The organism is Streptomyces sp. NBC_01006, from assembly GCF_045162725.1.
Taxonomy (GTDB): Bacteria; Actinomycetota; Actinomycetes; order Streptomycetales; family Streptomycetaceae; genus Streptomyces.
On record NZ_CP108700.1, the window covers coordinates 2,114,371 to 2,200,000 of the forward strand.

Here is an 85,630-nt window from a genome sequence, read left to right on the forward strand (position 1 = left end):
ACGACTGGAACGCGGTGAACATCGCCAACGCGGCGGGCAACCACCGGTCGTTGATCCCGAACGGGCAGCTCTGCTCCGCCGGCAACGACAAGTACCGGGGCCTGGACCTGGCCCGCGCCGACTGGCCGGCCAGCCCGATGACCTCGGGCGCGCACACCTTCCGGTACAAGGGGACCGCCCCGCACAAGGGCTCCTTCGAGCTGTACGTCACGAAGGACGGCTACGACCCGTCGAAGCCGCTGAAGTGGTCGGACCTGGAGTCGGCGCCGTTCGCGAAGGTCACCGACCCGGGCATGCAGAACGGGGACTACGTGTTCTCCGGGAGCGTGCCGAACAAGTCCGGGCGGCACCTGATCTACAGCATCTGGCAGCGCTCGGACAGCCCGGAGGCCTTCTACACCTGCTCCGACGTGGTGTTCGGCAAGGACAACGGCGGGAGCGGCGGCAACGGTGCCGGCACCGGCACCGGCACCACCCCGAGCACGAAGCCGAGCACGAAGCCGAGTACGGAGCCCGGCGCCAAGCCCTCCACCGGGGACGGGCGCCCCTCGGACGCGCCCAAGGCCCCGACGGACCAGCAGATCGCGGACGGCGAGAGCAAGTCCACCGTGGAGCACAACGGCCACGGCGACAACGACCCGAGGACGAACGGCGCCGCCGCCCCCGCCCCGGTCCCGTCGGACTCTCCCGCGGGCACCAACCTCGCCGAGACGGGCACAAGCGCCGCCACCCCGGCGATCGCGATCGCCGGGGCAGGCGTGCTGGCCGTCGGAGCGGCCGTGCTGTTCGGCGTGGCCCGACGCCGTGCGACGGCGCCGGGCCGCCACGGCAGCCGCTAGTCGGACGGCCTCACCGGTCCGTCACCTGCGCGTCACTCGAAGACCGACGCGCAGGTGGTCCGGGTCGCGTGCGCCGGGTCGAGGGAGTTGACCGCCTCGTGCCAGGCGATCCGGTCGGTGAGCCCGATGGCGACGTGCTCGGAGAGGTCCAGCGGGCACAGGTCCTGGAGCACGACGTTGCGCACGTTGGAGCCGGTCCCCTGGAGGAAGGCGCTCCGGTACGGCGTGACGACCTCGTCGTACTTCGTCGCGATGACCGTGTACTGGACCCCGGGGACGGTGTCCCCGCCCGCGTTCAGCTTGGTGACGAAGGGGGATCCGGCGATCTGGTCGGCCAGCCCCGGGGTCGCCGAGCTGATCAGGTCCTCGGCGCCGGGGAAGTACGGGAGCAGCTGGGTGAGCCCGTCGAGGGTGGTTCCGTGGTTGTCGGGGGCGAGCCCGATCAGGGCGCCCACCTTGGGGGCGCCGCCGAGGAACTTGAGGTAGTAGTTCGGCATCATGCCGCCCTGCGAGTGGCCGACGATGTCGGTCTTCGCGGCCCCGGTGGAGGCCAGCACCTTGTCGACGAACACCTGGAGCTGGCCGGCCGACTTGTCGATGGGGCCGAGCCCGTTGAAGAAGGGCACGCCGGGCAGTTGCCCGTAGTCGAGCGAGTAGACGCAGTACCCGCGGTGTACGAGGTACGGCGCGAATCCGAGCCAGTTGTCCACGGAGTTGCCGAACGTGCCGTGCACGAGGACGACGGGGCGCGGATGGGCGGCGGAGGGTTTGCAGGACCAGTCGTTCCAGCCGCTGCTGGGTGCGGACGCGGCCTGCGCGGCGCCGGTGGGGGCGACGAGGGCGGCGGCGGCGAGGGTGAGGACGGCCAGCGGGCGGAGCAGGCGTCGCCAGGGCAGCATCGGGTGATCTCCTTGCGGGTCAGGGAAATACGTGGGGGTTCGTCCCGTGATCCGGATCACAAGGGGGGTGCTGCTTCGGCCAAATTACGGGCGAGTAGCAAAACTTGAAAGTTACGCGTCAGTAAAAAATGCGTGTCGGGCCCTCGGCGCGAGGCCGGGACGATCGTCCGTCAAGTCCCGCCCGAGGCGGCCGCGTTGCCGCCCCCCGAGGTAGACGCGTTGCCCTAGGCCGCGCGGCGGAAGGTGGCCGCCGGGCGGACCGTGCCCGGGCCGAAGCGGGCGTTCGCGCGGTCGACGGCCGCCTCCACCGTCAGGCGGGCCTCGCGGACCGGGTCCAGCGAGATCTGCCGGGACGCCCGCCCGGCGTCCGTGAGGTCCTCGGCGCGCAGGACCATGCCGGTCAGCCGGGCCCGTTGCAGCCCGGCCGCGTCCAGCAGGCGGTACGCCGCCGCCCGCAGGTCCTCGTCGTGCCCGGACGCCTCGGGGAGCCGCCGGGTCCGCTCCCAGCGGGTGCCGCCGGCGAACTGCAGCGTCAGCGACAGGGCCCGGGCGGCCTGGCTGCGGCCGCGCAGCACCGCGCCCAGCCGGACCACCAGGGCGAGGAGCACGGCCCGGGCGTGCGGACCGTCGAGCTCGTGCCGGGTGAAGCCGCTGCGGACGGCGGCCGACGGGGGCAGGTCCTTCGGAGTGACGGGGCGCGGGTCGATCCCGCGGGCGCGCTCCGCGGCCAGCCGGCCCGCCCGCTGCCCCAGGATCCGCTCGACGGTGCCCGGGGAGACGGCCGCGACCGCGCCGATCGTGTGCAGTCCGTACCCGCGAAGCGCCTCCGCATGCTTGGCGCCGGTGCCGTACAGCGCCTCCACCGGCAGCGGGCCCAGGAAGGCGTCCACCCCGTCCTCGGGCACGGCCAGGACCCCGCCGGGCCCGGGCACCCGGGCGGAGGCCGTCGCCGCCACCGCCCAGGTCCCGGCGACCCCGATCCGTACGTCGGTGCCGAGCCGGGCCAGCGCGCGCAGCCGCACCAGCTCGGCGATCCGGCCGGCGTCCGCGCCGAAGTACCGCCGGGCCCCGCGTACGTGCACCAGCGCCGCCCGGGGCGGCAGGGCCTGCACCGTCGGGGAGAACTCCCGCAGGAGTTCGAGGACTTCGCGGTACCCCTCCTCGGTCAGCGCCGGAGCGCACCGTACGTGCAGGACTCCGTTGGCCGGGGTCATCCCGCGCTCCCCGGGCTGGAGTGCCACAGCTTGCGGCCGGTGGCGGCGCGGTCGCCGGGCGGCTGGAGGTCGGCCCACGGGTTCATCTCGTACCCGGTGGACAGGTGGATGCGGCGCCCGGAATCGGCGGAGCCGGCCGCGTGCCCGCCGCCCCCGTCACCCCTGTCACCCCCGTCACCCGGCAGCGGCTCCGCCAGGCGGGCCGCGACCGCGTCCAGGCCGCCCGCCGCCCGCAGTTCCACCAGCTCGGCCAGGTCCCAGGCCGCCTCGCCGACCACGCTCAGGCTCTGCGGTCCGCGCCGCTGGACCACACCGCGTACGAGCAGCAGGAACGAGTGGAAGACGGTGTGCGCGCACGCCTCGTGACTGTCGTCGAAGAAGGCCAGGTCGACCAGGCCCGTCCCGTCGTCCAGCGTGGTGAAGATGACCCGCCTCCCGGAGCGGATCGGCGGGGTCTGGGTGGCCGCCTTGGCCCCCGCGACCAGCACCGTCCGGCCGTGCTCGACCTCGCGCAGCCTGCGGGCCGGGACCGCCCCCAGCTCCGCGAGGAAGGCGTGGTGGTCCCCCATCAGGTGCCGTGAGGCGTCCATGCCGAGCACGCCCAGCTCCGCGCTGAGCCGCTCCGCCTCGTTCAGGTCGGGCAGGCCGACCGGGGCCGTGGACCGCCTGCCGTCCAGCGGGAGTTGGACACCGCCCGTCCGGGCCCCCGCCGACCGCTGCGCGCCGTGCAGTTCGGCCACGTGCAGCAGCAGGTCGCGCCGGTTGGCGCCGAAGGCGTCCAGCGCTCCGACCTGCGCGAGCCGCCCCGCGACCGGCCGGCTGGGGTGCGCCCGGTCCCAGAAGTCGCGCAGCGATCCGTACGGCTGTCCGTCCTCGATCCGCCGCGCCTCCGCCTCGCCGATGCCGTGGACGTCGGCCAGGGCCAGCCGGAGCCCCCACACCGGCGGAGCCCCGGCCTCGGACACCAGTTCGATGTGGTGGGCCACCGCCGACCGGTTCACGTCCAGCGGCAGCACCGGCACGCCCCGCCGCCGCGCGTCCGCCAGCAGCAGCCGCTTCGGGTACATCCCGGGGTCGTGGGTCAGCAACCCGGCATAGAAGGCCGCCGGGTGATGCGCCTTCAGCCACGCCGACTGGTACGTCGGCACGGCGAAGGCCACCGCGTGCGCCTTGCAGAAGCCGTAACTGCCGAACGCCTCGACGATCTCCCAGGTCCGGCCGATCACCTCGGCCGAGTAACCCCGTTCGCCCGCCTTCGCCGCGAACCACACCTTGATCCGCGCCTGCGACTCGGGGTCGGAGAGCCCGCGCCGCACCCGGTCCGCCTCGTCGCGCCCACAGCCCGTCATGACGTGCACGATCTCGATGATCTGCTCGTGGAAGACCACCACCCCGTACGTCTCGCGCAGCGCGTCCGCCAGGTCCTCGTGCGGGAAGCGGACCGGGGCCCGCCCGTGCCGGGCCTCGATGAACGGCCGCACCATGTCGGCGGCGACCGGCCCGGGCCGGAACAGCGAGATGTCGACGACCAGGTCGTGGAAGGTGGCCGGCTGGAGCCGCCCCACCAGGTCGCGCTGGCCCGGCGATTCGATCTGGAAGCAGCCCAGCGTCTCGGCCGAGCGGATCAGTTCGTACGTCGCCCCGTCGCCCGGCGGCACCTGCGCCGGGTCGTCCAGGTCGAGCTCCTGCCCCGTACCGCGCCGGATCTCCGCGACGGCATGCGCCATCGCGGACTGCATCCGTACGCCCAGCACGTCGAGCTTGAGCAGCCCGAGCTCCTCCACGTCGTCCTTGTCGAACTGGGACATCGGGAAGCCCTCGCCGCTGGTGGGCACCACGGGGGTGCGGGCGAGCAGCGAGGCGTCGGAGAGCAGCACCCCGCACGGGTGCATGGCGATCCCGCGCGGCAGCGCGTCCAGCGCCTCGACGAGCTCCCACAGCCGCCCGTGCTCCTCGCCGCGTACGTCGCGCAGTTCGGGGAGCTCGGCCAGGGCCGTGCGGGCGTCGCGGGCCCGGATGTGCGGGAAGGCCTTGGCGAGCCGGTCGACGGTGGCCGGGTCCATGGACAGGGCGGCCCCGACGTCGCGGATCGCGTGCCGGACCCGGTAGGTCTCGGGCATGGAGACGGTGGCGACGCGTTCGGTGCCGAAGCGGTCGATGATCCGCCGGTAGACCTCCAGCCGGCGGGCGGACTCCACGTCGATGTCGATGTCGGGCAGGACGTGGCGGCGCTTGGACAGGAACCGCTCCATCAGCAGGCCCTGCTCGACGGGGTCGGCGTGGGCGATGCCGAGGAGGTGGTTGACGAGGGAGCCGGCGCCGGAGCCGCGGGCGGCCACCCGGATGCCCATCTCCCGTACGTCTTCCACGACCTGGGCGACCGTCAGGAAGTACGAGGCGTACCCGTGGTAGGCGATGATGTCCAGCTCGTGGTGCATCCGCTCCCAGTACGCGCGGTCGTCGGCGTAGCCGCGCAGCACCATGCCGGCGGAGGCCCTGGAGGCGAGGACCCGCTGGGCGGTGCGGTGGGCCGCGCCGACGAGGTGGGCCTCGGGGAAGTGCACGGAGCCCATGCCGAGGTCGTCCTCGGGGTCCACCGCGCAGGCCTCGGCGGTACGCCGGGTCTGCGCGAGCAGCCCGCGCGCGTCGGCGGGGCGCAGGCCGGCCGCCCGGCAGATCCGGTCGGCGGCCGCGGCCATGGCGGCGGGGTCCTTGAGCCAGCGCTCGCCGCTGTCGAGGGCGCGGGGGTCGATGGGGACGAGCCGGCGGGCCGCGTCGAGGACGTCGGCGACGGGGCCCTGGCCGGGGTCGGCGTACCGGACGGCGTTGGTCAGCACGGCCGGGACGCCCTGCTCGGCGGCGAAGCCGACCGTACGGGCGGCCAGGCGCAGCGAGCCGGGGCCGGTGCCGGTGCGGCCGTGGTCGACGGCCTCCAGGCGGAGGGAGTCCCCGTAGATCTCCCGCCAGGGCGCGAGCAGCCGGGCGGCCCGGTCCGGCCGGCCGGCGGCCAGCGCCCGCCCCACTTCGGACCCGGGCCCGAGCAGTACGCAGACCCCTTCGCCGCGCAGTTCCGCCCAGGGCAGCACCGGCAGGCCGTCTCCGGCGGAGGCGGAGGCCTGGGCGTGGGCGTGGGCGTGGGCGGCGGTGACCATACGGCACAGCTCGGCCCAGCCGGCGGCGCCGTCGCGGGCCAGGAAGGTGGCCCGGGGTGCGGACTCGTCGACGAAGGCGCCGCCGACGACGGGGGTCCGCCGCCGGTAGGAGGCCTCGCCGGAGCCGGCCGAGCCGCCGGAGCCGCCCGAGCCGGCCGTTCCGCCCGGCCCCGCGGAGCCCCCCGGCCCCACGGAGCCCGCTGCGGGCGACACGGCCAGGTCGACCCCGAACAGCGGCCGGATCCCGGCCTTGGCGCAGGCCTTCGCGAACCGGACGGCGCCCGCGAGGGTGTCGCGGTCGGTCAGGGCGAGGGCGTCCATGCCCCGGTCGGCGGCGCGTTCCGCCAGCCGTTCGGGGTGGGAGCCTCCGTAGCGCATGGAGAACCCCGAAACGGTGTGCAGATGCGTAAAACCAGGCACCCGCGGCCTCCTGCTTCGCTCGAACGTGAACACCACCCCCGTCTCCACCATAGAGCAATTCGAATATTCGTGCGAAACATTCGTTCGATGACCCTGCTGGTCCGGCCGCCTCCCGCCCGTCATCCGTTCGGCCCGCCCCTGCTGCGCCCCACCCTCCGTACGCCGAGCGTGTGAGACATGACCCAGCCCACCTCCCCGCCTCCGCCCGCCGGGTTCCTCGCCGAGGTCAAGGACGCCGTGACCGTCCGGGCCGCCCTGCTGCTCGTGGGGGTGCTGGCGCTCCAGCTCGCCTTCATCACCTCGTACATCGGGGCCTTCCACCGGCCCGTGCCCAGCGAGATCCCGATCGCCGTGGCCGCCCCCGTCCGGCCGGTCGCCGAGCAGTCCGCGCAGCAGCTCGCCGACCTGCCCGGGAAACCGCTCGACCCGCACGCGGTGAAGGACGAGGCGGCCGCGACGGCGGAGGTGGAGAACCGGGACGCGGACGGGGCGCTGGTCATCGACCCGGCCGGCCCGACCGACCGGCTGCTGGTCGCGAGCGGCGCGGGCGCCTCGCTCTCGCAGGCCATCGAACAGGTCGTCGGCCGCGTCGAGCAGGCCCGGGGCCGGGCCGTCCGGGTCGTCGACGTGGCCCCGGCCGCCGCGGGCGACGCACGCGGGCTGAGCGCCTTCTACCTCGTCATCGGCTGGTGCGTCGGCGGCTACCTGTGCGCCGCGATCCTCGCGATCAGCGCCGGAGCGCGGCCCGCCAACTCCCACCGCGCCTTCATCCGGCTCGGCGCGCTGCTGCTGTACGCGATCGCCGCCGGGCTGCTCGGCACGGTCATCGCGGGCCCGGTCCTGGGCGCGCTGCCCGGCGGCATCATGGCCCTGTGGGGACTCGGCACCCTGGTCGTCTTCGCGGTCGGGGCGATCACCCTGGCCTTCCAGGGGGTGGCGGGCGTCGTCGGCATCGGCCTGGCGATCCTGCTGGTGGTGGTGTTCGGCAATCCGAGCGCGGGCGGCGCCTACCCCTACCCGCTGCTGCCGCCGTTCTGGCGGGCCATCGGCCCGGCGCTGCCACCGGGCGCGGGCACGTACGCCGCGCGCTCGATCACGTACTTCAAGGGCAACGCCGCGGCCGGGCCGATGCTGGTGCTGGCCGCCTGGGCGGTGCTCGGCTCGGCCGTCACCGTGGCCTGCGCGGTCTTCCGCAGGGGCCGCCCGGGCCTCGCCGTGGGCAGCGGGCTCCCCGAGGACACGCCGTCCGGTGAGGGGGCAGCGGCCCGATGAGCACCCCGGGCGGCGACAAGAGCGGGCTGCTCGCCGCCCCCGATGACCACCCGGAGACCTGATCCGAAAGACACGGCCTAGTAGTGCTTTGTTAGCTGGTCTTGTCAGGTCGGGTCTCTGGTAGTTCGCTGGTTGTATGAGGGCTGGGGAGCTTGCTGCGGTTCGGGTCCGGTTGGAGGAGTTCATCTCCGAGGTGTTCGCGCCGCTGGTGCGGCGGGACCAGCGTGAGAAGGGCTTGCTCTATGTGCGGGGGCTGTTGCTGGACGGCCGGCGGAAGTCGATGCAGCCGATGGCGGAACGCCTCGGTGTCGATCACCAGCGGTTGCAGCAGTTCATGACGTCCTCGACCTGGCCGGTCGAGGACGTCCGGGCCCGGCTGGCCTGGCGGGCCGTGGCCGCGGTGCGGCCCGAGGTCTGGGCCGTGGACGACACCGGTTTCCCCAAGGACGGCACCGCCTCGCCCGGGGTGGCCCGCCAGTACTCCGGCACGCTGGGCAAGGTCGGCAACTGCCAGATCGGCGTCAGCGTCCATGCTGCTTCCGACACGGCTTCGTGCCCGCTGTCCTGGCGGCTGTTCCTGCCTGCCGCATGGGACGGGCCCGAGGCGGCCGCACGGCGCAAGGCCTGCCGGATCCCTGACAGCGTCCACCACCGCCCCAAGTGGCAGCTCGCGCTGGACATGCTCGACGAACTCGCCCGTATCGGCCTGCGGCCCGCGGTGCTGGTCGCGGACACCGGCTACGGAGCGAACGCGGACTTCCGCCACGGCCTCGAAGAGCGAGGCCTGGCCTACGTCCTGCAGGCCAGAGCCGAGATGACCGCCCACGGCGAGGGGGCCGAACCACACCAGCCCGCATACGGCGGGCTGGGCCCCCGGCCGCTGCCCCGTTACCGCACCCGGCCCCTCTCCTTACACGACCACGTACTGGCCGCCGGCCGCCGCGCGGGACGGACCCTGACCTGGCGCAAGGGCTCGAAAGCGGCGATGAGCTCGCACTTCGTGCTCCTGCGGGTCCGCCTCGCGGGCCGCCGGCCCAAACCCGCCGCTGACGGGACGATCCCCCTCACCTGGCTCATCGCCCAGTGGCCCGAGGGGGAAACAGAGCCGGTGAGGTACTGGATATCGAACCTGCCCGCCGACATTCCCGCCAAAGACCTGGTCCGCCTCGCAAAGGCCCGATGGCAGATTGAGCACGACTACCGCGAACTGAAAACGGGCCTGGGCCTGGACCACTTCGAGGGACGTTCGTTCACCGGATGGCACCGCCACGTCACCCTCGTCACGGCCGCCCACCTGTTCCTCACCGAACAGCGGAGGACCCCAAAAGCCCCTGCCAGGGCCTGACCCTCTACCAGGCCCTGGACCTCCTCCAACACCTACTCGCCACATGGACCGGCACCTGCCCCACCTGCCGACAACCCACCCCCTGGCAGCCCTACGACACCACGTAACAAAGCACTACTAGGCCGAGTGGACCACCTCGCCCGCGACCACCACCGTCTCGGCCACCGTGCCCGGGATCCGTTCCGGGGCCACGGCCAGGATGTCCCGGGACAGCACCACGAAGTCCGCCGCCTTGCCCACCGTCAGCGAACCCCGGTCCGCCTCCAGGAAGTTGGCGTACGCCGAGCCCATCGTGTAGCCGTACACCGCCGTCGCCACGTCCACCGTCTCGGCCGGCTGCCACGGGTCTCCGCCGTCCAGCGGGCGGCGGGTGACCGCCGTGTAGATCCCGATCATCGGGTCCATCTCGGCCACGTTCCAGTCGCTGGAGAACGCCAGCACCGCCCCCGCCCCCGCCAGGCTCCGCATCGGCCACGCCTTGTGCCAGCGGTCCTCGCCCACGTTCTCCGCCCAGTCCTGGCCCGGCCCGGCGATCTCCGGCGCGCAGTGCCTCGGCTGCATGCAGGCCACCACGCCGAGTTCGGCGAAGCGCGGCACGTCCGCCGGATCCAGGCATTCCACGTGCACCACCTGGTGGCGCGCGTCCCGCGGCCCGTTGACGGTACGGGCGTGCTCGACGGCGTCCAGGACCGTACGGATCCCCCGGTCGCCCGTGGCGTGCACGAAGCACTGGAACCCGCGCGCGTCGAGGCGCGCCAGCAGCTCCACGAACTCCTCGGCAGGGTAGAAGGTCTCACCCCGGTGCGCCCCGCACCCGGTGTACGGCTCCAGCAGCGCGGCCGTGCGCGGCTCGACCACGTCGTCGATGTACAGCTTGAGGGGCCCGACCCGCAGCCGGTCCCCCGGGTACGCGCGGGCCGCCGCCGCGAACGCGTCGAGCTCCTCCTCGGTCGTGCCGCGCGGGTGGAACAGCGCCGCCACGATCCGCGAGCGCAGCCGGCCCTCGGCGCGGGCCCGTTCGTACAGCTCCAGGTCGTCCAGGGAGTTCTGCGGTTCCACGACCGTGGTGATGCCGAAGCCGATCGCGTCGTCCAGGCTCTTGGCGAGACGCCCGTACTGCCGGTCCGGCGAGGCCCACGGCACGCCGAGCTCGCGCAGTGCCCGGTGGCCGTCCCGGGAGAGCCCCTTGATCGCGAAGTCCTTGACGAAGCCGGTGGGTTCGCCGGTCTCCGGGTCGACGGCCGCGGTGCCGAACGGCAGGTCGGTACGGTCCTTCGCGACCCCGAGCCGGCGCATCGCGGCCGTGTTCAGCCAGGCCGTGTGCACGTCGTACGAGAGCACGATCGCCGGGACCTCCCCGGTGACCGGGTCGAGGTCGGCGGCGGTGGGCATCCGCCCGCCCGGTATCGCGGAGTAGTCGAAGGCCTCGGCCTCGATCCACCCGGCGTCCGGGTGGGTCTCCCGCCAGGCCCCGATCCGGTCGAGGATCGCCTCCAGGGTGCGCACCCCGGCGAGCTGTACGCAGGCGTCGTCGGAGCCGAGCCGGACGTGGTTGTGGGCGTCGACGAAGCCGGGCAGCACCAGCCGGCCGGCCGCGTCGATCCGCTCGGTGTCCGGCCCGGCCCAGGCGGCGGCCTCCGCGTCCGGGCCGAGCCAGACGATCCGGCCGTCGGACACGGCGAGGGCCTCGGCCTCGGGCAGGTCCGGGTCGACGGTGTGGATCCGGGCTCCGGTGAGCAGCAGGTCGGCGGGGAACGGGTGCGGCATGGGTGGCGCTCCTGTGCAGAGGGGGCAGAGGGGGCAGGGGGGGGGGGCAGCGGTGGCGGTACGGGGAGAACGGGGTCAGGCGGCGGGAACGTACGAGGGCACCCGGCCCGAGAGACGGCCCAGGACCCAGTACGTGAGCGCGGAGACGACCGAGCCGAGCAGGGTCAGGTCGGCGCCGCCGAGCGGGGCCACCAGCGGGCCGGTCCACAGCTCGGAATCGCAGGTCAGCGCGGCGAAAGCCATGCCGGCCAGCAGCGCGGCCATACCGGCGGGGTGGTAGCCGGCCCGGTACCAGTAGGCGCCCGCGCTCCCGGCGTGCAGCGCGTCGGAGTCGTAGTGGCAGCGGCGCATCAGCATGTCGGCGAGGAAGACCCCGCCCCAGGGCGCGAACACGATGATCAGCAGGGAGAGGAAGGAGAGCAGCGAGGTGGTGAAGTCGGTCAGGAAGAGCGCGGCGAGCGATCCGGCGGCGGTGACCGCGGCGCTGATCACGATGGCGCGGGCGCGGCTCCACGGGATGCCGAGGACCTGGAGGTTCAGGCTGGAGGAGTAGAGGGTGATGATCGAGTTGGTGACGGAGCCACCGAGGACCAGGGCCAGGAACACCGGCTTGAACCAGCCCGGGAGCAGGCTCTCGGCCCCCGCGACGGCGTCGGTCATGTCGGTCTGCGTGGCGGCGGCGACCCCGGCGACACCGAGGGCGACGGAGGAGACGAATCCGCCGAGCGCCCCCATCCAGGTGATCGACTTCAGCGAGGTGGTCCGGGGCAGGTAGCGGGTGTAGTCGGCGGGCATCGGCAGGTACGAGAAGGGCCCGGCCAGCATCACGACGAAGGCCAGGCTCCAGCCGGACAGCCCCGGGGCGCCGGCGCCGGCCGGGGCGGCGGTCTCGGCGCCGGGCAGGAGGAAGACGAGCAGCGCGCCGAAGCCGAGGGCGAGGACGTAGGCCATCCAGCGCTCGGCGAACTGCACGGTGGCGTGACCCCACATCGCGACGGCGAAGGTGAGCGCGAGGGTGATCCCGAGCGCGAGGGCCCGTACCGCCGTGCCTTCGCCGAGGCCGACCTCGGCGAAGAACACCTCCAGGGCGAGGGTGCCGACCACGGTGTTGACGATGGTGTAGCCGATGCTCACCACCCAGTTCAGGACGCCGGCCGGGAAGTTCCCGCGGACCCCGAAGGCGGCCCGGGAGATGACGAGGGTGGCGGTGCCGGTACGGATGCCGCTGAGCCCGGCGGCGCTGACCGCGAAGAAGGACAGTCCGCTGATCACGACGACGGCGGTGGCCTGCCAGAAGGAGAGGCCGAAGGCCACGGCGAGGGCGCCGTTGATCACGTAGGTGAAGGTGAGGTTGGAGCCGAACCAGAGCCAGAAGAGGTCCTGGGCGCCGCCGTGCCGCTCGGCGTCGGGGATGGGGTCGATGCCGTGGGTCTCGACCCGGAACACCTCGTCGACGTCGGCCGTCGTCTCCTGCTGCGTCATGCGCCGTACCCCTGACTGTGGACTCACTGAACCTTGAATGACGTTCTAAGTTCTTGAATGGCATTCAAGATGCGCCGCCGATCGGGACCTCGTCAAGACCCTGTCCGGGATAAGGTCGGGCCACGAAGATCGGGAAGGCGGCACGGGGTGGCGGGAGCGGCGGGGTCGGCGCGGCGGCGCGACGGGCGGATCGCCCAGGAGCGGATGCTGGAAGAGGCCATGGCGGCGATCGCCGAGGGCGGGCTCGCGGAGCTCACCATGTCCGCGCTCGCGGAGCGGCTCGGCACCAGCGGCGGCCACATCCTCTACTACTTCGGCAGCAAGGACCGGCTGCTGCTGGCCGCCCTGCGCTGGAGCGAGGACCGACTCGCCGCGGAGCGGGCGCAGTTGCTGGCCCGCCGGGTCACCGCGCACCGCAAGCTAGCGCTCTTCCTGGAGCTCTACCTGCCACGCGGTCCGCGCGATCCGCGCTGGACCCTGTGGATCGAACTGTGGGCCCGCACCCCCGCCAACGAGGACCTGCGCGCCGCCCAGCAGGAGATCGACGACGGCTGGCAGCGGGACCTGGAGGCCCTGCTCGCGAAGGGCGTGGACCAGGGCCGCTTCGCGGCCGCCCTGGACGTGCCCGCCCGCGCCTCGGAACTGCTCGCACTGCTGGACGGGCTGAGCACCCGCGTGGTACTCGGGCAACGCGGCGCCGACCGGGCCGCGTCCCTGGCACGGGCCCACTCGGCGGCGGCCCTGCTCGTCCCGCACATCTAGGACGTACCGCCAGCCGCTCGGCGCGCACCGGCCGGCGTACGCGTTCACGACCTGCGTCGGCAGGGCCTCCATGGAGGGCTGCTCATACTTCGGATGCGAACTCCCGGCGCAGTGCCGCGACCACCGCCTTGCCGCTCACCGTCAGTTCCGCCGCCCCGTCGAGCCGGTCCAGGGCGCGCTCGATCCCGCCGGGGCCGCCGGGCCCGCCGCCGGGCCCGCCGCCCGCCCGGCGGAACGTCTCCGCAGCCACCGCCGCGTGCACGTCCGCCAGCAGCCGCGACACCGGCACCGGCTCCTCCTGCCACGGGGACGGGTGCATCCACTCCCCGTCCGACGCGTACAGGTCGGCCACCTCCGTCAGCTCGCGCAGCCGGGCCCGCCGCCGGCCGGTGAGCAGCGCGAGCGCGGTCTCCCGTACGCCCGCGCCCAGCGGCACTCCCAACGAGCCGGGCCCGCGCCGCACGTCCTCCCCCGCCGCCCCCGCACCCACCGCCGCGCCCGCGAGCGGAGTCAGCGTGGTCAGCCCGGCCGCCGTTTCCCGCGCCGACGCCGGCACCGTGCGGTGCAGCAGCTCCCAGGCCTCGGCCAGGCGACGCTCCCAGCGCTCGGCCCCGGTCGCGTCCAGCCTCGGCGCCGGCGGCAGGGCGAAACAGCCCCGGTCGGGGTCCAGGTCCTCCAGGGCCAGGGGCGCCGGAGGCGCGCCCGCCCCGGCTCCGCCCGCCGCCAGGACCCGGACCGGCTGCCAGTCCGCAGCCTCCCCGCCCGGCCCGAAGGTCCGTACGCCGCCGCCCTCCCCCCGTACGGAGAACCCCTCCGCAGCGGCCCGGACCTCGGCTCGCCCCCGGTCCGCGCGCAGCAGCCCGAGGGTGGGCAGATACAGCCCGCCGCCCCCGTGAACCACGAGCGCGGGCAGCTCCAGCCTCCCGCGCACCACGGCCGCGGCGGCCAGCGCGGACAGCCTGTGCCCGGGCGGCACCCGCGGCGGCCCGCCCTGCCGTACGGCGTCCAGGGCGGCGAGCAGCCAGGTGCGGGTGTACGGGTGGTCCAGTACGGCGTCGAGCGCGTCCGGCGCCTCGGCCTCGACGGCCGTGACCAGCTCCCAGGAGCGCCGCCAGTCCGCATCGCCTCGCCCCTCCAGCTCCGCGTTCAGCCGGACCAGCAGCACCCGGGTCAGCTCCTGCTGGGCGGCCGCGAGCGCGGCCGGCTCGGTGGCCTCGGCCGCGACGGAGGCCCGGGCGGTGCGCTGCTCGACGCCCTCCACCAGCGCCTTCAGGTCGGCGCAGTAGACGGACGGGTTGTCGAAGCCGTTCCCGGCTCGGTACCGGTGTGCGTAGAGGCCACCGCCGCAGGAGCGCACCACCGGGCAGGCGCGGCACTCGGCGCTGACGCCCGCGAGGCCCAGCTGCCGGGCCCGGATGCCGGGGTGGGCGGCCACCTCGTCGAAGGCGTGCCGGAAGACGTCGAAGCCGGTGGCGGCGGCGCCCTCGTGGGCGGTCTTGAGCGAGTCGGCCTGCTCCAGGGTGCCGTCGGTCTCGACGACCACCAGGTCGGTGGGGGTCAGGCCCAGGGACTCGGTCAGGCTCGGCCCGCCCCGCAGGGTGCTCAGCAGCGAGTCGAAGAGCCGTACGGGCACGGGCCGGCCCAGGCCGTCCCAGTGGTCGAACAGCCGCAGCAGCCAGCGGGCGTAGGCGTCCGGGCGCCCGTCGGGGCGGGGCGGGGGCGCCTCCCAGGTGGCGTGCGGCAGGAGGAAGTCGATGCGCGGCGGCGCGAGCGCGAGGAGCGCGTCGAGCACCGCGGCCGGGTCGCTGCGCACGTCGATCGTGCACAGCAGCCCCTGGTAGAGGGGGCGGTGGCGGTCCTCGCCGAGGAGGCCGATCGCGGCGAGTACGCGGGAGTGGCTGCTGCGGCCGTTCGCGTAACGGCGGTGCCGGTCGTTGGCGGCGCGGTCCCCGTCGAGGGACACCCCGACGCCCACCCCGTACTCGGCGAACAGCGCGAGGACCGACTCGTTCAGCCGCAGCCCGTTGGTGTGCACGCGCAGATCGAGGCCCGCCACCCCGTCGAGGGCCCGGGTGAGCGCCTCGCACAGCCCTCGCAGCCGGGCGGGTCCGGCCAGCAGCGGCTCGCCGCCGAGGAGGATCACGGTCACCGACGCCAGCGCGTGGGCGCGCGCGTGCTCGGCGAGCCGCTCCGCGAAGCGTTCGACGACCGCCGCGGGGATCACTGCGGGCCGCTGCCGCCAACTCTGGTCCGCGTGCTCGTAGATGTAGCAGTGGTCGCATGCGAGATCGCATCTGCTGTGCACCTTGACCACGAACTCGCGGAACGGGATCAGGACTGCGGCGGCACCGGCCCCGGTGGACTCCATCGCGACGCGGGCGCCCCCGCTCAGAGGGAGGAGTTGAAGGTGACCGTCCGGACCTCGGGGGCGGCGACCCGGCCGGGCAGCACCCGGTCGATGAGCCGGTCGGACTCCGCGCCCCCGCGCGCCGCGAGGGAGGCGAGGGAGGCCCGCGAGGGCCGGCCGTCGTGCTCCCCGTGCACCGGTATCGCTGCGGGATGGTGGTTCTGAATGGTCGTCACGGTTCCCCCTCCGGGTCGTGGCTGTGCTTCCATCAGGACATCGAGCAGGACTTCGAGAGAGCTGTCGGGATGAGACTAGGGACATCCGCAGGGAGCCGGTAGACCGCGGAGGCGTGGTGCGCGTCGAGGTGAGGGCGGGGGACGGCCGCAGGCTCGTCGCCGAGGACTGGGGGGACCCGGACGGGCTGCCCGTCCTGCTGCACCACGGCACCCCGGGCAGCCGCCTCGGCACCGCCCTGGGCGACATCACCGAGCGCTGTCCGGGCATCCGCTTCTTCGCCTACGACCGGCCCGGCTACGGGGACTCCGACCGCGCCCGCGGCCGTACGGTGGCCGATGCCGCCGCGGACTCCGCCGCCGTGGCGGACGCCCTGGACCTGGACACCTTCGCCGTGGTGGGGCGCTCCGGAGGCGGTCCGCACGCCCTGGCCTGCGCGGCGCTGCTCCCCGAGCGGGTGACGGGGACGGCAGCCCTGGTCAGCCTGGCGCCCTGGGGCGGGGCCGGGCTCGACTGGTTCGCCGGCATGACCGCCCACAACGCGGAGCACTACGCCCTCGCCGCCCGCGACCCGGCGGCCCTGGAGCGCCGGCTCACCCCCCGGGCGGCGGCGATCGGAAGCGATCCGGGCAGGCTGCTGGAGGAGCTGCGGGCGCAGCTGTCGGAAGCCGACCTGCCGGTGCTCTCGGACCCCGATGTGCACCGGGCGCTGATGGACGGCTACCGCGAGGCGCTGCGCACTTCCGCGTACGGGTGGCTGGACGACAGCCTGGCCTTCTGCCGGCCGTGGGGCTTCGACCCCGGTTCGATCCCGGGCCGGGTCCTGCTGTGGCACGGCGCCGAGGACGCCTTCTCCCCCCTGGGGCACTTCCGCTGGCTGGCCGGGCACATCGACCGGAGCACCGCCGTACTCAAGCCGGGGGCCGGTCACTTCGCGGCCCAGTACGCGCAGCCGGAGGCCCTGGAGTGGCTGCGGTGACGGGATGCGCCTCCTCGACGGGTGCGACGACCGCCTCGCGGGCACCTTCGAGGCACTGGACGATCCGCTCGTGGGTGTCGCCGACGCTGTCGACGACCTGGATGCGCATGTGGAAGGCCCGTACCTCGTCGATGAACCGCTTCGAGAACACCCCCACGCCGACGGTCTCGTAGGTACCGGTGGCGACGAGCGGGTATCCCGCTCCCATCCCGACGAGGCGGAAGTCCACCGTGGCGCGCAGTCCGGCGGCGGCCAGCCGCTCGCCGACGCCCGCCAGGCTCGTCCACCCCTCGTCCTCGCCGGGCTGCCCGGCGGCCGGGTCGCGGGCCAGGGTCAGCCGGTAGTCCACGTGCTCCACCACCACGTTGTGCTGGCCGCCGTTGAGGACGCCGACGCTCCAGTCCTTACCGGGGCCCGGCAGCTGGCCCGCCACGAACTCGGCCCGCCAGCCCAGTGCGGGCCGTACCGTACGCGCGTACTGGGCGCGGGCCAGGACGGCGCCGGCCGCGACGGCCAGCAGGCTGGCGAGGGGTTCGGGGCTCATCAGCTGGAGCCGCCAGGGCCAGTGGCCGCGGGATGCCTCGGATATGTTCCCGCGCACGATCTCCCAGACGAGTACGGCGCCCAGGAGGCAGAGCAGCACGAGGGGTGCGGTGAACAGCCAGCGGTTGCGCCGGATCCGCCGCTGCGCGTCGGGTGCGGAGCCGCCCCGCCCTAAAGGTGCACTGACCATGCGCGCTACCCCGTTTCCCCCGAAAGGCGAGCCCCCGCCCATGAGTTGGGCGGGGGCTCATTGTGCCGTAGGGCGGTCGGGTCAGTACACGCTCACGCCGTAGGCGTTGAGGGCCTCGACGGCGGGCTGGAAGAAGGTGGTTCCGCCCGAGGTGCAGTCGCCGCTGCCCCCGGAGGTCAGGCCGATGGCGCGGCTGCCGGAGTAGAGCGGGCCGCCGCTGTCGCCGGGCTCGGCGCAGACGTTGGTGCGGATCATGCCGTAGACGATGTCGCCGCCGCCGTAGTTGACGGTGGCGTTGAGGCCGGTCACCGAGCCGCCGTGGGTGCCGGTGGTGGAGCCGCGCCGGGTGACGGACATCCCGACGGTGGCGTTGGCGGCGCTGGTGATGTCCTGGCTGCCGACGGTGCCGGGCGGGACCGGCGAACTGCTGGCGTACTTGATCAGGCCGTAGTCGTTGGTCGGGAAGCTCGATCCGACGGTCGAGCCGACGGTGGTGGTGTGCGAGGAGTTCGTCCACCAGGTGCCGGCGCCGTCGGTGCAGTGCCCGGCGGTCAGCACGTAGTACGTGTTCCCGCTGCGCACGTTGAAGCCGAGCGAGCAGCGCCAGCCCGAGGTGTAGATGGCGTCGCCGCCGGAGATCAGCTTGCGCAGCTTGCCGGGGGTGCGTTCGATGCGCAGGGCCGCGGCGTCGGCTCCGGCCTCGGTACGGATCCTGGCGAGGTCCGCGGCGGAGACGGTGGAGTCGGCGGTGACCACGAGGGTTCCGCTGGCGGGGTCGGTGTACCAGGCGGTGCCGGCGACGTCGGCACGCTGGACGGAGGCTCCGGCCGCGGCGAGCCGCGCCGCGCTGAAGCCGCTGTCCGCGCTCGCCGCGGTGGGGGCGGCGAGCCCGGCGACGGCCGCCAGGCCGGCGGCCACGGCGAGCAGCCGGGTACGGGTGATGCTCTTGATCCTCACTTCTCGTCCTCCCGGGAGGGATCGGGGGCCCGGCGGACAGTGGGGGGCGCCGGAGCCCGTGAGGCGCAGCCGGGGGTACGGCGGGCGCACAGGATTTCGTCGTGCCCCTGACAAGCCCCCGGAAGGCGCTGTCGGGAGTGTCTCGGCGTCAGATTCGGGCGGCAAGGGCATCTTTCGGCCTCCGCTCGCCCGCCGCGACCTCGAAGGGCAGGGTGTTCCCCGGTGGCGGGAACGGGCAGATGAAGTGATCCGCGAAGGCGCAGGGCGGCAGCACGGTCCGGTTGAAGTCGACGGTGATCGAGCCGTCCACGGGGTCCGGAACCCCCGGCCTGAGGAAGCGGAAGCGGTAGCTGGAGCTCCCCCCGGTGGCATCGCCGATCACGGCCCAGAGGCTGCCGTCGTCCTCGTCGACGGCGACCTGGAGGGTGTGCCCGGCGCCCCGGTACGCGAAGCTCAGCTCGCCGCCGAGGCCGAGCCCGCGCGCCCGCCCGTCGGCGTTCGCCACCTGGACGGTCCGGTCCTCGCCGTACGGCCGGAAGCGCCCCGGCACCACGAAGTCCGGGTCGTACGGGGTGGCCTCGATGCCGGCGAAGGCCCGGCGCGCCGCGGAGGCGGGGTCGAAGACCCGGACCGCCCACTCCCCCTCGCGCCGGATCACGGTGATCCGGAGGTCGTGGGCGGCGGCGACGCGGGAGCGCGCGGGCGGGGCCTCGTCGCCGGCGAGGACGGCGTCACCGGTGAAGGGCTCGCCGTCGAGGCTGAGGCCGTCCTCGGCGGAGGCGCTCAGCGCCACCCCGCCCTCGGTGGGGCGCCAACGCCCCGGAACGGCCGGAATTCGACCTTCCGGGTAGTCCGAGAGCCAGTGGGTGCCGATGAGGGAGAGGGGGCCGTAGGGGGCGGACACGGAAGCCACCCGATGCTCGTGCCATTTCCGCCAGGCGGTCTTCGGATCGTCTGCGTCGTCTGCGTCATCGCTCATGCCGCTCAACCCTTCCACACGGGCCCGGACGGGAATCTCCCTGTACGCCGTCCGGACCCACGGAATCTGAGCGGGCCTCAGCAGTCGCAGCCGCAGTCGCAGCCGTCGCAGCAGCACCCGTCGCAGCTGCAGCAGTCGCCGCAGCCACTGCAGTCGGGGCAGCCGTTGCCGCAGTCGCAGGCCTCGCACCACGCGTCCCGCTTCTTGCGGGACCACGGGCCCTCGTGGTCGGTGCAGCACAGCTGGCAGGTGCAGAACAGCCCGATCGCGACCGCGCAGCCGGCGAACAGTCCGCGGCGCGGCTTCTGCGGGGGCAGTCCGCCGCCGGGGCCCATGGGCGGCCCGGGTATCCACGGGCCGCCGGGCCCGCCCGCGCCGCCGCCGTACGGATTCCCGCCCTGGCCGCCGTACGGGCCACTGCCGTACGGACCGCCGCTCCCGTACGGACCGCTGCCGTACGGGCCCGCCTGGCCCGGGCCGTGGCCCTGCGGCGGCGCCCCGGGGCCGCCCTGCCCCGCGGCGTTCATGCCCGTGTGCCCGCCCGTGTGCGCGCAGCCGGTGACCCCGAAGGCCCGGTCCACCGAGGTCTTCAGCTCGTGCACGAGCAGCCGGTGGGCCAGCCCGGCGTCCGCGAACTCGACCTCGCGCAGCGCCAGCCTGATGCCGTGCAGGGCGTCGTCGGCCAGCCTCCGGGCCTCGGCGAGCGGGGTCCCGGTGGCCGTCAGCGGGTTCCAGGCGCCCGCGGCTGCGTCCGCGGCCTGGTCCTCGACGGCGTCCAGCAGGTGCGCGAGGCGGCCGAAGTAACGGCCCGCCTCGGCCAGCGCGGGGGCGTTGCCTGGCCGTCCGGCCAGCTGCGCGGTATGCGCGAAGGCGGCGGCGGTCGCGGTCTCCGTCGGCTCGGTCACCACGAGCACCGGCGTGCCGGGCCCGGCGAGCGTCTCGATGCCTTCCTGCCGGTCCACGGCGTCCACGAGGACGGCCGTGTCGAAGCCGAGCGAGGCCCCGGTGCGGGCGCCGGCCCGGTCCCAGCCGCGGGCCACCTTGCGCGCGGCGGCGGCGATCGGCGCGCGGGCCAACAGCCCGTCCCGGTCCGCCACGTGGTCCCGTACCTTCGCCGAGGCGAGGACGAGCGAGACGGCGGCCGCGAGCCGCGCGCCCTCCCCCTTGGCCACCGCCGCGGTCCGCATCCCGCGCAGCGGGCAGGGGCCAGCGGTGCGCCGGGAGCCGGGCGCCGGTCCGGACTGAGCCTCCGTCAGAACGGAGACGAGCAGCCCGTCATAGTTGGTCACGATCCGGGCGAACTGTCCGTGGTCCGCGCGAAGTGCCAGGCACAGCCCGCAGAGATGGGCCATCCACTCGGTCTTGAAGCGCTCCCCCAGCCGGTGCGTGCAGGGTCTGACGATGCCGAACAAACCGGTCCCCCGTGTGTCATACGCGTGCGTGATGCGCATCGTATCGAGCGGGATCGTTCACCCGTACGTCCGTGTCGGTCACCCACACGGCGGCAGCGGTCGTATTTTCACTCAGTCAGCAGTGGTACCCGCCGGGAAGCTTGACGGTGCAACGGATGTTCTGCACCAGTACCGTCACGAAACCCCTGCGCGGCGGCTATCCACTTGGCGCGTTGTCAGCATCATGGACGACCATAGGGGCAGCGGAGAGAAGACAACCGACCGCGGTGAAAGGAGGCGTCCATGGGTTCGGTACGCAAGGCGAGTGCCTGGTTGGGTCTCGTGGAGGACAGCGACGACGAGCGTTACTACGACGACGACTACGCGGAGGCCGCACAGGGCTCCGTCTCGGGCCCCGGCGACCAGTGGGTCACCGACCCCCGGGTCAAGGTCGCCTCGGAGTCGGCCGTCGATCAGGGCCGGCGGATCGCGACGGTCACCCCGGACGGCTTCCGTGACGCGCGCGGCATCGGCGAGCTGTTCCGCGAGGGCGTCCCGGTGATCGTGAACCTGTCGTCCATGGACCCGGCCGACGCCAAGCGCGTGGTCGACTTCGCGGCCGGCCTGACCTTCGGCCTGCGCGGCTCGATCGAGCGGGTGGCGACCAGGGTCTTCCTGCTGACCCCGGCCGACACCCAGATCGTGAGCGGCGAGCCCGCCGGCCGCTCGCGCGACTTCTTCAACCAGAGCTGAGCAGGGCCCTCACCGGAAGGCGTCGAGCCCGGTGAGCGCCTTGCCCAGCACCAACTGGTGCATCTCGACGGTGCCCTCGTAGGTGAGCACCGATTCGAGGTTCGTGGCGTGCCGCATGACGGGGTATTCGAGCGAGATCCCGTTGGCACCGAGGATGGTCCGCGCGGTGCGGCAGATGTCGATGGCCTCGCGGACGTTGTTGAGCTTGCCGAAACTGATCTGCTCCGGCCGCAGGGTGCCCGCGTCCATCCGCCGGCCCAGGTGGTGGGCGAGCAGGATGCCCTTGTGGAGTTCCAGCGCCATGTCGGCGAGCTTCGCCTGGGTGAGCTGGAAGCCGCCGATGGGCTTTCCGAACTGCTCCCGCGTCTTCGCGTAGTCGAGCGCGGTCTCGAAGCTGGCGCGCGCCGCGCCCATGGCCCCCCAGATGATCCCGTACCGCGCGTGGCTGAGGCAGCCCAGCGGCCCCTTGAGCCCGGTGACCCCGGGAAGCACCGCGTCCGCGGGCAGCCGTACGTCGTCCATGACCAGCTCGCTGGTCACGGAGGCCCGGAGCGACCACTTGTGCTTGATCTCGGGCGCGGAGAACCCGGCCGCGTCGGTGGGGACCGCGAATCCGCGGATCCCCTCGTCGGTCTGCGCCCACACCACGGCCACGGCCGCGACGCTGCCGTTGGTGATCCACATCTTGCGGCCGTTCAGCACCCAGTCGGTGCCGTCGCGCTTCGCGTACGTGCGCATGGCGGCCGGGTCGGAGCCGACGTCGGGCTCGGTCAGCCCGAAGCAGCCGATCAGCTCGCCGGCGGCCATGCCGGGGAGCCAGCGCTGCTTCTGCTCCTCGGAGCCGTACTTCCAGATCGCGTACATGGCGAGCGAGCCCTGCACCGAGACGAGGGACCGGATCCCGGAGTCGGCGGCCTCCAGCTCAAGGCAGGCGAGCCCGTACTGCACGGCGGAGGCCCCGGCGCAGCCGTACCCCTCCAGCGACATCCCGAGTGCTCCGAGCGCCCCGAGCTCCCTCGCCAGCTCCCGGATCCCGGGCAGCTCGCCGCTCTCGTACCACCCGGCGATGTGCGGCAGCACCCGCTCGGCGGCCCAGTCGCGCACGGTGTCGCGGATGGCGAGGTCCTCGGGCGCGAGGAGCTCGTCGATCCCGAGCGGATCGGTGGGTACGAAGGGCACGGCGCCTCCTGGTGCGGACCTGCGGTTCGAAACCTAGCGGTGCAAGTTTGTCCTCGCGACCGCCCGCGGTCCACCCCCCACCTGCCCGCGCAGCGGTCAGGCCGGGCGGGCGGCCGGGTCGCGGTCCGGCGTCGATGCGGGCGCAGGCGTCTGCGCCTTCGCCTTCGCCTGCGTCGCAGCCGGGGTGCGTGCGGCATCGGGGCCCGCCTGGGCGGGGAGGCGGACCGGCTCCGCTTCGGCGTCCGGACACTCCATCACCCGCGGCAGCTTCAGCGCCATCACGGCCCCCGCCAGCAACAGCCCGGCGCTGACCACCAGCGTCACGTGCAGCCCGTGCACGAACGAATGCCGCGCCGCCGCGTACAGCGACGCCCCTGCCGCACCCCCGAGCGCCCCCGCGATCTGGTACGCCTCGCCCAGGGAGTTCGCGGCCCCCGCCGCGTCCGACGCCGACACCCCCGGCACGTGCGTCAGCCCCGGCGCGTAAGCCGCGTTCATGACACTGCCGAGCAGCGCGATGCCCATCCCCGCACCCAGCTGGTACGAGGTCTCGCCTATGGAGGCCGCCCCGCCGGCCGTGGCCGCCGGCGCCTCGCTCAGCATCGACTCGTACGCCGCGAACAGCGTGGTCTGCAGCCCGAAGCCGAGCAGGATGAACCCGACCGTGAGCAGAACCGGCCGGTCGTGCTGCCCCATGAACGTCAGCAGCAGCACGGCGAACGCCGTCAGTACGAAGCCCAGCGACACCATCGTCCGCGGCCCGATCCGGGCCAGCGTGTACGACCCGGTGGCGCCGGCCGCCATGGCCGCGAAGGTCAGCGGCAGCAGCCGCAGCCCCGTCTCCAGCGGGCTGAGGTGCAGCACCAGCTGCAGGTACTGGACCGCGATCAGCTCCAGCCCGACCAGCGCCAGCATGGCGAGCACGATGCACCCGACGGAGGTCGAGAACGCGGCGCGCGAGAACATCCGCATGTCGATCAGCGGGTGCGTGCGCCGCTTCTGCCGCCGTACGAAGAAGATCAGCAGCGCCGCGCCCAGCAGCAGCGGCACCAGCGCCTCGGCGTCGAGGAGCCGGCGCTCCGCGCCGATCCGCTTGACCCCGAGGACGAAGCCCAGCACGCCGGCGGCGGCCATGAGCGCGCCGATCACGTCCCACGGCCCGTCGGCGGAGCCGCGCGACTCCGGCAGCAGCCAGCGCCCGAGCGGCAGGATCAGCGCCATGAGCGGGATGTTGATGAGGAAGACCGAGCCCCACCAGAAGTGCTGGACGAGGAACCCGCCGAGGACCGGTCCGCTGGCCGCGCCGATGGCGGCGACGGCGGTCCAGATGCCGATGGCGAGGGCCCGCTCGCGCCGGTCGGGGAAGACCTGCCGCAGGATCGACAGGGTGGCGGGCATGATCATCGCGCCGCCGACGCCGAGCAGCGCGCGGGCGGCGATCAGTACCTGGGCGTTGTCGGCCAGGGCGGCCAGCGCCGAGGCCGCGCCGAAGAGCCCGTAACCGAGGAGGAGTATCCGGCGGCGGCCGACCCGGTCACCGAGGGTGCCGAAGAGGATCAGCAGGGCGGCGCAGACCAGGGGGTAGGCGTCGACGATCCACAGGAGCTCGGTCGAGCCGGGGCGCAGGTCCTCGGTGAGGGAGGGGACGGCGACGTGCAGGATCGTCGCGTCGAGCGCGACGAGGACCAGGCTGACGCACAGGACCGCGAGGACGAGCCAGCGGTTGGTCCCGCCGGAGGCGGCGCGCAGCCGCAGCCGGAAGGCGGCCGCGTTCGTCCCCGACATGCATGTACCTCCCAGATGATCGCTCGCACTCGGCGGACCAGCGTCTGCGGAGCCACGGCGTTGGTGCACCGTGCGGCGTCCTACGGGGTCCGGCATCGACACGCGAGTGAAGCGTCAGCGTACGCGAGTTCGTCTGTCCGACACGTGGTCAAGCTCTCACCGCGGCGGCGACCGCGGTGTGGTGTGCGCCACTCGCCCCACCCCGCCCTCCCCCTCTTCCCTCCTCCACGTACACGCGCGGTCACGACCCGTGGTTCTGTGCCGATGGCACGCACGGGCGCCACCGATAATCATGCCCGTGAAGGATCTTGGATTTCGCCGGGCCGCGCCCGCCCTGGCCGTCTTCGCGGCGGTCCGGCTGCTCGGGCTGGCCGTGCTCGCGCTCTGGTGCGCGGCCGCCGGCAGCAGCCCGCACACGCTGCTGTCGGCGCGCTGGGACTCGCTCTGGTACGCCCGCATCGCCGCCGAGGGGTACGGGTACGAGGTGCTCCTGCCGAACGGGGACGTGCACTCGAACCTGGCTTTCTTCCCGCTGCTGCCCTGGCTGGAGCGGCTGGTCGCAGCGCCGACCGGGCTGTCGTACGGCAGCGCCGGCCTGGTGGTCTCGGTGGTGGCCGGGCTCGCCGCGGCCTGGGGGATCTTCGCGGTCGCGGACCTCCTCCACGGCCGCCGGGCCGGGGTGTTCGCCGCCGGGGTCTGGGCCGCGCTGCCCGTGGGGATCGTGCAGTCCATGGCGTACAGCGAGTCGCTGTTCACGGCCCTGGCCGCCTGGGCGCTGTACGGGGCCCTGCGCGGCCGGTGGCTGACGGCCGGCCTGCTCGCGGCGGGGGCGGGGCTGACCCGCCCGGTCGGCGCCGCGGTGGTGGCGGCGGTCTGGGTGGCGGCCGCCCTGGCCTGGCGGCGCGGGGAACGGACCTGGCGGATGGCGGCGGGGGCGGTACTGGCCCCGCTGGGCGCGGCCGCGTACGTCCTGTGGGTGGGGGCGCGCACCGGCGGCGGGCTGCTCGGCTACCTGGACGTGCAGGGCGGCTGGGGCAACGGCTTCGACGGCGGCTGGGCGTTCGCCCGGTTCATCGGGGCGAAGCTGACCTCCTCCGCCGCGCCCGCCGGGGTCGGGCTGATCGCGGGGGTCGCGCTGGTGCTGTGGCTGTACTGGCTGTGCGTACGGCAGCGCCAGCCGGCCGCGCTCCTCGTCTACTGCGGGATCGTCGTCGCGCTGGCCCTGTGCGCGTCGGGGTACTTCGGATCCAAGCCGCGGCTGCTGCTCCCGGCGTTCCCGCTGCTGTTGCCGGCGGCGGTGGCGCTGGCCCGGTGGCGGACCGGGCGGGCGGTCGCGGTGCTGGGCGCGGCCGCGTTGGCGTCGGCGGTGTACGGGGCCTTCTGGCTGAACGGGTCGGGGCCGCCGTAGGGAGCCGCGTAACGGAATGGATCATTCCGATCCATCTTTCAGCAAAGTAATTGAGCTGCGGTGATAAAGCGCGGCTAAGTATGCGAAAGAATGGCCAGGGCAATGGATCAAGACGCCTCCAACTAATGCTTGAATGCCAGGAATTAAGCGTCGCGTGAGACCAACTCCACATCACATGGTCATCACAAAGCCCGTGATTCGACCGGGCCGCCCATCGGCGCGCGGTAACGTCGATTGAGTGCGTACCGACCAAATCCTGACCCGTCTGGAGCGGGTGTTCGCCCGGCTGGACCGGGAACCAGAGCGACCGGCTCATCTGCAAACACCGCAGATGAGCCGGCACCGCGTCGTGCTCCTCGGATCGACCCTCGCGTTCTACCTCGCGATCGTGGTGGCCGTCCTGACCACGTCCTGGCTCGTCCGCCTGGACTGGCAGGTCATGTTCTTCCGGCCCTACGAGCAGTGGCCGCAGCTGCACGCCTTCCTCGACTACCTCGTCGTCCTGGGCCAGCGCGGACCCACCGCGGTCATGGTCGCCGCATGGCTCGGCTGGCGCTCCTGGCGCCAGCACACCCTCCGCCCGCTGATCACCCTCGGCGTGGCGCTGCTCCTGCTCAACATCACCGTCGGCGCCGTCAAGCTCGGCCTCGGCCGGCTCGGCCCGCACTACGCCACGCAGATCGGCTCCGCCGAGCTCTTCGCCGGCGGCGATATATTTCCTTCCGGCCACACCGCCAACGCCGTCGTGACCTGGGGAATCCTGGCCTACCTGGCTTCCACCACGGTCACCCGGCGGGTGCTGTCCGTGGTGTCCGCCACCGTCTCGCTGAGCGTCGGCGCCACCACCGTGTACCTCGGCACCCACTGGGTCAGCGACGTACTGCTCGGCTGGTCCGCGGGTCTGCTGATCATGCTGGCGCTGCCCTGGTTCGAGCCGCTGATCGCCGGCGCCGAGGCCCGCGTCTTCGCTCTGCGGGAGCGGCTGCGCCGCCGCCTGGAGACCGGAACCGTGCCCGTCCCGGTCGCCACCGCGCTCACCCCGCTGCTCTCCGCGGGCGGCAAGTGGCAGCTCCGGCTCGCCGGTGACGCCGCCGCAGCCGGTGCCGGTGGCGCCGGTCCGCAGGAGCCGGCCGCCGTGCCCGTCCCGGCGACCGCGCAGGCGGCCGTCGCGGGCCCCGGGCACGCCCCGGTGCCCCGGCCCGCCGCGCACGTCCCCGGCCGGCCGCACCTGATCCGCTCCGAGCGGACCCCGCTCACACCGGCCGGCAGCCGCCGCCCGGCCCACACCGAGCGGCCCGCGGGTCGGGCCGCGGCCCGACCCGCCACCGGCGGCTGACGGGGCGGTACGCACATCCTCACCCCGCACACCGAAATGGCCGAGGCGGGCCGGGTCACCACCCGGCCCGCCTCGGCCATTTCGGTGGTTTCCGCAGCGCACCTGACCGGAACGTCAGCGCAGCGCCCGGAGGTTCGTCCGAACCGGGTCACGCTTGGGTCACGGAATGTCGACAGTTCTTTGACGGGCCCGGCTCCGTCCGAAGCACCGCGAAAGCGTCCCCGCTCCATTCTTTTTCCGGCCCGCGACAAGCCGTCCGTACATCCTGTTTCGCATTCCGTCCGGGACCCCCGGAATTTCCCCGGGGATTGCCGCGGCCACCCCGCGCCGCGGGGTGAACCCCCTCGGTTTCCTTACATCTTCTCCACGGCCCGCCCGAGAAGGTCCCGGGCCGCTCTGATCCGGTCCGTCAGCTCCGGCGGCTCCAGCACCTCGAACTCACAGCCGAGCAGCATGACGTGAATGACGAGGACGTCGAGGTTCACGGCCCCCGTGCGCAGCAGGCAGCTCTCGGCGTCGAGCGGCTCCAGAGCCCCGGCGCTCGGCCCCACGATCCCGGCCGCCGCCTCCGCCGGAATCTTCAGCCTCAGCACCGCCTTGGCGGCGTACGCGGCCTGCGCCACGCCGCGCGACACGTACGCGGCGAGGTCCTCGGCGGGCGCCGGACGCGGGGTGAACCGCGGTCCGTGCGGCGGTCTGAGCTCGATCCGGTCGGCGCGGAAGGTCCGCCAGTCCTCCCGGTCCAGATCCCAGGCGACCAGGTACCAGCGCCGCTCGGTGCACACCAGCCGGTGCGGCTCCACCGCGCGGCGGCTGACGGCGCCCGCGTGGTCCCGGTAGTCGAAGCGCAGCCGCTCGCTGTCGCGGCACGCGGCGGCGAGCCCGGTCAGCACGGAGGGGTCGACGGTGGCCGGCCCCGGCCCGCGCAGCATCGGCACGGTGAACTCGTTGAGCGCCGACACCCGCCGCCGCAGCCGCCCCGGCAGTACCTGTTCCAGCTTGGCGAGCGCCCGTACGGAGGCCTCCCCGATCCCCTCGACGCCGTTCCCGGCGGCCGTCCGCAGGCCCACCGCGACGGCGACGGCCTCGTCGTCGTCGAGCAGCAGCGGCGGCAGCTCGGCACCGGCGCCCAGCTGGTAGCCGCCGCCGGTGCCGGGGCTGGCGTTCACCGGGTAGCCGAGCTCCCGGAGCCGGTCCACATCGCGCCGCACCGTCCTCGGGGTCACGCCGAGGCGCTCCGCGAGATCGGCGCCGGTCCATTCGCGGTGGGCCTGCAACAGGGACAGCAGGCGGAGCAGTCGTGCGGAGGTCTCCAGCATGCCGAGCAGTCTGCCGGTACCCCGGCCCGCATCCGAATCGCCCCCGCGGGCCGAGCCCCCGTCAGGAAGCGGGCACGGCCACCGGGGCCGCCGGTGCCGTCCGGACCGGAACCGGGGTCGGGACCGGGGCCGGTGTCGGGACCGGGGCCGGTGTCGGGACCGGGGCCGGTGTCGGCACCGGCGCCGTGACCGGAACCGGCGCCGTGACCGGAACCGGAAGCGGAACCGGTGGCACCGGCGGCAGGGCCAGCAGCGTGCCGACCACCAGCGCCTGCGGCTTCGTGCCGATCACCGCGCGGTTCGCCTCGTACAGCGCCTGCCAGCCGCCCTTCACCCGGTACCGCCGGGCGATCTTCTCCAGCGTGTCCCCGGTCCGGACCACGTGCATGCGCCCCGCCAGCCCGTACCGCTTCGAGCACACCGGCCACGCGTCCCATCCCTGTAACCCCACCACGTCCTCCGCCACCCGGATCTGCTGCTCGCGGCTCGCCAGATCGGCCCGCGCCGCGAAGACCTTCCCCCCGTACTCCTCCCACGTCGGCTGCCAGAACTGCAGCCCCCCGTAGAAGCCGTTGCCGGTGTTGACCGCCCAGCGCCCGCTGCTCTCGCAGTCGGCCACGCAGTCCCAGGGCCACTGCCCGCCGGGGCCGCAGTCCCCCGGGCCGGTCCCGATGATGCCCGGCGAGCCGGGGTGGGCCGCCCCCGCGGGCCCGGGCGCGGGGGGCGGCGGGGCCGCGCCGGCCCCCGAAGGGAGTACGAGGACGAGAGCCAGCGCGGCAGCGGCGGCGGCAGCGGCCGCCGGGGCCGCCCGCCGGATCCGGAGGTCGGGCATCGCGTCACGCTACGCAGAGCCGCGGCGCCCGCCCCGCCCTGCCACGCGGCAGGTACCGCAGCCCACCCGGTCGGCGCAGCCGCCACCTCCGCCGGAAACGGCCAGTTCCGACCACCAACTGCGCACATGCAGAAAAGAGTTGGCATGAAAACAAACCACCGGTCCGACCGTTCACCCCTCCGGGGGCCAGGTTCGATTCCGTTCCCTCCGACGGCGTGACCCCGGCCGCCACTCGGCCGTTGAGCCCGGCGAGCCGGGAACCGCCCGGCCGCCCACGCTCGCCTAGTCCGAGGAGCCAGCCCGTGCCCCGCATGCTCGACGTCAGTGATGAGGTACGTGCCGAGATCGGTGACGAAGAAGCCGAGAGGCTGCTCACCGGCGACGACGCACCGCGCAGCTACGACTGCACCTCCTGCCGCACCCCCGGGGACCCCGAGACCGACCGCACCAGCACGGTGCTGTTCGTCGGCGAGGAGACGGCCGTCCTCGCCTTCGCCCACGCCGGCTGCATCCCCTCGCAGGTGGTGACCGTCTCCGAGGAGCAGCTCCAGGGCGCCGTCCGCAGCATCACCGGCGACAGCCCCGCCGGCGTCCAGTCCCCGCAGAACGTGCCCGGCGGCCAGGCCGTCCTCGGCATCACCAGCGGCCTGGTCCTGATCGGCGGCGAGCTGCACCCCGCGCTCGTGGTCGAGCCGACCGCGCCGATCGCCCGCCCCGGCACCGCCGGCCCCGGCGACGACTTCCTGCCGCTCCTCATCGAGCAGGGGTTCATCCCGGTCACCGACACCGCCGAGCTGCCCTCCCCGCTCGCCGGCTGGTCGGTGCTGCTCGCCGCAGGCCAGCTGCACGCCGTGCTCCAGCCCGGCGGCGAGGGCGGCGGCCAGATCGCCTGGTGGCAGGCGCACCAGGCCCTCTCGGTCACCGACGGCTGGCGGGCCGCCGTCAACAAGACCCAGCGCGTGCTCATCTACGCCGCCCCGGTCGGCTCCATCGGCCAGCAGCCCCGCGAGGACCTGCTCCGCGACGCTCTGGACAAGGCCGCCGCCGGCGGCAAGCTCGTGGCGGCCTCGATGCCGCTGGCGGGCACCTCCGGCGTCTGAACCCGGCGCCGGCAGGGATCCCGGACCGCCGCGCCGCCCCCGGCGAGGGGCGGCGCGGTATGCGCCGGGGGTACGCGGTCCATCCCGCGCACCCCCGGCGATCTGCGTTTTCTGCTTCTGGCCCGCATCCGCAGGGCCCCGGGTTCGTTGGCTGATACGTGCATTCATACGACCCCTCCCGCGCCCCTGCCCACGCGAGCACCGTCTCCCCGATGCGCCCCGCAAGGGACCTGGAGAGCGCTCCGGCCGCCGTCTCGCACACCCCGATCTACGACACGCTGTACTCGGAGTACCTGCGCGCCTTCCGGGCCCTGCCGGGCGACCGTACGGGCGAGGAGGACCTCGGGTTCACGGCGTTCTCGTACCCGGGCGGCACCTCGTACGCGGGCGGCGGCTCCGGGTACGGAGGCGGCTCGTACGGGAGCGGCTGGAACGGTTCCGCATGGCAGACGGACCCGTGGCCGGCCTCGTACGCCCCCGCGCCGCAGCCCTCGTACGCGTACGCCGGGTCCGCCGGGTCCGCGACCGGCGGCGGCGAGCACGGCGCCACGGGCTCCGGATACGCGAACGGGCGGCAGCACCACACCGGGATGCACCACATCCCGGCGGCCCTGCCGCCCGCTCCGCGCCGGGGCTACTGACCCCGGACCGACGCTCGTCGCGTACTTCTTCCCGGCCCTGCTTCTTACTTCTTCTTGTACTGCGCGCCGCGCTTCTCGCGCACCCGCACGGAGATGTGGATCGGGGTCCCCTCGAAGCCGAACTCCTCGCGCAGGCGGCGCTCGATGAAGCGCCGGTAGCCGTGCTCCAGGAAGCCGGAGGCGAAGAGGACGAACCGCGGCGGCTTGCTCCCCGCCTGGGTGCCGAACAGGATGCGGGGCTGCTTGCCGCCGCGGATCGGGTGCGGGTGGGCCGCGACGACCTCGCCGAGGAAGGCGTTCAGCCGGCCGGTCGGGACGCGCGTCTCCCAGCCCGCGAGGGCCGTCTCGATCGCCGGGACCAGCTTCTCCATGTGGCGGCCGGTGAGCGCCGAGACGTTCACCCGGGGCGCCCAGGCGACCTGCTGCATCTCGGTCTCGATCTCGCGTTCGAGGTAGTAGCGGCGCTCCTCGTCGAGCTCGTCCCACTTGTTGTACGCGATCACGATCGCGCGCCCGGCCTCGACGGCCATGGTGATGATGCGCTGGTCCTGGACGCTGATCGTCTCGGTGGTGTCGATCAGGATGACCGCGACCTCCGCCTTCTCGACGGCGGCGGCCGTGCGCAGGGAGGCGTAGTAGTCGGCACCCTGCTGGAGGTGCACCTTCTTGCGGATGCCCGCGGTGTCCACGAACTTCCAGGTGATGCCGCCGAGCTCGATCAGCTCGTCGACCGGGTCGCGGGTGGTGCCGGCGAGCTCGTTGACGACGACCCGGTCCTCCTTCGCGACCTTGTTGAGCAGCGAGGACTTGCCGACGTTCGGGCGGCCGATGAGGGCGATGCGCCGGGGGCCGCCGACCGTGGCGGTGCCGAAGGTCTGCTCGGGCGCCTCGGGCAGCGCCTCCAGGACGGCGTCGAGCATGTCGCCCGTACCGCGGCCGTGCAGCGAGGAGACCGGGTGCGGCTGGCCGAGGCCCAGGGACCACAGGGAGGCGGCGTCGGACTCGCCGCTCTGGCCGTCGACCTTGTTCGCGCACAGGACGACGGGCTTGCCGGCCCGGCGCAGCAGCTTGACGACGGCCTCGTCGCTGTCGGTGGCGCCGACCTTGGCGTCGACGACGAAGACGACCGCGTCGGCGGTCTCGATGGCGTACTCGGCCTGGGCGGCGACGGCGGCGTCGATGCCGAGGACGTCCTGCTCCCAGCCGCCGGTGTCGACGACCTTGAACCGGCGGCCGGCCCACTCGGCCTCGTACGTGACGCGGTCGCGGGTGACGCCGGGCTTGTCCTCGACGACCGCCTCGCGGCGGCCGATGATGCGGTTCACCAGGGTCGACTTGCCGACGTTCGGGCGGCCGACGACGGCGAGCACGGGCAGCGGCCCGTGGCCCGCCTCCGCGATCGCACCCTCGACGTCGTCTACGTCGAAGCCTTCCTCCGCGGCGAGCTCCATGAACTCCGCGTACTCGGCATCGCCAAGCGCTCCGTGGTCGTGCTGGTCGTTCATGAAGTCCGTTCCTCGTCGTTCGTGGTGGTCGGTGGTGCCCGCGCAGCGCGGTTCCACTACTAGGTCAAGTCTCGCTCAGCGCCCGGTCAGGCGCTTGGCGTCGGCCAGGTGGGCGGTCAGCCTGCTCTGGATGCGTACGGTGGCCTCGTCCAGGGCCGTACGGGTACGGCGGCCGGTGCCGTCGCCCGCGTCGAAGGCGGAGCCGAAGACGACGTCGACCCGGCTCTTGAACGGCGGCAGTCCGCGGACCAGCCGCCCCTGGCGCTCGGTGCTGCCGAGCACGGCGACCGGCACGACGGGGGCGCCGCTGCGTACCGCGAAGTACGCGAGCCCGGCGCGCAGCGAGGCGAAGTCGCCCTCGCCGCGGGTGCCCTCGGGGAAGATCCCCAGGGCTCCGCCGTTGTCGAGCACCGCGAGCGCCTTGCCGATCGCGCCCCGGTCCGCGCCCGTACGGTCGACCTTGACCTGGCCGATCCCGTCCAGGAACGGGCCGAGCGGGCCGACGTACGCCTCCTTCTTGATGAGGAAGTGCAGCGGCCGCGGGGCGGTGCCCATGACCATCGGCCCGTCGATGTTGTGCGCGTGATTCACGGCAAGGATGACAGGCCCTGAGGCGGGCACGCGCCAGGCACCCAGCACGCGCGGCTTCCACAGCCCGTACATGAGGCCGATGCCGATCCGCCGGCCGAGCGCCGCACCCTTGAGGGAGGGCGTTCCACTCACTTGCTGCGCCGCTCTTCGACGAGGGTCACGACGCACTCGATCACCTGGTCGAGCGTGAGCTCGGTGGTGTCGACCTCTACGGCGTCGTCGGCCTTGGCCAGCGGGGAGGTCTTGCGGCCCGAGTCGGCGGCGTCGCGCTTGATCAGGGCTTCCTTGGTGGCCGCGAGGTCCGTGGCCTCCTTGCCGCGCAGCTCACCGCTGCGGCGCGCGGCGCGGGCCTCGGGGGACGCGGTCAGGAAGATCTTGAGGTCGGCGTCGGGCAGGACGGTGGTGCCGATGTCCCGCCCCTCGACGACGATCCCGCCCTCGGCCGACGCGGCGATGGAGCGCTGGAGCTCGGTGATCAGGGTGCGCACCTCGGGGACGGCGCTGACGGCGCTGACCTTGGAGGTGACCTCCTGGGTGCGGATCGGGCCGGAGGCGTCCACGCCGTCGACCGTGATGGTGGGCGCGGCCGGGTCCGTACCGGAGACGATGCCGGGCTTGCCGGCGGCCACGGCGATGGCGTGGGGGTCGTCGGTGTCGATCCCGTTGGTGACCATCCACCAGGTGATGGCCCGGTACTGGGCACCGGTGTCCAGGTAGCGCAGCCCGAGCTTGGCGGCCACGGCCTTGGAGGTGCTGGACTTGCCCGTGCCGGAGGGACCGTCGATGGCGACGATCACGGCGGACGGAGCTGCGGTTTCCACGGTGCGGGCACCTTCCTGGTTGCGCGTACGTGTCCGGGCGCGCCAAAGCGCCCCTCTCCAAGGTTACCGGCCCCGGGCACGGGCGCCGCCCAGTACCGGGGAGGAGGGCCGAGCGGCTACTGCTGGCGCAGCGCCCAGCCGCGTTCGCGCAGTTCCGCGGTGAGGGATGCGGCCGCCCTCGGGTCGACCATGAGCTGGACCAGACCGGCCTGCTGGCCCGTGGCGTGCTCGATCCGCACGTCCTCGATGTTGACCCCGGCCCGCCCGGCGTCGGCGAAGATCCGCGCGAGCTCGCCCGGCTGGTCGCTGATCAGCACGGCGACCGTCTCGTACGCCATGGGCGCCGCGCCGTGCTTGCCCGGTACCCGGACCCGGCCCGCGTTGCCCCGCTTCAGGACGTCCTCGATGCCGGCCGCGCCGCCGCGCCGCTTCTCGACGTCCGCCGACTGGAGCCCGCGCAGCGCGTCGACCGTGGCCTCCAGGTCGGAGGCGATCCCGGCGAGGACGTCGGCCACCGGGCCGGGGTTCGCCGAGAGGATCTCCACCCACATCCGCGGATCGGAGGCGGCGATCCGCGTCACGTCCCGGATCCCCTGGCCGCACAGCCGCACCGCCGTCTCGTCGGCCTCCTCCAGGCGCGCCGCGACCATGCTGGACACCAGCTGCGGGGTGTGCGAGACCAGCGCCACCGCCCGGTCGTGCGCGTCGGCGTCCATGACCACCGGTACGGCCTTGCACAGGGCCACCAGTTCGAGCGCCAGGTTGAGCACCTCGTGGTCGGTGTCCCGGGCCGGGGTCAGCACCCAGGGCCGGCCCTCGAAGAGGTCGGCGGTCGCGGCGAGCGGGCCCGACCGCTCCTTGCCGGCCATCGGGTGGGTCCCGATGTACGCCGTGACGTCCACGCCGAGGGCCGCGAGCTCCCGGCGCGGGCCGCCCTTGACGCTGGCCACGTCCACGTACGCCCGGGCCACGCCGCGGCCGATCGCCTCGGCCAGCGACGCCGCCACGTGGGCCGGCGGTACGGCGACGATCGCGAGGTCGACCTGGCCCTCGGGGGCCTCGTCGGTGCCGGCCCCGAGGGCGGCGGCCGTACGGGCCTGGGCCGGATCGTGGTCGGCGAGGTGGACGGTGATCCCGCGGGCGGTCAGGGCGAGCGCCGCGGAGGTGCCGATCAGTCCGGTTCCGATGACGACGGCGGTTCTCACGGGGGCGCTCCAGGGATGCGGTTGACGAGTAGCGGCGAGTCAGGGCCAGAGTAGCCAGCGCACACGCCAAGAGGGCCCGGCAGCCCGTCATGTGGGACGGCGGCCGGACCCACGGCGCTGCGACGGGCGCGGGCGCGCTAGAGGTTCTGCTGGCGGATGATGTCCTCCAGCGACCCGCTCGGGATCGAGCCGGCCGGGCTCAGCTTGTCGACGGCCTTCGGCAGCGACTCCGCGATCTGGTCGGCGGCCTCCTGCGGGCTGACTCCCGCCTGCTCGGCGACCTTCTGCAGGGTGTCGTCCGGCAGCGCCTCGGCGATCTGGGCACCGCTGACCGGCTTGTTGTCGCCCGTACCGATCCAGGACTGAGCCTGGTCGGCGAGACCGGACTTGCTGAGCATGTCCATCAGCCCGCCGAGCGGGTTGTTCCCGCCTCCGGCCGCCTGGGCCCCGCCCGCACCGCCGCCGCCCATGAGGGCACCGAGCAGCGCGCCGAGGATGTTGCTTCCGCCGCCACCGGCCGCCTGGCCGCCGCTGCCGCCTCCGAGGAGGCTGCCCAGAAGGGAGCCGAGGTCGTTACCCGCCATCGTCCATGCCTTTCGAGAGGGTTCGGGACACGGACAATGTCACCCGATCCACCCCATTCCGCCACTTGGTGCAAGCGTTCGGCAGCCCCTGCGGTAGAACGATCGACATGATCTTCCACATCGTGCCGCTCGCCGACTGGACCGCCTCGCCCGAGCTTCCGTACGCCCCCTCCTCGCTCGACTCGGAGGGCTTCGTGCACTGTTCTGCGGACCGCCCGACGGTGCTCGCGATCGCGGACGCGCACTACCGCGACGTACCGGGTCCGCTGCTGGCCGTCGAGCTCGACGAGCGTGCCCTGACCTCGGAGGTCCGCCGCGAGGGTGAATCGGGCGGCCGCTACCCGCACGTCCACGGCCCGTTGGACCGGGCGGCCGTGGTCCGCGTCTGGGAGGTCGTGCGCACGCCCGGCGGCCCGGCGGAACTGGCCCCGTGGGAGCCGGGCTCCTGAACCGGGCGGCGCGGGGGCTTCTCCTGGGGCCCCCGACACGCCAGGATGCTGCTCGCCATCCCGGAGCGACCCGATCGAGGAGCACCCCATGAGCGACCCCACGCCGACAGCACGCCGTACGGTACTGGCGGCAGGAGCAGCCGTCGCGCTGGCCGGCGGCACGCTCACCGCGTGCGGCGGCGAGGACAAGAGCCCGAAGAGCGAGCCCGGCAGCCCCTCGACCCCGGAGGCGGCGGCCACGCCTTCCGCTTCGCCTTCCTCCTCTTCCTCCACGGGAACGGGCAAGGCGCTGCTCAAATCCTCTGCGGTGCCGGTGGGCGGCGGCACGATCCTCAAGGAGGAGAAGCTGGTGGTCACCCAGCCCACGGCCGGGTCCTTCCGCTGCTTCACGGCCGTGTGCACGCACCAGGGCTGCATCGTGTCCAAGGTGGAGGCCGGCACCATCGACTGCCCCTGCCACGGCAGCAAGTTCCAGATCACGGACGGCGCGGTGGCCCACGGCCCGGCGACCCGCCCCCTGGCGGAGAAGCAGATCACGGTGGCCCCGGACGGGGATATCTCGCTCGCGTAGCCCGGCCGCCCCGGCCTAGGCTCCCGGGATGAACCAGCCGACCACGCCCCCGGAAGCCCTCGCCCTCGTACGCGACCACACGATCTACGCGTGCGTGATGGGCTCCCGGGCGTTCGGCCTGGCGACGGAGGCGAGCGACACCGACCGGCGCGGCGTCTACCTCGCCCCGACGCCGCTCTTCTGGCGCTTCGAGAAGCCGCCGACGCATGTGGAGGGCCCGCGGGAGGAAGAGTTCTCCTGGGAGCTGGAGCGCTTCTGCGAACTCGCCCTGCGCGCCAACCCGAACATCCTGGAGTGCCTGCACTCCCCGCTGGTGGAACGGCTGACCCCGCTGGGCGAGGAACTCCTCTCCCTCCGGGAGGCCTTCCTGTCCCGCCGGGCGCACGCCACTTTCACCCGGTACGCGATGTCCCAGCACGCCAAGCTCGTCGCGGACGTGCGCATCCACGGCGCGCCGCGCTGGAAGCACGCCATGCACCTGCTGCGCCTGCTCCTGTCCTGCCGCGACCTGCTGCGCACGGGCCGCCTGACGATCGACGCCACCGAGCACCGCGACCGCCTGCTCGCGGTCAGGCGCGGCGAACTCACCTGGCCGGAGACGGACACCTGGATGACCCGCCTCCACGAAGAGGCGGACACGGCCCTGACCACCACCCCCCTCCCCCCGGCCCCGGACCACGCCCGAGTGGCCGCCTTCCTCCTCCACACCCGCCGCGCCTCGGCCCTCGCAGAGGCACACCCGTAGCAGCGGGCCGGACCGACGCCCACATGGGGATGGCCCCCGTCCCCTCCCGATACGGGGAGGGGACGGGGGCCATCTGCAGGGGTCACACTCCGATCAGCGGTGGCCGACCAGAATGTGCACGTCCGCGGTGCCCGCACGGGTGATGGCGGCCGCCTTCGCCGTGAAGTCGAGCAGCTGCCATCCCTCCCAGTTCCCGCTGGTGTAGCGGATGTTGTGGAAGGTGGACCCGTCGGGCGCCACGCTGACGAACTGCGCATCGCCGTTGGCCATGCCGGTCACACCGAGGCTGACCGCGCCCTGGATGCCGTAGACCGGGCTCCAGCCCTGCCAGTTGCCGTTCGCGTACCGGATGTTGTGGTACGTGCGGCCGTCGTTGCCGACCGCCATGAACTGGGCATCTCCGTTCGGCATGCCCGCGACGGCGATGGCCGAGGCTTCGAACCCGTTCCCGCCCTCGTACCCGGCCAACGTGTTCCAGGCCTGCCAGTTCCCGTTGAGATATCGGACCGTGTGGTACAGCTTGCCGTCGAGTCCGACGATCACCAGCTGCATGTCGCCGTTCGGCATCGCCGCAGTGGCGACCGAACGTGCCTTCACGGTCGTCACAGGGTTCCAGCCCTGCCAAGCGCCGTTCGCAAACCGGGCATTATGATAGATACGGTCGTCGCCGCCGATGGAGATGACCTGCGCATCGCCGTTGTACATACCCGCGATGGCAGCCCCGCGCGACGCCCAGGGCGCACCTCCGGGAGTCTTGAGCAGCTCGAACGGCGTCCAGTTGCCGCTGGTGAACCGAGCCCTGTGGTAGAGGTTTCCATCGGTGCCGGCGCCCAGTACCTGCAGCGAACCGTCGGGGGTCGAGGTGACGGCCTCCTGGCTTCCCTGGAAGTTCGGGGCCGTGGCCACGCCGTTCAGCATGCCGAACGGGCTCCATTCGCCGCCGCCAGGTCGCGATGCGTGGAAGAACACGCCGCTGTTCGACGGGTACGGATCCTTGCCGGTCGTGACCTTGCCGTAGGGCAGCCAGCCGGCACCGCTCGCGTTGTCGCCGCCGTTCCAGCCGTAGACGGTCGCGCTTCCGTTGACGCCGGAGATGATGAAGTCGGCGTTGGCATCACCGTTGAACGCACCGAACTGGATCGAGTGGTGGTGGGGTGTCAAGCCGTTGGACACCTGACCCAGCGACTGCCAGCCGCCGCCGGTGTCACCGCCCTTGTTCAGCCAGACCTCGACCAGCCCGCTGTTGTTCCGGAGCAGGTAGTAGTCGGCCTTGCCGTCACCGTCGTAGTCCGCCCACCGCACGCGGTCCTTCTCGTCGGTGAAGCCATTGGTGGCCTTGCCCAGTGCCTGCCATCCGCCGGCGCCGTCACCACCCTTGTTCAGCCAGACGGAGACGGCTCCGTCGTCCGCGAAGGTCAGGTAGTCGGAGCGACCGTCGCCGTCGAAGTCGGCGAGCCGCACCTTGCGCTGGTCGGTCGTCTGACCTGCGGACACCTGACCCAGCGACTTCCAGCCGCTCGCTCCGCCGCCCTTGTTCAGCTGGACCGTCAACGATCCGTTGGGGTTGATGAGCTGGTAGTCGGCCTTGCCGTCGCCGTCGAAGTCGGCGAGGCGGACCCGCGTACGGTCGGTCGTCAGGCCGTCGGACACCTGGCCCAGCCACTTCCAGCCGCCGGCGGCGTCGCCTCCGTTGTTCACCGACACCGAGACGGAGCCGTTGTCCGCGAGGGTGACGTAGTCGAGCTTGCCGTCGCCGTCGAAGTCGGCCCAGCGAACGCGGTCGTCATCGTTGCCGACCTCGTTGCCGGCCACCGGGACCGTCCCCAGCCGGGTGTCGATGACGAACTCGCCGCCGAAGGCGATTCCGTTGGCGTCAGGCGCCTTGCCGGGCCACGCCACGACCTTGCCGTCGGCCTTGCGGGCCCACAGGTCGGGGAAGGTGTCGCCGGTGATGTCACCGACCGAACCGAGCTCCGGGTACGAGGACTGCGGAAGAGACGTACCGATCTTCACTCGGCTGGCAGGGTTGCCCCAGGTGGTCGGGTCGAGCTTGCCGTTGACACCCTTGCTGCCGTAGGTACGGAAGATGTCACCGGTGGTGTTGTCACGGAGCCACAGGTCGGCGATGCCGTCGCCGTTGACGTCGCCCGGGGCGATGACGGTCAACTTGTCCCAGTCTCCGTTGCCGACCAGGATCGGGCCGCCGTAGTCGTCCATGTCGAGGCTCTTCTGCGCACGGTTGCCGTAGTAGGCCCACAGCTGCTTGCCCTGCTTGACGAGCAGGTCCGGCATACCGTCGCCGTTGATGTCACCCGGGGTGACCATCTGTTCGGCGTTGTACCAGTGGTCGTCGCCGGTCCAGTTCTCGTCACCGAAACAGCCGGCCTCCTCGTCCTTGACCGGGCAGCTCACACTGAGTCTGATCGGCTTGTCGTTGACAGTGCCCCTGCCGTCGTTCGGGTAGATCGACAGGACCTTCTTCTTCTCGTTCTCCACGTAGTGGAGGGAGACGAGGTCGTTGTACCCGTCCGTGCCCCAGTCGCCTCGCGTGTCGGTCTGGCTTCCGGTGAAGGACACGCCGCCGCTGGTGGCCACGGTGAACTTGCTGTTGCCCTGCCCCGCGTAGGTGTACAGCTGGCCCTTCGCATCGACGGTCCAGATGTCGCGGAATCCGTCACCGTTGAGGTCACCCGGCGCGTCGCGCTGCTGGGAGCGGTTCGCGTAGAACGTGTACTGCTGGGTGTCAGAGCGGTTGCCCGCCTGGTCCACGCTGTAGGCGTAGACCGAGTGGGGTCCGGACCCGGGCGGCGTGATGGCCACGCTCCCACCGGGCGCCACGGGCTTCATACGAGGCTCGAAGTCGGTGTAGTACCAGATCTGCTTCACATCGTTCTCGCCGTTGGCGTCGAAGGTGAAGGTTCCCTGCGTACGGGCCGGCCCCGTGGCATCGGGCCACTTGTCCTTGGCTTCCGGGAACTGGACGGAGCTGATCAGCGGCAGCTTGCTCGGCCGGGTCCGGTCGACGGTGAACTTGCACGTGGTCGACCAACCGGAATAGTTGCCGTCCTGGTCCTTGGCACGGACGTTCCAGGTGTAGTCACCCGTGGGCAGCTTCTCCGTCGGAACCGCCCAGGTCGCGACCTGTCCCCGGTTCGCGGGGATCGACGCCGTCGCCACCGGGGCGCTCTGCCCCGGCTTGAAGACCTGGAAATCGGCCTGGAGGTTGCCACCGTCCGGGTCGTCGATCGTCGCGTAGACGCCGATTGCCGTGTTGCCGATCAGGCCGCCCTCGGTGCACGAGGTCGCCGGGTCCGTACCGAGGGCAGAGGGAGTCGCCGGCGGGTTGTTGTACTCGGTCTCGATGGTCAGGGTCTTCGGGTCGAAGCGCTTCCAGCCGAAGGTGTCCGACTCGTTCCCCGCAAAGAGGCCGACCGTGACACTGGACCAGTTGCCGGCAGCAGCCTGCCGTACCAGCGCGGTGGCGTCGAACTCCAGGTTCCCGGCCGCGCAGTCGCTGCCCCAGCCCTTGGACTCGTTGACCGTGGCCAGAGGGGCGCTGCCGAGCTTGGCGGGCTGGTTGTTCCAGGTGGTCGTGGACGAGATCGCTCCGACATTCCAGAGCTGCACGGGCCGGGCCTGGCAGGACCAGGACCAGGTGTTGCGCACCCGCAGGGTCGACTTGTTGACCTGCGTGCCCTTGATGTTCGAGGTGTCGATCTGGAAGAAGGACCGCGAGAGGCCGTTGGTCTCGTTCTCGTAGCCGACGCGGACGTCGTCCTTGCTGTTCCAGTACGAGTTGGACGGGTACTTCTTGTAGACCCGGGTCCAGTTCAGCCGGTCACCCCAGGCCCACGAGGGGTCGATGAAGACCGGGTACTGCGTCTGCGCGCCGGTCAGCAGCGCCTGGTCCGGCTTGATCTCGAGCGTGCCGTTCGCCACCGTCGTCGGCATGTGCGCGTCCTGTGCACCGGCGGGCGGAGTGAACACGTCGGCGGGCGTCTCCCCGGCGCTCGCCGCGCTCATCATGGCCGATGACTGCGACGACATCGCCTTCGACGCGGGGGCGGCAGGAGCCTCGGCCTTGGTGGAGTCCCACATCAGTGGCGACGGGCTGGTGAACACCGTCTGCCCCGCCGGGTTGACCGCCGTGATGGCGCCGGTCCCCGTGTCCGTGGACACGTTCAGCCCGACCGTGTCGAGCTTGAACTTCAGCGACGCGAGCTCCGGGTTGGCGGCCGCGACGGCCGTCTTCACCACCAGCAGCTGCGAGAAGCCCTCGACCTCGGCCTTCACCTGAAGGTCCACGTCCGGCAGCACGTTCGCATACGTCGCCACGTTCGCCGCCAGCGTCGGCTTCGGCAGCGCCTTCGGCCAGGACAGCGACAGCGTCCGCCCGTCCTTGACACCCGTCAGCAACGGCCCGGTCCCACCACCGGAGAACGACACCGACACCGTGGCGGCCTTCGACACGACCTTCCCGTCCGCCGCGAACTCCAGCGTCGGATCCGTCGCCACCCAGACGCCACCGCGCAACACGCGCACGGGCGTCCCATATTTCTTTACCGACCATTTACCGGTCGGCAGCGCCCACCTGTCCGAGGACTCGGTCCGAGCCGAAACCAGCTCATAAGGCTGACCCGTCTCCTTGGCCTTCTTCAGAGCGAAATCCTCTTCGCTCATGGAACCGTTGGCGACCGGATCGCCAGTCGTCGCAGCGCTGACCTGCGGCGCTAGGACGAACAATCCGGAAGCCGTTATTCCGCCTATCAGGGCCAGAGAGATTCCGGCCGAAACAAGGCGTCTATCTCGTCGACCCCAACGGGGTCTCCCCTCCACCACGCAAACTCCCCACCAGTTGGCACTTGGCTGATTCCGCGCGCGACTCTACCCGGGACGCCACCCGCGCCACGCATCCTCAACCTGCGGCTTCATTGCAGGATGGGCACACACGTCCTATTTCACCCCACAAGATCACCTTTGCATTCATTGGATGGAAACGGCGGCAATTAATGCAATCTGACGATGCATCCGATAGTGCAAATCACCCTGCTAGTCTGCGCCCCGATCATTTCCAATAGAGCAGTTGGGGTGGGGTGTGAGACGATTTCGCACACGGGGACTTTCGGTGGCTGTGACCGCCGCGGTTCTCGTCGGCGTACTGCCTGGCGCAGCAATAGCGGCGGAGGCCAAGAACGGTCCGTCGCTCCCGGGACTGAAGCAGCCGAAGGCAGTTCCGGTGGGGAAGGTTTCCGCGGGGGGCGCCAAGCGCCCGGACGCGGCAGCCAATAATTCATGGAAGAAGCAGAAACCGAAGGCAAGCTGGCCCGCGGCCGGCTCCGCCGAGGTTTCCCTGGCCACGGGCGGACCTGCGGGCAAACTGCCCGTCGCGCTCTCGCCGGCCGACACGGGGCTGCCGAAGTCGGTCCTGCTGCGGAGCAGCCCGGCCGTCGGCGTGTCCAACCCCGGCCGGGTCAAGGTCACGGTGGCCGACAAGGACGCCTCCCGCAAGGCCGGCATCGACGGAGTCCTGCTCTCGCTGGGCCGCTCGGACGGCATCGCCAACTCCGTCCCGGCCAAGGTCGAGGTGGACTACAACTCCTTCCGCCAGGCCTACGGCGGCGACTACGCCGCACGCCTCCACCTGGTGGAACTCCCGGCCTGCGCCCTGACCGCTCCCGAACGCCCGGAGTGCCGGACCCAGAAGCCGCTGCAGACCAAGAACGACACCCGCACCGGCAAGCTGTCCGCCCAGGTCAGCACCCCCGGCACCACGGGCACCACGGGAACGGCATCCAAGTCCGGCAAGACGGCGATATCCGCCGCGGCATCGTCGGGCGGCGCCATGGTCCTCGCCGCGACCGCCGGCGCCGCCGGCCCGACCGGCGACTACAAGGCGACCTCGCTCCAGCCCTCGGGCTCGTGGACCGCGGGCGGCTCGACCGGCGCCTTCAACTGGTCCTACCCGATTGAGGTTCCCTCCGTACCCGGGACCGTGGACCCCCAGATCAGCCTGGGCTACAACTCCCAGTCGGTGGACGGCCGCATGGCGGCCTCGAACAACCAGGCCTCGTGGATCGGTGACGGCTGGTCCTGGGAGCCCGGCTTCATCGAGCGCAAGTACAAGTCCTGCGAGGACGACAAGTCCGGCGGGACCAACACCACCAAGGTCGGCGACCTCTGCTGGTTCAACGACAACGCCACCATGTCCCTGGGCGGCAAGTCGACCGAGCTCGTCTACGAGCAGGGCAAGGGCTGGCACCCCGCGTCCGACTCCGGCGAAAAGGTCGAGAAGCTCACCGGTGCCACCAACGGCGACAATGACGGTGAGCACTGGAAGGTCACCACGGCCGACGGCACCCAGTACTTCTTCGGGCTGAACCGCCTGCCCGGCTGGAAGGACGCATCGACCCCGACTACCAACTCGGCCTGGACCGTGCCGGTGTTCGGCAACCAGGCGGGCGAGCCCTGCTACAACGCCTCGTTCGCGAGCGCGTGGTGCCAGCAGGCCTGGCGCTGGCAGCTCGACTACGTGGTCGCCCCCGGCGGCGACGCGATGGCGTACTACTGGAAGACCGAGACCAACAACTACGGCCGCAACGTCTCGGCGACCACGGGCAAGGGCACGGTCACCCCGTACGTCCGCGGCGGCTGGCTCGACCACATCGACTACGGCCTGCGCTCCGACACCGTCTACACCGCCAAGGCTGTGGGCCAGGTCACGTTCGACGTGGCCGAGCGCTGCCTGAGCAACTGCGGCACGTTCGACGAGACGAACGCGAAGAACTGGCCGGACAGCCCGTACGACCTGTTCTGCAAGGACGGCTCGACCGAGTGCAAGAACCAGTTCTCCCCGACGTTCTGGACCCGGATGCGCCTGACCGGCATCAACACCAAGGTCCTCACCGGCGGCCAGTACAAGGACGTCGACTCCTGGGCCCTCGCCCAGGACTTCCCGCCCTCGGGCGACGGCATATCGACCCCACTCTGGCTGAAGTCCATCACCCACACGGGTAAGGCCGGCGACGGACCGGACATCCCACTGCCGCCGGTGACCTTCGCCGGCGAGCAGAAGGCCAACCGCGTCGACAAGACCGGCGACGGCCTCGCCCCCTTCATCCGTCTGCGCCTCTACCAGATCACCACGGAGACGGGCGGCACCATCGGGGTCACCTACTCCCAACCCGAGTGCACGGACGCCAACCTGCCCCAGCCGGACGAGACCAACACCACGCGCTGCTACCCGGTCAAGTGGGCCCCGGAGGGCCCGACCGCGAAGGTCGACTGGTTCAACTCGTACGTCGTCACCCAGGTCGTGGAAGGCGACAACCTCGCCGCGACCCCGGACAAGGTGACCTCGTACGACTACCTCGGCGGCGCAGCCTGGGCCAAGGACACCAGCGAGTTCAGCAAGGCCGAGAACCGAGTCCATTCCGTGGCGCGCGGCTACGAGCGGGTCCAGACCCGCACCGGCGCGTCCAGTGACCCCAAGCTCCTGACCGAGACCCGCTACTTCCGGGGCCTCGACGGCAAGGACGTCAAGGACTCCACCGGCGCCGCCGTCACCGACCGCGACGAGTTCGCCGGCAAGCCCCGCGAGAGCGCCAGCTACAACGGTGACGACACCGCCAAGCCGGTCAGCGCCACCTCGTACACCCCCTGGCGCTCGGCCGCGGTCGCGACCCGCATGCGCCCGGGGCTGCCCGACCTCGTCTCGTACAAGACCGGCACCGAGAAGGAGTCGACCCGCACCACCATCTCCGCCGGTAGCCGTACCACGGAGAAGGTCCAGCACTACGACGAATACGGAATGATCGACACCGTTTCCGAGACCGGCGACACCGCCAAGACCGGGGACGAGAAGTGCACCACCACCAGCTACGCCCGCAACACCAGCAGCTGGATCCTCGGCAGCGTCAGCCGCGTCGAGACCGTCGCCGTCCCGTGCGGCACCACGGTCAACCGCCCCGCCGACGTCATCTCGGACACCCGCACCTATTACGACAACGGCGTCCTCGGCACGGTTCCGGGCATCGGCCTCGTCACGAAGACCGAGACGATCAACGGCAAGGGCGACGGCTACGACGTCCAGTCCACCGTCCCCAGCACGTGCGGCCCCGCCAGGAACCAGCTCTGCTACGACGTCTACGGCCGCCGGCTCGCCGTGGCCGATGCCTACGACAAGGTCAGCACCACGGCGTACACCCCGGCCACGGGCGAGGTGCCCACGTCGACCGTTTCGGCCAACGCGAAGGGGCACGTCACCACGACGGTCACCGACCCGTACCGGTCGCAGCCGCGCCAGGTGACCGACGCCAACAACAAGGTCACCACGACCGAGTACGACGCGCTCGGCCGGCTCGCCAAGGTCTGGCTGCCCACGCGGTCGGCCACCACCTACCCCGACTCTCCGAACCAGTCCTTCGAGTACCTGATCCGCAACGACGGCCCGATCGTCGTCACGACCAAGACGCTCACCCAGGACAGCCAGTACTCCACGAGCTATTCGATCCGCGACGGTCTGCTGCGCCAGCGGCAGACCCAACAGCAGTCCCCCGACCTCTCCGGCCGGCTTCTCACCGAGGTGTTCTACGACACCCGCGGCCTGGCCTGGCGCAACTCCGGCACCTACTACGCCACCGGCGCCCCGGAGGCCACCCTGGTCACCGGTCAGCAGCTGAACTACCCGGCGTCCACCGACACCGAGTTCGACGGCGCCGGCCGCCCCACCGCGGTCATCTCCAAGAAGTTCGGCGACGAGACCAAGCGCACCGTCACCACTTACACCGGTGACACCACCACGGTCGTCCCGCCCCAGGGCGGCACCGCCACCACCACGGTCGTCGACGCCCTCGGCCGCACGGTCGAGCTCAAGCAGTACACGGACGCGGCGCGCACCACCTCCCAGTCCACGCTCTACAGCTTCAACCGGCTGGGACAGCTTGAGCAGTTGACCGACCCGTCGAACGCGAAGTGGAAGTACACCTACGACGTCCGCGGCCGCAAGGTCCAGACGGACGACCCCGACAAGGGCCTCAGCACGAGCGTCTACGACCAGGGCGACCGGGTCACGGACGTCACCGACGCCCGCGGCATCACGCTCCACACCGACTACGACGACCTGGGGCGCAAAACCGCGGTCTCGAAGGGCGGCACCCGCCTCACGTCATGGGAGTACGACACGATCGCCAAGGGCCAGACCTCCAAGGCGACCCGCTGGATCGACGGTCAGGCGTACGAGTCGGCCGTCACCTCGTACAACAGCCTCTACCAGCCGACCGTCACCCAGGTCACCATCCCGGCGTCCTCCGAGACCGGGGCCCTGGCCGGTACCTACAAGTGGATCACCTCGTACAACCCGAACACCGGCCAGGTCATGTGGACCAAGCAGCCGGCCGTCGGTGACCTGCCCGCCGAGACGGTCACCAACAACTACACCGCCGTCACCGGCCTGCTCGACAGCGTCGGCGCCGGCTCCGACCCGCTGGTCTCGGCGATGACGTACGACCACTACGGCCGCACCATCCGCCAGGAGTCCGGCGACTTCGGCCGGCACGTGTGGACGACCACCGAGTACGACGAGCACACCGGCGCCGTGAACCGCTCCTACGCCGACCGCGAGGTCGCGCCGCAGCGGATCGAGGACACCAAGTACGGCTACGACCTGTCCGGCAACATCACGTCCATCGCCACGGCCACCGGCCAGGACGCCCTGCGCAGCACCGACACGCAGTGCCTCCAGCTGGACGGGCTGGGCCGGATCACCGAGTCCTGGACGAACACGGGTGAGCAGTGCGCTGCGGCGCCGTCCCCCTCCGTGGTGGGCGGCCAGGACGCGTACTGGAACACCTACACCTACGACGCCCTCGGCAACCGGAAGACCGAGACCAACCACAAGACGGCCTCGGGCCCGGCCTCCGACACGCTGCGTACGTACGCCGCTCCGACCGCGGGCAAGCACGACCTGCCCAAGGTGACCCAGACCGGCACCGCGCCGCACGACGAGACCTTCGCCTACGACACCGCGGGCAACACCAAGACCCGCAAGATCGGAGCCTCTGCCGAGCAGACGCTGAACTGGGACGACGAGGGCCACCTGGCCTCCGTCACCACGGGCGGCACCGAGGTGGCCCGCTACCGCTACACCCCGGAGGGTGAGCGCCTGCTGAACAAGGACGCGACCGGGACCACGCTCTACCTCCCGGCCGGCAACGAACTCCGCCTCGCCTCGGGCAAGCTCACCGGCACCCGGTACTACGCGGCGGGCACGCAGACCGTGGCCATGCGGACCGGCACCAAGCTGGCCTTCCTGCTCAACGACCACCACAACACCACGACGACGCAGATCACCGCGGACGCCGCGCAGGCCGTCACCCGGCGCAAGACCACCGTCTTCGGCGGCGCGCGGGGCAGCAAGCCTGCCGACTGGTCCGGCGACAAGGGGTTCGTGGGCGGCACGAACGACGGGGCCACCGGCCTCGTCCACCTCGGGGCCCGCGAGTACGACCCTTCGGTCGGCCGGTTCATCTCCGTGGACCCGGTGTTCCTGACCAACGACCCGCGGCAGCACAACGCCTACCAGTACGGCAACAACAACCCGTTCAGCAACGCGGACCCGACCGGCGAGCAGCTGGAGGAGTGCGCGAGCGGCATGTACAAGTGCCACAACGGCAACGACCCGTACGACTACGGCAACCGGTACGAGACCATCGTGAACGCGGTGGGCGGCACCCTGTCCCCGGACTACGTCGAGCGCAAGCAGCGCGAACGCGCGGCCTGCCGCCACGACCCCGACTGCAAGTCGGGTGGCTCCTACAGCTCGTCCAGCTCGAGCAGCCAGCACTCGGACAAGCCCAAGCCCAGATCCCACCGGAGCGTCCTGGACACCATTACCGGTGGCCTCAAGAACGCATGGGACGCGACCAAGAACTCGGCCGTCGGGCAATGGGTCGGAGATCACTGGGGTGACATCAAGGACGTCTTGACCGTTGCCGGGTTCGCTGCCTGCCTGGTCGCCACGGTCGGAGCCTGTATGGCTGCGGGGGTCGCAATAGCCGTGGTCAAATTTGCCGGCGATTCCATCGAGGAGGTGAACGCAACCGGCGAGTTCTCCGGGAAGACATTGGTTGCCGGGGCCAAGGACCTCGCTTGGGTCGCCGTCGGCGGAGGAGCCGCAGCGGCGTTCGGCAGAGCCACAGGAGCAGCTCGCACGTGGGGAGAGGCGTACGGAACGAATGCCTTCGTCCGCGACATATCTGTTCGGATGGTACGACCTGGCAATAGCCTGAGGCCCGCAGTCATGTCCCAGACGACCCGGATACGATGGGGCGACACCACGGCCAACATGGGTGTCAACGCTGGTTTCAACACCATGTTCTGCGGTTCGGGAAATACGAGTCTGGGCGCATACGGAGGCGCCTGCTAGAAATCCGAATGTCGTCCGGCACGGGGCACGGATCCCGTGCCGGACCCCGCCACCGTCAATCCGGCAAGGGGTAGAGCCGTGAAAACCAAAAAACGGCAGATACTGCGCCGGAAGTCCTTCTTGGTTCTTTCCGCGATCGTCACCACCGGCTTCGGTGTCATGACCCTCGGGTTCGGAGTGAGCATGACGGCCGGCTGGCCGCCGCAGGGTGCGCTCGCGGTCATGGCGGCCTGCCTGGGCGCGATCGCCTTCTGCCGTCGGATCACCGGCGCTCGCGTGGTCCTCGACCAACAGGGGGTGATCATCGTGAATCCGGTGTTCACCTATGAAATCCCGTACCGGTACGTGTCCAAGGTCGAAAGCGACCGGCGCGGCAGCCTGGTCATCACCACACGGGAGGCGGTCGAGATCCGGCCCCTCGGGTTCGCGGGCTCGATCATCGACCACTTCGTCGGCAGCACCGAGACTGCTGTTGCCAAGATCAAGGCCGCACTCGCGGAACGGCGGGACCTGCGTGGGAGCTCTCACCCGGTCAGACGCTTCACCCGGCCGTGGGTGGCGGACGCCTGCGCGATCGGGACGGTCGTCTGCGTCGTGCTGGCCCTCGTCGTCCGCCCTTGACCTGACCCCCTGCGCGAGAGCCCCCGCCCGAGTGACTTCGGTGGGGGCTCTCGCGCATGTGGCTCTCGTCACGCGTCCCAGAGGGTGCCGAAGGTGAGGAGGTCGTCTCGGTATTCGATGCGGGATTCCCAGTCCGGCGGCCAGGCGTCCGCGCCGAGGTGGGCGCCGGCGAAGGCGCCGGCCAGGCAGGCGATCGAGTCCGAGTCGCCCTTCGTGCAGGCCGCGCGGCGCAGGGCCGTCAGGGGTTCCTCCGGGAAGAGGAGGAAGCACTGGAGGGCCGTGGCGAGGGCCTCCTCCGCGATCCAGCCGTCGCCCGTCGTCAGGCACGGGTCCGTTTCCGGGGAGGGCGACTTCAGCGCCGCCGTCAGGCGGTCCAGGACGGCCAGGCAGTCGTCCCAGCCCCGGGCGATGAAGGACTCCGGGCTCGCGTCCGACGCCGTGCGCATCCACAGGTCGCCCAGCCAGCGCTCGTGGTAGCGGGTGCGGTGGTGCAGGGCGTACGAGCGCAGCTGCCCGACCAGGCCCGTCACCTCGGTGCCCTGCGCGAGGAGGTACACCGCCCGGGCCGTCAGGTCGGAGGCCGCGAGGGCCGTCGGGTGGCCGTGGGTGAGGGCCGACTGGAGCTGGGCCGCGCCGGCGCGTTCCTCCTCCGTCCAACCGGGGACCAGGCCCACCGGGGCCACGCGCATGTTCGCCCCGCAGCCCTTCGAGCCGATCTGGCTCGCGTCCCGCCAGTCCCGGGAAGGGTCGTTCAGCAGGCTGCACGCTCGCAGGCAGGTGTTGCCCGGGGCGCGGTTGTTCTCCGGGGAGTGGTACCAGTCGACGAATTCCTCCCGGACCGGGCGGGTCAGGCGGAGCGGGCCCACCGGCCCGCGTTCCGCCGCCGTCCGCATGCCGCGCGCCAGGGCCAGCGTCATCTGGGTGTCGTCCGTGACGATCGCCGGGCTCGGCAGCCGCATCTCGCGCCACGGGCCGGTCTTCGCCAGGATCGACGGGACGTCGTTGAACTCCGTCGGGAAGCCCAGGGCGTCGCCCAGGGCGAGGCCGACGAGTGCCCCCGTCGCCGCCCGCTTCCGCAGGTTCATTTCTGGATTCCTTCCGTAGGCCGGAGCAGCGGGGGGTGGAGGGCGGTCGCCGGGCCCGCCCGGTACAGCGCGGCCGGTTTGCCGCGGCCTCCGGTCAGCCGGGCCGCTCCCGGCACGGCCTCGACGAAGCCGGGCGTGGCCAGCACCTTGCGGCGGAAGTTCGGCCGGTCCAGGGGGGTGCCCCAGACGGTCTCGTAGACGGCCTGGAGCTCCCCGAGCGTGAACTCGGGCGGGCAGAACCCCGTGGCCAGGCAGGTGTATTCGAGTTTCGCCCCGATGCGGGAGCGCGCGTCGGACAGGATCTGCGCGTGGTCGAAGGCCAGATCCGCGGCCTCCGCGGCCTCCCCGGCCTCCCCCACCGGCACCCACCGCGCCTGTTCCGCGTCCCCGCCGCCCTCCGGCGCCGGCTCCGGCATGTCCGGGACCAGGGCGGTGAAGGCCACCGAGACCACCCGCATCCGCGGATCGCGGTCCGGATCGCTGTACGTGCGCAGCTGCTCCAGGTGCAGCGCGGCGACGACCGCCTCCGACAGGCCGGTCTCCTCGACCAGTTCCCGGCGGGCCGCCGTCTCCGCGGACTCCCTCGGCAGCAGGAAGCCGCCGGGGAGGGCCCAGGCGCCTTCGTACGGCTCCTGCCCGCGCCGGATCAGCAGCACGTGCAGCGCCCCGCCGCGGACCGTGAACACCGCCAGGTCGACCGTCACCGCGAAGGGTTCGTAGGCGTACCGGTCGTACCCCTTCATCGGTTCTCCGGCAGGGGGTCCGCGAACTGCCATCCGCCGGCCAGCAGTTCGTCGACGGCTGCGACGGCCGTCGCCAGCCGTGCCTCGCGGTCCCCGCGCACGGTCAGGAAACGCCTGCCCGTGCGCGTGAGTTCCTCGCGGAAGCGATCCGTCATCCACGGCCTCAGGTGCTCGCCGTCACGCAGCCCGTCGTCCTCGAACGGCACGTCCGCGTGGTCGGTGAGGAGGTACAGGTCCCGGTGCGTCAGCGCGGCGGTCTTCTCGACCTCCTCGCTGCGGCCTCCCATGTACCGCTCGTGCCAGATGCCGGTCGCGAAGGAGTCGGTGTCGCAGATCAGCACCGGCGAACCCGACCGCGCCGCCCGCTCCTCCTCCGCGTCCTGGCGCCGCGCGATCACCGGGAACTCCTCCGACCGGAAGGACACGTCCTCCCAGGTCGCCGCCGGGTCGGCCGCCCGCGCGGCCGCCAGCTTCTCCTCGCTGTACGTGCGCCCGTACTCCGCGACCCAGCCCGTCCCGGCCCACACCCCGCCGCGCGCCCGGTAGTGCGCCGCGAGCGCCCGCGACAGGGTGGTCGTACCGGTCGACTCGGCGCCGAGTACGACGATCCGCCGGGTCAGGGCCGCCCGTACGCCCGGACCCAGGAACTCCCAGTTCCCGACCGGGTCCGCCCGTACCGCCGTACCGGAGACGGGGAAGCGGGTACGCCCCGGGTCCACGCAGACCTCCTCGGCCCCGAACCGCCGGGCGAGCTCCGTCCCGTACTCCTCCGAGGTGAAGACGGCGTCGACGCGCCCCGGCACCGCGCCCCGGAAGACCGCCATGTGCGCCTCCCAGACCGCCGGGTCGTTCAGGTCGACCGGGATGTCGTCGACCGCGCCGACGACCTCGGCCCCCGGGTGCGCCTCGCGCATCCACGCCACCCGGTCGGCGAGCGGCACCGACTCCACCGAGGCCGCGCACACCAGAACGGTCAGCCGCTCGCACTGCTCCTGGGCGGTGCGCACGAGGTGGTGGTGCCCGGCGTGCGGCGGGTAGAACTTGCCGAGGACCAGTCCGTGGGCGTGGCGCTTCGTACCGCTCGCGCCGCTCATGCCGTCGCCCCCGCCGCCGTACGGGCGCCCCGCTCCGGGAGCGTACGGAGCCAGCCGAGCAGGCCGACCACGCAGAGCGCGAGGAAGCCGACGTACAGGGCCGAGGTCAGGTACAGGCCCTTGTAGGCGTACAGCGGGATGTAGACGAGGTCGGCGGCGATCCACAGCCACCAGGACTCGACGAGCTTGCGGCACTGCCCGTACGTGGCCATGAGCGAGAGCCCGGTGGTCAGCGCGTCCCAGAACGGGACGGTGGAGTCGGTGACCCGGCTCAGCAGGAGCGTGAGCCCGAGCACCCCCACCGCCCCCGCCGCGGCCAGTACGGCCCATTCGGTGCGCGTGGTGCGGCGCACCGGCAGGGCCTCGGCGGTTCCTGGTCCACCCCCGTGGGTCCAGGACCACCAGCCGTACGCGGCGAGGGCGATGAAGACGATCTGGAGCCCGGCGTCGGCGTACAGGCCGGACTGGGCGAAGAGCACGATGAAGAAGACGTTGTTCGCGATGCCGATCGGCCAGTTCGCGACGTGCTGCCGGGCGACGAGCCAGACGCACAGGGCTCCGGTGGCGAAGCCCAGGATTTCGGTCCAGCTCATGACGGCCGACCCCCTCATTCTTTAATAGTCACTTTGACTATAAACAGGGAGACTGGTTCCTGACAAGCGAAAAGCCCGCAGTGCCACGGGGGCACTGCGGGCTTCTCCGAGCCGTTGGGCTCAGGGGCTCACAGGGGTTACAGACCGACCTCGCGCATGAGCATGCCGACCTCGGTGTTGGTCAGGCGGCGCAGCCAGCCGGACTTCTGGTCGCCCAGCTCGATCGGGCCGAAGGAGGTCCGGACGAGCTTGTCGACGGGGAAGCCGGCCTCGGCCAGCATGCGGCGGACGATGTGCTTGCGGCCCTCGTGGAGGGTCACCTCGACCATGTAGTTCTTGCCGACCTGGTCCAGCACGCGGAAGTTGTCGGCGCGGGCGTACCCGTCCTCCAGCTCGATGCCGTCCTTGAGCCGCTTGCCGATGTCACGCGGCAGCGAGCCGGTGATGGCGGCCACGTACGTCTTCTTCACACCGTACTTCGGGTGCGTGAGGCGGTGGGCCAGCTCACCGTGGTTGGTGAGCAGGATGATGCCCTCGGTCTCCGTGTCGAGGCGGCCGACGTGGAAGAGCCGGGTCTCGCGGTTGGTGACGTAGTCCCCGAGGCACTGGCGGCCGTCCGGGTCCTCCATGGTGGAGACGACGCCGGCGGGCTTGTTCAGCGCGAAGAACAGGTACGACTGAGTGGCGACCGTCAGGCCGTCCACCTTGATCTCGTCCTTCGGCTGGACGCGCTTGCCCTGCTCCAGCACGATCTCGCCGTTGACCTCGACGCGGGCCTGCTCGATGAGCTCCTCGCACGCGCGGCGCGAGCCCATGCCGGCGCGGGCGAGCACCTTCTGCAGGCGCTCGCCTTCCTGCTCGGCGCCCGGGAAGGTCTTCGGGGTCTTGATCGCGGGCTTGTCGGCGTACCGGTCGCGCACGCGCTCCTCGATGCGCGCGTCCAGCTCGCGGGGGCGGGACTGGCCGCTGCGGCTGCCGGGGCCGCTGCGCGGGCCGCCGGCCCCGCCGATGCCGGGGGTCTTGGAGGTACGGGGACCGCCCTTGGCACCGCCGCGCGCCGAGTCGCCGCGGGCGCCGCCGCCACGGTTGCCGTCGCCCGCGCCGCGGGCACCGCCGCCGCCGGCCTTGGCGCCGCCGCGCTGCGCTCGCCCTCGGGGCCGACGTCGTAGCGGCGCTCCTCGGGGCGGGGGTTGCGGGGCCGCTGCGGGGCCTGGTCGCGGTCCCGGTCGCGCGGGGCGCCGGAGCCGCCGCTGTAGCCGCCGCCGCTGGAGCTGCCGCCGCGGTAGCCACCGCCGCCGGAGGAGGAGCCGCCACCGGAGCTCCCGCCGCGGTAGCCACCGCCGCCGGAGCCGCCGCGCTGTCCGCCTCCACCGCTGGAGCTGCCGCCGCGGTAGCCACCGCCGCCGGAGGAGGAGGAGCCGCCGCGGGTGTTACCGCGCCCGCCACCACCGCCGCCGCCGCTGTTCCTGTTGCCGCCACCGTTGCCGTTGCCGCTGCTTCGCATCAAAGTTCCGTCGTCTTGTCGTCTTCATCGGTATCCGGTGCATCCGGATCGAACGACGGAACACCCTCTTGCGTATCGGCTTCGATCGCGTCCGCCTCGGGGAGGAAGGGCGCGAGCTCCGGGAGCTCGTCCAGGCCGCGCAGGCCCATCCGCTCCAGAAAGTAGTTCGTCGTCCTGTACAGGATCGCACCTGTTTCGGGTTCCGTGCCCGCCTCGGCCACCAGACCGCGCTGGAGCAGGGTCCGCATGACCCCGTCGCAGTTCACTCCGCGGACCGCCGAGACCCGCGAACGGCTCACCGGCTGGCGGTACGCGACCACCGCCAGGGTCTCCAGCGCCGCCTGGGTCAGCCGGGCCTGCTGGCCGTCCAGTACGAAGCGCTCGACGGCGTCCGAGTACTCCGCCCGGGTGTAGAACCGCCAGCCGCCGGCGACCAGCCGCAGCTCGAAGCCGCGCCCCTGGACGGTGTACTCGTCCGCCAGCTCCCACAGGGCGTCCGCGACCTCGCGCGGGGTGCGGTCCAGCACCTTGGCGAGGTGCGCCTCGGTCGCGGGCTCGTCCACGACCATGAGGACGGCCTCCAGGGCGGGCTTCAGCGAGAGCTCGGCCACGTCGCTCATTCCTTGACCTCCACGATCCGGTCGAACTCGTCGGTGACGGTCGGCATCCCGTCGCCGTCCCCGCCGCTCCAGCGGACGGTGAGCGTCTGCAGGGCCTCCTCCTGGTCGAGGACCACCGCCTTCTCGCGGTAGAGCTCCAGGAGGGCCAGGAAGCGCGCGACGACGGTGAGGGTGTCGTCGGCGTCCTCGGTCAGCTCCTGGAAGGTGGCCTCGCCGCGTGCCTTGAGCAGCGCGACCACCACCGCGGCCTGCTCCCGCACGCTGACGAGCGGGGCGTGGATGTGGTCGACGTACACCTGGGGCTTTGCCTTGGGCTGCATGGCCTTGACCGCCAGCCGGGCGAACCCCTCGGCGCCGATGCTGATGACGACCTCGGGCAGGAGCTCGGCGTGCTGGTCCTCCAGGCCGACGGTGCGCGGGTAGCGGCGGCCCTCGCTCTCGGCGCGCTGCTCGAAGATCTCGGCGATCCGTTTGTACGCGCGGTACTGGAGCAGCCGGGCGAAGAGCAGGTCGCGGGCCTCCAGCAGGGCGAGGTCCGCTTCGTCCTCGACCTCGGCGGTGGGCAGCAGACGGGCGGCCTTCAGGTCCAGGAGGGTGGCGGCGACCACGAGGAACTCGGTGGTCTGGTCGAGGTCCCAGTCGGGGCCCATGGCGCGGATGTGCGCCATGAACTCGTCGGTGACCTTGGAGAGGGCCACCTCGGTGACGTCGAGCTTGTGCCGGGAGATCAGCTGGAGCAGCAGATCGAAGGGCCCCTCGAAGTTGGCCAGCCGCAGCGTGAACCGCCCGCTCCCGTCCCGCCCCTCCCCAGGGTCCCCGGGGGAAGCGGAGTGCTCGCCGCCGTCTTCCCGCCCCTCGGCGGGGGGCTCAGCGGGCGCGGGGCCGTCTGCGGGCTCCGGGGCCACCGCGGCCGGCGCGAGCGGCGCAGCGGGCGCGTCAGGGCTTTCGGGGGCCTCGTCCGCCGCGGCGGGAGCGCCCGGGCCGCGGCCCAGGCTCCGGCGGGTCGGGCGGCCGGGTTCGGCGGGAGAGGGCATCGCAGTCCAGGGTGGTACGGATGGGCGGCCGATCGGCCAAGGCCAAGGCTCCCACGAACGCGGAGCAGGCCGGCCGGAGGACCCGCCCGCCCGTCGGACGGCAGACCGTCGGACAGCCGGCCCGACGGTCAGCGGCCGCGGAGTCTGCGGACCAGGATGCTCGCGTCGCCGCGGGACTCCAGGTCCGCGAGCACGACCGCCACCGCCTCGCGGACGATGCGGCCGCGGTCCACCGCCAGCCCGTGCTCGCCGCGCAGCACCAGCCGCGCGTGCTCCAGGTCCATGAGCTCCTCGGCGGAGACGTAGACCGTGATCTTCTCGTCGTGCCGTTCGCGCCCGCTGGGCCGGCGGTTCGCCCCGCGGCCTTGGCCCTTGCCCCGCCGGGGCTCCGGGCTGACAGAACCTTCCTGCGGGCGCCGGGGACCCACCACCGACTCCGCGGCGGCCGCCGCGGCCTCCCGGCTGCGGCCCTCGCCCGCCGTGCCCTCGGCCGACGCCGCCGCGTGCTCCCCGGCGGTCGACTCCTCCGGGCCCCGCCTCGGCGAGGACGACTGGAGTGCCATCCCCCCGGTCGTACGGAACAGTTCGTCGGCTCCGGGCAGACTCACTCGGCGTGACACCGGGCGAGCACCTCCCTGGCCAGCTGGCGATAGGCGGCGGCCCCGACGGAGTTGGAGGCGTACGTGGTGATCGGCTCGCCGGCGACGGTGGTCTCCGGGAAGCGCACCGTTCGGCCGATGACCGTGTGGTAGACGTGGTCGTCGAAGGCCTCGACGACGCGCGCCAGCACCTCGCGGCTGTGCACCGTACGGGAGTCGTACATCGTGGCGAGGATGCCGTCGAGCTCCAGCTCGGGGTTGAGCCGCTCCTGCACCTTCTCGATGGTCTCGGTCAGCAGCGCCACACCGCGCAGTGCGAAGAACTCGCACTCCAGCGGCACGATGACCTTGTGAGCCGCCGTCAGGGCGTTCACGGTCAGCAGGCCGAGCGAGGGCTGACAGTCGATCACGATGTAGTCGTAGTCGGCCAGCAGGGGCTTCAGCGCCCGCTGCAGCGTCGACTCTCTCGCGACCTCGCTGACCAGCTGCACCTCGGCGGCGGACAGGTCGATGTTGCTCGGCAGCAGGTCCATGTTGGGGACCGCGGTCTTGAGCAGCACCTCGTCGGCCGACATGCCCCGCTCCATGAGCAGGTTGTAGACCGTCAGGTCGAGTTCCATCGGGTTCACGCCGAGGCCCACGGACAGTGCGCCCTGCGGGTCGAAGTCGACGAGCAGCACGCGGCGCCCGTACTCGGCGAGCGCCGCACCCAGGTTGATGGTCGACGTGGTCTTGCCCACGCCGCCCTTCTGGTTGCACATCGCGATGATCTTCGCCGGACCGTGGTCGGTCAGCGGACCCGGGATCGGGAAGTACGGCAGCGGCCGTCCGGTCGGGCCGATCCGCTCCCGGCGCTGGCGGGCAGCGTCGGGGGCGAGGGTGGCCGCGTACTCGGGGTCGGGCTCGTACTCCGCGTCCGGGTCGTAGAAGTGCCCTTCGGGCACGTTTTCGTAGTCGGCGAAACCCACGGGCTTTTCGCCGCTCAGGTCGCCGGCCCTGGAGTTCACGTCTAGGCCGTCCATGCTCTTTTGGGGCGTCGTCATGTGCTGGTGGTTTGCGAAGGTGCGGACCGCGACGGAGCCGACCGCTTCGAGCCCGCCGGATCCTTGGCCCCGGTCTGGCGTCCCTGCTCGACCACCTCCGGGAGCAAATGTCGACTCATTCACAAGTCGTCTTACCTCCTCGGACGTGACCAGGACACTTATCGATAGGTCAGCGTGGCACCATGCCGACGGTTGGCGACTCTATGGCGTGTCACCACTCAGCGGCAACACAATCCGTCGGACCGGCAACGATGTGTCGGCAACCGAACACCACTCTGTCAAGGGCGTCCAGGCCGTCACCGCGAAGTTTCACGGGTGCGCGAAAGGGTTAAAGGGTTACGTTCGAGGCGAGTTGAGCCGTGCGGGCCCGCACCCCGCAAACGCCTCCGGCCGGACCTTGGGGGCAAGGTCCGGCCGGATACGTGAGATTGACGTCAGTCGTTGACGGGGTCTGACCGATCAGCCGAGCAGCGTGCTCAGCTCAAGGGTCTCCATGCCGTGCGCCTCGGCGACCGGACCGTAAACGACCTGGCCGTCATGGGTGTTGAGGCCCAGCGCCAGCGCGGGGTCACGGCGCAGCGCCTCGACCCAGCCGAGGTTCGCGAGCTGCACGATGTAGGGCAGCGTGGCGTTGGTCAGCGCGTAGGTGGAGGTGTTCGGCACCGCGCCCGGCATGTTGGCGACGCAGTAGAAGACCGAGTTGTGGACCTGGAAGGTCGGCTCGGCGTGGGTGGTCGGACGGGAGTCCTCGAAGCAGCCGCCCTGGTCGATCGCAATGTCGACAAGGACACTTCCGGGCTTCATCTTGGCGACGAGCTCGTTGGTGACCAGCTTCGGGGCCTTCGCACCCGGGATCAGGACGGCGCCGATGACGAGGTCGGCCTCGACGACGGCCTTCTCCAGCTCGTAGGCGTTGGAGACGATCGTCTTGATCTTCGTGCCGAAGATCTTGTCGGCCTCGCGGAGCTTGTTGATGTCGCGGTCCAGCAGGGTCACGTGGAAGCCCATGCCGATGGCGATCTGCGCGGCGTTCCAGCCGGAGACGCCGCCGCCGATGACCACGCACTCGCCGGCGTGGGTGCCGGGGACGCCGCCGGGGAGCACGCCGCGGCCGCCGGCCGAGCGCATCAGGTGGTAGGCGCCGACCTGCGGGGCCAGGCGGCCCGCGACCTCGGACATCGGGGCGAGCAGCGGGAGCGCGCGGTTGGCGAGCTCGACCGTCTCGTACGCGATGGCGGTGGTGCCGGACTCCAGGAGGGCGTCCGTGCACTCGCGGGAGGCCGCGAGGTGCAGGTAGGTGAAGAGGGTCTGGTCCTTGCGGAGGCGGTGGTACTCCTCGGCGATGGGCTCCTTGACCTTCAGCAGCAGGTCGGCCGTCGCCCAGACCTCGTCCGCGGTACCGAGGATCTCGGCGCCGGCGGCGACGTACTCCGCGTCCGTGATCGAGGAGCCGACACCGGCGTTCTGCTCGATGAAGACCTGGTGGCCGCCTCGGACCAGCTCATGCACGCCGGCGGGCGTGATGGCGACCCGGAACTCGTTGTTCTTGACCTCGCGGGGGATGCCGACCTTCATCGTCGATCACGGTCCTTGGCTCAGGGAATTTTTCGGGGCACTTTCATACATACCCGCCCACAAGAACGCGCAACGGGATGCACCACGGGATGTCGTGGTGAAGCCAGTCTAATGAAGGACGACGCGCTGTCTAGCCTTGCAAACCAATAATCTCAGTCGGAACCACTACGGATTTCGCAGGCTGCGGGGTCGTCTCCCAGCAATCTGTCGGCCGCGGACCGGTGCAGCCTTGCGGCGGCCGGGTCGCCCAGCCGGTCGAGGGTGTCGGCGAGGCGCACCTGGAGCGCGGCCTGAAGCCGCAGGTCCCCGGCCCGGCGCGCGAGCTCCACCGCCTCGCGGCAGGTGTGCAGCGATTCCTCGGGCCGCCCGGCGTACTCCTGGATTCGCGCCATCTCGCTCAACGCCTTTGCCTGGCCTGGCACATCGGCCAGTTTCCGGTACCCCGCCGCGGCCGTCCGCCAGCTGCGCAGCGCGTCCCCGTAGCGGCCCGCGTACGTGTGCACGTTGCCGAGCCGTCCGTACAGCCGGGCCTCGTCCGCCCGCTCCCCCCGTGCGAGGGCCTGGGACAGGGCCCGGCCGAACCAGTCGGCGGCCCGGTGCCAGTCCGCGAGCTCCTGGTACGCGCCGCCTACGGATTCCATCGCGCGGCCCGTCGCGTACGGGTCATTCGCCGCCCGTCCCGCGTCCAGCGCGGCCCGGTAGCGCTCCAGCGCCTCCTGCGTGCGGCCGGTCTCGGCGTCCAGGTCGGCCAGGTTCAGCAGGGCCGCGGCCTGCTCCCGGTGCAGGCTGCGGCGCTCGGCCACGTCCAGGACCAGCCGGTGCAGCCCGTACAGCTCGGGAGCGGCTTCGGCGGTGCCGCGGTGCTCCGCGAGGGCCCGTACGAGGGCTGCGACCAGCCGGCGGGCCAGGGTGTCCAGCCCGCCGTCGGCCACGGCCAGCGAGGCGGCCGCCGACAGCGCGGGCAGCCTGGTGTCGAGCCAGGTGGCGGCGGCCCGCCGGTCGGGGAAGCGCAGCGCGCGCGGCAGCCCGTCCAGCCTCTCCCGTACGTCCGCCTCGTCCTCGCCGTTCGCCCCGTTGTCGTCGGGCCGGGCCATGACCCGGCAGGAGTGCAGCAGGCGTACGGTGCGCTCCAGCATCCGGGCCCGGGCCAGCTCGACCTCGGCGGGGCGCTCCTTGGTCTCCAGCAGGGCCTGGAGCAGCGGTACGAGGCAGCCGGGCAGCAGGAAGAGCCCGTCGGAGGCGTGGCGCAGGAGGCCCAGCCCGGCGAAGTCCTCCAGGGTGGACTGGGCGGCGGCCACGGAGCAGCCGGCGAGGGCGGAGGCGGTGTGCGAGTCGACGATCCCGGCGGGGGCCAGCGGCAGCAACCGGAGGGTGCGCTGGGCGGGCTGCGGCAGGGACTCGTAGACGAGCCGGAAGCCGCGGCCGAGCGGGCCTCCGGTGCCGGGCGGCATGTCGTGGAGCTGCTTGGCCACGTCGGAGACGGCGGCCTTGGGGTGTGCGGCGAGCCAGCCGCCGACCAGGGCCAGCGCGGCGGGCTGCCCTCCGCACTCCTCGGCGAGGCCCTCTGCGGCGCGCGGGTCGACGGCGATCCGGGTGTCCCCGATGCGCTGGGCGAGCATCTGGACCCCGGAGGGGGTGTCGAGTCCGCCGAGGGTGCAGGGGCGGACATCCGGAATCCCGGTGAGCGGCCCCTCGGCGGTGATCACGACGAGGCATTCGGGGGTGTCCGGCAGCAGGGCGTCGACCTGGTACGGATCGGCGGCGTCGTCGACGAGCAGGATCGCCTTGCGGTGGGCGAGGGCGGCGCGCAGGGCGGAGCTGAGCTCGTCCTCGGCGGCGCCGGGGGGCGTGGGTTCGCCGAGCCCTTCCAGCAGGGTCCGGATCGCCCGCTCGGTGGTGACGGTCTGTCCGCCGGGGGAGGTGAGGCGGGTGCGCAGGACCCCGTCGGGGTAGTCCGCGGCCACCTCGCGGACGAACGCCTCGGCGAGGGCGGTGCGGCCCGACCCCGGCCGCCCGGCGACGAGCAGCACGCGCGCCCGGGGTGCCTTGGCCTTGCGGCCCGAGAGGGTGTCGAGCCCGGTCCGTGCGATGTCCTCGCGCAGCTCCTTGAGCTCACGCCGTCGCCCGACGAAATCCGTCACGGATCCGCTCCTCTCCCTGCCTTCGGGTTGCGAGCGTAGTTCACGCAGAGCGACGACCCGTGTGGAGCGCGGCGGACACATCGCCCAATCGGATCAGCGGATCGTCACACCACGCTCCCGCGGGCCCGGGAGGGAGCGCCAGGGGGTTTCCGACCCTGATCCGCCGGGCGCCCCCTACACCTCGTACGGGCGGGCCGGCCACGGGGGCTGGGCCGGGCGCAGGGCGTCCAGGCCGCCCGGGGCGGCGAGCGCGGCCGACAGGGCCAGGGCCCCCGTCACCAGGCCCGGGTTGCCCAGCCGGCCCTCCAGGACTCCGCGGACCAGGTCCGCGAGCGGGACGCGGGCGATCTCCATGTCCGCCTCCTCATCCGAGACCTCGTACCGCGCCCCCTCCGCCTCGGAGAGGCCGCGCGCGAGGAAGATCCGGACCGCCTCGTCGGACCCGCCGGGGGAGGCGAAGAAGTCCACGAGCACCCGCCAGTCCTCCGCCTTGACGTGCGCCTCCTCGTACAGCTCCCGCTGGGCCGCGTGCAGCGGGTTCTCACCGGGTACGTCGAGCAGCCCGGCCGGGAGCTCCCACAGCTTGTGCCGTACGGGGTGCCGGTACTGGCGCAGCACCAGCACTCCGCCGTCCTCGTCGAGCGCCAGCACGCACACCGACCCCGGATGCACCTGGTAGTCCCGGCGCACCACCGATCCGTCCGGCATGCTCACCTGCTCCGAACGGACCGCCGTCTTCGCGCCCTCGAACGGGGTCCGTGAGGCGATGACCTCCCACGACTCCCCGCCGTCTGCGATGCCCATGGCCATGACCCGTACCCCGTACCTTCCGAATGCGCGCCGAAAGACGCGTCAGAAACGCGACAGCCGGGGCACGTTCCGTGCCCCGGCCGTCTACGTTATGCGGTCAGACCGTCACTTGGCCTTCGCGGCCTGCTGGCGCTCCACCGCGGCCTTGACCAGGCCCGCGAACAGCGGGTGCGGCCGGGTCGGGCGCGAGCGCAGCTCCGGGTGGGCCTGGGTGGCCACCAGGTAGGGGTGCACCTCGCGCGGGTACTCGACGTACTCGACGAGCTTGTTGTCCGGGGAGGTGCCGGAGAAGACGAGGCCCGCCTTCTTCTCCAGCTCGCCGCGGTAGGCGTTGTTGACCTCGTAGCGGTGGCGGTGGCGCTCGTCCACGTACGCCTGGTCGCCGTAGACCTCGCGCACGATCGAGCCCTCGGCGAGCTTCGCCGGGTACATGCCCAGGCGCATGGTGCCGCCCAGGTCGCCCGCGCCCTCGACGAAGGCCAGCTGCTCCTCCATCGTGGAGATCACCGGGTGCGGGGTGGAGGCGTCGAACTCGGTGGAGTTGGCGTCCTCGATGCCCGCCAGGTTGCGCGCGGCCTCGATGACCACGCACTGCAGGCCCAGGCACAGGCCGAGCAGCGGGATCTTGTTCTCGCGGGCGTAGGTGATCGCGCCGACCTTGCCGTTGACACCGCGGTCGCCGAAGCCGCCGGGCACGCAGATCGCGTCCACGTCGCCGAGCGCCTCCGCGGCGCCCGCCGGGGTCTTGCAGTCGTCGGAGGTGACCCACTTGATCTGGACGCGGGCCTTGTTGGCGAAGCCGCCGGCGCGCAGCGCCTCGGTCACCGACAGGTACGCGTCCGGCAGGTCGATGTACTTGCCGACGAGCGCGACCTTGACCTCGTGGTCGGGGTTGTGGACGCGGTCCAGCAGGTCCTCCCAGACCGTCCAGTCCACGTCGCGGAACGGCAGGTCGAGCTTGCGCACGACGTACGCGTCGAGGCCCTCGGTGTGCAGCACCTTCGGGATGTCGTAGATCGACTTGGCGTCGATCGCCGCGACGACGGCCGCCTCGTCCACGTCGCACATCAGCGAGATCTTGCGCTTGATGGAGGTGGGGACCTCGCGGTCGGCGCGGAGCACGATCGCGTCGGGCTGGATGCCGATGTTGCGCAGGGCCGCGACCGAGTGCTGGGTCGGCTTGGTCTTCAGCTCGCCGGAGGGGCCGATGTAGGGCAGCAGCGAGATGTGCACGACGAAGACGTTGTCGCGGCCGACCTCGTGGCGGACCTGGCGGACGGTCTCCAGGAACGGCAGCGACTCGATGTCGCCGACCGTGCCGCCGACCTCGGTGATGACGACGTCGACGTCCTCGGTCGCCATGCGGCGGATGCGGCTCTTGATCTCGTTGGTGATGTGCGGGATGACCTGCACGGTGTCACCGAGGTACTCGCCGCGCCGCTCCTTGGCGATGACCTGCGAGTAGACCTGGCCGGTGGTGACGTTGGCCGAGCCGTCGAGGTCGACGTCGAGGAAGCGCTCGTAGTGGCCGATGTCCAGGTCGGTCTCGGCGCCGTCGTTGGTGACGAACACCTCGCCGTGCTGGAAGGGGTTCATCGTGCCCGGGTCGACGTTCAGGTACGGGTCGAGCTTCTGCATCGTGACCCGCAGGCCGCGCGCCTTGAGCAGCGCACCCAGGCTGGAGGCCGTCAGGCCCTTGCCGAGGGACGAAGCGACACCCCCGGTGACGAAGATGTGCTTGGTCGTCATGGCTGTGCTGTTTCGAAAAGCAGCGGGCGGCGTCGCCAAGAGGGGGCTCCCGTGGTCGCGAAGTTGAGGTGCGTCCGGCGCCGGCCACCATCGAACCGGAGGCTCTCAGGGGGCGCCGAAGCTGCGGTTTCGGGGCTCCTGATTCGCACAGGCAGACCACCGGTCCACGGGGTACCAGCCTATCAGCGCCCGGGCCCGTCCGCCTCCGGGCACGCGCCGCCACGACCGCTCGACGGAGCGCCACCGGCCGTCCCGGGGCCGGTCACGCCGACATTCACCCAGGTCACCCATTCGGACTAGACACATTGTCCTCAGACTTCAGGAGATCACTAGGGTGCCGTCATATCCTGCTCGGATATCGCATCACATCACCGCCGAGCAGTCCGGCAGACGGCGTGACCCGGCCGCATCCGGAATCATGAGCTCAGTGCGGGGATCCATACCCACGGGACCGCGCAACCGCGCAATGCAAGCGCCCTTCGGGGCGGACGTGGCCGTTCGACTGGGAGATCTAACGTGTCCGGGCGCATCGAGGATTACGCACTGATCGGGGACATGCAGACCGCCGCACTGGTCTGCCGGGACGGATCGGTGGACTGGCTGTGTCTGCCCCGTTTCGACTCCCATGCCGTCTTCGCGAGCATCCTCGGAACGGAGGATCACGGCTTTTGGCGCATCGGCCCGGCGGTGCCCGGGGGCGCCCAAGCCCCTGCGGCGACCCGGCGCCGCTACCAGGGCGATTCGCTGATCCTGGAATCGGAGTGGGACACGCCGCGCGGCACGGTCCGCGTGACCGACTTCATGCCGCCCCGCGAGGACCACGCGCCGCAGCTGGTGCGCATCGTCGAGGGCGTCAGCGGGCGCGTCCCGATGCGCTCCGCGCTGCGCATGCGCTTCAGCTACGGCCGGGTCGTGCCCTGGGTGCACAAGGTCGACGGGCGCACCGTCGCCGTCGCGGGCCCCGACTCGGTCTGGCTGGACACCGACGCGCAGACGTACGGCAAGGACCTGACGACGTACTCCGACTTCACCGTCGGCCCCGGCGACCGCAAGGCCTTCTGCATCAGCTGGCAGCCCTCCCACAAGGGCGCCCCGGAGACCCCCGACGCGCAGGAGGCGCTGGCGACCACCACCTCGTTCTGGCGCGAGTGGGTCGACCACTGCACGTACCACGGCCCCTACCGCGAAGCCGTGATCCGCTCCCTGATCACCCTCAAGGCGCTCACGTACGGCCCCACCGGCGGCATCGTCGCCGCGCCCACCACCTCCCTCCCGGAGGAGATCGGTGGCGTCCGGAACTGGGACTACCGCTACACCTGGCTGCGCGACGCCGCCATCACCCTCTCCTCGCTGCTGCGCACCGGCTACCGCGAGGAGGCCCAGGCCTGGCGCGAGTGGCTGCTGCGCGCGGTCGCCGGGGACCCGGAGAACCTGCAGATCATGTACGGGATCGCCGGGGAGCGGGAATTGGGCGAGACGGAGCTGGACTGGCTGCCCGGGTACGAGAACTCCCGCCCGGTCCGCGTCGGCAACGGCGCCGCGCACCAGCTCCAGCTGGACGTGTACGGCGAGGTCACCGAGGCCCTGCACCTGGGCCACATGACGGGCCTGGCGCGCAACGACTACGCCTCGGTCCTCCAGTTGAAGCTGATCCGCTACCTGGAGGAGCACTGGGACCAGCCCGACGAGGGCATCTGGGAGGTGCGCGGCCCGCGCCGCCACTTCGTCCACTCGAAGGTCATGGCGTGGGTGGCCGTGGACCGCACGATCAAGCTGATCGAGAGCGGGGACGCGGACGGCCCGCTGGAGCGGTGGCGCGAGATGCGCGACGAGATCCACCAGGACGTGTGCGAGAAGGGCTACGACAAGGAGCGCAACACGTTCACCCAGTCGTACGGGTCGAAGGAGCTGGACGCCTCCCTGCTGCTGATTCCGCAGATGGGGTTCCTGCCGCCGGACGACAAGCGGGTCATCGGGACGATCGAGGCGATCCAGCGCGAGCTGTCGACGCCCGACGGGTTCATCCTGCGCTACCCGACGACCGGCGACGAGGCCGGCGTGGACGGACTGGAGGGCGACGAGGGGGCGTTCCTCGCCTGCTCGTTCTGGATGGCGGACGACCTGGCGATGATCGGCCGGGTCGACGAGGCGCGCCAGCTGTTCGAGCGGCTGCTGGCCCTCCGCAACGACCTGGGGCTGCTGGCGGAGGAGTGGGACCCGCGCCTCCAGCGCCAGGTCGGCAACTTCCCCCAGGCCTTCAGCCACGTCCCCCTGATCGACACGGCCCTGCGCCTGACGGCGAGCGGGGCGTACGGGGGCTGAGGGCGGGCGGGCCGGAGGCGCGGGGCTCCGCCGCGCCCCCGGCGTCGGCCCCGCCTACGCTGGAATGGTCCTATGCCTCCTCCGAAAGGAGGGGTGAGCCATGGCGCCCACCTCGAAGGCCGGCCAGGCCCTGACCGTGCTCCGCGAGGACCTGGCCGGTGAGGTCTTCGCCCCCGGCGATCCCGGGTACGAAGAGGCACGGACGATCTTCAACGCGATGATCGACCGCCGCCCCGCGGTCATCGCCCGGTGCGAGAGCGAGGCGGACGTCGTCACCACCGTCCGTTTCGCCCGTGAGCTGGACCTGCCCGTCGCCGTGCGAGGCGGTGGCCACAGCGTCGCCGGGATGTCCCTCAACGACGGCGGCGTGGTCGTCGACATGCGCCGGATGCAGGAGGTCACCGTCCACCCCGGGGCGAAGGCCGTACGCGTCGGGGGCGGCGCGGTGATGAGCGTGCTGGACCGCGCCTGCCAGCCGTACGGGCTCGCCACCACCGGCGGCCGGGTCTCCACCACCGGAGTCACCGGCTTCACCCTCGGCGGCGGTTCCGGCTGGCTGGACCGGAAGTTCGGGCTGGCCGTCGACAACCTGCTCGGCGTGGACCTGGTCACCGCCGACGGCTCCGCCGTGACGGCGACCGCCGAGGACAACCCCGAGCTGTTCTGGGCCCTGCACGGCGGCGGCGGGAACTTCGGGGTCGCGACCTCGATCACGCTGCGCCTGCACGAGCTCCCCGAGTTCGCGATCTGCCTGCTGCTGTACCCCCTGGAGGCCGGGCCCGAGGTCTTGCGCACCTACCGCGAGGTCATCGAGAAGGGTCCCGCCGAGGCGGGCGGCGGAGTGATCTACCTGACCGCCCCGCCGGAGCCCTTCGTACCGCAGCACCTGGTCGGGACCCTGATGGCGGGCGCGCTGCTCACGTACGCGGGCGGCGAGGAGGCGCTGCGCAAGCTGGCGGCGCCGCTGCTCGCGCTGCCCCACGAGGTGGAGGTGCTCACCGCCCTGCCCTACGCGGACTTCCAGTGCATGCTGGACGACCCGCCGGGCCTGCGGAACTACTGGTCCGCGGAGTACCTGACCGGCCTGCCGGACGAACTCGTCAGCGTCTTCTGCGCCCTCGGGAACGTGATGCCGACGGGCGGGACCCAGCACGTGCTGTTCCCGCTGGGCGGAGCCATCGCGGACGGGCCGTCGGAGTTCCCCGTTCCGTACCGGGACGCGCCCTGGGCCGCACACCCGTTCGCCATCTGGGAGGACCCGGCCGAGGACGAGCGTGCCGTGCAGTGGGTCAAGGACGTCCGCGCCCACGTGCAGCCGTGGAGCACCGGCGCGGTCTACCTCAACTTCACCGGCGACGAGGGTTCCGAGCGCGTGGCGGCCGGTCTCGGCGCGGAGAATCTGGCCAGGCTGGGCGCGGTGAAGCGGATGTACGACCCGGACAACGTCTTCCGCTTCAACCACAACATCAAGCCGGCCTGACCCCCTGGTAGCGTCCCGCGACATGGACAACCAGGGCGGGATCACCGTTCAGCGGGCACTGGAGCTGCCCGGGCTGCGCAGCGGACTGCCGGAGGTGGTGGCCTGCGCCGACCGCCTGGGCCGGACCGTGCGCTGGGTGCACGCGGGCGAGGTGCCGAACATCGCCTCCCTGCTCAAGGGCGGGGAGCTGCTGCTGACCACGGGGCTGGGCCTCGGCACCCGCCCCGCCGAGCAGCGTGCCTTCGTACGACGCCTCGCGGACCGGGGGATCGCCGCCCTGGTGGTCGAACTGGGCCCGCGCTTCACCCGGCTCCCGGCGACGCTCGTCGAGACGGCCCGGGCGGCCGGACTGCCGCTCGTCCAACTTCACCGCGAGGTGCCGTTCGTGGCGGTCACGGAGGAGATCCACACCGAGATCGTCAACCACCACTACGCCCTGCTCCAGCGGGCCGAGGAGGTGCACCGGCGATGCACCGAGGCCCTGCTCAGCGGCGGCGGGATCCCCCAAGTCCTGCACATCCTGGCCGACTTCACCGGAAATCCGGTGTTCCTGGAGACCCCCGACGGGCAGCTCCTGTACGCGGCGGGCCCGGTCTCCGGGGAAGCCGCGGCGGACCCGCTCCAGGTCTGGGAGGGGCTGCGGGGCCAGCGCGAGGCGCAGCCGTCGGCGAACGCGGTCCTGATCGACGTCCCCGGCGGCGGCCACGGCACGGGCTCGGTCCGCGCCCGGGTGGTCCTGCTGGGCGTGTCGGCGCCGCTGCTGCCCGTCCACCGGATGGCGGCGGAACGGACGGCGGGGGTACTGGCCGTGGTCCTGATGCAGGCCCGCCAGGAGGACGAGCTGGCGGCGCGCGGCCGCGGCGACTTCCTGACGGACCTGGCGGAGGGCCGCATCTCGGCGGAGGACGCCCCGGCGCAGGCCCGCGTACTGGGCTTCAAACCGGGGTCGGGCCCGCTCCTGCCGGTGGTGATGCGCCTGTCCTCGGACCTGGGCCCGTCGGGCAACTGGGCGGTCCTGGCCAGGGCGGTCCTGGAGGAGCTCTCGTCCGTGGGCGTACCGGTGCTCCTGGGCGTACGCCCGGTGGAAGGCCGGGTACCCCTGCTGGTCTCCCTGCGCTCCGAGTCGGAACGCACGACGGTGGCCGACCGCGTGGCCGCTGCCCTGCGGGCGGGCGTGGAGCGGGCAGGCCTGGACCGCGCGGCGGCCCCGCCGGCGGTGGTGGTGGGCGTGGCGGGCGGCTGGGCCGCCGCCTCCTCGGGCCTGCGGCACGCGGCGGAAACCGCCACGGCGGCGCACGGACTCCCCTCGCGCCCCTGGTACGACGCCCGCCGCCTGGACATCGACCTGCTCCTGTGGCGGCTGCGGGAACACCCCGACCTGGCGGCCTTCGTGGACCGGGCGATCGGCGCGCTGCGGACCCACGACCTGTCGTCCCGCCCGCCTCTCCTGCCCACCCTGGAGACGTACCTGGCCCACGCGGGCCGCAAGGCGGAGACGGCGCGCGAGCTGCACCTCAACCGCCAGACCCTGTACAACCGCCTGGCCCGCATCTCGGAGCTCCTCGGCACGGACCTGGACGACCCGGAGACGGTCCTCTCCCTGAGCCTGGCCCTCCGCGCCCGCCGCCACGCCCAGCCTTCCTGACGCCCTCCTCGCACCGCTCGGCCCTGGGGGGCCGCCCGGGCTTCGTCGGGCTGCGCCGGACTCCGTCCGGCGGCCGCCGGCCCGGGTCCCCGGACGACGTCTCACCGCGGCCGGCTCGGCACGCGCAGGCGGGACCGGCGCTCAGGCCTCCGCCACGCCATGCGGGCGGATGATCCCGGCCGGGCCGCTGTGCACTGCCCCGTACCCCCTGGCGGCGCGGGCGGTGTCCGGGTGCCGGTGGGTGGCCCTGCGGGGCTTGTCCCCTACCCGCCCTTCCACCGTTCCCTGGAGCTGCGCCCCAGGCCCCGGCGACTCCGGCCCGCCGGCATACGAGGCGCGGGGCCGGGGCGGACCCGTACCCGCCCGCGGCACGGCTCCCCGGGCAGCGCCCAAGAGGCGCGGGGAGCAGCCCCGACGGCACCTGCACGACTCCGGCCCCGCTGGCGATTGAGGCGCGGCTGGACGAGGACCCGCCGGGGGCTACTTGCGGCGGTCCATCAGCTCGTCGTAGACCGACAGGATCTGGGCCACCGTGTCGTCCTCCGTGGGCCAGGTGGCCGCTTGGGCGTGGCCCGCGGCGGCGAGGGCTGCGCGGCGGGGCGGGTCCGAGAGGAGGTCCGTCACCGCCGAGGACAGGGCGGCCGCGTCCCCGTACGGCACCAGTACCCCGGCGTCCCCGATCAGCTCCGGGACGCCCCCGACCGCCGTCGCGACCAGCGGTACCCCCGCCCGCAGGGCCTCCTGCGCCAGCAGGGACCGCGCCTCCCACCGGCTCGGCAGCACCGCCACGTCCGCCGCCGCCAGCAGCTGCGCGGCATCCCGGCGCCGCCCCAGCAGCCGTACCGGCAGCCCCTCGGCCTCGATCCGCCGGGCCAGTTCGGCCCGCTGCGGGCCCTCCCCCGCGATCACCACCAGCGGCAGCGGCTCCAGCACCCGCCAGGCCCGCGCCGCGTCCAGCAGCACCGAGTACCCGCGGTGCTCCACCAGGCTCCCGACCGCGATCAGCAAGGGCCGCTCCACCGCCCCCAGTTCCGCCCGCGCCTTGCCGGGATCCGCCCCGGCGTCCGGGCCGGCCGGCCCGACCGGCACGGCCACCGGAGCCAGCCGCGCATCGCGCGCTCCCCGCGCCCGCGCCAGGTCCACCTGGTCCGACGAAGCGCCCAGCACCACGGCCGCCGCCCGCGCCACATGCCGTTCCAGCACCCGCCCCAACCGCCCGAACGCCCCTTCGGCCGCCGGCCCGCCGCCGTGCCAGCTCACCACCAGCGGCACCCGGCGCCCGCGCAGCGCCAGCGCGGCCCGCATTCCGGCCCGCACTCCGTGCGCGTGCACCACGTCCGCCCCGGCGCACACGGCCCGCAACGCGCTCACCGCGTCCGGGGTGAACTGCGCCCCCGCGGCGGTGAAGTCGTACTCCCCCTCCGCCTCCACGGGCGCGCACACCGTGACCCGTACCCCGCGCGCGGCGAGCCCGGTCGTCAGCGACCGTACGTGCGCGCAGCTGCCCGCGCCCGCACCGCCGAGTACCTGGACGGTGCGGAGCGGCGGCCGCCCGTACGGCTGTGCGGGGACCGGGGTCGAGACCGGGGAGCTGCTCACGGGCCGAAGCTCCAGGGAGAGGGAGGCAGAGACGTCGCCCAGGATGCCAGTCCGCACGCGCGTTCCGGGACCATACGGGTACGGATCCCGCAGGAGATACCGCCACACACCCCCGAGCCTCACCCACACGGCGTAGCGCCCGTCACCTCCGAGCGCGCGCCGAGGGCCCGGAACGGCATCCGTCCCGGGCCCTGTCGGGAACACCCGCTACGCGTCCGCGCGCGCCGCCGCCAGGAGTTCCTCGGCGTGCGCCCGCGCGGAGACCGAGTCCTCGTGGCCCGCCAGCATGCGCGAGAGCTCGCGGACGCGGTCCTCGCCCTCCAGGATCTTGACCCCGCTCCTCGTCACCGATCCGTCGTTGGTCTTCTCCACCAGCAGCTGCCGGTCCGCGAAGGCGGCCACCTGCGGCAGGTGCGTGACGACCACGACCTGCGCCGACTTCGCGAGCTTCGCGAGCCGCCGCCCGACCTCGACGGCCGCCTTGCCTCCGACGCCCGCGTCGACCTCGTCGAAGAGGTACGTCGGCACCGGGTCGGAGCCCGCGAACACGACCTCCACCGCCAGCATCACGCGCGACAGCTCACCGCCCGAGGCGCCCTTGGCGATCGGCCGCGGCTGGGCCCCCGGGTGCGGGGCGAGCAGCAGTTCGACCTCGTCCGTGCCCGAAGGCCCGTACGCGACCGGACGGCCGTCGACCTCCACGCCCTCGGGGTCCTCCACCTGCCGGATGTCGATCGTCACCCGGGCGTGCGGCATCGCCAGCGACGCCAGCTCCGCCGTGACGGCCGAGGCGAACCGCGTCGCCGCCTCCACCCGGGCGTCCGTCAGCGCCTGCGCCAGCAGCGACAGTTCGGCCCGCAGCCCGTCCCGCTCGACGGTCAGCTCGGTGATCCGCTCGTCGTCGCCGTCCAGCTCCAGCAGCCGCGCCGAACCCCGTTCGGCCCACTCCAGCACGGAGTCGATCGAGTCGCCGTACTTGCGCGTGAGCTGGGTCAGCGCCGCCCGCCGCTCCTCCACCGCGGCCAGCCGCAGCGGATCGGCGTCCAGGTCGTCCGCGTACCCGGCCAGTTCCCCGGCCACGTCGGCCAGCAGGATCCCCAGCTCCCCGATCCGCTCCGCGAGCGCGCCGAGCGCCGGGTCGTGCGACCGTACGGCGTCCAGGGCCCGGTGCGCGCCCGCAACGAGCGTGTTCGCGTCGACGCCCTCCGGGTCCTCGACGTCGCCGGCGAGCGCCGCGTGGGCGATCTGCGCCGCCGAGGCCAGTGATTCGGCGTGGCCGAGCCGCTCGGCCTCCGCCGCCAGCTCGGCGTCCTCGCCGGCCAGCGGCTCCACGGCCGCGATCTCCTCCAGGCCGAAGCGCAGCAGGTCGGCCTCCTGGGCCCGTTCCCGGGCCCGGGTGGTGATCTCGTCGAGTTCCACGGCGACCGCGCGCAGCCGCCGGTAGGCGGCCCCGTACTTCTCCAGCGGGACGGCGACGGCGTCTCCCGCGTACCGGTCGAGGGCCTGGCGCTGCCGGGCCGGCCGCAGCAGCCCCTGCTGGTCGGTCTGCCCGTGTACGGCGACCAGGTCGTCCGCGAGTTCACCGAGCAGGCCGACGGGCACGGAGCGGCCGCCGACGTGGGCGCGCGAGCGCCCCTCGGCGGACACGGTCCGGCTGATCAGCAGGGCACCGTCGTCGAGCTCGGCCCCGGCCTCCTCGGCGCGTACGGCGGCGGGCGCGCCGGGGCGCATGACGATGCGGCCCTCCACGACCGCCGCCTTGGCCCCGATCCGTACCAGGGCCGGGTCGGCGCGACCGCCGAGCAGCAGGCCGAGGCTGGTGACGACCATCGTCTTGCCCGCGCCGGTCTCGCCGGTCACCGCGGTGAATCCGGGCGACAGCTCGACCACCGCGTCGTCGATGACCCCGAGCGACCGTATCCGCATCTCCTCAAGCACGGGACGACGATACCGAGGTTTCACCGATGCCATGTGACGTCACCCGTCGGGAGCTTCCCGAACGCGTGTGCTATTGGGCGGGGTCTCAGCGAGGCGCCCCGCGCCATCCCGACACCGGCAGCGCGAACTTCGCGACCAGCCGGTCCGTGAACGACGCGTGGTGCAGCCGGGCGAGCCGTACCGGCACCGCCCCCCGCCGGACCTCCACCCGGGCCCCGGCCGGCAGCTCCAGCATCCGGCGGCCGTCGCACCACAGGACCCCGTGCGGAACCCCCTGCTGCACCTCCACCGCCAGCACCGAGTCCGGCGAGGTGACCAGCGGCTTCGCGAACAGTGCGTGCGCGCTGATCGGCACCATCAGCAGCGCCTCCACCTCCGGCCAGACCACCGGCCCGCCCGCGGAGAAGGCGTACGCCGTCGAACCGGTCGGGGTCGCGCAGACGATCCCGTCGCAGCCGAACCCGGACACCGGGCGCCCGTCGATCTCCAGGACCACTTCGAGCATCCGCTCGGGGGACACCTTCTGGACCGCGGCCTCGTTCAGCGCCCAGTCCCGGTGGATCACGTCGCCGTTCGTCCGTACGAGTACGTCGAGGGTCATCCGCTCCTCGACCTCGTACTCCCGCGTCACGACCCGGTCCACGACCTTGTCCAGGTCGTCCCGCTCCGCCTCCGCGAGGAATCCCACCCGGCCCAGGTTCACGCCCAGCATCGGCACCCCCGAGCCGCGCGCGAACTCCGCGCCGCGCAGCAGGGTCCCGTCGCCGCCCAGCACGATCAGCAGCTCACAGCCTTCAAGCACCTTGGGGGTGCACTCGGCGACCAGCTCCACCTCGGGCGGCAGCGGCAGGTCCCTCGCCTCGTACTCGACGACCCGTACGCCCAGACCGTTCTTGAGCAGCCCCTGTACGACCAGCTCGGCACTGCGGATGGCCGCGGGCCGCCCGGTGTGCGCGAGCAGGAAGACCGTCCGCCCCCGCCCCGGAACCACCGAGTCCGAGTCGTATGAGTTGTTCGAAGTATCCGATGACCAGTCCGCTGATTCAGTCACTGAGGCCCCTCCGCCACTGCACGGTCGACATCTGCCGGGTCGAGTGCCGGTGCCCCCGCCCGCAGCCACAGAAAGTACTCGACGTTCCCCGACGGACCGGGCAGCGGACTCGCCGTCACCCCGAGAACGCCCAGCCCCAGCTTCGCCGCCCGGGCCGCCACCTCGCGCACGGCCTCCGCGCGCAGCTCCGGGCTGCGCACGACGCCGCCGCTGCCGAGCCGGTCCTTGCCGACCTCGAACTGCGGCTTGACCATCAGCACCAGGTCCGCGTCCGGCGCGCAGCAGCGCACCAGGGCCGGCAGCACCAGGCCGATGGAGATGAAGGACAGGTCGCCGACGACGAGGTCGACCGGGACCCCGTCGAGCTGCTCGACCGTCAGCTCGCGGACGTTCGTACGGTCCTTGACGGTGACCCGGTCGTCGCTCTGCAGCGACCAGGCGAGCTGCCCGTAGCCGACGTCGACGGCCATCACGTGGGCCACGCCCGCGCGCAGCAGCACGTCGGTGAACCCGCCGGTGGAGGCGCCTGCGTCCAGCGCCCGGCGGCCCTCGACGGCCAGCCCCTGCGGCTGGAAGGCCGCGAGCGCGCCGGCCAGCTTGTGGCCGCCCCGGGAGACGTAGTCGGGGTCGCTGTCGTCCTTGAGGACGACCAGGGCCGCGCTGGTCTCGACCTGGGTGGCCGCCTTGGTCGCGGTGGCGCCGCCGACGGTCACCCGGCCCGCGGCGATCAGCTGGGCGGCGTGCTCGCGCGAGCGGGCCATGCTGCGGCGTACCAGTTCGGCGTCCAGGCGGCGGCGTGCCACTCCTGCCACGTTCGGTTCAGCTCCTGTTTTCGTACGGTCCGGGGACGGATGGTGCGTCCAGCGCGGTCAGCGCGTCACGCAACCCCCTGTGCACATCCTCGTACACCGCGACGTGTCCGTCCGCCGTGAGGTGGTCGGCTTCGGCCAGCCGCTCCAGGCGCGCGTCCACCCCGGCGTGGCCGGTGGGCGTACGGACGATCCCCAGGGGCGCGGGCGCCGCTTCCCCGGCGGCCTCCGGTACGTCCGCGGCTTCCGCCGCCTCCGGCGCCTGCGCCTGCGCCGCTTCCGGTACGTCGGCCATGTCGTCGGTCATGCCCCGACGCTACCCCGAAGCACCCGGGCGGCCACGCACGGCTCTGCGGTACGGTCGAGATCACGATGGCTACGATCGATGAGTGCCGAGCCGCACTCGACAGACTCTCCGGCAACCTCGCGCAGGCCGACGGCGGTGTGCGCGGCGCTGCCGCGATGGACCGCTCCCTGAGCTGCCACATCACGGACCTGGACCGGACCTTCACCGGCCGCCTCGAAGGCGGCCGGATCCGGGTGGACGCGGTCTCCCCCGGTCCGCCCGCCGCGAAGGCCGAGATCCGGCTGGCGATGACGGGCGACGACCTGGTGGCGATGGTCGCGGGCGACCTGAAGTTCGCCAAGGCCTGGGCCTCCGGCCGGGTCCGCCTGGAGGCCGGCTTCCGCGACCTGCTCCGCCTCAAGAGCCTGCTGTAGTGCCCGTCAGCCGCCCGGCCGACGCCTTCGGCCTGCGCGCTGCCGGGATCACCAGCGGGGTGCCCGTCTCCGGGTCGTCGATGATCTGGCAGCGCAGGCCGAACACCTTCTCCACCAGCTCCGCCGTGACCACCTCGGCCGGCGGCCCCTCCGCCACGACCTCGCCCCCGCGCATCGCGATCAGGTGCGTGGCGTAGCGGGCCGCGTGGTTGAGGTCGTGCAGCACGGCCACCAGGGTCCGCCCCTGCTCCTCGTGCAGCTCGGCGCACAGGTCCAGCACGTCGATCTGGTGCTGGATGTCCAGGTACGTGGTCGGCTCGTCCAGCAGCAGCAGCGGCGTCTGCTGCGCCAGCGCCATCGCGATCCACACCCGCTGGCGCTGTCCGCCCGACAGCTCGTCCACCGAGCGGTCCGCGAGCTCGGCGACCCCGGTCGAGGCCATCGACTCCCGGACGATCCGCTCGTCCTGCGGCGACCACTGCCGCAGCAGCCCCTGGTGCGGGTACCGGCCCCGGGAGACCAGGTCGGCGACCGTGATCCCGTCCGGCGCGATCGAGGACTGCGGCAGCAGCCCCAGCGTCCTGGCGACCTTCTTGGCCGGCATCGACCCGATGGCCTGCCCGTCCAGCAGCACCCGCCCGGCGGACGGCTTCAGCATCCGCGACAGGGCCCGCAGCAGCGTGGACTTGCCACACGCGTTGGGTCCGACGATCACCGTGAACGAGTGGTCGGGGATCTCCACCGACAGGTTCTCGGCGATGACCCGCTGGTCGTAGCCGAGGGTCACGTTCTGCGCGGTCAGCCGCTGCACCTGCGTACTCCTTGAGTTGCTCGTCTCCGTGCTCATATACGTCCCGCCTTGCGCTCGGTGACGAGCAGCCAGAGCAGGTAGACACCGCCGACCAGCCCGGTCACCACACCCACCGGCAGCTGGTCGGCGCCGAAGGCCCGCTGCGAGGCCCAGTCGGACACGAGCAGCAGGACGGAGCCCATCAGCGCGCCGGTGAGCAGGTTCGACCCGGGCGAGCGGGTCAGGCGCCGGGCCAGCTGGGGCGCGGCCAGGGCCACGAAGGAGATGGGCCCGGCGGCCGCGGCCGCCGCGGTGGTCAGCAGGACCGCCGCCAGCATCAGCAGCATCCGCGTACGTTCCACCCGTACTCCGAGGGCGTACGCGGCGTCGTCGCCCATCTCCATCATCCGCAGGGCCCGGCCCTGCCCGAGGACCAGCGGGAACAGCACCGCGCAGGTCCCCAGCAGGGGCCACACCTGGCTCCAGTCCCGGCCGGCGAGCGATCCGGTCAGCCAGACCATCGCACGGGTGGCCTCGACGAGCTGCGCCTTGGTCAGCAGGTAGTTGATGACGGCGACGAGCATCGCCGAGGCGCCGATGCCGACCAGCACCAGCCGGTAGCCGTGGATGCCCCGCCGGTACGACAGCAGGTACACGAGGACGCCGCTGAGCAGCCCGCCCAGCAGCGCGCCCCCGGCCACCGCCGTCGCGCCGCCCTTGAACAGGACGATCACGGTGAGCGCGCCGACGGCCGAGCCGTAGCTGAAGCCGAGCAGGTCCGGGGAGCCGAGCGGGTTGCGGGAGACGGACTGGAAGACGGCGCCCGCCGTGCCGAGCGCGGCGCCGACCAGCACGGCGACCAGCACCCGCGGCAGCCGCAGGTCGTTGACGATGAAGTCGTTCGCCGGCGTGCCGTTGCCCAGCAGGGTCTGTACGACGTCCCACGGCGCGATCTCGAAGTCGCCGGTGCCGATGAGGACGACGGCCATCGCGAGCGCGGCCGCGGTGAGCAGCAGCCCGACCGCCAGCGCTCGCGGCTCCATCCGCAGGGACAGCCCGCCGGGGCCGCGCAGGGCACGGGATCCGGGCTTGTCCGCCCGAAGGTCGACGGTCACAGCTGGGCCATCCTCTTGCGCCGGACGAGGTGGATGAAGACGGGTCCGCCGATCAGCGCGGTGACGATGCCGACCTGGAGCTCGGCCGGCCGGGTGACGACCCGGCCGATGACGTCCGCGCCCAGCAGCAGCACCGGGGAGAGGACCGCCGAGTAGGCGAGCACCCACCGCATGTCGGGACCGGTGATGATCCGCACCAGGTGCGGGATCATCAGCCCGATGAAGACGATCGGCCCGCAGGCGGCGGTCGCCGCCCCGCACAGCAGGGTGATGGCCACCATCGCGCCGATCCGGGTCCGCGTCAGGTGGGCGCCAAGGGCCCGCGCGGTGTCGTCGCCCATGGCCATCGCGTTGAGCGGCCGACCCAGCGTGAGCGCGATCACCGCTCCCACCAGCAGGAACGGCGCCACCTGCCGGACGGTGTCCATGTTGGCGGAGGCCAGGGAGCCCACGGTCCAGAAGCGCAGCTTGTCCAGCGCCTTGCTGTCCATCAGCTGCACGGCGTTGATGTAGCCGACCAGGGCCGCACTGGCCGCCGTACCGGCGAGCGCGAGGCGCACCGGCGTCGCGCTGCGGCTGCCGCCGAGTACGTAGACCACGACGGAGACGACGGCGGCGCCGAGGAAGGCCCACCACACGAACTCGCTGAGCGTGGAGGCCCCGAGGAAGGTGATCGCCGAGACCACGGTGGCCGCGGCGCCCGCGTTGACGCCGAGGATGCCCGGCTCGGCCAGCGGATTGCGGGTCAGCGCCTGCATCACGGCGCCGGAGAGGCCGAGCCCGAGCCCGACCATCAGCCCGAGGAGGGTGCGCGGGACGCGCAGATCGCGCACCACCACGTCGGAGGGGGTCCCCGCGTAGTGGAACAGGCCGTGCCAGACCTGGTCGAGGGGTATCTGCTTGGCGCCCACGGCGATGCTCGCGACCGCGATCAGCGCCAGCACCACGAGGGCGCCGAGCAGACCGGCGGCGCGCGCGGCGTGCCGCGGGCGGATGGCGGCGACCGGCGCCGCTCTCTGTTCGGGGGGACTCTCGACCAACACGGAGGTTAGGTTAGCCTACCCTGCGCCTGAACTGGCCCTGAAGGGCCCGGGATACCCACGAACTACGCCTGGCGGCGTCCCGGGGCGCGGCCGCGGGAGGAACGCGGACCGCCCCGTCCCGCTGCGCCCCGCCCCGCCTACAGCCCGATCCGGGCCAGCGCCTTCCCCGCGTCCAGCGTGCACGAGCCGTCCCCCGCCTGCGTCCACGCCGCCGCGCACAGCGCCCGCAGCCCGTCGACCGGGTCGAGCGGGTCGAGCCGGTCCACCGGTTCGCCCTCACCCTCGCCCTCGCCCCGCAGCTCCAGTACGCCCGCCGCCGCCACCGCGGTCCAGCCCCCGCAGCGGAAGCCCTCCCCCGCCGCCACGACCTCCGGCTGCCCCGTCAGCAGCCCGCGCAGATCCCGGTCCACGTACGTCGGCCGGTGCCTCGGCTCGGCCCGCAGCAGCTGCGCCGCGTCCGTCACCCCCGTCAGCACCAGCAGCGAGTCCACGTCCCCGTTGAACGCACCCTCGATGTCCGTGTCCAGCCGGTCCCCGACCACCAGCGGCCGCTCCGCCCCCGTCCGCAGCACCGTCTCCCGGTGCATCGGGGGCAGCGGCTTCCCCGCCACCTGCGGCTCCGCACCCGTGGCGATCCGTACGACCTCCACCGCTGCCCCGTTGCCGGGCCCGATCCCCCGCGCCCCCGGAATCGTCAGATCTGTGTTCGACGCGAACCACGGCACCCCCCGGTGGATCGCGTACGAGGCCTCCGCGAACCGCGACCACGGCAGATCCGGGCCCCCGTACCCCTGGACGACCGCCGCGAGGCCCTCCTCGTCGGCGGACTCCACCGGTACGAGCCCCCGCTCGCGCAGCGCGACCCGCAGCCCCTCCCCGCCGATCACCAGCACCTTCGACCCCGGCTCCACCTGCTCCGAGATCAGCCGGGCCACCGCCTGCGCCGACGTGATCACCTCACCGGCCTCGGTCGGGATCCCCAGCTCGCCCAGGTGCCCGGCGACCGCCTCCGGGGTCCGCAGCGCGTTGTTCGTGACGTACGCGAGGTGCATCCCGCCGGCCCGTGCCGCGGCGAGGGACTGCGCCGCGTACGCGATCGCCTCGCCGCCCGCGTACACCACGCCGTCCAGGTCCAGCAGGGCCGTGTCGTACGCCTGGTGCAGGCTGCGCTCGCTGCCCGCCGGACTCGTCCTGCTCTGCCGGGTCATCCTGTCGGCTCCCTGTCCGCTCGATCCACGACCGGTCCGTCCGCGCGTACGTCAGACCGTCCGTACGTCCGTGACCGATACCGACCGCATGTGCGCTGCGGTCTTCCTCACCCGATCATCCCGCATCGCGAGACGCGTCTTACCATGCACCAATGACCACACCTGGTACCGCGGACGACGGGCTGCGCCTGATCCCCTTCCATGGACTGCGCTATGACCCGGAGCGTGTCGGCAGCCTGGCCGCCGTCACCTCACCGCCGTACGACGTGGTCGTACGCCCCGACGGCGTCGACCACCTTGAGTCCGCCGACCCGCACAACATCGTCCGCCTGATCCTCCCGCAGGCCGACACCCCCGCCGAGCGCAACGAACAGGCCGCGCACACCCTGCACGACTGGCTCTCCAAGGGCGTCCTCACCCCCGACCCCGAGCCCGCGCTCTACGTCTACGAGCAGCGCAAGGGGAACGTGCTGCAGCGCGGCGTGATCGGCGCCCTCGCCCTCTCGAAGCCCGCCGCCGGCATCGTCCTCCCGCACGAGGACGTCATGCCCGACGTGGTCACCGACCGGGCCGGCCTGATGCGGGCCGCTTCGGCCAATCTTGAGCCCCTCCTCCTCACCTACCTCGGCGGCGACCCCGCGGCCGGCGCGACGGCGGTCGTCGAGCGGACCGCCGGACGCCCGCCACTGCTGGCCACCACCACCGAGGATGGCTTCCGGCACCGGCTCTGGGCCATCACCGATCCCGCCGACCTGGCCGCGGTCACCGCCGACCTCGGCCACCGCCAGGCCCTCATCGCCGACGGCCACCACCGCTGGGCGACGTACCTGCGCCTCCAGGAGGAGCACCAGTCCCCCACCGACTGGGACTTCGGCCTGGTCCTCCTCGTGGACACCGCCCGCTACCCGCTCCAGGTCCGCGCCATCCACCGGATGCTGCGCCGCCTCCCGGTCGCGGACGCCCTGGCCGCCGTCGAGGGCCACTTCCTGGTCCGCCTGGTCGACGGCCCGCTGCCGCTCGCCCTGGAGGCCCTCGCCGACGCCGCCGAGCGCGGCAACGCCTTCCTCCTGGCCGGCGACGGCACCTTCCACCTGGTCACCGACCCGGACCTGGACCTCCTGGAGCGCACCGTCCGGCGTGACCGCCCCGAGGCCTGGCGCCGGCTGGACGCGACCGTCCTGCACGCGACCCTGCTCGACGCCCTGTGGGAGATCCCGGACGCCCCGGACCAGATCACGTACATCCACGACGCGGCGGCCACCGTCGCCATGGCCGAGCGCCACGGCGGCACCGCGGTCCTGCTGCACCCCGTACGGGAGGCAGTCGTCCGGGACCTGGCCCGCCAGGGCGTCACGATGCCCCGCAAGTCCACTTCCTTCGGCCCGAAGCCGGCCACCGGCCTGGTCCTGCGCAGCCTCGACTGATCCGGCCCGTCCCGACGGCGGACACGAAAAAGGGCGGCACCCCCGGAGGGGTACCGCCCTTTCTCAATGGATCCGGTTCAGCGCTCAGGCCTTGTCGCGGTCCTGCGCGTCGTCCTCGTCCTCGTCCTCGACGACGACGATCTCGTCCGTGACGTCGATGTCGGCGTCCGCCTCGGAGCGCTCCAGAGGCTCGTACTCCTCGTCGTCCTCGTCGTAGTACTCGGCCTGGTCGGAGGCCCGCTCGGCGGCAGCCACCTCGGCGGAGTCCTGCTCGTCGTCCTCGTCCTCGTCGTCGATCCCGTCCGGCTCATCGCCGCCGAGCGCGTCGACGAACTCGACCCCGTCCAGCTCGGCGAGCCGGTCGGAGGCGTCCATCGCGCCGTCCTTGTCCGCCTCGACCGTCTTGGCGAACCACTCACGCGCCTCGTCCTCACGGCCGGCCGCCAGCAGGGCGTCCGCGTAGGCGTACCGCAGACGCGCGGTCCACGGCTGGACGGAGTTGGAGGCCAGCTCCGGGCTCTGCAGGGTCACGATGGCGGCGTCGAGCTGCCCCATGTCCCGCCGCGCACCGGCGGCGACCAGGCGCATCTCGACCTGGCCGGCCTTGTCCAGCTTCTGCACCTCGGGCTCGCCGGCCATGGCCAGCGCGCGCTCGGGGCGGCCGAGGCCGCGCTCGCAGTCGGCCATGACGGGCCACAGCTCGACGGATCCGGTCATGCGCTTGGCGGCGCGGAACTCCGCGAGCGCCTCGCTGTACTTCTGCGTGGCGTACGCGGCGAAGCCGGCGGCCTCGCGCACGGCGGCGACACGGGAGGCCAGGCGCAGGGCGATGCGCGAGTACGCGTACGCCTGCTCCGGGTCCTCGTCGATCAGCCGGGCCACCATGACCAGGTTGCGGGAGACCTCCTCGGCCAGGCCCTTGGGCAGGCTCAGGAGCTCCTGGCGCACATCGGCGTCGATCTCCAGACCGGTGACGTCCTCGTCGATCGGAAGCCGCTTGACCGGGTCCCGGTCGCGGTCCGCACGGTAGTCGCGGTCGCCGCCGCGGTCATCGCGGCCGCCACGGTAGCCGCCGCGGTCGCCACCACGGTCGTCACGGCCACGGAACCCGCCGCGGTCGCCACCGCGGTCGTCGCGGCGCGGGTAGGAGGGGCGGTCGCCGCCACGGTCGTCACGGCCGCCGCGGAACCCACCACGGTCGTCGTCGCGACGGGGGTACGAGGGACGCCCACCGCGGTCGTCGTCACGGCGCGGGAAGGACGGACGGTCGCCACCGCGGTCGTCACGGCGGAAGCCGCCGCCACCGCCGGAGGGACGGTCACCGCGGTCGTCGCGGCGCGGGTAGGACGGGCGGTCCCCACCACGGTCGTCACGGCCGCCGCGGAAACCACCACGGTCGTCATCGCGACGCGGGAAGGACGGGCGGTCGCCACCGCGGTCGTCACGGCGGAAGCCGCCGCCACCGCCGGCGGGGCGGTCACCACGGTCGTCACGGCGGAAGCCGCCACCGGCGGGCCGGTCGTCACGACGCGGGTAGGACGGACGGTCGCCACCGCGGTCGTCACGGCGCGGGTAGGAGGGGCGGTCGCCGCCACGGTCGTCACGGCCGCCGCGGAAACCACCACGGTCGTCGTCACGGCGCGGGTACGAGGGACGCCCGCCCCGGTCGTCGTCGCGACGCGGGTACGACGGACGGTCGCCACCGCGGTCGTCGCGACGGAAGCCGCCGCCACCACCGGACGGACGGTCACCGCGGTCGTCGCGACGGAAGCCACCGCCGCCACCGGCAGGCCGGTCACCGCGGTCGTCGCGACGGAAGCCGCCGCCACCGCCGGAGGGACGGTCACCACGGTCGTCACGGCGCGGGTAGGACGGACGGTCCTCGCGGCCGCGGAAGCCACCACCGGACGGACGGTCGCCACCGCGGTCGTCACGGCGGAAGCCGCCGCCACCGCCGGAGGGACGGTCACCGCGGTCGTCGCGGCGCGGGTAGGAGGGGCGGTCGCCGCCACGGTCGTCACGGCCGCCGCGGAACCCACCACGGTCGTCGTCGCGACGCGGGAAGGACGGACGGTCGCCACCGCGGTCGTCACGGCGGAAGCCGCCGCCACCACCGGAGGGACGGTCACCGCGGTCGTCGCGGCGCGGGTAGGAGGGGCGGTCGCCGCCACGGTCGTCACGGCCGCCGCGGAATCCACCACGGTCGTCGTCGCGACGCGGGTACGACGGACGGTCGCCACCGCGGTCATCGCGACGGAAGCCGCCGCCACCGCCACCGCCGGCGGGGCGCCCGCCGCGGTCGTCACGGCGGAAACCGCCGCCGGTGCCGCCACCGGTCGGACGGCCACCGCGGTCGTCGCGGCGGAAGCCACCACGGTCACCGCCACGGTCGTCACGGCCCCCGCGGTAGCCGCCCCTGTCACCGCCGTCGTTGCGCCGAGGCTCGCGCTCCGGACGATCGTCGGGAGAGTTGGACATGGGTGTGACTCCTGTCTTCGGGGTACCGCTAGTCATTCTCGCGCAACCAACCCATGGCCGCGCTTCGGCGTAAAGAGGTGAAAAACAAAAAAGACCCTTGGTCCAGCGTTGAACGCTGGACCAAGGGTCCTTTGAAAGATTGTTCGGCGGCGTCCTACTCTCCCACAGGGTCCCCCCTGCAGTACCATCGGCGCTGAAAGGCTTAGCTTCCGGGTTCGGAATGTAACCGGGCGTTTCCCTAACGCTATGACCACCGAAACCCTATCGGTTTCGAGCGAACAAGCACACTTTGTAGTTATGTTCTAGCTCTAGAAACCAGCAACTGTTCGTTGCTTCAGAACTAACACAGTGGACGCGAGCAACTGAGGACAAGCCCTCGGCCTATTAGTACCAGTCAGCTCCACCCGTTACCGGGCTTCCACATCTGGCCTATCAACCCAGTCGTCTACTGGGAGCCTTACCCTCTCAAGGAGGTGGGAATACTCATCTTGAAGCAGGCTTCCCGCTTAGATGCTTTCAGCGGTTATCCCTCCCGAACGTAGCCAACCAGCCATGCCCTTGGCAGGACAACTGGCACACCAGAGGTTCGTCCGTCCCGGTCCTCTCGTACTAGGGACAGCCCTTCTCAATATTCCTACGCGCACAGCGGATAGGGACCGAACTGTCTCACGACGTTCTAAACCCAGCTCGCGTACCGCTTTAATGGGCGAACAGCCCAACCCTTGGGACCGACTCCAGCCCCAGGATGCGACGAGCCGACATCGAGGTGCCAAACCATCCCGTCGATATGGACTCTTGGGGAAGATCAGCCTGTTATCCCCGGGGTACCTTTTATCCGTTGAGCGACGGCGCTTCCACAAGCCACCGCCGGATCACTAGTCCCGACTTTCGTCCCTGCTCGACCCGTCGGTCTCACAGTCAAGCTCCCTTGTGCACTTACACTCAACACCTGATTGCCAACCAGGCTGAGGGAACCTTTGGGCGCCTCCGTTACCCTTTGGGAGGCAACCGCCCCAGTTAAACTACCCATCAGACACTGTCCCTGATCCGGATCACGGACCGAGGTTAGACATCCAGCACGACCAGAGTGGTATTTCAACGGCGACTCCACCCCAACTGGCGTTGGGGTTTCAAAGTCTCCCACCTATCCTACACAAGCCGAACCGAACACCAATATCAAACTGTAGTAAAGGTCCCGGGGTCTTTCCGTCCTGCTGCGCGAAACGAGCATCTTTACTCGTAGTGCAATTTCACCGGGCCTATGGTTGAGACAGTCGAGAAGTCGTTACGCCATTCGTGCAGGTCGGAACTTACCCGACAAGGAATTTCGCTACCTTAGGATGGTTATAGTTACCACCGCCGTTTACTGGCGCTTAAGTTCTCAGCTTCGCACACCCGAAAGTGCACTAACCGGTCCCCTTAACGTTCCAGCACCGGGCAGGCGTCAGTCCGTATACATCGCCTTACGGCTTCGCACGGACCTGTGTTTTTAGTAAACAGTCGCTTCTCGCTGGTCTCTGCGGCCACCCCCAGCTCACGGAGTAAATCCGATCACCAGTGATGGCCCCCCTTCTCCCGAAGTTACGGGGGCATTTTGCCGAGTTCCTTAACCATAGTTCACCCGAACGCCTCGGTATTCTCTACCTGACCACCTGAGTCGGTTTAGGGTACGGGCCGCCATGAAACTCGCTAGAGGCTTTTCTCGACAGCATAGGATCATCCACTTCACCACAATCGGCTCGGCATCAGGTCTCAGCCTTAATGAGGGACGGATTTGCC

Annotated in this window: 62 protein-coding genes, 2 rRNA genes and 3 pseudogenes (2 of these 67 running past the window's edge); 20 read left to right on the forward strand and 47 right to left on the reverse strand. The window is 72.2% G+C overall.

Annotation, left to right across the window (positions count from 1 at the left end; all coding sequences use genetic code 11):
- Positions 1 to 839 carry the 3' portion of a lytic polysaccharide monooxygenase gene (locus tag OG509_RS09590; RefSeq protein ID WP_406181696.1) on the forward strand. The gene continues 214 nt to the left of window position 1, outside the view, so only the last 839 of its 1,053 coding nucleotides appear in the window; the start codon falls outside the window, past its left edge; it ends in the stop codon at positions 837 to 839.
- Between the two features lie 32 nt (positions 840 to 871).
- On the opposite strand, the gene OG509_RS09595 is transcribed toward OG509_RS09590, so the two are convergent.
- The 3 genes from OG509_RS09595 to OG509_RS09605 all read right to left on the reverse strand — a co-directional run bounded on the left by OG509_RS09595 (position 872) and on the right by OG509_RS09605 (position 6,575).
- Positions 872 to 1,738, reverse strand: coding sequence for an esterase/lipase family protein (locus OG509_RS09595; RefSeq protein WP_406181698.1), 867 nt, complete (start codon positions 1,736 to 1,738; stop codon positions 872 to 874).
- Positions 1,739 to 1,962: 224 nt separating this feature from the next.
- Entirely contained in the window at positions 1,963 to 2,952 is a 990-nt protein-coding gene (locus OG509_RS09600) for a hypothetical protein (protein WP_406181700.1), read from the reverse strand.
- Complete coding sequence (locus OG509_RS09605) at positions 2,949 to 6,575, reverse strand: DNA polymerase III subunit alpha (RefSeq protein ID WP_406181702.1); 3,627 nt, start codon at positions 6,573 to 6,575, stop codon at positions 2,949 to 2,951. Before OG509_RS09605 ends, OG509_RS09600 begins: the two co-directional genes overlap by 4 nt.
- A gap of 126 nt (positions 6,576 to 6,701) precedes the next feature.
- Here OG509_RS09605 and OG509_RS09610 point away from each other — a divergent pair, with 126 nt between their 5' ends.
- The gene (locus OG509_RS09610; RefSeq protein WP_406181704.1) at positions 6,702 to 7,796 is read left to right on the forward strand and encodes a DUF3533 domain-containing protein; all 1,095 of its coding nucleotides are present in this window, start codon (positions 6,702 to 6,704) and stop codon (positions 7,794 to 7,796) included.
- Positions 7,797 to 7,932: 136 nt separating this feature from the next.
- Positions 7,933 to 9,141, forward strand: a complete 1,209-nt coding sequence (locus OG509_RS09615; RefSeq protein ID WP_406180113.1) for an IS701 family transposase — start codon at positions 7,933 to 7,935, stop codon at positions 9,139 to 9,141.
- A gap of 117 nt (positions 9,142 to 9,258) precedes the next feature.
- Here the strand turns inward: OG509_RS09615 and OG509_RS09620 are convergent, their stop codons facing one another.
- A complete protein-coding gene (locus OG509_RS09620; protein WP_406181706.1) occupies positions 9,259 to 10,908 on the reverse strand; it encodes an amidohydrolase in 1,650 nt (549 codons plus the stop codon).
- Positions 10,909 to 10,983: 75 nt separating this feature from the next.
- Entirely contained in the window at positions 10,984 to 12,390 is a 1,407-nt protein-coding gene (locus OG509_RS09625) for a purine-cytosine permease family protein (RefSeq protein WP_406181708.1), read from the reverse strand.
- 204 nt (positions 12,391 to 12,594) lie between these two features.
- On the opposite strand from OG509_RS09625, the gene OG509_RS09630 reads away from it, so the two are divergent.
- Entirely contained in the window at positions 12,595 to 13,152 is a 558-nt protein-coding gene (locus tag OG509_RS09630) for a TetR/AcrR family transcriptional regulator (protein ID WP_406187517.1), read from the forward strand.
- Between the two features lie 82 nt (positions 13,153 to 13,234).
- On the opposite strand, the gene fxsBH is transcribed toward OG509_RS09630, so the two are convergent.
- Together fxsBH and OG509_RS09640 are read right to left on the reverse strand one after the other, a co-directional pair.
- A complete protein-coding gene (gene fxsBH / locus OG509_RS09635) occupies positions 13,235 to 15,520 on the reverse strand; it encodes a radical SAM/SPASM protein FxsBH, inactivated beta-hydroxylase extension form (protein ID WP_406181710.1) in 2,286 nt (761 codons plus the stop codon).
- 20 nt (positions 15,521 to 15,540) lie between these two features.
- Complete coding sequence (locus OG509_RS09640; RefSeq protein ID WP_406181712.1) at positions 15,541 to 15,735, reverse strand: hypothetical protein; 195 nt, start codon at positions 15,733 to 15,735, stop codon at positions 15,541 to 15,543.
- 116 nt (positions 15,736 to 15,851) lie between these two features.
- On the opposite strand from OG509_RS09640, the gene OG509_RS09645 reads away from it, so the two are divergent.
- Entirely contained in the window at positions 15,852 to 16,712 is an 861-nt protein-coding gene (locus OG509_RS09645; RefSeq protein WP_406181714.1) for an alpha/beta fold hydrolase, read from the forward strand.
- Here OG509_RS09645 and OG509_RS09650 read toward each other — a convergent pair.
- The 4 genes from OG509_RS09650 to OG509_RS09665 form a co-directional block, all read right to left on the reverse strand.
- Positions 16,645 to 17,445, reverse strand: a complete 801-nt coding sequence (locus tag OG509_RS09650) for a hypothetical protein (protein ID WP_406181716.1) — start codon at positions 17,443 to 17,445, stop codon at positions 16,645 to 16,647. The two genes, OG509_RS09645 and OG509_RS09650, sit on opposite strands and share 68 nt — an antisense overlap.
- A gap of 81 nt (positions 17,446 to 17,526) precedes the next feature.
- Complete coding sequence (locus OG509_RS09655) at positions 17,527 to 18,402, reverse strand: S1 family peptidase (protein ID WP_406181717.1); 876 nt, start codon at positions 18,400 to 18,402, stop codon at positions 17,527 to 17,529.
- A gap of 148 nt (positions 18,403 to 18,550) precedes the next feature.
- Complete coding sequence (locus OG509_RS09660) at positions 18,551 to 19,381, reverse strand: DUF1684 domain-containing protein (protein ID WP_406181719.1); 831 nt, start codon at positions 19,379 to 19,381, stop codon at positions 18,551 to 18,553.
- A gap of 77 nt (positions 19,382 to 19,458) precedes the next feature.
- Positions 19,459 to 20,793 (reverse strand): DUF5685 family protein, encoded by a 1,335-nt coding sequence (locus OG509_RS09665; RefSeq protein WP_406181721.1) that lies wholly within the window; start codon positions 20,791 to 20,793, stop codon positions 19,459 to 19,461.
- 282 nt (positions 20,794 to 21,075) lie between these two features.
- On the opposite strand from OG509_RS09665, the gene OG509_RS09670 reads away from it, so the two are divergent.
- Positions 21,076 to 21,525 (forward strand): cell division protein SepF, encoded by a 450-nt coding sequence (locus OG509_RS09670; RefSeq protein WP_327282719.1) that lies wholly within the window; start codon positions 21,076 to 21,078, stop codon positions 21,523 to 21,525.
- A 9-nt stretch (positions 21,526 to 21,534) separates the two neighbouring features.
- On the opposite strand, the gene OG509_RS09675 is transcribed toward OG509_RS09670, so the two are convergent.
- Positions 21,535 to 22,704, reverse strand: coding sequence for an acyl-CoA dehydrogenase family protein (locus tag OG509_RS09675; protein WP_406181724.1), 1,170 nt, complete (start codon positions 22,702 to 22,704; stop codon positions 21,535 to 21,537).
- A gap of 96 nt (positions 22,705 to 22,800) precedes the next feature.
- Entirely contained in the window at positions 22,801 to 24,489 is a 1,689-nt protein-coding gene (locus tag OG509_RS09680) for an MFS transporter (RefSeq protein WP_406181726.1), read from the reverse strand.
- 292 nt (positions 24,490 to 24,781) lie between these two features.
- Here OG509_RS09680 and OG509_RS09685 point away from each other — a divergent pair, with 292 nt between their 5' ends.
- Together OG509_RS09685 and OG509_RS09690 are read left to right on the forward strand one after the other, a co-directional pair.
- On the forward strand, positions 24,782 to 25,897 hold the full coding sequence (locus OG509_RS09685; protein ID WP_406181728.1) for a hypothetical protein: 1,116 nt from the start codon (positions 24,782 to 24,784) through the stop codon (positions 25,895 to 25,897).
- Positions 25,898 to 26,135: 238 nt separating this feature from the next.
- Positions 26,136 to 27,233: a phosphatase PAP2 family protein gene (locus OG509_RS09690; RefSeq protein WP_406181730.1), complete on the forward strand. Its 1,098-nt coding sequence runs from the start codon at positions 26,136 to 26,138 to the stop codon at positions 27,231 to 27,233.
- Positions 27,234 to 27,586: 353 nt separating this feature from the next.
- On the opposite strand, the gene OG509_RS09695 is transcribed toward OG509_RS09690, so the two are convergent.
- Together OG509_RS09695 and OG509_RS09700 are read right to left on the reverse strand one after the other, a co-directional pair.
- A complete protein-coding gene (locus OG509_RS09695) occupies positions 27,587 to 28,552 on the reverse strand; it encodes a helix-turn-helix transcriptional regulator (protein ID WP_406181732.1) in 966 nt (321 codons plus the stop codon).
- Between the two features lie 61 nt (positions 28,553 to 28,613).
- Complete coding sequence (locus tag OG509_RS09700) at positions 28,614 to 29,384, reverse strand: transglycosylase family protein (RefSeq protein WP_406181733.1); 771 nt, start codon at positions 29,382 to 29,384, stop codon at positions 28,614 to 28,616.
- Positions 29,385 to 29,686: 302 nt separating this feature from the next.
- On the opposite strand from OG509_RS09700, the gene OG509_RS09705 reads away from it, so the two are divergent.
- Both OG509_RS09705 and OG509_RS09710 read left to right on the forward strand, forming a co-directional pair.
- The gene (locus OG509_RS09705; RefSeq protein ID WP_406181735.1) at positions 29,687 to 30,484 is read left to right on the forward strand and encodes a hypothetical protein; all 798 of its coding nucleotides are present in this window, start codon (positions 29,687 to 29,689) and stop codon (positions 30,482 to 30,484) included.
- A 212-nt stretch (positions 30,485 to 30,696) separates the two neighbouring features.
- Positions 30,697 to 31,125 carry a hypothetical protein gene (locus OG509_RS09710; RefSeq protein WP_406181737.1) on the forward strand — a complete coding sequence of 143 codons (429 nt, stop codon included), beginning with the start codon at positions 30,697 to 30,699 and terminating at the stop codon, positions 31,123 to 31,125.
- A 44-nt stretch (positions 31,126 to 31,169) separates the two neighbouring features.
- Here the strand turns inward: OG509_RS09710 and der are convergent, their stop codons facing one another.
- The 5 genes and pseudogenes from der to OG509_RS09735 form a co-directional block, all read right to left on the reverse strand.
- Positions 31,170 to 32,630: a ribosome biogenesis GTPase Der gene (gene der / locus OG509_RS09715; protein WP_406181739.1), complete on the reverse strand. Its 1,461-nt coding sequence runs from the start codon at positions 32,628 to 32,630 to the stop codon at positions 31,170 to 31,172.
- A 75-nt stretch (positions 32,631 to 32,705) separates the two neighbouring features.
- Positions 32,706 to 33,293 carry a lysophospholipid acyltransferase family protein gene (locus OG509_RS09720; protein WP_385590127.1) on the reverse strand — a complete coding sequence of 196 codons (588 nt, stop codon included), beginning with the start codon at positions 33,291 to 33,293 and terminating at the stop codon, positions 32,706 to 32,708.
- A gap of 56 nt (positions 33,294 to 33,349) precedes the next feature.
- Positions 33,350 to 34,042 (reverse strand): (d)CMP kinase, encoded by a 693-nt coding sequence (gene cmk, locus OG509_RS09725; RefSeq protein WP_406181741.1) that lies wholly within the window; start codon positions 34,040 to 34,042, stop codon positions 33,350 to 33,352.
- Between the two features lie 116 nt (positions 34,043 to 34,158).
- Positions 34,159 to 35,247, reverse strand: a complete 1,089-nt coding sequence (locus tag OG509_RS09730; protein ID WP_406181743.1) for a prephenate dehydrogenase — start codon at positions 35,245 to 35,247, stop codon at positions 34,159 to 34,161.
- Between the two features lie 137 nt (positions 35,248 to 35,384).
- Positions 35,385 to 35,849, reverse strand: a pseudogene (locus OG509_RS09735) (YidB family protein); the annotation flags it as partial.
- An 89-nt stretch (positions 35,850 to 35,938) separates the two neighbouring features.
- Between OG509_RS09735 and OG509_RS09740 the strand changes: the two are divergent.
- From OG509_RS09740 to OG509_RS09750, 3 genes are all read left to right on the forward strand, one after another.
- Positions 35,939 to 36,280, forward strand: coding sequence for a DUF952 domain-containing protein (locus OG509_RS09740; protein ID WP_406181745.1), 342 nt, complete (start codon positions 35,939 to 35,941; stop codon positions 36,278 to 36,280).
- A gap of 88 nt (positions 36,281 to 36,368) precedes the next feature.
- Complete coding sequence (locus tag OG509_RS09745; RefSeq protein WP_406181747.1) at positions 36,369 to 36,851, forward strand: Rieske (2Fe-2S) protein; 483 nt, start codon at positions 36,369 to 36,371, stop codon at positions 36,849 to 36,851.
- Between the two features lie 28 nt (positions 36,852 to 36,879).
- Positions 36,880 to 37,596: a DNA polymerase beta superfamily protein gene (locus tag OG509_RS09750; protein WP_406181749.1), complete on the forward strand. Its 717-nt coding sequence runs from the start codon at positions 36,880 to 36,882 to the stop codon at positions 37,594 to 37,596.
- Between the two features lie 93 nt (positions 37,597 to 37,689).
- Here OG509_RS09750 and OG509_RS09755 read toward each other — a convergent pair whose 3' ends face one another.
- Positions 37,690 to 42,138, reverse strand: coding sequence for an FG-GAP-like repeat-containing protein (locus tag OG509_RS09755; protein WP_406181751.1), 4,449 nt, complete (start codon positions 42,136 to 42,138; stop codon positions 37,690 to 37,692).
- Between the two features lie 694 nt (positions 42,139 to 42,832).
- On the opposite strand from OG509_RS09755, the gene OG509_RS09760 reads away from it, so the two are divergent.
- Both OG509_RS09760 and OG509_RS09765 read left to right on the forward strand, forming a co-directional pair.
- Positions 42,833 to 49,018, forward strand: a complete 6,186-nt coding sequence (locus OG509_RS09760) for an RHS repeat-associated core domain-containing protein (protein WP_406181753.1) — start codon at positions 42,833 to 42,835, stop codon at positions 49,016 to 49,018.
- A gap of 120 nt (positions 49,019 to 49,138) precedes the next feature.
- Positions 49,139 to 49,639, forward strand: a complete 501-nt coding sequence (locus OG509_RS09765) for a hypothetical protein (RefSeq protein ID WP_406181755.1) — start codon at positions 49,139 to 49,141, stop codon at positions 49,637 to 49,639.
- A 68-nt stretch (positions 49,640 to 49,707) separates the two neighbouring features.
- Here OG509_RS09765 and OG509_RS09770 read toward each other — a convergent pair whose 3' ends face one another.
- From OG509_RS09770 to OG509_RS09830, 13 genes and pseudogenes are all read right to left on the reverse strand, one after another.
- Positions 49,708 to 50,724 (reverse strand): ADP-ribosylglycohydrolase family protein, encoded by a 1,017-nt coding sequence (locus OG509_RS09770; protein ID WP_406181757.1) that lies wholly within the window; start codon positions 50,722 to 50,724, stop codon positions 49,708 to 49,710.
- Positions 50,721 to 51,467 (reverse strand): NUDIX hydrolase, encoded by a 747-nt coding sequence (locus tag OG509_RS09775; protein ID WP_406181759.1) that lies wholly within the window; start codon positions 51,465 to 51,467, stop codon positions 50,721 to 50,723. The genes OG509_RS09770 and OG509_RS09775 overlap by 4 nt, the downstream gene beginning before the upstream one ends.
- A complete protein-coding gene (locus tag OG509_RS09780) occupies positions 51,464 to 52,561 on the reverse strand; it encodes an AAA family ATPase (protein WP_406181761.1) in 1,098 nt (365 codons plus the stop codon). The genes OG509_RS09775 and OG509_RS09780 overlap by 4 nt, the downstream gene beginning before the upstream one ends.
- Positions 52,558 to 53,154: a nicotinamide riboside transporter PnuC gene (gene pnuC, locus OG509_RS09785; RefSeq protein ID WP_406181763.1), complete on the reverse strand. Its 597-nt coding sequence runs from the start codon at positions 53,152 to 53,154 to the stop codon at positions 52,558 to 52,560. Before pnuC ends, OG509_RS09780 begins: the two co-directional genes overlap by 4 nt.
- A gap of 137 nt (positions 53,155 to 53,291) precedes the next feature.
- Positions 53,292 to 54,658: pseudogene (locus OG509_RS09790) on the reverse strand (pseudouridine synthase).
- Positions 54,658 to 55,278 carry an SMC-Scp complex subunit ScpB gene (gene scpB, locus OG509_RS09795; RefSeq protein ID WP_406181765.1) on the reverse strand — a complete coding sequence of 207 codons (621 nt, stop codon included), beginning with the start codon at positions 55,276 to 55,278 and terminating at the stop codon, positions 54,658 to 54,660. The pseudogene OG509_RS09790 and the gene scpB overlap by 1 nt, the downstream one beginning before the upstream one ends.
- Entirely contained in the window at positions 55,275 to 56,312 is a 1,038-nt protein-coding gene (locus OG509_RS09800; RefSeq protein WP_406181767.1) for a segregation and condensation protein A, read from the reverse strand. Before OG509_RS09800 ends, scpB begins: the two co-directional genes overlap by 4 nt.
- Before the next feature lie 128 nt (positions 56,313 to 56,440).
- Positions 56,441 to 56,932, reverse strand: coding sequence for a hypothetical protein (locus OG509_RS09805; RefSeq protein ID WP_403742892.1), 492 nt, complete (start codon positions 56,930 to 56,932; stop codon positions 56,441 to 56,443).
- Complete coding sequence (locus OG509_RS09810; protein ID WP_385590091.1) at positions 56,917 to 57,954, reverse strand: ParA family protein; 1,038 nt, start codon at positions 57,952 to 57,954, stop codon at positions 56,917 to 56,919. Before OG509_RS09810 ends, OG509_RS09805 begins: the two co-directional genes overlap by 16 nt.
- A 459-nt stretch (positions 57,955 to 58,413) precedes the next feature.
- Positions 58,414 to 59,529 carry an alanine dehydrogenase gene (gene ald, locus OG509_RS09815; RefSeq protein WP_385590093.1) on the reverse strand — a complete coding sequence of 372 codons (1,116 nt, stop codon included), beginning with the start codon at positions 59,527 to 59,529 and terminating at the stop codon, positions 58,414 to 58,416.
- 152 nt (positions 59,530 to 59,681) lie between these two features.
- Complete coding sequence (locus OG509_RS09820; RefSeq protein WP_406181770.1) at positions 59,682 to 61,751, reverse strand: tetratricopeptide repeat protein; 2,070 nt, start codon at positions 61,749 to 61,751, stop codon at positions 59,682 to 59,684.
- A 93-nt stretch (positions 61,752 to 61,844) separates the two neighbouring features.
- Complete coding sequence (locus OG509_RS09825) at positions 61,845 to 62,474, reverse strand: NUDIX domain-containing protein (RefSeq protein WP_406181772.1); 630 nt, start codon at positions 62,472 to 62,474, stop codon at positions 61,845 to 61,847.
- 111 nt (positions 62,475 to 62,585) lie between these two features.
- Positions 62,586 to 64,229 carry a CTP synthase gene (locus tag OG509_RS09830; protein ID WP_406181774.1) on the reverse strand — a complete coding sequence of 548 codons (1,644 nt, stop codon included), beginning with the start codon at positions 64,227 to 64,229 and terminating at the stop codon, positions 62,586 to 62,588.
- Between the two features lie 555 nt (positions 64,230 to 64,784).
- Here OG509_RS09830 and OG509_RS09835 point away from each other — a divergent pair.
- The 3 genes from OG509_RS09835 to OG509_RS09845 all read left to right on the forward strand — a co-directional run bounded on the left by OG509_RS09835 (position 64,785) and on the right by OG509_RS09845 (position 69,676).
- Entirely contained in the window at positions 64,785 to 66,551 is a 1,767-nt protein-coding gene (locus OG509_RS09835; RefSeq protein WP_385590129.1) for a glycoside hydrolase family 15 protein, read from the forward strand.
- 100 nt (positions 66,552 to 66,651) lie between these two features.
- Positions 66,652 to 68,031, forward strand: a complete 1,380-nt coding sequence (locus OG509_RS09840) for an FAD-binding protein (RefSeq protein ID WP_406181776.1) — start codon at positions 66,652 to 66,654, stop codon at positions 68,029 to 68,031.
- A 22-nt stretch (positions 68,032 to 68,053) separates the two neighbouring features.
- A complete protein-coding gene (locus OG509_RS09845) occupies positions 68,054 to 69,676 on the forward strand; it encodes a PucR family transcriptional regulator (RefSeq protein ID WP_385590103.1) in 1,623 nt (540 codons plus the stop codon).
- A 480-nt stretch (positions 69,677 to 70,156) separates the two neighbouring features.
- On the opposite strand, the gene OG509_RS09850 is transcribed toward OG509_RS09845, so the two are convergent.
- The 5 genes from OG509_RS09850 to OG509_RS09870 form a co-directional block, all read right to left on the reverse strand.
- A complete protein-coding gene (locus OG509_RS09850; RefSeq protein WP_406181779.1) occupies positions 70,157 to 71,275 on the reverse strand; it encodes a glycosyltransferase family 4 protein in 1,119 nt (372 codons plus the stop codon).
- A gap of 207 nt (positions 71,276 to 71,482) precedes the next feature.
- Positions 71,483 to 73,201 carry a DNA repair protein RecN gene (recN, locus tag OG509_RS09855; protein WP_406187518.1) on the reverse strand — a complete coding sequence of 573 codons (1,719 nt, stop codon included), beginning with the start codon at positions 73,199 to 73,201 and terminating at the stop codon, positions 71,483 to 71,485.
- A 97-nt stretch (positions 73,202 to 73,298) separates the two neighbouring features.
- Positions 73,299 to 74,204 carry an NAD kinase gene (locus OG509_RS09860; protein ID WP_030162929.1) on the reverse strand — a complete coding sequence of 302 codons (906 nt, stop codon included), beginning with the start codon at positions 74,202 to 74,204 and terminating at the stop codon, positions 73,299 to 73,301.
- A gap of 56 nt (positions 74,205 to 74,260) precedes the next feature.
- Entirely contained in the window at positions 74,261 to 75,076 is an 816-nt protein-coding gene (locus tag OG509_RS09865) for a TlyA family RNA methyltransferase (RefSeq protein ID WP_030162927.1), read from the reverse strand.
- A gap of 7 nt (positions 75,077 to 75,083) precedes the next feature.
- Entirely contained in the window at positions 75,084 to 75,380 is a 297-nt protein-coding gene (locus tag OG509_RS09870; protein WP_406181781.1) for a hypothetical protein, read from the reverse strand.
- A 65-nt stretch (positions 75,381 to 75,445) separates the two neighbouring features.
- On the opposite strand from OG509_RS09870, the gene OG509_RS09875 reads away from it, so the two are divergent.
- Positions 75,446 to 75,793, forward strand: a complete 348-nt coding sequence (locus tag OG509_RS09875) for a sterol-binding protein (RefSeq protein WP_406181783.1) — start codon at positions 75,446 to 75,448, stop codon at positions 75,791 to 75,793.
- On the opposite strand, the gene OG509_RS09880 is transcribed toward OG509_RS09875, so the two are convergent.
- The 4 genes from OG509_RS09880 to OG509_RS09895 form a co-directional block, all read right to left on the reverse strand.
- Positions 75,777 to 76,640, reverse strand: a complete 864-nt coding sequence (locus OG509_RS09880) for an ABC transporter ATP-binding protein (RefSeq protein ID WP_406181785.1) — start codon at positions 76,638 to 76,640, stop codon at positions 75,777 to 75,779. The genes OG509_RS09875 and OG509_RS09880 overlap by 17 nt on opposite strands.
- Complete coding sequence (locus tag OG509_RS09885) at positions 76,637 to 77,626, reverse strand: FecCD family ABC transporter permease (RefSeq protein ID WP_406187519.1); 990 nt, start codon at positions 77,624 to 77,626, stop codon at positions 76,637 to 76,639. Before OG509_RS09885 ends, OG509_RS09880 begins: the two co-directional genes overlap by 4 nt.
- Before the next feature lie 68 nt (positions 77,627 to 77,694).
- Positions 77,695 to 78,741 (reverse strand): FecCD family ABC transporter permease, encoded by a 1,047-nt coding sequence (locus OG509_RS09890; RefSeq protein ID WP_406181787.1) that lies wholly within the window; start codon positions 78,739 to 78,741, stop codon positions 77,695 to 77,697.
- 137 nt (positions 78,742 to 78,878) lie between these two features.
- On the reverse strand, positions 78,879 to 79,949 hold the full coding sequence (locus OG509_RS09895) for an HAD hydrolase-like protein (protein ID WP_406181789.1): 1,071 nt from the start codon (positions 79,947 to 79,949) through the stop codon (positions 78,879 to 78,881).
- Positions 79,950 to 80,101: 152 nt separating this feature from the next.
- Between OG509_RS09895 and OG509_RS09900 the strand changes: the two genes are divergently transcribed.
- Entirely contained in the window at positions 80,102 to 81,373 is a 1,272-nt protein-coding gene (locus OG509_RS09900; protein ID WP_406181791.1) for a DUF1015 family protein, read from the forward strand.
- Positions 81,374 to 81,457: 84 nt separating this feature from the next.
- On the opposite strand, the gene OG509_RS09905 is transcribed toward OG509_RS09900, so the two are convergent.
- From OG509_RS09905 to OG509_RS09920, 4 genes and pseudogenes are all read right to left on the reverse strand, one after another.
- Complete coding sequence (locus tag OG509_RS09905) at positions 81,458 to 82,321, reverse strand: hypothetical protein (RefSeq protein WP_406187520.1); 864 nt, start codon at positions 82,319 to 82,321, stop codon at positions 81,458 to 81,460.
- A gap of 60 nt (positions 82,322 to 82,381) precedes the next feature.
- Positions 82,382 to 83,887: pseudogene (locus tag OG509_RS09910) on the reverse strand (hypothetical protein); the annotation flags it as partial.
- A 105-nt stretch (positions 83,888 to 83,992) separates the two neighbouring features.
- Positions 83,993 to 84,109, reverse strand: a 5S ribosomal RNA gene (gene rrf / locus OG509_RS09915).
- 106 nt (positions 84,110 to 84,215) lie between these two features.
- Positions 84,216 to 85,630 (reverse strand): 23S ribosomal RNA (locus OG509_RS09920); it runs 1,708 nt beyond the window's last position.

Excerpts from the sequence above, each read along its gene's own strand:
- OG509_RS09610 (WP_406181704.1), top strand. The coding sequence starts at position 6,702 with ATGACCCAGCCCACCTCCCCGCCTCCGCCCGCCGGGTTCCTCGCCGAG.
- OG509_RS09625 (WP_406181708.1), bottom strand. The coding sequence starts at position 12,390 with ATGACGCAGCAGGAGACGACGGCCGACGTCGACGAGGTGTTCCGGGTC.
- OG509_RS09835 (WP_385590129.1), top strand. The coding sequence starts at position 64,785 with ATGCAGACCGCCGCACTGGTCTGCCGGGACGGATCGGTGGACTGGCTG.
- OG509_RS09845 (WP_385590103.1), top strand. The coding sequence starts at position 68,054 with ATGGACAACCAGGGCGGGATCACCGTTCAGCGGGCACTGGAGCTGCCC.
- OG509_RS09750 (WP_406181749.1), top strand. The coding sequence starts at position 36,880 with ATGAACCAGCCGACCACGCCCCCGGAAGCCCTCGCCCTCGTACGCGAC.
- OG509_RS09650 (WP_406181716.1), bottom strand. The coding sequence starts at position 17,445 with ATGGTCAGTGCACCTTTAGGGCGGGGCGGCTCCGCACCCGACGCGCAG.
- OG509_RS09740 (WP_406181745.1), top strand. The coding sequence starts at position 35,939 with ATGATCTTCCACATCGTGCCGCTCGCCGACTGGACCGCCTCGCCCGAG.
- OG509_RS09825 (WP_406181772.1), bottom strand. The coding sequence starts at position 62,474 with ATGGGCATCGCAGACGGCGGGGAGTCGTGGGAGGTCATCGCCTCACGG.
- OG509_RS09800 (WP_406181767.1), bottom strand. The coding sequence starts at position 56,312 with ATGCCCTCTCCCGCCGAACCCGGCCGCCCGACCCGCCGGAGCCTGGGC.
- OG509_RS09670 (WP_327282719.1), top strand. The coding sequence starts at position 21,076 with ATGGGTTCGGTACGCAAGGCGAGTGCCTGGTTGGGTCTCGTGGAGGAC.
- der (WP_406181739.1), bottom strand. The coding sequence starts at position 32,630 with ATGAACGACCAGCACGACCACGGAGCGCTTGGCGATGCCGAGTACGCG.
- OG509_RS09695 (WP_406181732.1), bottom strand. The coding sequence starts at position 28,552 with ATGCTGGAGACCTCCGCACGACTGCTCCGCCTGCTGTCCCTGTTGCAG.
- fxsBH (WP_406181710.1), bottom strand. The coding sequence starts at position 15,520 with ATGGAGTCCACCGGGGCCGGTGCCGCCGCAGTCCTGATCCCGTTCCGC.
- OG509_RS09820 (WP_406181770.1), bottom strand. The coding sequence starts at position 61,751 with ATGTGTCCGCCGCGCTCCACACGGGTCGTCGCTCTGCGTGAACTACGC.
- OG509_RS09885 (WP_406187519.1), bottom strand. The coding sequence starts at position 77,626 with ATGGAGCCGCGAGCGCTGGCGGTCGGGCTGCTGCTCACCGCGGCCGCG.
- OG509_RS09895 (WP_406181789.1), bottom strand. The coding sequence starts at position 79,949 with ATGACCCGGCAGAGCAGGACGAGTCCGGCGGGCAGCGAGCGCAGCCTG.
- OG509_RS09780 (WP_406181761.1), bottom strand. The coding sequence starts at position 52,561 with ATGAGCGGCGCGAGCGGTACGAAGCGCCACGCCCACGGACTGGTCCTC.
- OG509_RS09775 (WP_406181759.1), bottom strand. The coding sequence starts at position 51,467 with ATGAAGGGGTACGACCGGTACGCCTACGAACCCTTCGCGGTGACGGTC.
- OG509_RS09745 (WP_406181747.1), top strand. The coding sequence starts at position 36,369 with ATGAGCGACCCCACGCCGACAGCACGCCGTACGGTACTGGCGGCAGGA.
- ald (WP_385590093.1), bottom strand. The coding sequence starts at position 59,529 with ATGAAGGTCGGCATCCCCCGCGAGGTCAAGAACAACGAGTTCCGGGTC.
- recN (WP_406187518.1), bottom strand. The coding sequence starts at position 73,201 with ATGCGGATACGGTCGCTCGGGGTCATCGACGACGCGGTGGTCGAGCTG.
- OG509_RS09685 (WP_406181728.1), top strand. The coding sequence starts at position 24,782 with ATGCCCGTGAAGGATCTTGGATTTCGCCGGGCCGCGCCCGCCCTGGCC.
- OG509_RS09595 (WP_406181698.1), bottom strand. The coding sequence starts at position 1,738 with ATGCTGCCCTGGCGACGCCTGCTCCGCCCGCTGGCCGTCCTCACCCTC.
- OG509_RS09770 (WP_406181757.1), bottom strand. The coding sequence starts at position 50,724 with ATGAACCTGCGGAAGCGGGCGGCGACGGGGGCACTCGTCGGCCTCGCC.
- OG509_RS09630 (WP_406187517.1), top strand. The coding sequence starts at position 12,595 with ATGCTGGAAGAGGCCATGGCGGCGATCGCCGAGGGCGGGCTCGCGGAG.
- pnuC (WP_406181763.1), bottom strand. The coding sequence starts at position 53,154 with ATGAGCTGGACCGAAATCCTGGGCTTCGCCACCGGAGCCCTGTGCGTC.
- OG509_RS09700 (WP_406181733.1), bottom strand. The coding sequence starts at position 29,384 with ATGCCCGACCTCCGGATCCGGCGGGCGGCCCCGGCGGCCGCTGCCGCC.
- OG509_RS09840 (WP_406181776.1), top strand. The coding sequence starts at position 66,652 with ATGGCGCCCACCTCGAAGGCCGGCCAGGCCCTGACCGTGCTCCGCGAG.
- OG509_RS09710 (WP_406181737.1), top strand. The coding sequence starts at position 30,697 with ATGCGCCCCGCAAGGGACCTGGAGAGCGCTCCGGCCGCCGTCTCGCAC.
- OG509_RS09875 (WP_406181783.1), top strand. The coding sequence starts at position 75,446 with ATGGCTACGATCGATGAGTGCCGAGCCGCACTCGACAGACTCTCCGGC.
- OG509_RS09810 (WP_385590091.1), bottom strand. The coding sequence starts at position 57,954 with ATGACGACGCCCCAAAAGAGCATGGACGGCCTAGACGTGAACTCCAGG.
- OG509_RS09620 (WP_406181706.1), bottom strand. The coding sequence starts at position 10,908 with ATGCCGCACCCGTTCCCCGCCGACCTGCTGCTCACCGGAGCCCGGATC.
- OG509_RS09600 (WP_406181700.1), bottom strand. The coding sequence starts at position 2,952 with ATGACCCCGGCCAACGGAGTCCTGCACGTACGGTGCGCTCCGGCGCTG.
- OG509_RS09870 (WP_406181781.1), bottom strand. The coding sequence starts at position 75,380 with ATGACCGACGACATGGCCGACGTACCGGAAGCGGCGCAGGCGCAGGCG.
- OG509_RS09680 (WP_406181726.1), bottom strand. The coding sequence starts at position 24,489 with ATGTCGGGGACGAACGCGGCCGCCTTCCGGCTGCGGCTGCGCGCCGCC.
- OG509_RS09900 (WP_406181791.1), top strand. The coding sequence starts at position 80,102 with ATGACCACACCTGGTACCGCGGACGACGGGCTGCGCCTGATCCCCTTC.
- OG509_RS09720 (WP_385590127.1), bottom strand. The coding sequence starts at position 33,293 with ATGTACGGGCTGTGGAAGCCGCGCGTGCTGGGTGCCTGGCGCGTGCCC.
- OG509_RS09880 (WP_406181785.1), bottom strand. The coding sequence starts at position 76,640 with ATGAGCACGGAGACGAGCAACTCAAGGAGTACGCAGGTGCAGCGGCTG.
- OG509_RS09660 (WP_406181719.1), bottom strand. The coding sequence starts at position 19,381 with ATGAGCGATGACGCAGACGACGCAGACGATCCGAAGACCGCCTGGCGG.
- scpB (WP_406181765.1), bottom strand. The coding sequence starts at position 55,278 with ATGAGCGACGTGGCCGAGCTCTCGCTGAAGCCCGCCCTGGAGGCCGTC.
- OG509_RS09615 (WP_406180113.1), top strand. The coding sequence starts at position 7,933 with ATGAGGGCTGGGGAGCTTGCTGCGGTTCGGGTCCGGTTGGAGGAGTTC.
- OG509_RS09605 (WP_406181702.1), bottom strand. The coding sequence starts at position 6,575 with ATGGTGGAGACGGGGGTGGTGTTCACGTTCGAGCGAAGCAGGAGGCCG.
- OG509_RS09830 (WP_406181774.1), bottom strand. The coding sequence starts at position 64,229 with ATGACGACCAAGCACATCTTCGTCACCGGGGGTGTCGCTTCGTCCCTC.